The sequence below is a fragment of the Geodermatophilus sabuli genome (assembly GCF_010686765.1).
Lineage (GTDB): Bacteria > Actinomycetota > Actinomycetes > Mycobacteriales > Geodermatophilaceae > Geodermatophilus > Geodermatophilus sabuli_A.
The window spans coordinates 57,672-171,354 of record NZ_JAAGWF010000002.1 but is presented as its reverse complement, the minus strand read 5'-3'; the positions used below and the strand labels follow the sequence as shown (position 1 = coordinate 171,354).

The following is a 113,683-nucleotide window of genomic DNA, read 5'->3' as shown; positions in this document are numbered from 1 at the left end:
TGTCGAACGCCTTCTTCCGGTCCGGGTTGGTCTCGGCCGAGAAGATGTCGCCGACGGTGGTGAAGTCGCTCGCCGGGTGGACGTGCGGGAAGTCCCTCACGTCGCGCTCCCGCGGGTCGTCGGTGGGCGCCGGCCGGGCCCACCGCTCCCCCGGCGCCCGGTAGGCGTGGTCGTAGTACTGGAACAGCAGGTCGTAGGCGGCGGTGAGGTTGGGTGCCCAGTACTGCGCCTGGCCGTTGGGACCCATGACGCGGTCGTAGCCGCCGATCCCGAAGTTGTCCTCCGCCGACACGCCACCGGAGTAGTCCAGGGAGTGCTTGCCGGTCAGCACCATCGCGCTGTCCGGCGTCATCACCAGGATGCCCTTGGTGTGCATGAGCATCGTCGCCTCGGCGTTCCAGTACGGCTGGGCGCCCACGTTGATCCCGGCGACGACGACGTTGATCTCGCCACCGGCCTGGGTGAACTCGATGATCCGGCGCAGCGCCCGGGACACCCAGTCCATGTTCTCCGTGCCGCTGTCCATCGAGATCCGCGCGCCGGAGGACAGGGCGAACCACTCGAGCGGGACGCCGAGCTGCTCGGCGAGGTCGAGGGCGGCGACGACGCGGGCGCACTCGGGCTCGGAGACGGTGCCCAGCTGCTTGGTCGGGTCGCCCATGAGCACCACGCGGGTGACGCCCTCCGGATAGCGCTCGGTCGGCGTGCTCACCACACCCGCGACCAGACCCGCCTCGTTGTTCCCCGGTGCGCGGTCCACCGGCACGAGACGGGACTGGTCGTCGAGGTCGTGCTCGACGAAGGTGCCGCGCGGCCCGGCCAGGAGGGCGGCGAGCTCGTACGGGTACACGGTCCCCCGGGCGCGGGAGCGCAGCACCTTGTCGGTGTAGGCGTCCAGCGGCCGCATGGGCTCGGTGGGACGGTCGGTGACCCGCATCTGCACGCCGGTGCCCGGCTGGTGACCGAAACGCAGCGCCACCTCCCGCGGCGGCCGGCCCTCCTGCTCCTGCAGCCGCGCCAGCAGCACGACCTCCTCGAGCCCCGCACCGACGGTCAGCGGCGCCGCGGCCGCGGCGAAGCCCGCCAGCTGGGACAGCGGCACCTCGATGGACGGCCAGGCGTAGAGGAAGATCCGGTTGTGCTCCAGCCGCCGGCGTGAGGGCCGCTGCGCCTGGGCCTGCCGCAGGCCCTCGAGGCAGGCGGTCAGCTGCCGCTCGAACGTCGGGAAGCCGACGACCTCGCCGGACGGGTCGCGCACCGGCGTCACGTCCCGCACCTCGGCCATCGCGATCAGCCGCTCGTCGTTCGGGTTCTCCTTGGCCCGGACGTGCAGCAGGAAGGTGTCCTCGGGCGAGGGCAGCCGCACGCCGTCGAAGTTCTTCAGCCGCCACAGGTTCAGTCGCTGGGCGGTCAGCGGGTGCAGGCCGCGGATGATGCGCTCCTCGGCCAGCGCGGTCTCGGCGCCCTCGGGGGCCGGGCGGAAGGTGAGCGTCTCGACCTCCCCGTCGGGCGTGCAGACGCTCACCGTGATGCGCCGACCGGCGCACAGCGGCGGCGCCGAGCCCAGCAGGTCGCGCAGCTCGTCGGAGACGGCGTCGGTGTCGGCGGGGCGGTCGGGCCAGGACAGGTAGAGGTCGACCACGAGGTTCGACGGGTCGGCGACGTCGGCCACCGTGGCCGCCAGCGCCTCCAGCGCCCCGGGCAGGTCCCGGCGCTCGAGCATGACCGCGAGCAGGTGCAGCCGGGAACCGGCGAGGTCGTAGTCGGCGGCCACGCACGACAGCCCGTCCACGAGGAAGGACCGCAGACCCTCCAGGTCACGGCTGCGGTAGTACCGGCGGGTCAGCACCTCCAGCACCGGGTCCGGGACGGTCGTCTCCCGCCCGAACCGCTGGGCGAGCAGCCTGATGAGCGGCTCGGGGCTGGCGACCAGTGCCTCGATGCGGTCGAGGTCGCCGCCGGTGCCGCCCTCCTGCAGGCCGCCGAGCAGCCGGTCGGCCTCCTCGATCACCTCCTGCCGCGCCTGCCGCACCACGGGTTCCTCGAAGTGCCGGAACCGGACGGCCCGGGCCAGGTCGCCGACGGAGGGGTAGCGCAGTTGGGTGGCGACGACCAGCCGGTCGAGCACCTCGCCCATCTCCGACCGCAGCGGGTCCGGCGGCAGCGCCTGGGCGGTCAGCCAGCGGTCGAGCAGCGCCAGGACGGCGGGCAGCTGGTCACCGATCCGCTGCTGGGCGAGGAACACCCGGTGCACCGCCGCCTGGAGCGCCGGCGAGGGCTCGAGGTCCTCCACGCCGGCGCCGTCGACGCCGTAGTGCCGCAGCGCCCGGCTCAGCCGGCCGCGGAAGCTCTCCGGCAGCCCCTCCCGCTCGACGTCCAGGGAGTGCAGGTAGGCGTGGAAGTACTCGCGCGGGCTGTGGACCTGCTGGTCGGCCTCCTCCTCCTCGCTGGCCGGGCGGTTGCGGGACAGCTCGGCGAGGTCGGCGAACGTGGTGAGCACCTCGAGCTCGTGGTGCAGCTGCTCCGGGTCCTCGACCGGGAGCTCGCCGCGGACGCGGCCGTACTCCTCGACCAGGGCGCGGGCGTGCGCCGCGCTGACGTCGTAGCCGGTGATCAGGGCCCGCAGTCCGTCGAGCAGGGCCAGCGCCCGCTCCCGCGGCTCGGCCGCCCCGGCCGTGCCGTCCTCGTCGGGGAAGGTCACCCGCTCACCGGGGGTCTCCGCGGCGTCGTCCGTGGCGCGGTCCAGGCTGAGCAGCGCCGCACCCGCGTCCACCTGCGCGTTCACCGCGGCGATCACCTCGCGCACCCGCCCGGCGAAGGGCGCGCGCACCGCGGTCTCCATCTTCATGCTCTCCACGACGGCGACCGTCTGGCCGGCCTCGACGTCCTCCCCCGCCTTCACGCGGACGGCGACGACGACCGCGGGCGCCGGCGCGCGCACCGTGCCGCCGGCGTCGCGGCCGACCCGGTGGGTGACGCCGTCGACCTCGACCAGGTGCGAGCCCGGTGCGGTCACCGCCACGATCGAGAACCGCCGGCCACCGACGGTCAGCCGGCTCTCCAGCGGGCCCAGGCGGTCCACCTCGACGTCCACGTGCCGGCCGTCGAGGCCCACCCGGTAGCGGTCGCCGCCCAGCCGGGCGACGGTGAGCCGGTAGACCTGACCGCGGTACCCGAGGTCCACGGCGCGGCCGACCTCGTGCGGCGCGCGCGGCCGCCCGCCCCGAGCCGAGGCGAGGAAGGCCGCCCGCTCCCACGCCTCCTCGGCGTCGGAGACGTCGATGGCCACCTGCGCCAGCGCCGCCCACGCCGAGCCCACCGGCACGGCCGCGGCGGCGGTCCCGGTGCGGTCCAGCCAGCCGGTGTCCGCGGTGCCGGAGACGACCTCGGGGCGGTCCAGGAGGTCGAGCAGGAAGGACTTCGTCGTGGTGCCGCCGCGCAGGACGACGGTCGTCTCGCGCAGGGCCACCCGGAGCCGGGCCAGCGCCTCGGGACGGTCCCGGCCCCAGGCGATGACCTTGGCGACCATGGAGTCGTAGGCGGGCGGGATGACGTCGCCGACGCCCATGCCCGTGTCCACCCGCACGCCCGGTCCGGTCGGCAGCCGGAGCAGCTCGACCTGCCCCGGCGCGGGCGCGAAGCCGGCCTCGGCGTCCTCGGCGGTGAGCCGGGCCTCCACCGCGTGCCCCTGCTCCGGCGGCGGGTCACCGACCAGGCGCTCGCCCGCGGCCACCTGGAGCTGCAGCTTCACGATGTCCAGGCCGGTCGTCTCCTCGGTCACCGGGTGCTCGACCTGCAGCCGGGTGTTGACCTCGAGGAAGGTGAACGACTCCTCGGCCGGCTGGTACAGGAACTCGACGGTGCCGGCGCCGACGTACCCGGCGGCCCGCACGAGGGCGATCGAGGACTCGCGCAGCGCCGCGGCCTGCTCGGGCCGCAGCGCCGGGGAGCTGGACTCCTCCAGGACCTTCTGGTTGCGCCGCTGCACCGAGCAGTCGCGGACGCCGGGCGCCCACACGCCGCCGTGGGCGTCGGCGACGATCTGCACCTCGACGTGCCGGCCGCCCTCGACCAGCCGCTCCATGAAGACGACGGGGTCGCCGAAGGTCCGCTGCGCCTCGACCTGGGTGCGGGTGAGGGCCTCCTCGAGTTCCTCCTCCGACCGGACGACGCGGATGCCGCGGCCGCCGCCACCGCTGCGGGCCTTGACGATGAGCGGGTAGCCGATCGCGGCGGCGTGCCGGCGGCCGTCGTCCAGGCCCTCCACCGGGCCGCGGCTCCACGGGGCGACGGGCACCCCGTTGGCCTCGGCGAGGACCTTGGCCTCGACCTTGTCGCCCAGCAGCCGCATGGCCTCGGGCGAGGGGCCGATGAAGACCACCCCGAGCTCCGCGCACAGCTCGGCGAAGGCCGGGTCCTCGGCCACGAACCCCCACCCGACCCACGCGGCGTCGGCGCGCGCGGCCCGCAGTGCCCGGCCGAGCTCGGCGTGGTCGAGGTAGGGGTTGCCCGCGCCGGTCTCCCGGAGCACGACGGCCTCGTCGGCGGCGCGCACGAACGTCGCCCGGCGCTCGGACTCGGTGTGCAGGGCGATGACGCGGGTCGTGGTGCCGTGCTCGGCGTCCAGTTCGCGCACCGCCCGGATCAGGCGCATGGCGGGTTCGCCCCGGTTGACGACGACGATTCGGCTGAACACCGGTGCACCTCTCGGTTCGTGGACCGGGCCCGCCGACGGTGGCGGGCCCGGGGCGTGCGGCTGGAGGTCTGGACCTGCGGGCCGGGACCTACATGTCCAGTCCGCCGTTGACGCCCCAGACCTGGCCGGTGATGTAGGAGGACGCGTCGGCGGAGAGGAAGTGCACCACGCGGGCGATCTCCTCGGGGTTCCCCAGCCGGCCCAGCGGGATCTTCGCGCGGAGGGCGTCCAGGACCTTCTGCGGCACCGTGTCGAGCATCTCGGTCGCGGTGTAGCCCGGGGTGACCGCGTTGACGGTGACCCCGATGCCGTCGCTCTTGCCGGCACGCTGCACCTGCATCGCCGCCTCGCGGGCGAGCGTCTTGGTCAGGCCGAACAGGCCCGACTTGGCCGACGCGTAGTTCACCTGGCCGATGCCACCGGTCTCGCCGATGACCGAGGAGATCATCACGATCCGCCCGCTGCCCCGCTCGAGCATGTGCGTCAGCGCCGCCTGGGACAGGTAGAACGCCCCGGACAGGTTGACGTCGATGACCCGGCGCCAGTCGTCGTCGGTCATCTTGAGCACGGTCCGGTCGGCGGTGATCCCGGCGTTGTTGACGAGGATGTCGAGCCGGCCGTGCTCCTCGATCACCTCGGCGACGGACCGGCGGCAGTCGTCGGGCGAGCCGATGTCCCCCCGGTGCACGCTGACCTTGCGGCCCGGGAAGGCCTGCGAGAAGTCGCTGCAGAAGGCCTCGGCCGCCTGCTGGTTCCCGCTGTAGCCGGCGGCCACGTCGGCACCCTGGGAGCCGAGGCTGCGGCAGATCGCCGCCCCGATGCCGCGGGTGCCGCCGGTCACGAAGGCCACCCGGCCGAGGAGCTTCTCACCCGTCGTGCCGGTGTGGGCCTGGGTCGCTGTCATCGACTTCTCCTCGATCTCGGAGCTCGGGTGCCGCTGCCCGTCCCCGCCCGGGGCCGGTCACGCAGGTGGCGACGGCAACGGGTGGGTACGCGGCAGCTTGATCTGAGCACGTCGGCGACGTCAATGCAGCCTGAACTGTGGCGGGGACCACACGACCACCGGCCCGGGCGTGTCGCCGTTTCGCGGCACGCGCCGGGCCGGCGGTCGTCGGACGCCCCCCGGGCCGATCGGTCCGGCTCTCAGCGCGCTCCGCCCGTCCCGGGGAGCGCCGGCGCGGCGTGCCGCACCGGGGACCCCCCGGTCAGGGCCGCGCTGCGGGTCCCGCGCATGACCCGCAGCGCCGTCCCGGGGGCGAACAGCCGCTGCGGTGGGTCGAGCAGGCTGACCACGCGGAGGAACGCCCGGCCGACGGCGGGGTCGTGCTCGGCCGCGACGTGCAGCCGTTCCAGGTACGCGTTGACCGCGCGGACCGAACGCGTCCGCGGTCCCGGGACGCCGGGGAACCGCAGGTCGCCACCCACGGCGATTCGCCACGGCGAGTCGATGACGGTGGCGGCGGCCCGGAAGAACCGGTGGGCCAGATCCTCGGTCCCCCGGTCCAGGCAGCGGCGCAGCGCGAGCGCCTCGACGGCCGCGACGCTCATGCCCTGCCCGTAGACCGGGTCGAAGCTGGCGACGGCGTCCCCCATCACCAGGAACCCCTCCGGGAAACGGCCCAGCCGCTCGTACCGGCGGCGCGAACTGGCCGGGAAGCGGAACCGCACCGCGTCGCCCAGCGGTTCGGCGTCCCGGACGACCTCGTGGATCAGCGGAGAGGGCAGCGTCGCGGTGAAGGCGGTGAAGCCCGCGTGGTCCAGCGGCGCGGCGTCGCCCAGGATGCCCCCGACGGACACGATCCAGCGGTCGTCCTCCTGGGCGATCATCACCCCTCCGCGCGGGTCCGCCGGCGTGCCGGCGATCGCGGCGCCGTCCGGGCCGGAGGCGTCGCGCCGGTAGGCGCGGGAGGCGTAGGCGAGCCCGATCGGCACCTCGTCGACCTCCGGCGCCGGGTAGCCGAGGGACTCCAGCCAGGACGGGGCGCGGGATCCCCGTCCGGTGGCGTCGACGACCAGGTCGGCCCCGAGCACCTCCGCCGCACCGCCCGCGCGCACCACCCGGAGCCCGGTCACCCGGCGGCCGTCGGCGGAGACGGCGAGCCCGGTGGCGGCGCAGCCGTCGGCGATGCCGACCCCGAGCAGGGCCCGGACACGGGCCCGGACGCGGGACTCCAGCAGGGCCCGGCTGACGCCGAGACCGACGAGGCCCGACGGCGCCTGGCACAGCAGCCGGCCGGCGTTCACCCAGCGGAACCCCGACTGCAGGTCGGCGGCGGGCACGCCCAGTGCGGTCAGCTCGGCGGTCAGCCCCGGGAAGAGCTCCTCCAGGGCCTCGCGGCCACGGGCGAGCAGCCCGTGCGCGTGCCGGCTCTGCGGCACCCCTCGCCGGTGGACGGCGCCGTCGGCCAGGACGTCGCGTTCCACGACGGTCACCCGGGCGTGCGTGACGCTGAGCACCCGGGCGGCCAGGAGCCCCCCGATGCTGGCCCCGACGACGATCGCGGAGTCGGTGTGCTCGGACATGGTGTCCTCCCTCGGTCGGTGGGAGGACGGTCCAGCGATCGGCTGTTCAGCCGACAGGCCGGTTCCTGCTCGATCCCTGCCCGGGTCCGCGCAGTTCGCGGTCCCAGAGCCAGGAGGTGACCCGGGCGGTGCCCGCCGCGAGGTGCCGCCGGTAGGTCGAGAACGGCAGGCCGAGGCGCTCGGCCGCGGCCTCCTGCGTCGGCGCGCCTCGGAAGAACGTGGTCGCCAGCGCGCGGTGCAGCCGGGTGTCCCGCGGATCGCCGGCGAGGGAGTCGGTGGCCTCGACCAGGAGGTCGGCGAGCACCTGCTCGGGGCGCCGGCCGCCGCGGACGGTGGCCACGACGCTCGAGCGGCACAGCGGGCTGCGGGCGAGCTCGGCCGGTCGCCGCCAGCAGCGCAGTGCCTCCTTGACGGCGGCCGCGAACTCCGGCTCGGAGAGCACCGCCCGCGGGGGCGCGGTGTCCGGGACGGCGGGTGCCGGGGGCCCGCTGGCGAGCTCCCGCTCGGCCAGGCCACGGAACCAGACGCCCGGGGGCACCTCCCGCCAGTCGTGCACGAAGAGGGTGTACGTCCGCGCCCCGACGGTCACCTCCCCGGCGGGGGTGTGACCGATGTAGGCCATCTGGGGCGCCCAGAACCCCGGATCGGCCAGCACCAGGACCGACACGGCCGGCCCCGGGGGCGTCGTCCAGCCCTGGGCGCACCGCACCTGGATCTGGTCCATCACCGGCGACGGACGGTGGTAGGCGCCGGGGACGACGAACGTCCGGAGCACCTCGAGGTGCTCGCCCGGCCGCAGCGGGGCCCGGCGGCCGGCGCGCGCCCACGCGGCCGCCACGACCGGGTCGACAGACAGGTCACGGGGCTCCGGCGCGCCGAGGCGCAGGGGCAGCGCGAACCCCGCGGGCCCGGACTGCCCGACACGGCGGTACACGCGGCAGCTCTCGGGGCACCGGTCGAGCCAGTGCCCGAGGACCGCCGCGGACTCCGCGCCCTCCGCTGCCGCTGTCATCCCGAGCAGCGACGTCCGGTCGGCCGGACGGTAGCCCTCCTCGTAGACGCTGGTCTCGGCCTCCCAGCGGAGGAACGGCGCGAACACCGGGTTGCGGCGGTGCAGGAACAGCAGGTCCCGCCAGGGCCGCAGCCCCGACCCGGAGTCCGAGCGCAGGCCCGCGGTGACGTGGTCGCGGATCCGCCGGTGCAGGTCGGCGTACCGCTCGGGGTCCCGCCAGCGCAGCTCCGCGTCGAGCACCTCGCGGGCGAGGTCGTGCGGGTACAGGCCCTCGGCGCCCTCCTCCACGAAGGAGCGGCCGCGCAGCCAGGCGAACGACTCGCCCGCCCCGGACCCGTCCACCGCGGCGCGCAGCAGCGACTCGGTGGTGACCCGCGCGTGCGCGCAGACCTCCAGCGCGGCCCGGTGGCCAGGGGTCGGTGCCTCGTCGACGAACCGGGCGAGCAGCGCGCGGACGACATCGGGCGCACCGGGGTCGGGCAGGGCGCCGCCGTGACGGGCCAGCAGCTCGGCGACCAGGCACAACGCCAGCGGGTGACCGCCGGCGAAGGCCAGGACCCGGTCGTGCAGGCCGGCGGGGACCCCGCGGGCGGCCAGCAGCGCGGCGGCGTCGTCCGGGAGCAGGTTGCGCAGCGCCACCACGCGCACGAGGTCGTGCCAGGCGGGGTCCAGCCGCCAGGTCTCCTCGGGTGGGTCCCGGCCGGCGAGGACGGTCACCGCCGCGGCCGGCAGGCGGGGAAGGAACTCCGTCCGCAGCCACCCCTGCAGCCCGGCACACCGCTCGAAGGTGTCCACGAGCAGCAGCGGAGGGCACCCGGCGTGCAGCGCCGGGAGGGGGTCGCTGCCCGGCCGCAGGCCCAGGTGGGCGGCGAGGGCAGCGGTGAACCCGGCCGGCGTCGGGTCGATGGTGCGGCCGTCGACGGGGATCGGCGTCGCACCCGCCGCCTCGGCGTCGCGCGCCAGCCGGCCCAGGAGCGCCGTCTTGCCGATGCCGCCGGGGCCGTGCACGAACAGGACGGCGAACCCGGGCGGGTGCTCGGCGAGGGCAGCGGCGAGAAGGGCGCGCTCGGCGGCGCGGCCGATGAACGACCTCTCGCGGGCCCGGGCCAGCCGGCCGGCCAGAGCACCGGCCGCGGCAGGCCCGGTGAGCCCCTGCACGGGCGTCACCTCCCCGGCGCGGCGCCGGGCGGAGGAGAGCCGGGGTCAGCGGTCATGCGCCTCGTCGTACCCGAGGTCCCCGCCCGGGTCGTCGCGGCTCCCGGCCGGGGGCGCGCCGCCGTGCTCCCCGGCGGGCCGGTGGTCCCGCGCACCGACCTCCTCGTGCACCAGGTCGGAGTTGTAGTCCCCCGTCTGTCGCCCCGGGTCCCTGTCCATCCCGACCACTCCTCGCCGTCGCGCCGGTGCGCCCGCCGGCCGCGGCCCGTCCGGCCGGGCGGTGCGGGCGATGCTCCCCCCGGTCGCGGCGGCTCACAAGCCCGTCCCGCGCCGCCGTCCGGCTGCGGCCGCGGGCCGGCCGAGTCGGTGCGCGGCGGCGGCGGCGAGCGTGCCGAGTCCGTTGGCCGTCAGGTGCACCAGCGCGGGAGCGAGCAGGCTGCCGCTGCCCCTCCGCAGCCGGCCGAACAGCAGGTCGGTGGCCGCCGTCGCTCCGCACGCCCCCAACACGGCGGCAGCGCGGGCGGCGCGCCGCCCCGCCAGGCCGTTGGCGTCGAGCGCCGCGAGGGTGGGCCGGACGTGCCAGAGCCCGAACAGCACCGCGTTCGCCGCCGTCGCCGCGCGGGGGGACGTCGCCGCGCGGAGGGCGGCCGGCAGGACCCCCCGGAAGGCGACCTCCTCCCACAGGACCGTGCCCAGCGGGATCCGGAGCAGGACCTGTGCGGCGACCTCGCGGGTGCCGAGACCGGCGATGCGGGCGTCGGCGACCAGCGGACGGACGCCGGGCAGGGTCACGGCGGCCGACCACCCGGCGGCGAGCAGGACCGAGGGAGGCCCGCCCGCCCGCAGTCCGGCCGACAGGTGCCGCGGCGAGAGACCCAGGTCCGCCCAGGTCGCCCCGAGCGCCCGGCCCGCTGCCAGCAGCACGCCGGTGGCCGCTCCGTTGGCCGCCACGTAGGCGCGGGTGGAGTGCGGCAGCCGGGGCACGACGGCGTTGTTCCAGGCGGTCAGGGCCGACCCGAGCACCACGGCGACCGCCCGTGCCCTCCTGCGCGTCACGGGAGGAGCATGCCCGGAGCGGGCCCGGCGACGGGATGTGTCCGCTACAGGGAGACCGCGACCGTCGCGGCGAGCTCCCGGACCGCGTCCAGGTCGGTCCGGCCGGGCGCGCCGATCAGGCTCACGGGCGCGGCGACCTGCTTCCACCGCAGCGCACCGGTGATCCGGCCGATGGCCGCCAGCGCGCCGGCCGTGTCGTCGTTGCCGTGCACGTAGACGCCGTAGGGCAGTCCCGCCGTGGCGTCGAGGCACGGGTAGTACACCGTGTCGAAGAAGTGCTTCAGCGCCCCGGACATGTAGCCGATGTTCGCCGGGGTGCCCAGCAGGACGCCGTCGGCGGCGAGCAGGTCGGCGGCTCCGGCCGACAGGGCCGGGCGCACGGTGAGCTCGGCCTCCTCGACCAGTGCCGCGCCTTCCCGGACCGCCTCGAGCAGCGCCTGCATGGCCGGTGACGGGGTGTGGTGGACGACGAGCAGGCGGGGCACGCCGGCATCCTCCCCCGGCGCGCCCGCCCCTCGTGCCGCTCCGGTCAGCGGCTCCGGTAGAGCCGGGTGGTCAGCGGCAGGAAGACCGCCGCCAGGAGGGCCGCCACCACGAGCGAGGTCACGATCGCCGTCCCGTCGGGGTCGCCGGCCATGAGCGACCGCGACGCCGTCGCGAGGATGGAGATCGGGTTGACGTCGACGAACGCCTGGAGCGGCCCGGGCAGGGTGGCGGGGTCCACGAAGACGTTGGACAGGAACGTCAGCGGGAAGATGCCCATGAAGCCGGCGTTCATCACCGCGTTCGGGGAGCGCAGCAGGAGACCCAGCACGGAGAAGACCCAGGACAGCCCGAAGGAGAAGACGACGACCAGCCCGAGGGCCGCCACGGCGCCCAGCGGGCCCCCCTCCGGCCGGAACCCCAGCGCCACCCCGACCACGATGATCACCGTGCCGGCGATGACGTAGCGGACGCTGTCACCGAGCAGCGAGCCCAGCAGCGGCGCCGGCCGCCAGATCGGCAGCGAGCGGAACCGGTCGACGACGCCCTTGGTCATGTCGGTGTTGAGCGAGACGCCGGAGTAGACGGTCGTGAACAGCACCGACATGACGAGCAGGCCGGGCAGCGTGTAGTCGAGGTAGGCGCTGGTGGAGCCGGCGATCGCGCCCCCGAACAGGTACGTGAACATCAGCAGGAACATGACCGGCGTGATCGTCACGTCGAGCAGCTGCTCGGGCACGTGCTTGACCTTGAGCATGCCGCGCCAGCCGAACGTGAGCGCGGTCGACAGCGGCCCGGGGCGGGCCGGCCGGGCGGTGGAGGCGATGGCCCGGCGGACGGCGGCGGTGTCGGCGGCGTCGGGAGCGGTGGTGGTGGCGGTCATGACGGCTGCTCCTCGAGGGTGCGCGACGACGCGTCGGCGGCGTGCCCGGTCAGGGACAGGAACACCTCGTCCAGGCTGGGCTGGTCGAGGGAGAAGTCGGCGAGACCCACGCCCGCGCGAGCCAGCTCCGCCACGCCCAGGGCCGCGCGCCCGGGGTCCGCGCAGGCGGCGGACAGCGACGCCGGGTCCGGGTCCAGAACCACCGCCCCGACCGCGCGCTCGAGCACGCGCGCGGCCTCGGCCCGCTGGTCGGGGGCGAGCAGCCGCACGCGCAGGGAGCCGCTGCCGACGGAGGCCTTGAGCTGGCCCGGCGTCCCCTCGGCGATGACCTGGCCGCGGTCGATGACGACGATGCCGTCGGCGAGCTGGTCGGCCTCCTCCAGGTACTGCGTGCAGAGCAGGATCGTCGTCCCCTCGGCCACCAGCGCCCGGGCGATCTCCCAGACCTGGTTGCGCGACCGCGGGTCCAGGCCGGTCGTCGGCTCGTCGAGGAACATCAGCTGCGGGGTGACGACGAGGCTGGCCGCGATGTCCAGCCGCCGGCGCATGCCGCCGGAGTAGTGCTTGACCAGCTTGGCCGCGGCCTCGGCGATGCCGAAGGCGGTCAGCAGTTCGTCGGCGCGGTCGCGGGCGGCGGCGCGGCCGTGCCCGAGCAGCCGGCCGAGCAGGACCAGGTTCTCCCGCCCGGTGAGCTCCTCGTCGACCGAGGCCAGCTGGCCGGTGAGGCTGACCAGCCCGCGGACCGCGTCGGCGTCGGTGGCGATGTCGTGGCCCAGCACGCGGGCCGAGCCGGCGTCGGGCGGGATCAGGGTGGCGAGCATCCGGATGGTCGTGGTCTTGCCCGCCCCGTTGGGCCCGAGGACGCCGTAGATCGTGCCGGCCGGGACGGCGAGGTCGATGCCCGCGACCGCACGGGTGCTGCCGAAGGACTTTGCGAGGCCGGTGGCCTCGACGGCGAGCGGGGCGGATCTGGTCATCGGGTGTCCTCACCTCGGGGTCGGTCGCATCGTCTCTCGACCCTCTGACCGGAACGGGGCCTCGGGGTCATCGCCCCGCCACCGATTTCCCGGCGGCGGGGCGGGTCGAGCCTCCGACCTCCAGTGCACGTGAGGTCAACCCCGCGCGCTCAGCGGCGCACGCGAGGTCGAGCCGGCACGGTCAGGCCGCCCGTCCCAGGAGGGCCAGCACCTGCGTCGCCCGGTCGGCCCCGGCGGGGGCCTCGGTGCCCGGCCGGCAGATGCCGTCCATGTACAGCGCCTCCCCGAAGCTCTGGGCGCCCTGCTCCATGCGGTCGACCTCGGCGTCGGTGAGCCCGGGCTCGATGCCGGCGGCGCGGGCGACGTCCCAGCGGTGCACGACCATGTCCCACACGTAGAACTGCTCGAGCGTGGCGCCGACCGTGGTCGGCCCGAAGAACCCGTCGTACCCGGCCGCCGCGAAGGCGTCGTCGGCGAGGACGTCGGCCACCCGGGTCGCGTGGGCCCGCCAGGCGGCGGCGGGATCGGCGTCGACGTCCGGCAGCGGGCCCAGGTCGGCCCCGCGGCCGGTGAGGAAGTCCCGCTGGGTCTCGATCAGGTGCCGGACGACGTCCCGGGCCGCCCATCCCTCGCACGGGGAGGGGTTCCCCCATGCCGCCGGCGGGACGGCGTCCAGGACGGCGGTCAGGGGGGCCGAGGTGGTCTGGTAGCTGGTCGCGGTGCTGGTCATGGGCGCAACGCTAGGGAGACGGGCACCCTGGGTCTTGATGAAACCCGACGACGACCGGACCACCGCCGTCCGCCTCGACCGCATGGACCACATGGACCGCATGGACAAGGTGGAGCGGGCCCACCTCAAGGACCCCGCGGACGCCTCCCACGTGATGTACCGCTACGAGGCCGGGCCGGAGTTCGCCGGCCTGCTGGAGCGGTTCTGGATCCCCGTGTGGTCGGTGCCCCCGGGCCGGGAGGCACCGCAGCGGGTGCTGCAGTACCCGGTGTCCCTGCTCGTGGTCGCCCCCGACTACGCCCGCTTCTACGGTGTCGTCTCGGGGCTGTCCACCACCACCCTCACCGGGGAGGGCTGGGCCGTCGGGCTCATGTGCGCACCGGCCGGCGGCTCCCTCATCGCCCGCGCACCGCTGGCCGCCTACACCGACCGGTTCGTCGACGTGGCCGACGTCCTGGGGGACGCCGGCGCACGGCTGACCGACCGGGTGCGGGCCGCGATGAGCGGGGACCCCCGCTCCGCCGGCGCGCACCGGGCGGCCATGGCGGCCTACGAGGACGCGCTGCGCCCGCTGCTGCCCGTCGATCCCGAGGGCCGGCTGGTCAACCGGCTGGTGGCCTTCGTGGAGGGCGACTCCGGCGTGACCCGCGTGGCGCAGGTGTGCGCCGAGTTCGACCTCTCCGAGCGGGCGCTGCAGCGCCTCGTGCAGCGCCGGCTGGGTCTGACGCCGAAGTGGCTGATCCAGCGGCGCCGGCTCCAGGAGGCGGCCGAGCGGCTGCGGGACCGCTCGACGACGCTGGCGGAGGTGGCCGCCGTCCTCGGCTACGCCGACCAGCCGCACTTCACGCGGGACTTCGCCCAGGTCACCGGGATGACGCCGGGTGAGTTCGCGGCCCGGCACGTGCGGTGAGGCCGCCGGCACCTTCCCGGTGGGGGCCGCGAGGAGGACGCTGGCTGGGCCCGGCCGGCGTCCCCGGCGGACCGGCCGTCACCGCCCGGGCAGGACGGGAGGAGCCCGCCGTGCAGCCCTTCGCGAACAGCCCCGACGACCTCGACGGCGAGAACGACTCCGGCCTGCTGGAGCCCGGGGACACCCTGGACGACCGGGGCGTGGACCCGCTGGACGAGGGCTGGTCGCCGGCCGATCGTCCCTGGGCGTCGAGCGACTGGGGCACCACCGGCGCGGAGGAGTCGGCCGGCGAGAGCCTGGCCGGCCGGCTGTCCCGCGAGCTGCCCGACGCCCGCGACGCCGAGGGCGACGGACTCGGCGACGCCTCCGACACCGACGGCGAGCTCCTCGACGAGGAGGTGGGCGACGTCCGCGCCGGCCGGCTGGTCGACGAGGACGACCGCGGCCCGACCGACACCGAGGCCGAGCTGCTGGCCCGGGACGGCGGCATCGACGGCGGGGCCGCGTCCGCGGAGGAGGCCGCCGTCCACCTCGTCGTCGGCGACGACCGCTGAGAGCCGCGCGCCGGGGACCTCAGCCGGGCAGGGCGATGTTGACCATCCAGGCGATCCCGAAGCGGTCGACGCACATCCCGAACTCGTCGCCCCACATCTGCTTCTCCAGCGGCACGGTCACGGTCCCCCCGTCCGACAGGGCGGCGAAGTAGCCGCGCAGCTCGTCGCCGTCGTCCCCGCTGAGGCTGACCGAGATGCTGCTGCCGTCGGTGCGGTCCATGCCCGTGGGGGTGTCCGCGGCCATCAGCGTGTACCCGGCGGGCGTCTCGAGCTGCCCGTGCATGACCTTGTCGGCGTCCGGTCCGCCGGCCGCGCCGGCCTCGCCGAAGGTGCTCACGGCGAGCTCCCCGCCGAAGACGCTCCGGTAGAAGTCCAGGGCCTGCCGGGCGGTGTCCTGGAAGCTGATGTAGGGGTTGAGGCGAGAGGTCACGGATCCTCCTCCGTTCGGCGGGCGGGGCCGTCAACCTAGCGACGCCGACGGCCGAGGAGGTGCCTCGTCCGCGCGCCGGGCGGACCCCGCGTCAGGGACGCAACCGGGAGTAGACCGCCTCCGCGTGGTCGAAGACCAGGAAGTGCCCCTCGCCGGGGAACCAGTGCGGCGCGCAGTCGGGGAGCATCGCGGCGAGCACCTGCCCGAGCGCCACGGGCACCAGCCAGTCCTGCGTGCCGTGCCACAGGTGCACCCGCTGGCGCACCGAGGACAGCGGGAAGCCCCACGGCCGGAAGAGCAGCGCACGGTCCTGGGCGAGCGCGGCCGACCCGTTCCGCAGGCCCTCGGTGAACGTGCCGGCGAGGACCCGCCGGACGGCGGGCCGGCCGATCACCCGCCGGTCGGTGGCGTTGAGCCGCACCTGGAGGTAGCGCGGGATGAGCGCCGGGCGCAGCGCGGTGGGCGCGAACACCGGCCGGAGGAGCGCGGCGGCCGGCGACGGTCGGGACGCCGCGGCCCGCATCCGCCGGGGCACCCACCCCGGCCACGGCCAGGGGACGTCGGGCGGCGGCGCACCCCCGAGCACGCCGACGGCCGGCACCCGGTCGCCGAAGGCGGACGCGCAGGCCAGCGCGTACGCGGCGCCACCGGAGAGGCTGACCACCGAGAAGCGGTCGACGGCGAGGGCGCCGAGCAGCTCGCGGACGTCGTCGGGCCAGTCGGTCACCCGCCGGCCCGGCTGCGGATCGGAGCGGCCGAAGCCGGGGCGGTCCGGCACGACGACGCGCAGGCCCCACCGCCGGTAGGCCGCGGGGTCCTCCACGTGCCGCTCCAGCCGGGAGCTCGGCGAGCCGTGGCAGCCGAGCACCGGCCAGCCGTCGGGGTCCCCCCACTCGGCGTAGGCCATCGTCCGGCCGTCCGGGAGCCGGACGGTGCCCTCCCGGGGCTGCTGCGCACCGCGACCGTCCATCCCCCGTCCCTACCCCGCCCGGACCGGTCCCGCGCGATACTCGGCACCCGGCGTCCCCGGCGGGGCCGCGCCCGACACGAGGAGGTCCCGCAGTGGGTCAGCTGGACGGCAGGGTCGCCCTGGTCACCGGCGGCGAGAGCGGCATCGGGCTGGCCACCGCCCGCCTGTTCGTGCGCGAGGGCGCGCGGGTGGCGCTGGTGGGCCTCCAGGAGGACGCCCTGGCCGCGGCGGTCGAGGAACTCGGCGCCGGCGCGGCCACCGCCGCGACGGCCGACGTGACCGACGAGGCGGCCGTCCGCGACGCCGTCGAGGCGGCGTACGCCGACCTCGGCCGGCTCGACGTACTGGTGAGCAACGCGGGCATCAGCGGCGCCAGCAGCCCGATCGTCGACTACCCGTCCGACGTGTTCGCCCGCACCCTCGCCGTCCACGTCGGCGGCGCCTTCCACGTCCTCAAGCACGGCCTGCCCCGGCTGACCGACGGCGGCAGCGTGATCATCGTCTCCAGCGTGACCGGGCTGCGCGGCTTCCCGGGCAGCAGCGCCTACGTCGCCGCCAAGCACGGCCAGGTCGGGCTGATGCGCTCCGCGGCCAAGGAGGTCGCCGGCCGCCGGATCCGGGTCAACACCCTGCACCCGGGGCCGACGTCGACGCCGTTCCAGGACGCGATCGAGATGGCGGCGACCGGGCTGCCCCGGGACCAGGCGGCCGCGGCCTTCGACGCGATGATCCCGCTGGGCCGGCACACCACGACCGACGAGATCGCGCAGGCGGCGCTCTACCTCGCCTCCGACGCGAGCGCCATGGTCACCGGGACCACCGTCGCGATCGACGGCGGTCTCAGCGGCTGACCGTCCGCCGGTCCAGGGCGACGGCCAGGGCGGGGAACAGCAGCACGGTGAGCACCCCCGCACCCACCAGGGCGGCCGCGTTCTCCCGCAGCATCGTGCCGTTGCGCAGCCCGATCTCGGTGAGGGCCACCAGCACCGGCAGTGCCGTCGCGGTCACCAGCGTGGTCTGGACGCGTTCCCGGAGGGTCAGCACGCCGCGGTAGACCAGCAGGGCCGGCAGCCCGCGGACGGCGAGCAGGAGCCCGAGGAACAGCAGCAGCCGCAGCGGCGCCCCGGCGATCGAGGCGAGGTCCAGGCTCATGCCCGAGTACACGAAGAACACCGGGACGAAGAAGCCGTACCCGACGGCGTCCAGCTTCGACTCGAGGACCGGCGAGGACCCACCCGCCCAGTGCCGGAGGACGACGCCGGCGAGGAAGGCGCCGAGCACCGCGTCGAGGTGGAACTCGTCGGTCACGGCGATCAGGGCGATGAGCAGCAACAGGGTGCCGCGCAGGGTGATCTGCGCCGTCTCGTGCTGTCCGAGCGCGACGACCGTGGCGAGCCGGCCGCCCTCGCGGACCGCACGCCGGGCCACGACCAGCAGCACCGCGAGCACCGCGACGGCACCCAGGGAGGCCAGCGCGGTGAACCGGTTCTGGGTACCGAGGAACAGCGCGATCGCCAGCACCGGGAACAGCTCCCCCACCCCACCGGCGGCCAGCAGGTACCGGCCCAGCCGGCCGGCGAGCAGGCCGCGCTCGCGGAGGACGGGCAGCAGGGTGCCCAGCGCGGTGGTCGTCAGGCCGAGCGCGACCGGCAGGAACGCACGGACCAGCCCGGCGGCCGACAGCAGGCCGACGACGCCGACGGCCAGCCCGACCGACACCGCCCAGGCCACCAGGGCCCGGCGTCCGGCGTCCTGGGCGAACAGCCGCAGGTCCACCTCGTAGCCGGCGAGCAGGAACACGAAGCCCAGGCCGACGTCGGCGAGCACCTGGACGTCCCCCGGCGAGCTCCAGCCCGCGACCTGGGGACCGACGAGGATGCCGCCGGCCAGCAACAGCACGACCTGCGGCACGGGCAGCCGCGGCAGCAGCCCGACGACGACGGGGGCCAGCAGCGACACCGCGAGCACGGCGACGAGGGCGTCGACGACGACGACACCGTCCACCGGCACTCCCGTCGCCCGCCGGCGCGGGGCGCCCCGGAGGAGCCGGATCGTGCCCGATCGAGGGGGACGCGGTCCAGGACGGCGGGTACCGCGCCGGCCCGTCGGACCCGGCGCGGCCTACCGGGCATCGGTGCCCGGCGGCCGGGCGGCGTCCACCTCCCGGAGGTGGGAGACCGCCAGCACCTGGCTGGTCGGGTACAGGACGATCTCCGCGCCGTCCCGGGAGCCGTCCGCGACGGTCAGCCAGCCCGGTGGGCCGAAGCGGACGACCCGGTGCGGCAGGTCGGCCCGACCGGCCGGGTCCTCCGGGTCCCGGACGAGGACCCTCGCCTGGTACAGGTGCCGGTCGTTGACGGTGGTGATGTCCATCGGACCAGCGTCCTCCGCGCGCCCACGCCGGACCCCCGCCGGGTCGGGCCCGCGCGGCGGCGGGCATCCTGCCCGGCATGACCGAGCCAGCACAGAACACCGTGGAACCGGGCACCGTCGTCGTCGTCACGGGGGGTGCGCGGGGCATCGGCGCCGCGCTCACCGCTCACCTGACCGCGCAGGGGGCCGCCGTGGTGGTGGCCGACGTCGGGGACGCCGGTCCGCTGGTCGACCGGCTCACCGCCGAGGGGCGCCAGGTGAGCGCCGTGCAGACCGACGTCGCCGACGAGCAGTCCTGGGCCCGGCTGGTGTCGGCCGTCCTGGAGCGGCACGGCCGGGTCGACGCCCTGGTCAACAACGCCGCCATCTACATGGACCTGGGCGCCAAGTCACCGTTCACCGAGATCAGCGTGGCCGACTGGGACCGCGTCATGGCGGTGAACACCCGCGGGGTGTGGCTGGGCATGCGCGCCGTGCACCCGGCCATGCAGGAGCAGGGGCACGGCCGGATCGTCAACATCGCCTCCTCGACCGTGCACATGGGCGTGCCGTACTTCGCCCACTACACCGCCTCGAAGGGTGCGGTGATCGCCCTGACCCGCACGGTGGCCCGGGAGGTGGGCCGGGACGGCATCACGGTCAACGCGATCGCCCCGGGGCTGGTCGAGACCGAGGCGACGTTCTCGCTCAACGACCGGGACTACGTCGCCACGGCGGCCCGCGGGCGGGCCGTGCCGCGGCCGATGGTCCCCGAGGACCTCGGCCCGGCGATCTCCTTCCTGTGCTCACGCGGGAGCGGCTTCATCACCGGCCAGACGGTCGTGGTCGACGGCGGGGTCACCTTCGTCTGAGGGGGCACCGCCCTCGAACTCGACGTCGACGCGCTGGTGGCGGACCGCCTGCTGGGCCCGCGCGGCCTCGGCGTACACCCGCTCGTCGCCGTCGGTGAGGTCCTGGTGGTCGACGAACGGCGTCATCAGCGAGCGCGGGTAGAGGCCGTCGACCCGGACGACGTTGACCTCCACGCAGAGCACGAGCGCGACCGCGGCCAGGTAGATGAACGCGATCATGCCCAGGACGAGGGCGAACACCGCGTTCACGGCGCTGGCGTTGGCCACCACGCGGGCGACGTAGAAGCCGCCGAAGGACTGCAGCAGCTGCCAGAGCACCGCGGCCGACAGTGCGCCGGTCAGCACCTGGCCGACGGTGAGCCGGCGGGCGGTGGTGATCCGGAAGCCGAGGACGAAGACCCCGGCGTTGACGCCCACCGAGGCGACCGTCACGAGCACGTGCACCCAGCCGCTGAACCCCCCGCCGTAGGCCGCGGCGCCGCTGCCGAGCGCGGACAGGACGGTGCTGGCCAGCACGAGCACGCCGAGGGTGCACAGCAGCAGCAGGCTGCGGCCGCGGGCGGTGATCGGGTCCGGCCGGCTGTGCCGGGGCACGGCCCAGGCGGTGTTCATCGTGTGCTGGATGGCCTGGCCCAGCCCGAGGGCGCCGTAGAGCGCGACGAGGGCACCCACCAGGACGCCGACGAAGCCGCCGCCGAGCCGCTCGGGGCTGCCCAGCTGCGGCCCGATGACCGGGAACTCCGCCAGCGCCGAGTCGATCAGCCGCTGTTGCAGGTCGGGGTTGCCGGCCAGGACCCAGGCCAGGACCGTCGACATGAGCAGCAGCACGGGGAACAGCGCGAGGAAGCCGTAGTAGGTGATCAGCGCGGCGAGGAAGTGGGCGTCGTCGTCGGCGAACTTGTAGACCACCGCGATCGGGAACCCCAGCCCCGGGTGCCGCCGCTGGAAGCGGTCCAGCCGCTGCGCGATCGTCATGCCCTCCCCCTGTCCTCCGGCGCCCGGGGCACTACCCCGGTAGGAAGGTGACCATGGCCGACACCGCCCCGTCCCTCGCCGAGCTCGCGGCCGAGGAGGAGGAGCTGCAGTTCGCCGGCTTCTCCAACGACGACGCCTGGGAGCTCGGCTGCGCGCTGGTGGCCGCCGCCCGGCGGGACGACGCGCCGGTGGCCGTCGGCATCACCCGGCACGGCCAGCGCCTCTTCCACGCGGCGCTGCCCGGCACCGCCCCCGACAACGACTCCTGGATGGCGCGCAAGACGCGGGTGGTCGACCGGTTCGGCCACAGCAGCCTCTACGTCCGCCAGGCCTCGATCGAACGGGGCACCACGTTCGAGGCGGAGTTCGGGCTGGACCCGGCCCGCTACGCCGCGCACGGGGGCGCCTTCCCGGTGCGCGTGACCTCGGTGGGCCCGGTCGGCACCGTCGTCGTCTCCGGGCTGCCGCAGCTGGCCGACCACGCCATGGTGGTCGCGGCGATCCGCGCGCACCTGGCCCGCTGAGGCGCGCGGGCCGCCACCGGCCCCGCCGGCACCCGCCCGCGGACCGCTCACGGGGCCTCGTGCAGGGCGGCCCACAGCGCCGCGCGGACGCCGTCGGCCCCCCACGCGTTCGGTTCGATCACGTTGCAGAACCACGATCCCCGCCGCGCCGGCCGGGGTTCCGGGGAGGCGGGGTCGCCGGCCAGGACGCCGTGCCCGTGGAAGCGCCGGGCGATCTCCGCCACCGCCGCGCCGTGCCGGACCGCGACCGCGCGGAGGGCGTCGTTGAGCTCCGCGATCACGGCCGGGGCGTCCGGCCACGGGGGCAGCCCGAGCCGGGCGGCGTCGGCCGTGCCGTCGCTGGGGTCGTAGACCGTGCCGACGACCACCCGGCCGGACGGTGCGAGCAGGGTCGCGACGGTGCCGAGCGCCCGGTCCAGGGCCCGCTGCACCGAGGCGACGACCGCGCGCGCCCCGACGGTGTCCCCGTAGGCCGAGAGCAGGTCGTTGCCCCCGATCGTCACCGAGACCAGCGTCGGCCGCGCCGGAAGGGCGCGGAGCCGCGGCAGCTGGGCGTCCAGCAGCGTGCGGGTGGTCGCGCCGTCGGTCGCCAGCAGGGAGAACGCCGTCCGCGGGTCGGCGGTGAGGAGGTCGCGGCCCGACCACTCCGGGAAGTCGTCGTCCCGGTTGCGGACCAGCAGGCTGCACCCGCCGCGGCCCGGGCCGCCCGCGTAGTCGTCGATGGAGATGGAGTCGCCGAGCGCGACGTAGACCGGTTGCGCAGCCGCCATCCCCCCATCGTCCTGCAGCCGGCCGGTGACGTCCCGGAACGGGAGCGGCCGAGCGGCCGGCCGCGCCGCGGGTGGCTACCGTGGTCGAGGGACGGTCGCAGGGGGTGACGCGTGGACAGAGCCCAGCGGGACGGCGACGGCTCGGCAGCGTCTCGCCAGTACGTCCACGACGCGCTCGTGTTCAACTCGGCCGACCAGCTGGCGGCCGGGCTGGTGCCCTTCGTCCTGGACGGGTTCGCCGCCGGTGAGCCGGTCGTCGTGGCCGCCGGGGACGGGGCCGTCGACGTCCTGCGGCAGGCCGTGGGCGACGATCCGCGGCTGCGCGTGCTCGACCGCTCGGTGGCGTACCCGCGACGCACGGCGACGGCGATCGCCCGGTTCCGGCAGCTCGCGGCCGGCCATCCGGTCCCCGACGGCGCCCGGGTCCGGGTGGTCGGTGAGGCCGACGTCGGGCCGACCGAGCGGACCTGGCTCGAGTGGCAGCGCTACGACGCGGTGATCAACCAGGCCCTGGCCGACCGGCCCCTGTGGGGCCTGTGCCTGTTCGACGCCGGGCGACTGCCCGGCCCGGTCCTCGAGTCGGTCGAGCTCACCCACCCCACGCTGGTGACCGACGGCGGCCGGGTGCCGAGCCCCCGGTTCGTCGATCCCGCGCGGTACCTGCGGGAGCTCCCCATCCCCCCGGAGCCGCTGGAGGGAACGCCCCCTCGGCTGGCCGTGGCGGGCGTCGGGGACTTCGTCGCCCTGCGGCACGCGGTCACGGCCGAGCTCGCGACGGTGGCCGCCCCCCGGGACACGGTGGAGGACTTCCTGCTGGCCGTCGACGAGACCGCCTCGAACGCCGTCCGCCACGGCCGCCCGCCGGTGGACCTCACGCTGTGGGTCGGCGGCGACCGCCTGGTGTGCCGCATCCGGGACCGGGGGGACGGCCTGACCGACCCCTTCGCCGGGTACGGCCCGGCCCACGGCGAGGACCTCTCGCGCGGCGGGATGGGCGTGTGGCTGGCCCGCCAGCTCTGCGACCACGTCGACGTCTGCTCCGGCGCCGACGGCACCACGGTCCGGCTCACCACACGGGTCACCTGACCCCTCCGCGCCGTGTGACAGTGGCGGCATGCACCTGGTCCTGGAGTACACGCTCGCCGCGGACTACCTGGAGCGCCGGGCGGCGCTGCGGGACGAGCACCTGGCGCTGGCCCGGGCGGCGCACGAGCGCGGGGAGCTGCTGCTCGCCGGGGCGCTGCCCGACCCCTACGACCGGGCGCTGCTGGTGTGGACCGCGCCACGTGAGACGGTCGAGCGGTTCGTGGCGGCCGACCCCTACGTCGTCCGGGGGCTGGTGACGGGGTGGACGATCCGCCCCTGGAACGTGGTCGTGGGCTGAGCGCGCGGGCGGGACGGGCCCCGGCGGCCGGGGTGTGATGTGCTGCACACCCCGGAGCGCGCGTCGACGTCGTTCGTGGCGGCGACGGCGCCCGACCCCGGCCCACCGACGCACCGCGAGGAGCCTCCCGATGCCAAAGATGCGCTTCGGCCTGTTCATGCCCCCGTTCAACAGCCCGCCGACCCAGAACGCGACGACCTCGCTGCAGCGCGACGTCGAGACCATCCAGCTGCTCGACCAGCTGGGCTACGACGAGGTCTGGGTCGGGGAGCACCACTCCGCGGCCACCGAGATCATCGCCGACCCCCTGACCTTCCTCGCTCACGTCGGCCCGCTCACCCGCACCATCAAGCTCGGCACCGGGGTCGTCTCCATCCCGTACCACAACCCGCTGTGGATCGCCGACCGCGCGATCCTCGTGGACCACCTCACCCGCGGCCGCCTCATGCTCGGCGTCGGCCCGGGGTCGCTGCCCACGGACGCCGCCATGATCGGTCTCGAGCCCGCACAGCTGCGACCGGCACTGGCCGAGGACCTCGACGTGCTGATCCGGCTGCTGACCACCGACGAGCCGGTGTCGGTGGAGACCGACCGGTACCGGCTGGTGGAGGCCCGGTGTCAGCTGGCCCCGTACCAGGACCCCTGCTTCGAGATGGCGGTGGCCGCCACGGCCTCCCCCACCGGCCCGCGACTGGCCGGGAAGTACGGGCTGGGCATGCTGTCGGTCGGCGCGACCACGGAGATGGGCTTCGACGCCCTGGCCCTCCACTGGAACGTGCTGGAGGCCGAGGCCGCCGCGGCAGGGCAGGCCACCGACCGGTCCCGGTGGCGGCTGATGGGCCCGATGCACATCGCCGAGACCCGCGAGCAGGCCGTCGAGGACATCCGGTACGGCTTCGACGCGTTCGTCGAGTACACCCAGAAGACCCTCGCCCTGCCGCCGGTCCGCATCCCGGGCGACACCTTCGAGGAGCGGCTGGCCTGGATCGACGAGAGCGGCTGGGGCGTGGTCGGGACGCCCGACGACGCGATCGCGCAGATCCAGCGGCTGGTCGACCAGTCCGACGGCGGGTTCGGCTGCTACATCCTGCTGCAGCACGACTGGGCGAACTGGCAGGCCACCCAGCGGAGCTTCGAGCTGTTCGCCCGCCACGTGATGCCGGCGTTCCAGCCCTCGCAGAAGCGGCTGCTCGCCGCCGAGGCCTGGGCGCGCAGCAAGCACACCGAACTCGACGCCAAGAACGGCGCGGCCATCCAGGCGGCGACCGACAGGTACGCCCAGGAGAAGGCCGCCCAGCAGCCGGCCGGCGCCGGGCAGAGCTGACCGCTGGGGGCCGGCCGGGCGGGTGCCCGGCCGGCCTCGGCGCCGGGGCGACGACGGGCCGCGCCCCCGTCGGCAGGGGCACGCCCGGGGGTCACAGCTCCCGGACGTCGGCCTCCACGGCCTCGAACGCCTTGCGTGCGGCGATGAGCACCGGGTCCCAGACCGGGGAGAACGGCGGGGCGTAGGAGAGGTCCAGCGACAGGATCTCGTCGACCCCCATCTCGTTCCAGATGCAGATCGCGAGCGCGTCGATCCGCTTGGCCGACGCCTCCCGGCCGACGATCTGGGCGCCGAGCAGCCGCCCGTTGCGCCGCTCGGCGATCATCTTGACCCGGATCGGCTGCGCGCCGGGGAAGTAGCCGGCCTTGGTGGTCGAGTCGACCACCGCGGTCACGAAGGAGAAGCCGGCCGCCTCCGCCTCCGCCTCCGACAGCCCGGTGCGCGCCGCCTCGACGTCGCAGATCTTGGTGATCGCGGTGCCGATCACCCCGGGGAAGGTCGCGTAGCCGCCGCCGATGTTGATCCCGGCGACCCGGCCCTGCTTGTTGGCGTGGGTGCCCAGGGCGACCACCACCCGCTGGCCGGAGAGCCGGTGCCGGGACTCCACGCAGTCCCCCGCGGCCCACACGCCCTCGGCGTGGGTGCGCATCCGCGCGTCGACGGCGACGCCCCCGGAGATGCCCAGCGGGATGCCGGCCTCCTCGGCGAGCCGGACGGCGGGGCGCACCCCCAGGCCGAGCACCACCAGGTCGGCGGGGAGCTCCCGGCCGCTGGCGGTCACCACCGCCCGGGCCCGCCCGTCCGCGCCGACGTCGATGGCAGCGACCGGGTCCGAGAGCACCAGCTCGATGCCCTCGCGGCGCACCGCCTCGGTGACGAACTCCCCGATGTCGGGGTCGAAGGTGCCGATGGGGGTGGCCGACCGGTCGACGACGGTGACCGTCAGCCCGCGGACCCGGCAGGCCTCGGCGATCTCCAGGCCGATGTACCCGCCGCCCACCACGACCACCCGGCGCACGTGCCCGGCGTCGAGCTCGGCGCGCAGCGCCACCCCGTCGTCGAGGACCTGCACCCCGTAGACGCCCGCGGCGTCGATGCCCGGCACCGGCGGCCGCATGGGCACGCTGCCGGTGGCGTAGACCAGCTCGTCGAAGGGCTCCACCCCCGACCCGCCGTCCTCCAGGTCGCGCCAGTGCACGACCCGGCGGTCGAGGTCGATGCCGACCACCTCGGTGCGCATCCGGACGTCGAGGCCGGCCGCCCGGTGCTGCTCGGGGGTGCGGGCGACCAGTGCCGCCTCGCTCTCCACCGCACCACTGATCCAGTACGGGATCCCGCACGCGGAGTACGACGTCGCCCGCCCGCGCTCGAAGACGACGACGTCCAGGTCGCGCTGCCGCTTCCTCGCCTGCGACGCCGCGCTGGCCCCCGCGGCATCCCCTCCGACCACGACCACCCGTTTGCCCACGTCCGGACGGTAGGCGAGCCGGGCTCCGGCCGCGCCCCGATCAGGCGGGCAGCGGCTCCTCCACGCGCGGGGACTCCTCCCGCACCATCAGGTAGAGGAAGAACGAGACGATCATGATCCCGGCGGCGAGGAAGACGCCGGGCGCCCAGCTCCCCGTCGCGTCCCGCAGGATGCCGCTGACCACGGGGCTCAGGACGGCGCCGATCTCCGACACCAGGTTGAGCATCCCGAACGCCGCGCCGCGCTCGCCGATCGGCACCAGGTCCCCGGTGATGCCCTGGACGATCGGCTGGAGCGCGTTGAAGAAGACACCCGAGCTGAACAGCAGCAGGCCCAGCAGCGCCAGGGACGGCAGCTGGTCGTCGTCGCCCGAGATGCTCCACCCGAACACCACGACCAGCGCCGAGTAGACCGCGGTGCAGATCAGCGCGAGCGGCTTGCGGGCCCGGCCGCTGCGGACGGCGCGGTCGGCCAGCCACCCGCCGACCGGGAAGCCGAGGATGCCGGCGCCGGCGTTGAAGGCGGCGGTCAGTGCGGCGGCCAGCAGGCTGCTGTCGGCCGCCTCCCGCACGATCTGCACCGACCAGAAGCTGAAGAACCACAGGTTCCACAGGATGGCGATGTAGGCGACGTAGATCAGCCAGATGTTGCGGTTGAGCAGCGCCCCACCGCGGCCGGACCGCTGCACCCCGCGGACGATGACCGCCACGTAGACGACGGCGATGACCGAGGCCACGACGGCGGTGACCCACTCCGGCCAGGCGAAGGTGTCCGCGAGCAGGAACAGCCCCACGATGACGGCGAAGGTCGGCGCGGAGAACAGCAGCAGCCGCAGGAACGGCGGGCCCAGCCGGAGCGCGCCGCCCATGCGGGCCCGGAAGAAGCCGTACACGATCACGATGACGACGAAGGTGAAGGCGGCGAAGGCGAAGAACGGCATCCGCCAGGCCTCGTCGCCCATGCCCAGGGCGACGCCCCAGTCGATGAGGACCGGCGTCATGATGATGCCGAGGGTCAGGCCGATCGACAGGCCGGTGATCACCACGCCGAGGCCGAGCGTCCGCTTCTCCGCCGGCGTGTGGTTCATGATCAGGGTGCGGTCGTTGGAGTAGAAGACCCCCTCCCCCAGGCCGGTGAGCACGCGGGCGGCGACGAACGCGACCAGCCCGGTGACCAGACCGGAGACGACGGTGAGGACCGCCGCCGCGAGCAGCGACACCAGGATCATCTCGCGGTGGCCGAACCGGTCGCCCAGCCGTCCGCCCGGGTACTGGGTCAGCATGTAGCCGAGGAAGAACATCGAGCCGACCAGCCCGCCGAGGGTGGCGGGGTTCGCCGCGTCGCCGATGAAGCCCGCCTCGTTCTCGATCATCCAGGCGATGACCGGGCCGGTGAGCGTCCGGTCGGCGTAGCTGACGACCCAGCCGAGCAGCAGCACCGCCCAGAGGGCGCGGTAGGGCACGGGCACCCCGGTGCGCCCGGGGGTGCCGGCCGTGGCCTGCTCGGGTCCGCTCCGCGCCATCACCGCTCCCTGGGGCCGCCTCGGGGATGCGGATAGCCGACGGTGCGGCCGCCGAAACCGGCACCTGTCGAGCACGGGTGCGCGGCCGCCGGGCGGCACCTGGCAGGGTCCACCCACCGACGGCACCCGCGGGTGCGGCGGGCGGGCGGGACGGCGGGAGGCTGCGGTGGGCGACGGCGGGCGGGGCTGGCGGGAGGGCGTGCGGGACGGCGCACCCTACGGCGGGGCGGCGTTCGTGCTGGCGGTCTCCTTCGGCGTGGTCGCCACCGACGTGGGCATGCCCGCAGCGGCCGCGATCGTGATGTCCGCGCTGGTCTACTCGGGCTCCGGCCAGTTCGCCGCGCTGGGCATCGCCGGCGCCGGCGGCAGCGTCGCGGCGGCGGTCGGCGCGGCCGCGCTGGTCAGCTCCCGCTTCCTGCCGATGGGGTTCGCGCTCGGGCCGTCCCTGCGGGGCAGCCGGCTGCGCCGGGCGCTGGAGGGTCAGGCCACCGTCGACGCGTCCTGGGCGATGGCCGCCCGCGGCGACGGCCGGTACGACCGGGAGTACCTGTTCGGGCACTCGGCCGTGCAGTACGTGCCGTGGGTGCTCGGCACCGCCGCGGGCGTCCTCGTGCCGGCGCTGGACAGCCGGGCGCTGGGGCTGGACGCGGTGTTCCCCGCGTTCTTCCTCGGTCTGCTGGTCGCCGAGGTGCGCGACCGGCTGCGGCTGGGGGTCGCCCTCGCCGGGGCCGGCATCGCGCTGGCCCTGGTGCCGGTCGCCCCGCCGGGCCTGCCGGTGCTGGCCGCGAGCGCCGCCGCCCTCGTCGGCCTCCGGAGGCCCCGGTGAGCACCGGGACGGTCTGGGCGCTCATCGGCCTGTGCGTGCTGACCACCGCGCTGACCCGCGGCCTCGGTCCGGCGGTCACCGGCGACCGCGAGCTCCCGGCGCCCGTCGTGCGGGTCGTGGTGCTGCTGTCCTCCGGCCTGCTGGCCGCGCTGGTCGTCACCGCGGCGCTGGCCGACGGCACCCGGCTGCACGTCGGCGCGGACACCGCGGGCGTGGCGACCGCCGGGCTGCTGCTGTGGCGGCGGGCGCCCGTGCTGGTCGCCGTGCTGGCCGCGGCGGCGGTCACCGCCGGGTTGCGTGCCCTCGGGGTCGACTGACGGTCAGCGGTCCGGCAGGACCAGCCGGGTGCCCTCGGCACGGGTGAAGCGGGCCGCGTCGTCCGGGTCGCCCTCCCCGGTCCAGCGGGCGACGCCGGGATAGGGGAACAGCGGCCGGGTCTGCCGGACCTCGCCGTCCTCCGCCGTCCGGACGGCGGTGAGCACCTCCGGGGCGCGACCCTGCTCGACCCAGGCCACCAGTGCCTCGAACTGGCCGGTCGGCTGCGGTCCGGCGCCCCCGCCGCAGTGGCCCACGCCCGGGGCGAGGAACAGCCGGAGGAACCCGTCGGTGCGCTCGGCGCCCATCCGGGCGCGCACCCGCTCGTAGTAGTCGACCGTGCCCTGGAAGGGGATGCCGAAGTCGGCCGCACCGTGCCAGAGCAGGGCCTTGCCGCCGCGGCCGGCGAAGGCGCTGAGGTCCGGGTCGTCGGCGGCCAGGACGGCGGAGTACATCTCCACGGACCGGTCGAAGTAGGCCTCGAAGGCCTCCCGGGTCAGCGTGCGCCAGTCCCAGGACGGGTCCTGCTCGAGGAACAGGCTGATCCACCACACGTCGAACACGAACGGCTGCCCGACGAGCTCGCCGTCGACGACGGCGGTGTCGTTGAGGCCGGCGAAGGGCGCGCCGGGAGCCAGGCCGTACCAGAGGAAGCTGCCGTCGCGCCGGCGCGGACCCTCCCCGATCAGCCGGACGACCTCGACGTCGGCCTCGGTCAGCTCGCCGTCCGGCGTGGGCAGGCCGACCAGCGCGGCGAGGTCCACCTCCGCGCCGAGCGGGTCACCGACCACACCGTCGCGGACGCCGTCACCGACGAGGTCGCACTGGTCGACGATCGCGGCCAGCGCCGCCTCGAACTTCGCGGAGGACACCGGGTTGCCCGCCTCCAGCATCACCAGCTGGCCCCAGATCTGGCCCACCTGCATCCGCGGCCAGTTGATCGCCGGCGCCCCGGAGAGGACGCCGTCGTAGTCGGCCGGGTACCGCTGGGCGGTCATCAGGCCCTGCCGGCCGCCCGTGGAGCAGCCGTGGAAGTACGAGTACGCCGGCGGCTGCCCGTAGAAGGCTGTCACCACGGCCCTGGCGGCGACGGTCATGTCGTGGATGCCGAGGTGGCCGAAGTCCCGGATCGCCTGCCAGTCCAGCCGGCCACGGGCGTCGAGGGCGAAGGAGGCGGAGCCGTCGGGGTGCCCGGCGTCGGTGGCGGCGCAGGCGTAGCCCTCCCGCAGCGGCTCGAGCAGGGACTCCGCCGAGCCGCCGAGGAAGCCACCGCCACCGCGGCCCTGGAACCGGCCGTTCCACGAGTCCACCGGCAGGTGCACCCAGATCGTGACGCGGTCACCGGCGGGCGGGTGGGTGACGGTCAGCTGCACCCGGCAGGACGCGGGGGTCTCCGCGTCCCCCGGGTCGTCGACGACCGAGTCGACCGTCGTGTTCGGGAGGTCGAGCGAGGCGAGGCGGCGGGAGTCCCCGGGAACCGGCATGCGGCGACCCTGTCAGCGCGGACGTCCGCGAGGCGCACCGCCTTCCGCCTGCGGGAACGGTCAGTCGGCGCGGACGCGGGCCTGCGGCCGGACCTCACGGGCTCCCGACAGCTCGTGCCCGGCGTCGCACACCAGGGCCAGGTGCACCGGTTCGCCGCAGTCGCGGTGCCGGAGCTCCAGCGGCGCGTCCTCGCCGTCGGCCAGGTACCGGTCGCCCCACTGCATCAACGCGACCAGCGTCGGGTAGAGGTCGATGCCCTTCGGCGTCAGCCGGTACTCGTGGCGCTGCCGCTCGCCCTGGGCCTGGTAGGGCACCCGGCGCAGGATGCCCTGCTCGACGAGCGTGCCGAGCCGGTCGGTGAGCACCGCCCGGGGAGCGCCGAGCACCCGCTGGAAGTCCGCGAAGCGGCGCACGCCGAGGAACGCCTCGCGGAGGACCAGCAGGCTCCACTTCTCGCCGACGACGGCCAGCGTGCCGGCCACCGAGCACCGCGACCGGTCCCACAGCGCTTCGCTCACCACGTCAGCATATCCGCCTGAGTTCACTTGACGAACTCACTCGATCGGAGCACAGTTCATCCTACGAACTCAGGAGGCCGGGATGGACATCGCCGTTCCCACGAGACCGGTCCGGCCCGACGACGGACCGCGGTTCTGCCGGCTGTGGAGCCGACTGTCCCGCGAGACGGTCTACCGCCGGTTCCACGCGCCACTCGTGGCGCCTCCGCCGGGCGCACTCCCCCACCTGGTGGCCGTCGACCACGACCGGCGCGAGGCGCTGGTGGCCGTCGTCGGCGACGAGGTGGTCGGCGTGGCCCGCTACGACCGGTCCCCCGCCGACCCCGCCACGGCCGAGGTCGCCGTGGTCGTCGAGGACGGCTGGCAGGGCGTGGGCGTCGGCCGCCAGCTGCTCGGCGAGCTCCTCGACCTCGCCCGGCGCCGCGGCGTCTGCGCCGTGACCGCGTCCGTGCAGGCCGACAACGACCGTGTGGTCGCCCTCGTCCGCCGGCTGCTGCCCGCGGCGACCCTCCGCGTCGAGGCAGGCAGCTACGCCGTCTCCAGCCCGCTCCCAGGCGCGCCGGCCCTCGCCGGCGCCTGAACCCGGAGGAACCGCCATGTCCCGCCTGCGCACCGCCCTGGCCGAACGACGCCGGATCCGCGCCCGGCTGCGCGAGGAACGCGCGTTCGAGCAGATCGTCGCCGCCGCTCCCACGATGGAGTCCGCGCACGAGCTGCGCTCCCTCGCCACGCGTCGCTGAGCGCCGCTCAGCCGGTCAGCGCGCCGTAGATCCGGGCCAGGTCGGCCAGCTGGTGGTGGGCGTTGAGCCCGCTCGGGTTGGGCACCGCCCACGTCTCCACCCCGCCGATCCGCTCCGGCTGCCGCCCCAGCACGGCACCCGGCCGGCTGAAGCCCGCCCGGTAGGCGGTGATGCCGAGGACGGCGAGCACCCGCGGCCGGTACCGGGCCACCAGCTCGGCGAGCGCGGCCGCGCCGTCGCGGAGCTCCGCCGGGGACAGCTCGGCCGCCGTCCGGGTGGGCCGGTCGACCAGGTTGGTCACGCCCAGGCCGTAGCGCAGCAGCTCACGGTCCTCCTCCGGCGCCAGCCGCCGCGGGGTCAGCCCGGCCAGGTGCAGCGCCGGCCAGAACCTGTTGCCCGGCCGCGCGAAGTGGTGCCCGCCGGCCGCCGACGCCAGCGACGGGTTGATCCCGCAGAACAGCAGCTCCAGGTCGGGCGCGAGCACGTCGGGGACCGGCTTGGCCGCGCCGCCCCGCGGGCCGTCGGCGACTCCGGCGGACACGCGGCGAGCGTAGCGACGCAGTTGCCGTCCCGCCCCGGACGGCCGAGGCTCGCAGCCGGCCCACCCCCACCCCCAGGAGTGCCATGCGTCCCGATCCGCCCGACCCCGCCGCGCCGTCCGCCGACCCGCAGGCGGCGGTGACGATCACCCGGGACCTGCCCTACGCCGAGCGCGACGGCGTCCCGCTGCAGCTGGACCTCTACGTCCCGCGAACCGTCGGGCCCCCGCCGGTGTGCGTCTACCTGCACGGCGGCGGCTGGCTGCGCGGCTCGCGGAGCGACCGGGCGACCGAGCGACTGCTGCCCGTGGCGGCGACGGGCGTGGCCGTCGCCGCCGTCTCGTACCGGCTGAGCGGGCAGGCGGTCTTCCCCGCGCAGCTCGAGGACGTCCGGTCCGCGGTGCGCTGGCTGCGGGCGTCCGGCGCCGGGCACGGGGTCGACGCCCGGCGCGTCGGCGTCTGGGGCGCCTCGGCGGGCGGACACCTCGCCGCCCTGGCCGGGCTGTGCCCCGACCCGCGGGACGGCGAGGCCGGCGACAGCTCGGTGCAGGGCGTGGTGACCTTCTTCCCCACCACGGACCTGCTCGCCCGCGGCACCGACACCCCCGAGGGGCCGCCCCCGCCGTTCATCAGCGGCCCGCCGCTGGTGCCCTCCTTCGAGGCCCGGCTGCTGGGGCTGGAGCGTGCGGCCGACGACCCGGAGCGGGCCCGCGCGGCCAGCCCCCTCACCCACGTCCGGGCCGGCGCCCCGCCGTTCCTCCTCCTGCACGGCGACGCCGACGGGCTGGTGCCCTCCAGCCACAGCCGGCGGCTGGCCCAGGCACTGCGCGCGGCGGGGGTCCCGACGACGTTCCTGCTGCTGGGCGGGGCCAACCACGAGGACCCCGCGTTCGACACCCCCGCCACCCTCGGAGCCGTCAGCGGCTTCCTCCGCGCCGCGCTCACCTGAGCGGGGACCACGGACGCCGACCCGATGCTCCCGCCGACGGCTCGCCCTTGCCCCGCCGGGCGTCGCGGGCCAGGGTCGCCCCCATGGGCGCTGACGACCGACTGCGCGAGCTGGGCCTCGAGCTGCCCGAGCCGCTGGCCCCGCGGGGGAACTACGCACCCGCGGTGCGGGCCGGCGACCAGCTGTACCTGTCCGGCCTCGGTCCGGTGCGGCCGGACGGCAGCCTGCTGACCGGGAAGGTGGGCGACGGCGGCCTGGACCTGGCCACCGGACGGGAGGCAGCCCGGCTGGTCGGGTTGCAGATCCTCGCCCGGCTGCGGGCCGAGCTCGGCGACCTCGACCGCGTCGCCCAGGTGCTGAAGCTCTTCGGGATGGTCAACTGCGCGCCCGGGTTCACCCGGATGCCGGCCGTGGTCGACGGCTGCTCCGACCTGCTGGTCGACGTGCTCGGGGAGGCCGGCCGGGGTGCCCGCTCGGCGGTCGGGATGGCCGCGCTGCCCTTCGACATCGCGGTGGAGATCGACGCCGTCGTCCTCGTCGCCGCCTGACCGTCGCGCCGCCCCGGCGCGTCCGGTGGTTGGCTGCGGGCATGGACGAGCAGGCCGTGCGGCAACTGGTGGACGCCCTCCCCGCGGGCGTCGTCCTGACCGATCCGGCCTCCACCGAGGCCTACCGGCGGGACTGGACCCGCGCCGAGGACGCCGGGACCCCGCTCGCCGTCGTCCGGGCCCGCACCGCCGACCACGTGCGGGCCGCGCTGCGCTGGGCGTCGGAGCACCGGGTGCCGGTCGTCCCCCGCGGGACCGGTACCGGCCTGTCCGGCGGGGCGACGGCGGTCGAGGGGTGCCTCGTGGTCAGCACGGAAGCGATGACCGCCGTCGAGGTGGACCCGGTCACCCGCACCGCGACCGCGGAGCCCGGCGCGCTCAACGCGGCGGTCAAGGCGGCCGCCGCCGAGCACGGACTCTGGTACCCCCCGGACCCGGGTTCCTTCCGCATCTCCTCGATCGGCGGCAACGTCGCCACCGACGCCGGCGGCATCTGCTGCGTCAAGTACGGGGTGACCCGCGACTACGTCCTCGGGCTCGACGTCGTCCTGCCCGACGGGCGGCTGGTCGGCCTGGGTGGCCGCACGATCAAGGACGTCGCCGGCCTGCCGCTGCTGCGGCTGTTCGTCGGCAGCGAGGGCACGCTCGGCGTCATCACCCGCGTGGTGCTCCGGCTGGTCCCCCGGCAGGAGCCGGCCGCCACCCTCGTCGCCTGGTTCGACAGCCCGCGGGACGCCGGCACCGCCGTCGTCGCCATGGGCGCACGCACCCGCCCGTCGATGCTGGAACTGCTCGACCGGGCAGCGGTGAACGCGGTCGAGGACTTCCGGCCGATGGGCCTGGACCGCACCGCCGGCGCGCTGCTCATCGCGCAGTCCGACGCGCCGGGACCGGCTCGCGCGGCGGACCTCGAGTTCATGGCCGGGTGCGCCACCGCCGCCGGCGCCCGCGAGGTGCACGCCACCGACGACCCGGTCGAGGGCGAGGCGTTCCTGGAGGCCCGCCGCGCGACCGGACCGGCCCTGGACGCGCGCGGGCCGCAGCTGGCCGAGGACGTCTGCGTGCCCGTGGACCGGCTGCCCGACGTCCTCGAGCGGATCCAGGTGATCGCCGGGGAGTTCGCCGTGGAGATCCCGGTCTTCGCGCACGCCGGCGACGGGAACCTGCACCCGGTGGTGCTCTACCGGAGCGAGGACCCGGGCAGCGTCCAGCGGGCGCGGGACGCCTTCACCGACGTCATGCGGGCGGCGATCGCCGCCGGCGGCACGATCACCGGCGAGCACGGCGTCGGCCGGGCCAAGCGGGCGGTCCTGCCCGAACAGCTCGGGCCCGACGTCCTCGAGCTGACCCGCCGCATCCGCTCGGCCGTGGACCCGCTGGGGATCATGAACCCCGGCGCGATCTGCTGAACCCTCGCCGGACGGCGGGTCAGGCCGCCGTCCGCCGCCCCGGCACCGCGGCCGTCCGCGCCGGGAGCGTCCGCACGTCGGCGTCGCGCTCCGCCCCGAGCCCGGCGAGCCGCTCCGGCCGGTCGGCCAGGGAGCGGGCGGCCCGGGCGAAGCGCCGGGCCAGCACCACGCCCGGTTCGCCGGCGACCGGCCCGAGCTCGGTGCCGGCCAGCCGCTCGAGCGTGGCGACCACCTCCGCGGCCCGGTCGAGCCCGGTCCCGCCCTCCACCGCGTCGGCCACCAGCCAGGCCAGCTCGTCCAGCGCGGCCGGCTGCGTCGTCCCAGCGGTCATGACACCCACCTCCGTCGATCCGTCCCGATGCGGACGACGCTCGTCCCATCCGCCGCCCGCTACCAGTGGCAGGACCGGCAGACATCGCAACGGAACTGCCACCGGCTTCCGCCCGGCGGGTGCTGTCTCGAAATGAGACCGGACGGCCGGTGAGGATCCGTACCGTGGCGGGCGGAGACGCGGATCACACCAGGACAGCGGAGGCGACAGGCGTGGCAGCAGGAACCGACGACGAGCTCAGCATCGGCATCAACCTGGGCTTCGGGAAGCTCGACCCCGACCTCACCGACGAGCAGCTGTACGAGGGCGAGCTGGACCTCGCCGTCCGGGCCGACGCCCTCGGCTACGACAGCGTCTGGGTGGTCGAGCACCACTTCGAGGACTACTCGCTGTGCCCCGACAACCTGCTGCTGCTGGCGCACCTCGCCGGTCGCACCCAGCAGGTGAAGCTGGGCACCGGCGCGGTGATCGTCCCCTGGAACGACCCGCTGCGGGTGGCCGAGAAGGCGCTCATGCTCGACACCATCTCCGGCGGCCGGCTGGTGCTGGGGCTGGGCCGCGGCCTGTCCCGCAAGGAGTACGTGCCCTTCCGCATCCCCCTCGACGAGACCCGCGAGCGCTTCGACGAGGCCGCGCCGATGATCTTCGAGGCGCTGGAGACCGGCGTCATCGAGGGCGGGGGCCCCTTCTACCCGCAACCGCGCGCCGAGCTGCGCCCGCGACCGCGGGCCAGCTTCCGTGGCCGTCGCTACGTGGTGGCCGGCTCCCCCGACTCGCTGGTCATGGCCGCGAAGCTCGAGGCGCAGATGATGTCGTTCATCGTCCGCCCGGTGCCCGCGCTCATGCCGAACTTCACCCGCTACCGCGAGCTGTTCGAGGCCGAGCACGGCCGGGTCGCCCCGCCGATCTCGCTGAACGTGAACATGTACTGCCACGAGGACGACGAGCTGGCCCGCGAGCGGCACTTCCGCTACGTCAACCGGTTCTTCATGTCCAACGTCGACCACTACGAGATGGCCGGCGAGCACTTCGCGACCACCAAGGGGCACGAGCGGTACGCCGAGAGCGCCGCCTACTTCCGCGAGATCGGGCTGGAGAAGGCCGCCAACGACTACGCCGCGACCGCGTTGTGGGGCAGCCCCGAGCGGATCCTCGGCCAGATCGAGGCCATCCGCGACGTGCTCGGCGACTACGAGCTGGTCGTCGCGCCGTGCTTCGGTGGCATGCCCTACGACGAGGCGCAGGCGAGCCTGGAGCTCTTCGCCCGCGAGGTCATGCCGACGGCGCGCGGCCTGCGCCGCGCCCCGGTCGGCGCCTCCGCGTAACGGTGCCGGCGTCCTCCTCCGCCGGCGGTCCGCGGGCGCCGCGGACCGCCGCGGAGTGGGACGCCGTCCGCGCGGCGAAGGCCGAGCTCCTGACCCGCGACCCGTTCTCGCTCAGCCCGGCCGACGCCCCGGGGGTCCGCCCCGAGGTGGTTCGGTCGTGGCGCCGGTCCCTGCTCGCCGGCGTCGACCCGGCGGCCACCCGCTTCCCCGTGGACGACGAGTTCGTGGCCGGCACGAGGCTCGCGGCGGTCGCGCAGCCGATCCTCGACCGGCTCGCCGACCAGATCTCCGACCTCGGGTCCTGGGGCTTCCTCACCGACCGGGCCTGCCGCCTGCTCACGGCCGTCGTGGGCGAGCTGCCGCCGCCGGGCCGCTTCCTGGAGATGGACCTGCGGCCGGGCACGGTCTTCGCCGAGGACGTCATCGGCACCAACGGGCTGGGCTGCGCGCACGAGGAGCAGCGCGCCTTCCTGATCTCCGGCACCGAGCACCTCCGCAGTGACAGCGAGGTGCTGACCACGACCGGCGTGCCCCTCCGCGATCCGTTCACCCGGCGGTACGCGGGCACGCTGGGCGTGCACTGCCGGCGCGAGTACGCGTCGGCGGCCGTGCTGCCGCTGGTGGTGGAGATCGGCCGGTCGATCGAGGCGCAGCTGCTGGCCAGCCGCAGCGACGGCGAGCGCGACTTCTTCGACGCCTTCCTCCGCGTGCAGCGGCGGTCCCGGGGCGCGGTCGTCGGCGTCACCGCGCAGCTCCTGGTGCTGGGCTCACGGGCCCGCGAGCTGGTCCGCGAGCCGGACGAGGCGCTGCTGCGCCGGATCGCCGAGGAGACCGGCCCGGCCGGCCGCACGGTGCGCCGCCGGCTGGCCTCGGGGACGACGGTCACGGTCACCGTGGTCCCGGTCGAGGCGCCGCGCGGCTCGTGGGCCGCCGTCCTCGTCCTGGACCCGGTCGGCGGCGGAGGCGGGAGCACGCCCGCGGCGCACCTCCCCGCGCCCGCGTCCGCCGACCTGCCCGCCCAGCTGGCCCGGGCGCTGGGCGCCGGCTCCCCCGTGCTGCTCACCGGCGAGCGGGGCAGCGGCAAGCGGCACTCGGCACGGGCCGCCCTGCGGGCCCGCGCCGGGGACGCCCCGGTGGCCGAGCTGGAGGCCGCGCTCGCCCGCACCGACCCCGGGGGCTGGCTGCGCGACCTGACGGTGGCCCTGCGGGACGACGGCAGCGCCGTCCTGCTCGCCGGCCTCTCCGAGCTGCCCGATGCCCTGGCCGCACCCGTCGCCGCCCTGGTCGCCGGTGCCCGCGGCCCGGTGGTCGCCACCGCGTCCGAGGACGGCGACACCACCGGCGGCGCGGTCCGGGTCCGCGAGGCCTTCCCGGTCGTGCTCGGCCAGCCGCCGCTGCGCGAGCGCCGGGCCGAGTTCCCGCAGCTGTGCCGCGCGGTCCTCGCCGACCTGGCCGAGCGGGACGGCCGCCCGGCGACCCTGGCGCCGCGCGCGGCGGCGGCCCTGCAGGGCGGCGACTGGCCGGGCAACGTGCGCCAGCTGCTCCAGGTGCTGGCCACGGCCCGGCTCCGCGCGACGGGCCCCGAGATCGGCGTCGAGGACCTGCCCGCGCACCACCGCGCGGCGCCGCCCGGCCGGCCACTGGGCGAGCTGGAACGGCTGGAGCGGCAGGCACTGGTGACCGCCCTCCGCGAGGCCGGCGGCGACCGCACCGCCGTCGCCGCCCGGCTCGGGATCTCCCGGGCCACCGTCTACCGCAAGCTCAAGCGCTGGTCGCTGCACTGACCGCCGCCGGGGACCACCCCCGGCGGCACCGAGGAGAGGAGACACGTGACCCGCACCGTGGAGTTCACCGGCACGACGGCGGTGGTGACCGGAGGAGCCTCCGGCATCGGCAGGGGGCTGGCCCGGGCCTTCCAGGCCGCGGGCTGCTCGGTGGTGATCGCCGACGTCGACGAGAGCGCCCTGGCCGCCACCGCACGCGAGCTGGGCGTGCTCGGCGTCCGCACCGACGTCACCGACCCCGACAGCGTCGCCGCGCTGGCCGACCGCGCCGTGGCCGAGTACGGCGAGGTGCACGTCGTCTGCAACAACGCCGGCGTCGGGCCGTTCGGGCCGGTCGCCCGGCTGGGCCTCGAGGACTGGCGGTGGGTGCTCGACGTCAACCTCTACGGCGTCATCCACGGCATCCAGGCGTTCCTCCCGGTGCTCGAGCGCAACGCGGACTGGGGGCACGTCGTCAACACGTCGTCGATGTCGGTGCTGGTCGCGCCCGCCAACGTGGCTCCGTACGTGGCCAGCAAGGCCGCCGTGCTGGGGATGAGCGAGGTCCTGGCGGCGGAGCTGGCCGAGGCCGGGTCGCGCGTCGGGGTCACCGCCCTGCTGCCCGGCGCGGTGCACAGCAACATCAAGACCAGCCTGCGGGCGCGCCCCGGGACCGGCGCCACCGGGCTCTACGACGTGGACCTGGAGGAGACCGGCCGGCTGCGGTTCATCGAGCCCGACGAGGTGGGGGCGATGGTGGTCGACGCCGTGCGGGCCAACGAGCTCTACGCGGTCACGCACGGGGAGTTCCGGGACCGCGCCGCCGAGCGGGCCGCCCGCATCGAGGCGGCGTTCCCCCCGGTCCCGGTGGTCGCGAGAGACTGAGGGCCGCAGCACGGCGAGCGCCCCGCGGAGGACCGGCATGACCGAGGACGTCGACGCGGCGTTCGGCCGGTTCGCCGTCGCCGAGCGCCCGGGCCTGCTGGCGGCGGCGCTGGCGCTCACCGGCGACGCGGCACGTGCGGAGGAGGCCGTGCAGGTGGCGCTCGCGCGCACCCGCGCGCGCTGGGGCCGGCCCGATCCGCGGGGCACCGCGCACGACGCCCTGGAGGACGCCGTCACCGGCTGGCGCGGCCGGCTGGCCGGCCGGCAGCAGGTGCTCGAGTCCCTCGACGCCCCCGCGGTAGCGCCCGCAGCACCGCCCGCCTGGCGGCTGGGCCCCGCGGACGCGGTCACCGACGCGCTGGGCCGCGCCCGGCGGTCCCGGCGCCGCCGCGGCGCGGGGCTGGGGGCCGCGCTCGCCGCCGTGGCCGTCGCCGTCCCGCTCGCCTGGCCGGCCCCCACCCCGCCGGCCACGCCGCAGGTCCCGGCCCCCGTGGTGGCCGCGCCGCCGGCCGTCCCGGTGCTCACCGCGCCGACCCGCGGCTCGCTGGCCGGGGACGCCGCCTTCCTCGACGCCGTCCGCCGGGTCGACTGGGGTCCGGTGGTGCCGCCGCCCGCGGGGCAGCGGGACGTCGTCCTGGCCACCGACACGCTCGGCGGGCGGGTGGTGCTGCTGGCCGGCACGGTGGACGAGGACGTCCGCGGGGTGTGGCTGACCGGTCCGGTCGGCGCCCCGGCCGATCAGCTCACCCCGTTCGTGCCCCGCCGGCTGGGCCCCTTCCGGCCGGCCAGCCTGCTGCTGGACGGGCCCGGGCAGGCCACCCTGGTCGTCGTCGCCGGCCCCGACGACGCCGTCGAGGTGTCGCCGCGGCTGCAGGTCGGCCCCCGCGGCACGGTCGCCCGCACGTACGAGCGGGTGCACGCCGACCGCGGGGTGGCGGTCGTGCCGGTGCCGACGACGGCGGCCGGCGCGGGCACCAGCGTCCGGGTCCTGCGGGACGGGCAGGTCGTGTACCGGTCGGCCCCGGAGGCCCGCTCGGCGCGGGGCCCGATCGCTGCCCCGGACCTCGAGCCGCTGCGGCCGGTCGCGGTCCGGCCGGCGCCCCGGGCGGTGGCGGCGGCGCTCGCCGAGGTGGCGGTGCCACTCGGCGTGGAGCCCGACGCGCTGGAGCCCCGGCTGCTGTGGTCGGGCGAGGTGCCGCTCGAGGGCGTGCCCGGCACGGTCGCCGTCGTGGTGGCCCGCAGCCCCGGGGGCGGGCTGGTCGTCACCACCTGGGCCGCGCAGGTCGGGCCGGGTGGAGCCGGTCGCGCGGTGCCCTGCGGCGTGCACACCCCACCGGGCACCGCTGACGTGGCCGGACTGGTCGTCGCCCGGGTCTGTGACTTCTCCGCTCCCGAGACCGAGCCCTCCGACGCGGGCCGCTGGCTGGTCGTGACCGCGCCCGCGTCCGCCGCGCAGGCCGCCGTCCTGGACCGGCGCGGCGGCGTCCTGGCGACCGTGCCCCTCGCCGCCGGCGGCGTCGTGGCCCCGCTCGCCGAGGACGCCCGGACCGTGCGGACGCTCGACGCGGACGGCCGGGCGATCGCCGAGGTGCCCGTCGCCGCACCGGCGGTCAGCCGGTTCGGCGACTACGGCGACGGCCCGGTGCGCTGAGCACCGGGCCGTCGTCGATCACGCGCTTCCGGTCAGGCGGTGCCCTCCCGCGACCCGACGGTCGCCTCGGCGCTCCGCACGATGTCGATCGCCTCGGCGGCGATCGCCGCACCGTCGGTGTAGGTGTCCCGCCAGATGGCCAGCACCTCGGTCGCGACGGCGGACAGCACCGACCGGGAGAACGCCTCCAGGCCGATCCGGCCCCGGTAGCCGGCCGTGATCGCCTCCCGGACGACCGCGGCGGCGTCCACCGACCCGGACCCGAGGGCGCCGCGGCCGGACTGGCCGAGCTCGAGGTAGCCCAGGACGGGTACCGCGGACCGCACCGCCTCCAGCATGTCGGCCTCCTCCACCGCCATGTGGAAGGTGTCCAGGTGCACCCGCAGGTGGTCCGACCCGCTGACGGCCACGAAGTCCAGCGCCTGCTCCGCCGTGTTGATCATGGCGGTCTCGTAACGGTTGAGGACCTCGAAGGTCATCGTGACGCCCTGTTCGTGGGCGGCGTCGGCGACCCGGCCCAGCTGCGCCGCCGACCGTTCGAACGCCTCGCGGGGCGGCGCCGTCGCTGCCCGGCCGAACAGCCCGTAGGAGACGCCGTTCAGCTGGTCGCCCCCGAGGGCGACCGTGGCGTCGACCATCCGGCGGAGTGCGGCCGCGCCCCGCTCCTGCTCCGCCGGGTCGGCGGAGGAGACGTCGGCGCCCGGCGCCTGACCGACCATCGTGATGGGCCCGAGCCCGTGGTCGCGGAAGAGCGCGGCCCACTCCGCGAGCGGAGCGCCGTCCGGGTCGAAGGGCGGCAGGACGACGTGCGAGTACCCGAGCTCGGCCAGCGCGCCGAGCGCCCGGGTCAGGCCCGGCTCCGCGGCGTCGGGGACCAGGACGTTGAGGTGGCAGGCGACCTCGATCGGCACCGTCGGCTCCTCAGAACGTCGGCAGGTCGAGGCGCTTCTTGAACACCGAGTACCCGTCGTCCACGTGCACGACGGTGCCGTTGATGACGTTGGCCTCGTCCGAGGCCAGGAACGCCACCACGTCGGCGATCTCGCTCGGCTCGGTGAGCTTGTTCCGCAACTGCTCGGACGCGAAGGTCGACCGCAGTTCCTCGCTGAACTGGTTGATGATCGGGGTCCCCACCCGGCCGGGCGTGATGGCGACGGCACGGATGCCGTACTCGGCCAGCTCGTAGGCCGCCGAGCGGGTGAAGGAGATGACGGCGGCCTTCGCGGCGCTGTAGGTGAACGCCAGCTCGGCCGCCTGCTCGCCGTAGATGGAGGAGGTGCTGATGATGACCCCGCCGGTGCCCTGCTTCCGGAACTGCCGGCCGGCGGCGAGGATCCCGTAGTACACGCCGTCCTGGTCCACGCGGATCATGGGCTCGTAGTCGACGGCCGGGTCGTGCTCGAGCAGGGGCTTGCCACCGGCGATGCCCGCGTTGTTGAAGATCACGTCGAGCTTGCCGAAGACGTCGACGGCGCGCTGGACGACGGCCTCGACCTGGCTGTACACCGAGACGTCGACCTGGGCGGCCGCGGCGGAGCCCGCGTGGCCGTCGGCCTCGACCTCGGCGACGACCTTCTCGGCCCGCTCGAGGTCGATGTCGGCCACGAGCACCTTCGCGCCCTCGCGGATGAACTTCTGGACCGTCGCGTGGCCGATGCCGCTGGCACCGCCGGTGATGATGGCGACCTTGCCTTCGAGACGCATGGGTGCTGCCTTCCTCATGTCGTTGGGGGGTGCAGGGCGTTGGGGGTGGGGCGGTGCGGGGGCGGGACGGTGCCCGCCCCCGCACCGGCTCAGGCGTCGGTCGGCTCGACGTCGGCGACGTTGTTCCGGTCGACGAGGGTCACCTCGGTCTCGACGAAGTTCTCCTCCGGCAGCTCACCGCTGTCGGCGAAGGTCTCCATGTAGCCCATGACCTCGTCGAGCACGGCCGGCCAGTCCTGCACGACCGTCGCGACGAAGGGACCGTTCTTCTCGATCTCCGCGAGGGCGATGCCGACCGCGTCGACGCCGGTGACGAAGATGTCGTCGCGGCCGGCCTCCTCGATCGCCTGCGCGGCACCGACCGCGGCGTGGTCCCAGCCGACCCAGACGCCGTCGAGGCCCTCGGGGTTGGCCTGCAGGTAGTCGGTGACGAACTTCAGCGCCTCCTCCTGGGAGGTGCCGGGGGCCAGGACCTGACGGATCTCACCGCCGGCGATGGTCGCGCCACCCTCCTCGAGCATCTCCACGGCCAGGCGGCTGCGGGTGCTGATGCCGACGTGCGGGTCGTGGCCGATGACCATCACGTCCTTGCCCTCGAGGCCGCCCATGGCCTCCCCGAGCGCTCCGACGCTGAGCTCGGCGATCTGGTCCTGGTCGGTCGTCACGTCGACGACGAAGTCCTCGTTGGGCTCCACGCCGCCGTCGATCGAGAAGATCGGGATGTCCGCCTCCTGCGCGGCGGCGACCATCGGCTGGATCTGCCGGGGGTCGGGGTAGCCGGCCAGGATCGCGTCCACGCCCTGCGTGATGGCGGACTGCATGTCCGTGTTGATCTTGTCGTAGTCGAAGTCGCTCGTGTACAGCGTGACGTCCCAGCCGAGTTCCTCGCCGCGCTCGACGAAGGCGTCCAGCGTGGACTTGCCGACCGGCGTGCCGTACCCGGCGGTGAACGCCGCCACCCGGAAGGTGTCGTCGCCGCCACCGCCTCCGCCGTCGCCGCCCGAGTCCGAGCACGCGGAGAGGACGAGGGCCGAGGCGACCCCGAGGCCGACCACCGTGGCGAAGCGTCTGCGCATCTTCTACTCCTGTTTCGTGAGGGTTGACCTTCTGTTCGTGACGAGGCAGGGGACCTCGGCACGGGCGACCGGAGCAGGCGCTGGTGGTCGCGGGTAGGTGGAGCCGGCTCCTCCCGGGGAGGGAGCGGCGCGGCCCCGTCCCGGGTCCCGCCCCGAGCTCGCGAGGGGTGGGGAGGACGGGGTCCTCTTTCAGTGGCTGCGCGACTTGAGCGCCGACAGCGTGACCGCGGCGATGATGATCAGGCCGGTGAACACCTGCTGGAAGTAGGCGCTGACGCCGACGATGTTGAGCCCGTTGCTCATCACGCCGATGATCCCGACGCCGACGAGCGTGCCGCCGACGTTGGCCGCACCGGACCGCAGGACGGTCATGCCGAGGAAGACCGCGGCCACGGCGAGCAGCATGTAGTTGTTCGCGCTGGTCGCACTGGCGCTGGCGAGGCGGCTCACCAGGATGATGCCGCCGATCGCCGACACGAACCCGGCGACGGTGAAGGCGAGGAACCGCGCCAGCCGCACGTTGACGCCCGACAGCCGGGCCACCTCCGCGCTGCCGCCCACGGCGTACCAGCGCCGGCCGATGGTGGTGAACTTCAGCACCAGCCAGACGACCACGCAGACGATCACCGCGAAGAAGATGGGCAGCGGCAGGCCGAGGGGCCGGCCCTGCCCGATCACCTCGAAGCTCTCCGGCATGCCGAACAGCGTCGTCCCGTCGGTGACGATGAACGCGAGGCCGCCGACGGAGGTGAGCGTCGCCAGGGTGGCGACGAAGGCGGACAGGTTCATGTAGGCCACGAGGATGCCGTTCACCACGCCCACGAGCGTGCCGACGACGAGCGCCGCCACGATCGCCAGCGGGATCGACCAGCCGTCGATCATCAGCGCGGCAGCGGTCGCGCCGGCGAGGGTGGCGGTGACGCCCACCGACAGGTCGAAGTCGCCCACGACCATGACCACCGTCTGCGCCGACGCGATGATCGCGAGGATCGCGATCTGCGCCAGGATGTTCCGCACGTTGCCGAAGCTCAGGAAGGCGTCGGGCTGCAGCGCGCCGAACAGGATGACGAGCACGACGAGGGCGAGCAGGGTCCCGCCCTGCCAGAGCAGCGCCGTGAACGAGGTGCGGTCGCTCGGCGTCGCGGGCGCCACCACGGGGGGCGCTTCGGTCTGGGCCATGTCAGGCGGTCCTTCCATAGGCGTAGGACAGGAGGATCTCTTCGTCGGCGTCCGCGGCCTGGACCTCACCGGAGATGCGGCCCTGGTGCATGATCAGGATCCGGTCGGACATGCCGATCAGCTCGGGGAGCTCGGAGCTCACCGCGATGACCGTGGTGCCGCTCGCCGCGAGCCGGCGGATGAGGCGGTAGATCTCCGCCTTGGTGCCGACGTCGATGCCGCGGGTCGGCTCGTCCATGAGCAGGACCTTGGGCTTGCGGCTGAGCATCTTGGCGAGGACGACCTTCTGCTGGTTGCCCCCCGACAGCTGGCCGACCGCCTGCCGCGGTCCGCGGGCCTTGATCTGCAGGTCGCTCAGCGCCGAGCGCGCGATCCTGGCGATGGCGCGGTTGTTCACCCACCCCGCCCGGCTGACCGTCGGGATGTTGGCGACCGCGATGTTGTCCTGGATGGAGTCGCCGAGGATGACGCCCTGGCTCCGCCGCTCCTCGGGGACGAGGGCGATGCCGGCCTCCAGCGCGCGGCCGACCCCGCCGGCGTGGCGGAGGGTGTTGCCGGCCACGGTGATGTCGCCCGACGTCTGCTTCTGCGCCCCCGCCAGCAGCCGGAGCAGCTCGCTGCGACCGGATCCAGCGAGCCCGCCGACGCCCAGCACCTCGCCCGCGTGGGCCCGGAACGACACGTCCTGCACGCGCGAGCCGGTGAGCCCGTCGACCTCGATCACGACCTCGGACGTCGCGGTGTCCCGGGCCGGGTACATCAGCCCGTGCGGGCGCCCGACCATGGTGGAGATGACCTCGTCGATGTTGGTCTCGGCGATCGTCCTGGTCACGATCGTCTCGCCGTTGCGCATGACGGTGAGCCGGTCGCAGAGCTCGAACACCTCCTCGAGCCGGTGCGAGACGTAGACGATCGCCACCCCCTCGTCCCGCAGCCTCCGGAGCACGGTGAACAGGTCGGTGATCTCGGTGTCGGTCAGCGCGGCCGTCGGCTCGTCGAGGATGAGCACCCGGGCGTCGGTGGCCAGGGCCCGGGCGACGGCGACCATCGTCTGCTGCACGGGCGACAGCTCGCCGGCGAGCTTCTTGAGCGGGATCCGCTGGTTGAGCCGGGCCAGCTGCTCCCCCGCCCGCTTGTTCAGCCGTCCCCAGCTGACGACGCCGCCCCTGCTGGGCGTCTCGGCTCCCAGCAGGATGTTCTCGGCGACGCTGACCGTCGGCACGATCGACAGCTCCTGGTAGAGCGCGACGACCCCCGCGCCGTGCGCCGCGCGCACGTTGGCGAAGGCGACCGTCTCGCCGTTGCGCCGGATCTGCCCCTCGTCCGGGGCGTAGAGCCCGGTCACGACCTTGATGAGCGTCGACTTGCCGGCCCCGTTCTCCCCGAGCAGGGCGTGGATCTCCCCCGGCTGGACCGACAGCTGCGCCCCGTTGAGGGCGAAGACGCCGTCGAAGTGCTTGGAGACGCCGACGGCCTCGAGCGCCGGCGCGACCTCCACCGCGCTGGAGTCCAGGGCCGTGCTCACCGCCCCGTCCCTCCGCCGACGTCCCCGCCGTCGAGGTCGTTGCACCGGATGAGGACCTTGGGGTGCTGGCCGCTCACGTGCGCCTCGAACGCCTCGACGGCCTGGTCGAACGGGAACGCCGTGCTGGTCAGGGCGTCGAGGTCCAGCAGCGGCAGCAGCTGCACCGCCCGCGGGAACGCGTAGGGCGACACGAACACGCCGGTGAGGGTGAGCTCCTTGAGGTAGAGGAAGTCCGACAGGTTCAGCGGCATCTCGAAGTCGTGCGGGTACATGGCCCCGTAGACGACCGTGCCCCCCTTCGCCGCCAGGTCGAGCAGCCCGCGCACCGCGCGTGGGGAACCCGACGCGTCGATGACGACGTCGTACCCGCGTCCCCCGGTGATCTCCGCCGTCCGGGCCTCCTGGTCCTCGTTGACCGGGTCGATCACGTGCTCCGCGCCGGTGGCCAGCGCCATCTCCCGGCGCTCGGCGATCGGCTCGATGAGGGTCAGCGAGGTGGCCCCGTGCAGCCGCATGACCTGCAGCGTCAGCTGACCGATCGGTCCGCCGCCGCAGATCGCCACCCGGTCGCCGACGCGCAGCCGGGCCTTGTCCGCGATCCGCACCGCGACGGAGGTCGGCTCGAGCAGCGCGCCCGCCGGGAGGCTCACCGAGTCCGGCAGCTTGTACGCCTGCGACTCGTGCCAGGTCACCGTCTCGGCCATGCCGGGGCGGTTGTAGTCCTGGATGTTCTCGCAGAACTGCTGGCGTCCGTCCCGGCAGGGCCCGCAGCTCCCGCAGAACCTCAGGAAGTTGCCGGCGACCCGGTCGCCCACCCGGAGCCCGGTGCGGACGCCGTCCCCCACCGCCTCCACGACGCCGGAGAGCTCGTGACCCAGGCCGATCGGGACGTCGGTACCGAAGAACCCCTCCGCCAGGTGCGGGTCCGACCCGCAGATCGCCGAGTAGGCGACGCGGATCCGGACGTCCTCCGGGCCCAGCGGCTGGTCGGGCAGGTCGACGATGCCGATCCGGCCCCGGGTGGCCTCGTCCGGGTCCCGCAGGCTGCCGATCTTGGTGACCGCGACTGTTCTCATCTGTCTCTCCCTCGGGCGCTGGTCAGTGGGAGGTGGGCCAGGACGGGTGGGCGATCACCCGTCGGGTGGCCGCGACCGTCGCCGCGAGGCCGTAGCCGTGCTTGTCGCGCAGCTCCTCGTCGTCGCCGAAGCCCGCGTACACCTGGGGGATGCCGAGCCGCTCGAAGGCGTTGAGCCGGATGCCGCGGTCGGCGACGACGTCGGCGATCCGGGTGGCCAGACCCCCGTAGGCGAGGTGGTCCTCGAGCACCACGAACCGGCCGTGGGTCTCGTCCGCGCACTGCGCGATGAGGGCCTCGTCGATCGGCTTCAGGGTGAACATGTCGACCACCCGCACCGAGCGGCCGTCCGCGGCGAGGTCCTCGGCCGCCTGCAACGCCTGCGCCACCGTCGTGCCGTGCGTGAAGATCGTGGCGTCGGTGCCGTCGCGGGCGATGATCCCCTTGCCGATCCGCACGTCGTGCTCACCGGGTTGGTACAGGACCTTGTCGCTCTTGCCGACGGCGAGCCGGATGTAGATCGGCCCCGGCATGGTCATCGACTGGCGCAGGATCTCGCCCACCATGAGCGGGTCGCCGATCGAGGTGACGGTCATGTTGGTGAGCGCGCTCATGAGCGCGAGGTCCTCGACCGCGTAGTGCGTCGACCCTCCGTTGCCGACCAGGCCGCCGTGCGTGCCGATGATCTTCACCGGCAGGTTCGGGTAGCAGACGTCCGTGCGGATCTGCTCGAGCGCCCGCATGCTGAGGAAGGGCAGCATGCCCGACACGACCGGGATGTTGCCGTCGTAGGCGAGGCCCGCGGCGATGCCGACGCACACCTGCTCGGCCAGGCCCACGTCGAGGAAGCGGTCCGGGTACTTGTCCCGGAACTCCACCAGCGTGGCGCCGATGTCGGGGGTGAGGACCCAGAGGTTGTCGTGGGTCTCCCCGAGCTCGGCCAGGGTCGTCCCGATCACCGACCGGGCCGACAGCATCTCTCCGAACGTGAACGTGACCGGCATCAGACCGTCTCCTTCTGTCGCGACGCCTCGAGGGCGGCCAGGGCTCGCTCGAGGTCGGCGGCGCCGAGGGAGCCGGCGTGCCAGGCGAGGTTGCGTTCCATGAAGTCGACGCCCTTGCCCTTGACCGTCTCGCAGATGACCACGGTCGGGCGGTCGCTGTCGGAGGCCGGCAGGTCGTCGATGGCCTTGACGAGGGCGGCCATGTCGTGGCCGTCGGTCTCGACGACCTCCCAGCCGAAGGCGCGCCACTTGTCGGGATAGGGCTCGAAGGCGACCCGCTCCTCCGCGTGGCTGGTCATCAGCTGGCGGTTGCGGTCGACGAAGGCGACCAGGTTGCCCAGCTCGTTGCTGCGGGCCGCCATCGCGGCCTCCCAGACCGAGCCCTCGCCGGTCTCGCCGTCGCCGAGCAGGCAGACCACGCGGTGGGCCTCGCCGCGGTGCCGGGCGGAGAGCGCCATGCCGACGGCGAGGGGGAGGCCGTGGCCGAGCGAGCCGGTGGACGCCTCCACACCGGGCAGCTGGACCTTGCAGGGGTGCATGCCGTAGGCGCTGTCGAGCTTCCCGTAGGTCTCGACGATCCCGTCGTAGGAGAAGAACCCGCGCATCGACATGGCGATGTACATGCACACCGCCGCGTGCCCCTTGCTGAGCAGGAACCGGTCCCGGCGCGGGTTGCTGATGTCGTGCGGGTCCACCCGGAGTCCGTAGTGGAACAGCGCGGTGAAGATGTCGGCGGCGGAGAGGTCCCCGCCGATGTGCACCGCGCCCTCGTACGTGCCGCACAGGTGGAGCAGCTTGGACCGCAGCTCGAAAGCCCTGTCCTCCAGCTCCGCCACGGAGGGGCGTTCGCCCTCCAGCCAGACCGCGTCGTCTCGCACTCCAGGCCTCCTCGTTGATGACTGTGGTGTCGATGACCGTGGGATCCGGTCGTCGCGCTCCCCGGGTCGTCCGGCCGAGGTGATGGTCCGCCCGGCCGGTGACGCACGCCACATTAGCGGCACCGGGTTTACATGTAAACACCCTTGGGCCGGGATCTTTACAGGTAAACAGCGGCCCGCTCATACTCGCCGGGAAGGCGTCGCCGGCGCGGTCGTCCCCAGCGGTCCGCGCGACGACGAGGCTCCCCCGGCTGTGCGGTCCCGTGCTGCGCCGGGAGACGCCGCCCCCGACGCTAGGACGGGATGCCGCCCGGCGCCCGCGCAGGAACGGACCACACAGAGAGGTGGGGATCTGCATGACGGACACCATGACCACGACGGCTCCGGTGACGACGGAGCTCTACATCGGCGGACAGACGCGCTCGACGGCGGAGACGCTCGAGGTCGTCGACCCGGCCAAGCCCGGCACCGTGGTCGGCCACGCCGCCGCGGCCACGGCGGAGGACGTCGCCGACGCGGTGGCGGCCGCGAAGTCGGCCTACCCGGCGTGGTCGGCCCTGCCGGCCACGGAGCGGGCGACGGTCATGGCCGCCGCCATCGAGGGCCTCGCGGACGAGCGCGACGAGGACGCCCGGATCCTGTCCCTCGAGAACGGCAAGATCGTCCACGAGGCGTGGGTCGATGCCCTGGTCTTCGAGATCCGCTGGCAGCTCGCCCTCTCCCTCGCCGACGAGGTGGACCGGACCAAGGTCCTGCCGCCCGCGCCGGGGATCCCCGTCCAGACCACCGTCGCCTACCAGCCGCTCGGTGTGGTCACCATCATCGTGCCGTTCAACTGGCCGATCGCGATCCTCGCCGCGTCCCTCCCGCACGCCCTCCTCGCCGGCAACACCGTGATCGTGAAGCCGCCGCCCTCGACGCCGCTGGCCACCACGCGTCTGGTGCAGCGGGTCGCGGAGAAGCTGCCCCCGGGCGTGCTGAACGTCGTGACCGGCCGGGACAGCGAGATGGCCGGCCTGATCTCGAACGACGACGTCGCGAAGGTCTGCTTCACCGGCAGCGTGAACGGTGGCAAGCGGATCATGGAGATGGCCTCGCGCAGCCTCACCCGGGTCACCCTCGAGCTGGGCGGCAACGACGCCGCGATCATCCGCGAGGACGCGATCCTCGACGACGACCACCTCGACCGCCTGTTCGGCGCGATCTACGACAGCACCGGTCAGATCTGCATGAACGCCAAGCGGCTCTACGTGCACCGGTCGCGCAAGGACGAGCTCGTGGCCGGGCTGACCGCGCGGCTGGAGAAGGTCGTCCTGGGCCACGGGCTCGCCGAGGGCACCACGATGGGCCCGCTGCACCAGTCCGCGCAGAAGGCGTTCGTCTCGGAGATCATCGAGGAGGCGAAGGACGCCGGAGCGACGGTGCTGGAGTTCGGCGAGCTGCCCGAGGGCGACCTCGCCGGCGGCAACTTCCTGCGTCCCGCCATCGTGGTCGACCCCGACCCGCAGCTGCGCGTGGTCACCCAGGAGCAGTTCGGCCCGGTCATCCCGGTGATCGCGTTCGACGACGACGCCGAGGCGGTGCGCCTGGCCAACGACAGCTGGGGTGGCCTGTGCGCGTCGGTCTGGACCGCCGACTCCGACACCGCCACCCGCCTCGGCGGGCAGCTGGAGTGCGGCTACGTCTGGGTGAACGACCACGGTGCCGCGCGGCTGGACCTGCGCGCCCCCTTCGGCGGCATGAAGCACTCGGGCATGGGCCGCGAGCAGGGCATCGAGGGCGTCCGCGCCTTCCAGGACACCCGCTCGATCGCCCACGCCGCGGACGAGACCGCCCAGGCCGACGCCACGGCCTGACCGACGCCGGCCGGACCGGCGGGCGCTGCCCGCCGGTCCGGAACCGGCTCGTTATGCTCGCCGACGACCCGAGTCTCGTTCCGCAGGAACCGGGGCCACGCCCCCAGCCCCGGTGGAGGACTCGTCGATGGAGATCCCGCCGGATGCCATCCACACACCCCGGCCGACCGTGATCGACAGCGAGGAGTTCACCCCCCGCCTGCTGTCCCTCCTGTCCAACAGCCTCGTGTGGCGCGAGTCCCGGGCCCTGCACAAGCACTTCGGGCTGGGCACCAACGACTGGCGGGTCATCTCCGCCATCGGCATCCGGCCGGGCGTGACCGCCAGCGAGATCTCCGAGTTCGTCGCGATGAACAAGGCGATCGTCTCCAAGAGCGTCGGGGTGCTCACCGAGCGCCGGCTCATCGTGCAGGTGGAGGACACCGGCCGGTCCCGGCACCTGTTCCTGACCGCCGCCGGCGCCGAGATGCACGACGCGATGCTGCCGATCTCGATGCGCGGCCAGGACATCATCCTCGCCGACCTCTCGGCGGAGGAGGTGAGCCAGCTCAACCTCCTGCTGCGCCGGCTCCTCGCCCACGTGCGCGAGCTGCAGGCCGAGGACGACCCCGAGGAGCCGGACGCCGGGAGCGCGTGACGCTCAGGCCCGCCGGCGCAGCTGGCGGGACAGGACGACGGCGATGACGAGGGCCGCCCCGTAGAACAGCTGCTGCACGTAGTTCTGCGCGCCGAGCAGCTGCAGGCCGTTGACGCCGGTGGCGAGGAAGAACACCGCGATCGCCGTCCCGATGGCGTTGAACCGGCCGGGCTTGATGCTCGTCGCCCCGAGGAAGACCGCGGCGTAGGCCGGCAGCAGGAAGCCGCCACTCGCGGTCGGGTCGGCCGAGCCGGTGGTCCCCAGCAGCAGCACCCCGGCGATGCCGGCGATGAAGCCGCCGAGGATGAAGCCGCCCCAGCGCAGCCGGGTGACCCGGATGCCGCTGAGCTTGGCCACGTCCCGCGACTGCCCGACGAACAGCGCCCGCAGGCCCAGCGGGGTGAACGAGGAGACGTACCAGACGATCAGCAGGATCACCAGCGCGTAGTAGAACTGCAGCGGCAGGCCGAGGAACTTGGTGGAGAACGTGGCCTCCGACAGCGCCCGGTCGATGCCCACGATCGTGTTCGAGCCGGACAGGTAGAAGATCGCGCCGGTGAACACCGTCCCCATGCCGAGGGTGATGATCAGCGGGTCGGTGTCGAAGTAGACGACGAACAGGCCGTTGAGCGCGCCGGCCACCACGGCGGCCCCGACACCGATCGCGCAGGCCAGCCAGATGTTCATCTCCTGCTGGATGTTGAGCACGCCGGCGACCATCGCGGTCAGGCCGAGGATGCCGCCCAGCGACAGGTCGAAGTCGCCGACGAACGAGGGCATCAGCGCGGCGAAGGCCAGGACCAGCAGCACGACCTGCGAGGCGATGATGTTGCTGACGTTCTGCCAGGTGAGGAACGTGTCCGGCCGCAGGGCGCCGTAGATCACGACGAGCACGAGCCAGGCGACCGGCAGCGCCAGCCGCTCGGCCCACACGGCGAAGCCGCCGCCGCCGTGGGGGGTGGGCGGCTTTTCCGGGCCGGCGCCCTGGTCGGCCGCCCCGGTCTGGAGCTCGGTCGTCGACATGGTGGTTCCCCTGGTTCGCGAGCGGGCGGGTAGGGAGGGCAGACCGGGACGCCGGTCAGGAGGCGGTCGGGACCTCGTCGGCGAGCACAGCGGCCGCGTCGGTCGTGTGGTGGTAGACCGCCGAGCTGATCGCCTCGTCGGTCACCTCGTCACCGGTCAGCTCGGCGCGGACCTCGCCGTCCGCGACGACGAGCACGCGGTCGCAGACGGTGGCGAGCTCCTCGAAGTCGCTGGACACCCAGACGGTCGCCATCCCACCGGTCGAGGCCTCCCGGATCAGCCGGTAGATCTCGGCGCGGGCGGCGACGTCGACGCCCTGGGTCGGCTCGTGCAGCAGCAGCAGTCGCGGGTTGATCTCCAGCCACTTGGCCATGACGACCTTCTGCGCGTTGCCCCCCGACAGCGTGCCCATGAGCGCGTTGCCGTTGCGCGGCCGGACGTCGAACCGCTCGAGCTGGCGGCGGACCAGCTCGCGCAGGCGGCCGCCCTGCAGCCGGCCCGCCTGCGTGTACTCGTCGTTGACCAGGATCGTCGCGTTCTCCCCCACCGACAGGGACGGCGCGATCCCGTCGCGGCGGCGGTCGGCGGGCACCATGGCCACCTGCTGGCGGACGGCCGTCGTGGGGTCCAGCACCGGGAGCACGATCTCCCGGTCGTCCAGGGTCATGCGCCCGGCCGTCGCCTTCCGCGCCCCGAACAGCAGGTAGGGCACGTCCTCGGCGCCGGAGCCGAGCAGGCCGGCCAGGCCGACGATCTCGGTGGGGCGGACGGCGAAGGAGATGCCGGTGGCCCGGCCGCCGCGCAGTCCCTGGACCGTGCACCGTGGCGGGGCGTCGCCGAGGTCGTCGCCGGGGGCACGGCGCTGGGCCTGGCCGACCAGCTTGCCGCCCACCGGGCCGACGATCATCTCGACCAGCTGCCGGTCGTCGACCTCACCGATGCGCGCCTCGCCGGCCACCTGGCCGTCCCGCAGGACGACCACGCGGTCACAGATGGCCCGCACGGCCGCCAGGTCGTGGGAGATGAAGACGACGCTGGCCCCGCCGGCCACCACCGTGCGGATCAGCTCGAAGAGGAACTCGACCTGGTCCTCGGGCAGGAACACCGTCGGCTCGTCGAGGAACAGGATCGAGTGCCCCACGTCCCCCCGCGCGCGGTAGGCCTTGAGCTCCTCGGCCGCGCGGACGATCGCCACCAGGGCCTGCCCGACCGGCGGCAGCTGGTTGATCGGCAGGTCGGGGTCGACGTCGACGTTGTAGGACTGCAGCAGCGCGCGGGTGCGCCGCCGCTGCGACCGCCAGTTGATCGGCTTGCGGGAGGCCGCGGCCCCGGCCTCGCCCACCATCAGGTTCTCCGTGACGGTGAGCGTGCGGGCCAGCCCGAGGTCCTGGTGCACGAAGCTCAGGCCCAGGTCGCGGAACTGGCCGGCGGACAGCGGCAGGGGCACCGGCCGGCCGTCGATGGTGAGCTCGCCGCCCGCGTCGGGGGTGTTCACGCCGGCGAGCACCTTGACGAGGGTGGACTTCCCGCAGCCGTTCTCCCCGAGCAGGCCCACGACCTCGCCGGCCTCGACCCGGAAGTCGACGTCGCGGAGCGCGCGGAAGCTGCCGAAGTGCTGGGTGATGGAGCGCAGCTCGAGCGCGGGGGGCGCGGTCCGGGGCGGAGGCTCCCCCGGGGGGACGGCGGCCCCCCCGGGGGAGCTGGTGTCCGACATGGTCAGCTCAGGCCCCACAGCGCCCGGTAGCCCTCGACGAACTCGGTGCCGAAGCCGTCGTTCTCACCCTGGACGTCGTCCTTGTTGTCCAGCGTCCACAGCCGGTGGGGGTCGAAGGCGTCGTTGGGGTCCAGCGCCTCGCCGCCGGTGAGCACCCGGAACATCTGGTCCGACGTCGCGTAGGCCCGCCAGAGGTGGGTCGGCCCGGTGTTGGAGTGCATCGGGATCGACTCGCCCATCTCGGAGATGTAGGCGGGGGTGCCGCCGTAGCAGCCGTAGAGGAAGACGTCGTCCCGGCCGGAGGCGGTCACCGCCGCGCCGGCCGGGGGCACCATGCCGTCGAAGATGGGGATGACGGCCTTGATGTCCGGGTTGGCCAGCAGCGCCGAGCTGACCTCGCCCTGGATCTTGGTCCCCCAGTCGGGGATGGCGACGTTGACCTTCTGGATGTTGCAGCCCGGGCAGTAGGTGGCGAACTCGTCCCGGACCGCCTCCTCCATCTTCACGCCGGCCGGGACCTCGTCGGAGGTCACCATGACCACGTCGAAGGGCTCCTCGCCGTTGTCGAGGAAGGCCACGTCGACCGACCGGCGGATCGACTCGGCGTTGGGGATGTTGGTCTGCGCGGTGACCAGCGGGTCGGTGCCGCCGTCCTCGGTGTCGAACAGCCCGGAGTCGATGACCGCGATCCCGGCGTCCGTGGCGGCCTGGACCTGCGGCGTGATCAGGTTCGGGTCGATGCCGCAGACCAGCACGATGGCGTCGTAGTCCTGGCTGACCGCCTGCTGCATGCCCGGGATCCAGCCCTGCGGGCCGCCGCTGTTCTCGAAGTAGGTGCCGGTCATGCCGACCTCCTCGGCCAGCTCGGCGATGTCCTTGCCGATCTGGTCGCACACCGGCAGCTGGCTGGCCGTCGGGATGACCATCACCTTCTTGCCGGCCAGGGACGACAGGTCGACCGGCGGCCCCGGGTCCTCGTAGGTCGGCACCTCCTGCGCCGCGTCGACCAGCTGCTGGATCTCCTCCAGCTGCTCGGCGGTCGGCCCTCCGCCTCCCCCGCCGCCCCCGCCGCCACCGCCGCCTCCGCCGGAGTCCGAGCCGCAGGCGGCCGTGGCCAGAGCCAGTCCGACGGCGGCCGCCGCCACCAGTGGCCGTGCCCGCAGCACGGTCCGGCGGATCCCTCTGGGCCTGGTCATCATGGGGCGCTTCCCTCACTGGGCGCTGGCTGGGGACACGCCGCGCACGGACGGCGGCGGCCTGGAGCTGGGAGTGCGTGAGCGGCTCTGCGCGGATCAGGCGCCGCGGCGTCGGGACGGGATCGCCGTCCGGCCGGGGTGGACTGTGACGCAGGTCACGGTGGCGGCAGCATCGCTGGCGCGCCTCCGGATTGTCAACAACGTGGTCGACAGTTGCCGATCCGTGACCTGCGCCGGGCTCAGCCCCCGTGCCGGATGATGCCGCGGATGAGCTTGCCGTCGTCGAGGTCCTGGTAGCCCTGGTTGACCTCGTCGAGGGTGTACTCCCGGGTGATGAGCTCGTCGAGCTTGACCCGCCCGGCCCGGTAGAGCCCGAGCAGCCGCGGGATGTCGTAGAGCGGGTTGCTCATCCCGAAGATGTGGCCCTGGATGTTGCGCTGGTACCCGACGACCTGGCCGTTGGCCTTGAGCCGGATCTGCACGTCGTCCTTGTTGCCGACCGAGGTGAGGGTGATCTGGCAGCCCTTGCCGACGATGGCGGCGGCCTGCTCGACCACCTCGGCGCTGAGCACCCCGACGGTCACCACGGCGTGGTCGGCCAGCTGGCCGCGGGTCAGCTCGACGACCGCCTCCTGCGCCTCCCCGGCGTCGGCGAAGACGTGGGTCGCCCCGAACTCCTGGGCCTTCTCCCGCTTGAACGCGACCGGGTCGACGACGACGAGGTTCTTGGCGCCGGCGTAGGCCGCCCCCTGGATGGCGTTCATGCCCACGCCCCCGGCACCGAAGACGACCACCGTGTCGCCGGCACCCACCTTGGCCACGTTCACCGACGCGCCCCAGCCGGTCGGGACGCCGCAGCCGACCAGCGCCGCCACCTCGAACGGGATGTCCTCGTCGATGCGCACGCAGGAGGCCTGGTCGACGACCGCGTGGCGGGCGAACGTGCCGAGCATGGCGAAGCCGCCCATCCCGGTGCCGTCGTCGTCGTGGAAGCGGAAGCCCCCGTCGGCCAGCCGGCCGGTCGCCATCTCCGCGCCCCGGTCGCACAGGTTCTGCCGCCCGGTCGAGCAGTAGCGGCACACGCCACAGACAGGGATGAACGAGCAGACGACGTGGTCCCCGACCGCCACCCGGCTGACCCGCGAGCCGACCGCCTCGACCACGCCCGCGCCCTCGTGGCCGCCCACCATGGGCAGCAGCGCGTAGGAGTCACCGGTGCGGAGGTGCTCGTCGGAGTGGCACATGCCCGAGACCTCGAAGCGGATCCGGACCTCGGTCTCCTGCGGCTCGTCGAGCTCGAGCTCCGTCACCTCCCACGGCTGGCCCGTCTCCCGGATGATCGCAGCCCTCGTCCTCATGTCAGCTCCCAGCTGTGTGCGCGTGGGGTCCCGGCGCCGGACGGCGCGGACCCTGGGTCAGGTGGTGCGCCGGCCCGGCGGGACGGCAGCCGGGCGGGGGTGGGCACGCCCGGGGGCGTCGCCTGGCCCGTGACGGGCATCACGACGCTCGGGCCGTCCCACCCTCCGCGCGGCCGGTTGCATTGTCAACTGCCGCCTCGGTCCCCCGCCGCGGGGACGGTGCCCGGCGCCGGGCTCGGCCGGCGCCGGACGGCCGGCTCAGTCGAACATGATCATCCCGCGGATGGCGCGGTGCTGGCGCATGGCGTCGTAGCCCTCGTTGACCTGGTCGAGCGCGTACGTCTGGGTGACCAGCTCGTCGAGGACGAGGTCGCCCTGGCGGTAGAGGCTGAGCAGCTTCGGGATGTCCGCCCGCGGGTTGGCGTTGCCGAACAGGCAGCCGACGACCTGCTTCTGCCACGCGGTCAGCTCGAACACCGGCAGCTGGATGTCGCGGAGCGCGACCGAGCCCAGCGACGTCAGTGCCACCCGGCCGAGCTTGCCCACGACCGACATCGCGTCGGCGATGATCGTCGGCGTCACGACGTCGATGGTGATGATCGCCGACTCCGCCATCCGGCCCCAGGTGAGGTCGGCGACCGCCTCGGCCGCCTCGGCCGTCGTGGCGAAGGTGTGGGTGGCGCCGTAGGTGGTGGCCTTCTCGCGGTTGTAGGGCGCCGGGTCGACGGCGACGATCCGCGTCGCCCCGGCCGCCTTGGCGCCCTGCAGCGCGTTGGCCCCGACGCCGCCGATGCCGAAGACGACGACGGTGTCCCCGGCCTTGACCTGGGCGCCGTAGACGGCCGTCCCCCAGCCGGTGGTCACGCCGCAGCCGACGAGCGCGGCCTTGTCCAGCGGGATGTCGTCCTCGATCCGGACGACCGAGTCCTGGTTGACGACGGTGTACGGGGAGAACGTGCCGAGCATGCACATCAGCCGGGCGTCCTGACCACGGACGTGGTGGCGGGCGGTGCCGTCCTGCTGGAGGCCGACGTTGATCCCGGCGCCCTTGTCGCAGAGGTTCTGGTGCCCGGTGGCGCACCACGAGCAGTCGCCGCAGGCGGGGATGAAGCTCAGGACGACGTGGTCGCCCTCCTTCACCTTGGTCACGCCGGGGCCCGCCTTCTCCACGATCCCGGCCCCCTCGTGGCCGCCGATCACCGGCAGCCCCGCCATGGGCAGGTCGCCGACCCGGATGTGCTCGTCGGAGTGGCACAGACCCGACGCGGTCAGCTTGACCAGCACCTCCCCGTGCTGCGGGTCGTCGAGCTCGAGTTCCTCCACCTGCCAGTCCTGGCCGTACTCCCACAGCACCGCTGCCTGCGTCTTCACGCCGTACCTCCTCGATCGGGGATGTGGTCCCACCGGCACCGGAGTATGCGTCGTCGGGCGGAGCGCGGTGGGACGAGGGTCACACCCACGGGCCCGGCGGCGGCACGGGCATCTGCCTGCCGGAAGGTGTCGACAGGATCGTTGACACCCCGATCCGGCCGTCGTTACGTTGCCCCGCGGTGCCCGGCGACGTCGCCGGCCGGTCCCCAGGGAGCTGTCCCATGCCGCAGCGCGAAGCGACCCCCTGCCGGTGAGGGCGGTCGTCTGCGTCCCCGGCGGCACCGAGGTGGCCGAGGTGCCCGATCCGGTCTCGGCGGCCGACGGGGTCGTCGTCGAGGTGGCCGCCTGCGGTCTGTGCGGTTCCGACGTGCACGCGATCGAGCGCGGCCACACGGTCGAGGGACAGGTGCTCGGCCACGAGTTCGGCGGCCGGGTGGTCGAGATCGGGGCCGGGGTCACCGGGTGGCGGGTCGGCCAGGCGGTCGCGGTCGACCCGCTGGGCTCCTGCGGCGCGTGCCGCGAGTGCCGCCGCGGCCTGCCCTTCCGCTGCGCCGGCCTCCCCAACATCGGCATCACCGCACCGGGCGGGTTCGCCGAGTACGCCGCCGTCCCCGCCGCCCAGCTGGTGGCGCTGCCCGACGACGTACCGGTGGAGCTCGGCGCGCACGCCGAGCCGCTGGCGGTCGCCCTGCACGCCGTGGAGCTGGCCGGCGTGGGTCCGGGCGACGCCGCCCTCGTCTACGGCGTCGGCACGATCGGGCTCAACTGCGTCATGGCGCTGAAGGCGGCCGGGGTGGACCTCGTCGTCGGGGCCGGGCGCTCGGCCGGCCGGCGCGCCGCCGCGCGCGCGGCGGGAGCCGACGTCGTCATCGACACCCGGGAGACCAGCGTGGCCGACCACGTCGCCGCCACCGGCCGCCCGTTCGACGCGGTGCTGGAGTGCTCCGCCGCCCCCGGCGCCGTCGAGGAGGCCCTGTCGGTGCTCGGCTCGGGGGGCACCTGCGTGGAGGTGGCGCTCGCGGAGGGGTCCGCGTCCGTCCCGCTGGTCGGGCTGGTCGGCGCCGGACTGCGCCTGGTCGGCAGCTGCGCCTTCGCCCGGCCCCAGTTCGACGCCGCCGTCCGGGCTGTGGTGACCGGCCGCATCGCGGCCGGCGACCTGATCACCGAGCGGGTCGGACTCGACGACACGCCGGACGCCCTCGTGCGCCTGCGCACGCCTGGCGAGCTGGTCCGGGTCCTCACGCTGCCGGGCGCCTGACCCGCCCACCGCAGCGCCGGCACCCGCTGGAGCTGCCCCGCTGACGAAGGGAACGACCGACGTGGACCAGTTCGCCGGCCGGGTGGCCGTGGTCACCGGCGCGGGCAGCGGGATGGGCCGGGCCTTCGCCCTCCGCTTCGCCGCCGAGGGCATGCACGTGGTGGCCGCCGACATCCAGCAGGACGCGCTGGACCGCACCGTGGCCGAGCTGTCCGACGCCGGCACGCAGGCGCTCGGCGTCCGCACCGACGTCTCCGACCCCGCCGCGGTGACCGCGCTGGCCCGGGCCGCGACCGACCGCTTCGGCGCCGTCCACCTCCTGTGCAACAACGCTGGGGTCGAGGGCTACCTGGACGGCGCCATCTGGGAGGCCACCGACAAGGACTGGTCGTGGACCTTCGACGTGAACTACTGGAGCGTCGTCCACGGCATCCGGGCGTTCCTGCCGGGCATGCTGGCGCACGGGGAGCCGGCGCACGTGGTCAACACCTGCTCGATGACGTCGGTGGTGAGCGCGTCGAACATGTACGGGATCACCAAGCAGGCGGTGCTCGCCCTGACCGAGGTGCTGGCCTCGGACCTCGCCGCGCGGGGCGCCTCCGTCGGCGTCACCGCGCTCTGCCCGGGGATCATCGCGACCAACCTGTTCCACGGCAGCCGCAACCGGCCCGAGGACCTCCGCAACGAGGTCGAGACCGAGGGCGCCCGCGAGGGTGCGCAGCTGCGCGAGCAGATGCACGCGGCGCTGTCGGAGGGCATGCCGCCGTCGGAGGTGGCCGACCTGCTCGTCGACGCGGTGCGACGCGACGCCCGCTACCTGCTCACCGACCACGACTGGGACCACCTCGTGTCGGCGCGCACCGAGGCCATCCTGGCCGGCGCCGTCGGTGGGCCGGCCCGCCCCCTCCCGGGAGCCCGCCGGTAGTCCCCGGGGCTCAGCCGACGGCGACCGGGACCACGGGGACGGCGGGCGGAGCACCGGCGGCGAGCGTGCGGAGGACGCCGATGACGCTCTGCAGGTGCGCGCGCATGGCCTGCTCGGCCGCGTCGGCGTTCCCGGCGGCCACCGCCTCGATGACCGCGAGGTGCTCGCGCAGCCCCTGGCCCGGCCGGCCCGGCAGGAGGGCGACCTGGAACTGGTAGCGGACGCTCTGGAACCGCAGCCGGTCGAGGATCGCCGCCACCGTGTGCTGGGCGGCCAGCTCACGGATCCGCGCGTGCACCCGCTGGTTGGTGGCGCTGTAGCCCAGCACGTCGCCGGCCTCGACCGCCGCGGCCATGTCCCGGCCGATGGCCCGCAGGCCGGCGCGCTCGGCGCGGGTGGCGGCTCCGGCGGCCCGCGCCGCGCACAGGCCCTCGAGGGCCGCGCGCACCTCGGTGATCTCGATGGCCTCCTCGAGCGACACCGGGCGCACCGAGGCGCCGCGGTTGCGCTCCCGCGAGACCAGCCCCTCGTTGTCCAGCAGGACCAGGGCCTCGCGGACCGCGCCACGGGAGGTGCCGTACCGGCGCGCCAGGTCGTTCTCGACCAGCCGTTCGCCGGGGTGGAGCTCGCCGCGCACGATCGCGCCGCGCAGGGTGTCGAGGACGCTCACGGTCCCGGACAGGCGCTGGCCGCTCTGCTCGGTCACGGGCGGCCCTCTCGTCGTCGGACGTCGGTGCATTCTGGCACCGCGACCGCCGGCGGCGTGCTGACCGGCCTCTCGACGATCCGCGGCCCCCGCACCGGGCAGGGCGCGCGGCCGGGTCACCTCGCCGGGGAGAGACTCCCGGCGTGCCGCTCGCCGGCCGGATCGGGATCGCCGTCCCGGCCCTCCGCCGGCCGGCGTGGGTCGTAGGCGACCAGCGCGGGCAGGTTGGCGTGCAGCCGCCGGAGCAGCCCCAGCAGCTGCTCCACCTCGTCGGTGTCCAGCCCCGCCAGCAGCAGCCGCTCCCGCTGCAGGGCGACCGGCACCATGTCCTTGTGCAGCTGGGCGCCCCGCCCGGTGAGGTAGAGACGGCGGAACCCCGGCGTGGTCTCCACGGCCACCAGTCCCCGGTCCACCAGCGTCTTGACGCTGCGGCTGACCACCGACTTGTCCACGCGGAGCACGTTGCTGAGCACCTGCGCCGTGCAGCCGGGGTCCATGCCCAGGTGGGAGACCACCCGCCAGTCGTTGACCCCGATCCCGAACTCGCGCAGGTACACCTGGGAGGCCGACGAGGAGATCGCGTTGGCGATGACGGTGAGGTAGTAGGGCGCGTACCGGTCGCGGTCGATGCGCGGCGTGATCGGGCGGCGGCGCACGGGCCCGGCCGGCTCCGGCACCCCCGGGACGGCGCTCACGCGGGGTCCAGGGTGACCGGCACGCTGGCCCAGCCGCGCAGCGAGTTGTTCAGCTTCCGCCGGCCCGCACCGCGGAGCCGCAGCTCGCCGACCCGTTCGGCCAGCGACCGCAGCACCGCCTCGCCCTCCATGCGGGCCAGGTGCATGCCGATGCACTGGTGGATGCCCAGGCCCAGGTCCAGCTGGCCGTGCCCGCGCCGCTGGACGCGGAAGGCCAGGGGGTCGTCGTACTGCCGGGGGTCGGCGTTGGCCGCGGCCAGCAGCAGCATCACCTTCTGCCCCGCGGGGATGCCGGTGCCGGACACCACGACGTCCTGGGTCGTCGTCCGGAAGATGTTCTGCACCGGCGACTCGTAGCGCAGGACCTCCTCGAACGCGTGCCGGGCCAGCCCCGGGTCGGCGCGCAGCAGCTCCCACTCGGCGGGGTTGGCGGCCAGGCACTGGACGGCGGCGGCGATGCCGGTGACCGTCGAGTCCAGGCCGGCGCCGAGCAGCGAGCGGACCAGGACGGGTGCCTCCTGCTCGGTGACCGTGCCGTCGTCGGTGAGGGCCCAGACCGCCGCGCCCAGGCCGTCGTCGGACAGCTCCTCCCGGCGGCACTTCGCCAGCACCCACTCGGTCGCGGGGGCGGCCGCGGCCTGCGTCCGGCGGAACAGGTCGTTGAGCGGGCCGAAGCTGTTGAAGATGCCGTGGCCGTAGGGCAGCAGGTGTTCGCGCCCCTCCGCCGGGAGCCCGACGGCGTCCCCGAAGACCTCGACGACGTAGGGCTCGGCGAGGTCGGCCACGGCGTCGACGTCGCGCAGGGGCAGCAGCCGGTCCAGCAGCCCGTGCGCGGCGGCGTCGAGCCGGGGTCGCAGGCCGGCCAGCGCCTTGGGCAGGAGCAGCGGGTTGACCGCGCCCCGGTAGTGGGTGTGCTCCGGCGGATCGGTCTCGAGCAGCAGGCTCCGGGGGCGCCACGGCGGCTCGGTGCGGTAGTTCTGCAGCCCCGTGCCGGCGCCGGACTCGAACTCCGCCCAGTTGCGGAGGGCGGCCTTGACGTCGGCGTGCCGGGTGAGCACGTAGGCGCCGTAGCGGGTCAGCCGGACCACCGGGGCCTGCTCGCGCAGCGCCGTCTGCCACGGCACCGGGTCGGCGAGGCTCTCCTCGGAGAACGGGTCGAGGTCGCTGTCGGGCGCGGTGGCGACCACGTCGAGGTCGGGGATGCTCACGCGTGCACCGCCGGCCGGTGGAGCACGAAGCCCTCGTACCCGGCCTCGACCACCTCCGCGCACTTCTGTCGGTAGGCCGGCACCCCGCCCAGGTAGGGCATGAACACCCGCGGCTTGCCGGGCACGTTGGCCCCGACGAACCACGACGGCGCCTGCGGGTACAGCGTCGCCGCGGCCACGTCGTGCACGTGCTGCGCCCAGGCCGCCTCGGCGTCGGCGTCGGGCTCGATCGCCGCGACGCCGTGCTCGCGCAGGTACCGCAGGCACTCGGCGATCCAGTCGACGTGCTGCTCGATGGAGACGACGACGTTGCTGACCACCGAGGGGCTGCCCGGCCCGGTGATGGTGAACAGGTTCGGGAAGCCGGCGACCTGGAGGCCGAGGTAGCTGTGCGGCCCGCCGGCCCAGGCGTCGCGCAGGTGCACACCGTCCCGGCCGCGGATGTCCATCCGCAGCAGCGGGCCGGTGACGGCGTCGAAGCCGGTGGCCAGGACGAGGACGTCGAGCCCGAACTCCTCCTCGGTGGTCTGCACCCCCTCGGGGGTGACCGCCACCAGCGGCGTCCGCCGCAGGTCGACCAGCGTCACGTGCTCCTGGTTGAACGTGTCGTAGTACCCGGTGTCCAGGCAGATCCGCTTCGTGCCGAACGGGTACCCGCGCGGGGTCAGCGCCTCGGCGACGTCGGGGTCGCGGACGATCTCCCGGATCCGGCCGCGGACGAACTCCGCGGCGGTCTCGTTGGCGTCGAGGTCGGTGATGATGTCGGTGTAGGACGCCGGGATGCAGGCGAACAGCCCGGAGTCCCAGCACTGGGCGTACCGCGCGCTGCGCTCGTCGGGGTCGACCTCGAGGGCCGACCGGGTGCCGCGCTCGACGAGGATGCCGGTGCGGGCCTGCAGCACCGCCGCGCGGTGCTCGCGGTACCGGGCCTTCCAGTCCCGCTGGACGGCGGGGTCGAGCGGCGCGTTGTGGGCCGGGAGGCTGTAGTTGGGCGTGCGCTGGAAGACCGTCAGCGACGCCGCCTGCTCGGCGATCAGCGGGATCGACTGGATGCCCGACGAGCCGGTGCCGATGACGCCGACGCGCTTGCCGGCCAGGTCCACGCCGTCGGCCGGCCAGGCGCTGGTCGAGACCAGGGTGCCGGCGAAGGAGTCCAGGCCGCCGATCTCCGGCGGCTTCGGGGCCGACAGGCAGCCGGCCGCGGTGATGACGAAGGTGGCCCAGACCTCCTCCCCCGCGTCGGTGGTCACCGCCCAGCGGTTGGCCTCGTCGTCCCGGATGACGGACTCGACGCGGGTGCCGAGGGTGATGTCCCGGCGGAGGTCGTACCGGTCGGCGACGTGCTCGATGTAGCGCAGGATCTCCGGCTGCGTCGCGTAGCGCTCCGACCACTCCCACTCCTGCTCGAGCTGGGGGTCGAAGGAGTAGGAGTACTCCAGGCTCGGCACGTCGCACCGGGCACCGGGGTAGCGGTTCCAGTACCAGGTGCCGCCGACGCCGTCGCCGGCCTCGTAGACCCGGACGCTCAGGCCCAGGCCGCGGACGCGGTGCAGCATGTAGAGCCCGGCGAGGCCGGCGCCGACGATCACGACGTCGTACTCGGGGCGGTCGTCGGTGGGCACGGGGTCTCCTCGGTCCGGGAATCGGTGGGACGACGCGCGAGGGGCGGCCCGGGAGTCCGGGCCGCCCCTGCCGGCGTCTAGTCGTCCGGCGTCCAGACGACCTCGTCCAGGACCGGCTCCTCGGTCAGGATCCCGTACTTCACCGAGGCGTCGGCCAGACCCTGCAGCTCTTCTGGCTGGAGCGTCCCGTTGAACTGCGGCAGGCGCAGCGTCTCGATCAGCGCGGGGTCCAGCGTGGTGAAGTTGGGCAGCTGGGCGCGGATCTCGTCGGGGTTCTCCTGGGCGAACTCCTGGGACTCCGCGATGGCCTCCTGCAGCCGCGCGAAGAGGTCGGGGTCCTCGTTGATCGCCTGCTCCGTCGAGAAGTACGCCGACGACGCGATCTGCTCGCCGGGCGCCAGGTCGTCGTAGGGGTTGGCGATGACCCGGGCACCGGCGTCCTCGGCGATGCTGCAGAACGGCTCGGCGCAGACGAACGCGTCGATGTCGCCCGAGGACAGGGCGGTCACCTGGTCGGGGAAGGACAGCTCGACGAGCTGCACGCCCTCGGGGTCCCCGCCCGCGGCCTCGACCGACACCTTCAGCACGACCTCGGAGAGGTTGTTCAGCGTGTTGACGCCGACGCGGCGGCCGACGAGGTCCCCGGCGTCCTGGATGGCCGGGTCGATCACCATGATCGAGTTGATGCCGAAGTCCGGGTTACCCGTGCTCGACGCGGCGGGCGCGATGACCTGCAGCGGGAGGCCCTGCTCGCGGGCCTGCATCACCGAGATGACGTTGCTGAACGCGAACTGGTAGTCGCCGCTCACCACGGAGGGGACGAGGGCGGCCCCGCCCTGGCCCGTGTTGAAGTTCAGGGTGATCCCGCGGTCCTCGAAGAAGCCCTGCTCCTGGCCGAGGTAGAGCACGGCCACGTCGATGACCGGGATGACGCCGACCTCGACCGTGACCGGCTCGGCCGCGGCCGAACTCGACGAGCCGCTTGCGGCCGGTGTCTCGGGCTCGTCGCTGCCACCGCAGGCGGCCAGCACCAGGGAGACGCTCGCGGTGAGCACTACGGCCGCCGCCGGCTTGGACCTGCCGTGCCTGGGGTCGCGCATCATGCCTCGCTCTCGTGGGGTCCGCGCAGCTTCGCGGTGCGCACAACGTGGCGTGGGTCACTGCCCTTGTCAAGGGCAGAGTTGCGACCGCAACCGTGCTGAGTTCCGGACCGGATCCGGCCGCCACCGCGGCCTGGTGCGTGGACGCCGTCCGGAGGAGCCGCTTGACCGCGCCGTGACCAGCCGACAGGGTTGGGGACGCAACCGATCCGCTGGGCGCTCGCACCGCGGGGGACGGGCAGCGCCGGCAGGCGCGGACGGGAGGCACCGGGATGGGCGCGCAGGACGTCGTGGCGCAGGGGCGCGTGGCCGTGGTGACCGGCGCGGCCAGCGGGATCGGGCTGGGGCTGGCGCGCCGGTTCGCGGCCGAGGGCATGAAGGTGGTCATGGCCGACGTCGAGGCACCGGTCCTCCAGGCGGCCGCCGACGACCTCGCCCGGGACGGCGCCCAGGTGCTCCCGGTGGTCACCGACGTGGCCGACCGGGCGTCGGTCGAGGCCCTCCGCGACGCCGCGGTCGGGGAGTTCGGCGCGGTGCACCTGCTGTGCAACAACGCCGGGGTCGGCGGCTCGCAGGACCCGCTGTGGGAGGTGCCCCTGGGCGACCTGGAGTGGGTCTTCGGGGTCAACATGTGGGGCGTGCTGCACGGCGTCCGCGCCTTCCTGCCGGTGCTGCAGGAGCAGGACGCCGCGCACGTCGTCAACGTCAGCTCGGTGTTCGGCCTGTTCGCCGGGTCGCTGGGGGCCTACGGCGCCTCCAAGCACGCCGTCGTCGCGCTCTCGGAGTCCCTGCACTTCCAGCTCCGCGAGGCCGGCTCCCACGTCGGCGTCACCGTGCTGTGCCCCAGCGCCGTCCGCACCAACTTCGACGACTCGGCGCGGAACCGGCCGCCGGACGCCGGCCCGCCCGCCGACACGAGCGCCACCACCCGTGCGGCCCGGGACGATCTGCACGCCCGCTCGGCACCCCCGAAGGAGCCCGACGAGGTCGCCGGGCTCGTGGTGGACGCCATCCGGACGTCGCGGTTCTACGTGCTGACCAACGACGCCCGGGACACCGCGATCCGCCAGCGGGCGGAGGAGATCATCGCCGGGTCCCCGCCCACTCCCCCGCTGACCTGGTGAGCCGCGCGCTCACCCGCCGGTGGGCTCCCGGGACGACAGCCGCGCGAGCAGCGCGGGGACCAGCTCTGCCCCCGCGGTGCCGGCGGCGGCCCAGCCGGCCACGACGAGCCAGGCCAGCGGGTCCAGCGGGGTGCAGCCGAAGAACCGGCTGACGCCGGGGGTCTGGACGACGGCGACCAGCACCGCCAGCGACCCGGCGGCGGTGAGCAGCACCAGCGGGCTGCGGCGCCCGGCCCAGGCGGTCTGCCCGAGCTGGGTGGTGATCAGCGCGGCCAGGCCCATCGTCCCGGCCCGTCCGGCCGGGCCGGTCAGCCGGCCCGCGGCCCACGCGCCGGTGGCGCCGGCGGCGGTCGCCGCACCCCGGACCAGCACCATGCGGCGGACGGCGGCGGAGAAGCCCCGTTGCGGTCCGGCCCGCAGCACCGCCTCGAGCGGGTGACCGGCCAGCGGCCCGTCCGAGTCCTCCGCGACAGCCGCCCGGGGCGCCGCGACGGCGACCGCGAGTGCCGGGAACATGTCGGTGAGCAGGTTGACCAGCAGCAGCTGACGGGTCCCGAGCGGCGCCCGGCCACCGAACGCGGTGCCGAGGACGGTGAACGCCACCTCGCCGGCGTTGCCGCCGACCAGGATCGACACGGCGTCCTGGACCCGCAGCCACATCGCCCGGCCCTCGCCGACGGCGTCGACCAGCCGGGTGAGGTCCAGGTCGGTGAGCACCAGGTCCGCGGCGGCCCGTGCGGCCGGGGACTCGGCACCCGACACCCCGATCCCGACGTCGGCGAGCCGGATCGCGGCGGCGTCGTTGACCCCGTCCCCGGTCATCGCCAGGGTGGCGCCGGCCCGGCGGAGCGCGGCGACCAGCGCCACCTTCTGCTCCGGGGACAGCCGCGCGAACACCGTCCCCTCGCGCACCATCCGGGCCCGCTCGGCGTCGGTCGCCCGGGCGAACTGGGCGCCGGTGACCACGCGGTCGGCGTCGGGGAGGCCCGCCTGCCCGGCGATCGCACCGGCCGTCTCCGGGTGGTCACCGGTGGCGAGCACGACCCGGATCCCGGCGGCCCGCAGCTGCTCGACCGCCGCCACCGACGACTCGCGCAGGGTGTCGGCCAGACCCACCAGCCCGCGCAGCCGCAGGTCGCGGGCCGCCTCGTCCAGGTCGCCCGGCACCTCCGGGCCGAGGTCCCGGTCGGCCACGGCGAGCACCCGCAGGCCCGCACCGGCGAGCCGCTGCACCTCCGGGCGGAGGTCGGGGGCGCCGCTGCACCGGTCGAGGACCACCTCGGGGGCGCCCTTGACCACCAGCCGGCCGTCGCGCACCGCGGCGGAGAAGCCCCGCTCGGCGGCGAAGGGCACGCCCGCGTCCGGCTCGCCGTCCGGTGTCACCCCGCGCTCGTCGGCCGCCTCCACGACGGCGCGGTCGGTCTCGTGCGCCTGCGCGTCCCCGGTGGCGACGGCCGCGGCGGCCAGCCGCAGCACCGCCTCCTCGCCGCCGTCGCCGTCCTCGCCGTCCAGCGGGACCAGCCGGGCGACCCGCAGCCGGTTCTCCGTCAGGGTGCCGGTCTTGTCGAAGCAGACCGTGTCCACCCGGCCGAGCGCCTCGAGCACCCGGGCGCTGCGGACGACGGCTCCCCGGCGGGACAGCCGCCGGGCCGCGGCCTGCTGCGCCACCGTGGCGACCAGCGGCAGCCCCTCCGGCACCGCGGCGACCGCGACCGCGACGCCCGCGGCGACCGCCTCGCGCAGGGGCCGGCGCCACAGCACGCCGAGGGCCGTGACGGCGGCGCCGCCGGCGAGGGTGAGCGGGAGGACCGCCCGGGTGAGCTCACCGAGTCGGGCCTGCACGCCGGGCGGTGCGGTGGCCCGTCCCGCCGCCCGCGCGGCGCGGCCGGCCTGGGTCGCCGACCCGGTGGCGACGACGACGGCGCGCCCGCTGCCGGCGACCACGGTGGTGCCGTCGAAGAGCATGCCGGTCCGGTCGGCGACCTCCGCTCCCGGCGTGGCCGCGAGGGCCTTGGTCACGGGGACCGACTCGCCGGTCAGCTCCGACTCGTCGACCTCGAGGTCGGTGACCTCCAGCAGGCGGGCGTCCGCGGCCACGACGTCCCCCGCGCCCACGCGGACGACGTCTCCGAGGCGCAGCGCACTGCCGGGCACGTCCTCGGTGCCGCCGTCGGTCTCCCGGTGCGCGGTGACGTCCTGCTCCAGCAGCAGCGATTCCAGCGCCGTCTCCGCGCGCAGCCGCTGCAGCCCGCTGACGAGGGAGTTCATGACGGTGACGCCGGCCACCAGCAGCGCGTCGGTGTTCTCGCCCAGGGCGGCGGTGGCCGCGGCGCCGGTGGCCAGCACCGGGGTGAGGGGGTCGGCGAGCTCCGCGGCGACGGTGCGGGCGAAGCGCACCGGCAGCCGGACCGGCGTGGTGGCCGCCACGGCCGCGACGACCCGCGGGATGCGGCCGCGCGGGGCAGCCGACGTGTCGGGGAGGCCGGCCAGCCGGGAGAGCACGTCGTCGGGGTCGAGGGCGTGCCACGGCGTCTGCACCGAGGGGAACGGCTCGGGCCGCCGGGCCACCCGGACCGCCGTCCAGGCGCCGTCGGCCAGGGCCCAGGAGCTGGCCGTCTTGCCCGGGGCGGTGGCCTTGCGCTGTCCGTACCGCGCGCTGCCGACCGCGGCCAGCAGGCCACCCAGCACGTTGCCGGTGAGCGCGCTGGTCACCGACCGGCGGCTGACGGCCTGCGCCGGCAGGCTCGCCTCGACGACCCGGCAGGCGTCGGCCAGCCCCGGCCCGGTCACCAGATCGGCACCCCACGCCGGGGCGTGCCCGGCCAGGACGGGGGCCACCGCGACGTCGGCGGCCAGCAGCGCGGGCCCGTCGGTCGCGGTGACCACGAGGACGCTGCGCCCGTCGCCCTGCAGGCGGCGCACCGTGGCGGCCAGGGGCTCGTCCGGCGGCGTCACCTCGTCGGCGCTGCCGGCCACCTCGCGGGTGCCCACGTGCGGCGTGAGGACCAGCCGGTGCCCCGCGCCGGCGGCCGCGTCCAGCAGCGCCTCCGCGTACGGGTCCAGCTCGGGGGCGACCGTCACCACGCCCACCCGGCGGCGCCCCCGGAGCAGGCTGTGGACCGCGCCGCCGGGGGCGTCCGCCGCGGCGCGCGCGGGCCCCAGCCGCAGCCGTCCGGCCGCCCCGGCGCCGTCCCCCTCGGGCGCGGCGAGGAGCCGGGCGGCCGCGCTCCACACCGCGCCGTCGTCCCAGTCCTCGGCGGTGGCCCGCGCCTCGATCACCACCGGGGGTCCGGTGCACAGGGCGGCACCGTCGAGCACGACGGTGTCCACCCGGTCGAGCCGGCGGTAGGCCGAGCCGTCCATGGGCAGGACGCCCCGCCGGCACATCAGCAGGTCCAGCGTGGCGGCGAAGGACTCCCGCCCCAGCCCGGCGGCCTTGGGGCTCTGCGCCTTGAGCATGTCCGCCGAGCGCCCGGGACGGCCGGTCAGCGGCAGGAGGGCCAGCGACGCCGCCAGGGCGATCGGCTGCAGACGGGCCCGGTAGGACTCGACCGGGCCGGCCGGCAGCGGGACCGGCCGGGGTCCGGGCGGTTCCACCGGGCTGTCCGGGTCCTCGGGCTCGGGCAGGCACAGCTCCTGCTCGCGGCGCCGCCACACCTGCCGCCGGGCCCGCATCTCGACCGCCTGCTGCAGCGCGGCCGCGGCGTTGAGCGCCGGGATGGTGGGGCTCTGGGTGAGCGCGTGCAGGAGGGCGCTGGTCCCGCTGAACAGCAGGTCGGTGCCGATGACGCCGAGGCGCGACTCCAGCCCGTCGCGGACCCAGCGCTGGCTGTCCAGCAGCGCCATCGCCAGCGTGACGTGCCGGGAGACCGCGGGGACGGGGAGCACCCGGCCCAGGAGGGCGACGCCGACCGCCGCGGTGTCCACGGCGGCGGCGGCCACCGCGGCCAGCAGCGGCTCGAGGTCGGCGGGGTGGTCGGTGGCCTGCGGGAACACCTGCCGCCCGCCGCGCGCCTGCTCGATCGCGGTCACCGCGCCGACGACGTCCTCCACGCGGACGCGCCGGTCGTCGACGGCGACGAGCACCCGTCCGACGACGTCGTTGACGGTCGCCCACTGCACGCCCTCGAGCCGTTCCAGGTGCCGGCGCAGGGCCCGCCGCACCTCCGGCTGGTCCGCCGCCGACGGCGCGGCGACCTCGACCTGCACGTGCCCGGAGCCGGCCCAGACCCGGCGGGTGCGGCGGGCGGTGGGCGACTCGACCATGCCGCGGGCGGTGTCGGCCAGCGACCGCAGGTGGCCGTCGGGGATCGGGTCGGCGCCGGTCACCAGCGTGCCGACCGCGCGGGTGCCGGAGACCGCGGCGGTCCGGGCGAGGGACACCGAGCCGCCGGCGACCGCGGCGGTCGCTCCGGCCGCGGCGCGCGCGAGCCGGGCCCCGGCGCGGGCGGGCTCGGCCAGCAGACCCGCGGTGGCCACGGCGGGCACGGCCGCCATCGCCGCGCCGGCGGTGAGGAGACGGGTGGCCGTCCCCATCGCACTGCGCGCGGCGTCGATGCGGCGGAGCACGGCCATCGGCGTCCCTCGGGCAGGTTGCCCAGCGGAGGCTACGCCCGCGGAACCCGATCGGCCTCCTGGACGACGCTCGCCGCGTCGACGGGTGCGACGCCCGCCGCGTGTCGCCGGGCCAGCGCCTGGTAGATCGACGGATTGCCGTCGACCCAGCGCGCGGCGCCCTCGGTCAGCGGGCCGCGCACCCGGGCCGGCGAGCCGAGCGCCAGCACGCCCTCGGGGATCTCCGCCCCGGGCGGCACCAGGCTGTGGGCCCCGATCAAGGTCCGGCGTCCGATGCGGGCGCCGTCCTGGATCGTGCTGCCGTTGCCGATCAGGGCCTCGGCGCCGATCACCGCGCCGTGCACGACGCACTGGTGCCCGACCGTGGCACCCGGGCCGATCTCGGTGGGCGGGTCGTCGCCGCCGTGCAGCACCGAGTTGTCCTGCACGTTGGCCCCGGCGCGGACGACGATCGGGCCGAAGTCGGCCCGCAGGACAACGCCGTACCAGATCGACGCGCCCTCCTCCACGACGACGTCCCCGACCAGCGTGGCGGTCGGTGCGATCCAGGCCCCGGGGTGCACCTGCGGGGCGCGGCCTTCGAAGGAGAACAGCGGCACGGGCCGGAGCGTAGGCGGCCCGCGTCGCCGGGCAGGTCGCCGGCCTGCCACCGGCGGGACGGCGGTCAGCGCAGCGGGAACGAGTGGTGCTCGTGCGCGACCACCCACCGGCCACCCTCCCGGCGCAGCCCGAGGGTCAGCCGGAGCCGCCCGCCGGGGCGCTCGGCCAGCTCCTCAGGGGTGCCGCAGCGCAGCAGCGCGTGCGCCCAGGCCACGTCGGCGCCGGCGGTGACCGACAGCTCCACGATGTCGAACACCGCCCCCGACCGCTGCCACTCGAAGAACGGCGGCCACACCTCGCGGTAGGCGTCGATGCCGCGGACGCCGTCCTCCGGCGGCGGGACGTCGAACATCACGATGTCCTCGGCGTGGTCGGCCAGGACCTCCGGCAGGTCGCCGGCGTGCACGGCGGCCGCCCAGCGGCTGACCAGGTCGCGGATCTGCCGATCGTCGTCGCTCATGACGGGTCCGACCGGCGTCCGGCCGCGGACTCATCGGCGGGCCGGTGCGGTCGCTCCCCGGGGACGTCGGGGACGTCGGGGTCCTCGCCCACGAGCTCGTAGCGGTGCCCGTAGGTGTCGATGACCGCCTCGATCGCGGCGACCACCGGGATGGACACCAGCGCCCCCATGGGCCCGAACAGACCCGCACCGACGATCACCGCGCCGAAGGCGACCGCGGGGTGGATCGCCACGGTCCGTGCGGTGACCCGGGGAGCGAGCAGGTAGTTCTCGACCTGCTGGTACACCACGCCGAACACCACGACCCAGAGGGCGTCGATCGGCTGGCCCGACAGCGCGATGAGCGCCGGGACCGCGATCGCCAGGTACGTGCCGATGGTCGGGATGAACTGGGAGATGACGCCGGTCCACAGCGCCAGGGGCAGCCAGTACGGGACGTCCAGCAGCAGGAGGAACAGCCCGGTCGCCACCGAGCTGATCGCGGCCAGGACGAGCCGGGAGACGACGTAGCCACCGGTCTTGGCGACCGTGATCGCCCAGACCGTGGTGATGAACCGCTGCTGCCGGGGCGGGAAGCGCCGGGCGACCGTGGCGCGCAGCGCCGGTCCCTCCGCGGACATGTAGAAGGCGAACAGCAGGAAGGTGAGCACCTGGAAGACCAGCCCGACCAGGGTGGTGACGATGCCGACCACTCCCGGGGTGAGGTCGGAGACGATCTGCTGGATCCGCGCCGGGGTGAGCTGCAGCGACGCGACGACGTCACCCGGGTCGAGCGCGGTGCCGAACGTCGAGTTGGCCCAGGTCACCACGTCCTGGACGACGTCGGGCAACGCCGTGAACAACGACGTCAGCTGCTCCACCAGCAGTGAGCCGAACGCCGCGACGAAGCCGGCCAGCACGGCGACGAGGGCGGACAGCACGATTCCGGTGGCCGCACCGCGCCGCAGCCCGAGGCGCTCGAGCCGGCCCACCAGCGGCTCGACGCTGATCGAGAACAGCCACGCCAGGAACAACAGACCGAGGAAGCCGCGCAGGTTGGTGAACGCCCACACCGCCACCTGGTAGCCGGCGACGGCGACCAGGGCGAACACCACGCCACGGCGCAGCCACGACGGCGGCTGGGTGAGCCAGCCCGACTCGTCGGTGCTCCGCTCGCGCAGGCGCCCGGCCACCGGGGCCGCGGCGGGCCGGTTCCCGTCCACGCGCGGACGCTAGCCCCTGGCCCCGGCCGGCGGCAGCTAGCGGGGGCCGGTGTCCCCCGGCCGGTCGACGGGGGACACGATGGGGCCATGGCCGACGAACCGGACGACGACGTGCAGGCGGTGCTGGACGCCGAGGACCGCCGCTACGCCGCGATGGTGGCCGGCGACCTGACCGCCCTCGAGCAGCTGTTCGTGCCCGCGCTCTGCTACACGCACTCCAGCGGCGTGCGCGACACCCGCGAGGAGTACCTGGCCAAGCTGCGGTCGGGCTACTACGTGTACCGGCGGATCGAGCACCCGGTGGAGCGCGCGGCGGTCGCCGGGGACGGCGCGATCGTGGTCGGCCGGATGACCGCCGACGTCGACGTCGACGGCGTCCCGAAGACGATCGACAACCTCGCCCTGGCGGTCTGGACCCGCGCCGGCGGGACGTGGCAGTTGCTGGCCTACGCGCCGACCCGCCTGCCCGGCTGACCGGGCCGGGCCGGCGCCGGCTCAGCCGACCTGGAAGAAGTCGAAGACGACACCGGCCGGGTGCCGGACGCCGGAGCCGACGAAGACGTGCGAGGTCAGCGCCGCCAGCCGCGGCGCGGTCGTCTCGAAGCGCGGGGTGGAGCGGAAGTAGATCCGCGCCGGGTCGACGGGGAGGTCCTGCCGGAGCCGGGCGATGTCCTCGGCGGAGCCGGTGCGCAGGCCGAGGTTTTCCACGTAGACCGTCTCGCCCTCGTCGCTCTCCAGCACGTACCGGGCCTCGGCGACGGTCTCGGTCTCGGTGCGGACGACCTGGAAGTCCGCGCCACCGGGCAGCACCCGCCCGGTGAGCAGCCCGGACACCGTCCCGCCGGTGATCGGGATGACCCGGCGCTGCCCGGCGGGCGTCGGCCCGATCTCGATCGGCGGGTCGACGGTCACCTCCAGGTGCAGGACGTGGGTCAGGGGTGGCGGGGCGACGGTCACTGGTCCTCCTGGAGCTCCGGCTGGCCCCAGCGATCCTGCCCGACCGCCTGACAGCTCCCGGCCAGGGAGCTCGCAGCCGGCTCCCGGCCGGGCGGGGCACCGTCGGCCCATGGACGCCGACCGCCGCAGGGGACTCGTCGCCGCCCTGGTCCTGGCCGCCCTCGCGGTCGCCGCGCTGACCCTGACCCCGGCCGGCGGCTCGGGCTGGGCGTGGGGCGCGCCGCTGACCGAGTTGCGCTGGTACGCCACCGGCCTGGACTCGGGTGCGACTCTCCGGCAGCTGCTGGGCAACGCCGTCCTGCTGGTGCCGCTCGGCGTCCTCGCCGTCCTCCGGTGGCCTGCCCTCGGCACGCCGCTGCGGCTGGCCGGCCTCGCCGTCGGGACGGCGTCGGGCATCGAGCTGCTGCAGTGGGCGCTGCCGCTGGGCCGGGTCGTCTCACCGGTCGACGCCGCCCTCAACGCCGCGGGCGCGGTGCTCGCCGGGCTCGCCGTCGCCGGGCTGCGGGAGCTGCGCCGCCCGCGGGGGATGCCCTACACGAACAGGGCCGAGGCCTCCTGACGGGTGGCCAGCGCGGCCATCTCGTCGTCGGACGGGCGCCGCTGGAACCGTTCGGCGGCGTCGAGCACGCGGGGCAGCAGCTCGACGTCGCCGGTGCTGATGAGGAAGGCGTCGGGGCGGCCGAGCACCCAGTGCACCGCCAGGTCGATGTCCGCCTGGTCGCGCAGCGGCTCGTACCAGGTCGCCGCGGTGGCGGTGCGGCCGTCCCAGCGACGCCGGGCGAGGCTCTTGATGGTCTGCAGGGCCACGGTGCGCTCGGCGCAGACGGCCGCGAGCTCCTCGAAGGTCTCCGCGTAGCGGGCGTCCTGCATCTGGACGGCGTTGTACGGCACCAGCACGGAGTCGAACGGGTGCCGCTCCAGGCTCCGGAGGTGCATCGCCGGCACGGACAGTCCGTGGCCGGTGACGCCGATGGCGCCCACCAGCCCCTCCTCGCGGGCCTCGACGGCGGCCTCCAGCGCTCCCTCGGCGCCGAGCGCGACCTCCCACTCGATGACGTCGACGAGGTTGTGCAGCTGGATCAGGTCCACCCGGTCGACGCCGAGCCGGTCCAGCGACCTCCGGATCTGCTCCCGGGCGGCGCGGTAGCCCCGCTCCGCGGTCTTCGTGGCGACGAAGAAGCCGCCGGGGTCACGCCGCAGCCACGTGGCGATCCGCAGCTCGGCGTCGCCGTAGTCGGCGGCCACGTCGATGTGGTTCACGCCGTGCTCGAGCAGCACCTCCAGCGCCCGGTCGGCCTCGCCCTTGGAGACGCTCGCCAGCGCTGCCGCGCCGAAGACGACCCGGCTCGACTCGTGTCCGGTCGCGCCGAACGGCGCCCGCGGGATCATCTCCGGAGCCTAGGGCGGTCGGCCGCGCGTCGCCGTCCGTGCCATCGTGGGCCCGGCGACCGAGGAGGGACCGTGATGAGAGTGGCGCTGTTCGCCACGTGCCTGGTGGACACGGTGGTGCCGCAGGTGGCGCGGGCGACGGCGCTGCTGCTGGAGCGGCTGGGCCACGAGGTCGTCGTCCCCCGCGGCCAGAGCTGCTGCGGCCAGATGCACGTCAACACCGGGTACCGGCGCGAGGCCGTGCCGATCGTCGCCAACCACGTGCGGGCGTTCGCCGGCGCGGAGGCGATCGTGGCGCCGTCGGGCTCCTGCGTCGCCTCGATCCACCACCAGCAGGCGGCCGTCGCGCGGCGGGCCGGGGAGCACGCGCTGGCCGATGAGGCCGCGGCGCTGGCCGGGCGCACGTTCGAGCTGTCGCAGTTCCTGGTCGACGTCCTCGGGGTCACCGACGTCGGCGCCTACTACCCGCACCGGGTCACCTACCACCCGACCTGCCACTCGCTGCGGCTGCTGCGGGTCGGCGACCGGCCGCTGTCGCTGCTGCGCGCCGTCCGTGGGCTGGAGCTGGTGGAGCTGCCGCGCGCCGAGTCCTGCTGCGGGTTCGGTGGCACGTTCGCGGTGAAGAACGCCGACACCTCGACCGCGATGCTCACCGACAAGATGGCCGACGTGCTCGCCACCCGCGCCGAGGTGTGCACCGCCGGGGACGCGTCCTGCCTCATGCACATCGGGGGCGGGCTCTCCCGGCTGCGCTCGGGCACCCGGACCGTCCACCTGGCCGAGATCCTCGCCTCCACCGAGGACGCCGTGACCCCGCAGCAGGCGACCGCCCCGGCGGTCTCGGCATGACCGCCGTCTTCCTCGGCATCCCGACGGCACCGCCCGGCGTCGGGCACCTGCGCGGCGACCGGTCCTTCCCCGACGCCGCGCGGGACGCGCTGCGCGACGGCCAGCTGCGGGCCAACCTCGGGCACGCGACGTCGACGATCCGGGCCAAGCGGGCGGCCGTCGTCGGCGAGGTGCCCGACTGGGCGGAGCTGCGGCAGGCCGGCAAGGCGATCAAGGCGGCCACGATGGCCCGGCTGGACGAGCACCTGCTGGAGCTGGAGACGCGGGTCACCGAGCGCGGCGGCACGGTGCACTGGGCCCGGGACGCCGCCGAGGCCAACCGCATCGTCACCGAGCTGGTGCGGGCCACCGGGGCCGACGAGGTGGTCAAGGTCAAGTCGATGGCCACCCAGGAGATCGGCCTGAACGAGGCCCTCGAGGCCGCGGGCATCGCCGCGCTGGAGACCGACCTCGCCGAGCTCATCGTGCAGCTGGGCGAGGACCGGCCCTCGCACATCCTCGTGCCGGCCATCCACAAGAACCGGGCCGAGATCCGCGAGATCTTCGCCCGCACCATCCCCGGCGTCGACCCGTCGCTGACCGACGAGCCCCGTCGCCTGGCGATGGCCGCCCGGGCGCACCTGCGCGAGCGGTTCCTGCGCGCCCGGGTGGCGATCAGCGGGGCCAACTTCGCCGTCGCCGACACCGGGACGCTGGCCGTCGTCGAGTCCGAGGGCAACGGGCGGATGTGCCTGACCCTCCCCGACACGCTGATCACCGTCATGGGCATCGAGAAGGTGGTGCCCACGTGGCGTGACCTCGAGGTGTTCCTCCAACTGCTCCCCCGCTCCTCCACCGGCGAGCGGATGAACCCCTACACCTCCCTGTGGGCGGGGGTGACGCCCGGCGACGGCCCGCAGGAGTTCCACCTGGTGCTCCTGGACAACGGCCGGACGGCGGTGCTGGCCGACGAGATCGGCCGCGAGGCGCTGCACTGCATCCGCTGCTCGGCCTGCCTCAACGTCTGCCCGGTCTACGAGCGCACCGGCGGGCACGCCTACGGGTCGGTCTACCCCGGCCCGATCGGCGCCGTCCTCTCCCCGCAGCTGACGGGGGTCGAGGACAACGCCTCGCTGCCCTACGCCTCGTCGCTGTGCGGCGCCTGCTACGACGTCTGCCCCGTCGCGATCGACATCCCCTCGATCCTGGTGCACCTGCGCGCCGAGCACGTCGAGGCCCAGCAGCGGCGGACGCCCGAGGCCGCCGCCTTCCGGGCGCTCGCGAGAGCCATGTCGCACCCCCGGCTGTGGCGGCTGGCCCAGCGCGCGGCAGGGCTGGGCCGGTTCCTGGCCCGCGGCCGGCCGACGATGCCGGCGTCCCTGCCCCCGCCCGCGTCGGCCTGGACCCGCAGCCGCGACCTGCCCACCCCTCCGCGCGAGACCTTCACCGCCGCCTGGGCGCGGGAGCACGGGTCGTGAGCGCCCGCGACGAGGTGCTGTCCCGCATCCGCACCGCTCTGGGCGACCGCCGGCCGGTGCCCGACGTCCCCCGCGACCACCGCACCACCGACGACCGGCCACCTGACGAGCTGCTCGACCTGCTCACCGAGCGGGTCGAGGACTACCGGGCCACCGTGCTGCGCTGCCCGCCCGACGCCGTCACCCCGGCGGTGGTCGCCGCCCTGGACACCGGGCTGGGCGCCGGGGTGGGCGCCGGCTGGGATCCGGCGTCCGTCGTCGTCGCCCCCGGGGTGCCCGACGCGTGGCGTCCGGACGGGGTCGCGACGGACGACGGCCGGCCCGCGGTCGGGCTGGCAGCCTTCGCCGCGTCCGTCACCGGGGTCGCCGTGGCGATCGCCGAGACCGGCACGCTGGTGCTGGACGGGTCACCGCTGTGCGGCCGGCGGGCACTGTCCCTGCTGCCGGACTGCCTGGTCTGCGTCGTCGAGGCCGGGCAGGTCGTCGGCGAGGTGCCGGAGGGGCTCGGTCGGCTGGACCCGGTCGCCCCGCTCACCATGGTCAGCGGCCCGTCAGCGACCAGCGACATCGAACTGCAGCGGGTCGAGGGCGTGCACGGCCCGCGCACCCTCGTCGTCGTCCTGGTGGCCTGACCGCCGGTCTCACCGTCCGCGGTCAGCGGGGGGCGCGCACCAGACGGATCCGCCGTCGGCCAGCTCGCGAACCCGCTGTGGCAGGTCGGCCAGGTCGTCGCCCTTGAGCAGGTATCCGACGGCGCCCAACCGCTGGGCACGGTGGGAGGTGACCAGGCAGAAGGCGCCGGCGTGCACGGCGATCCGCGCGCTCGGCAGGACGTCCAGCAGCTCCCGCACCGCCTCGAGGGGATCGGTTCCGGGCAGCGTCGGATCGACGAGGACGACGTGCGGCCGCGTCCGGATGGCGGTCGGGAGCAGCTCCTCGCCGCTGCCGCACTCCCCCACCACCGTGATGTCGTCGGTCTCCTCGAACAGGTCCACCAGGACGCGGCGGACCACCGGGTGCGAGTCGGCGAGCAGGACCCGGATGCCTCCGGCGGGCCGGATCGGACGGTCCGTGTCCGGGACAGCCGACGCGGACCGGATCGGGGTTGTCGTCACACTCCAGATGACGCCTGGACCGCCCCGGCATGACGCGCCGTCCTCCCTCCGGTCGCACGCATCTGCCGGTCCGGGCCTGACCCGATGACCGGCTCCTCGCCCGGCCTCCTCTCCCGCGGGTGGCCGTCATCGCCGTACCGGTGCTGTCCCGGTGGGGTCAGAAGGGTGGTGGGTCGTCGGCCTCGACCGGGTCGGGTGCCGGTGGTGGCGGCCCCGGTGGTGCGGTCAGGACCCGGGCGCCGGTGACTGGCAGCCGGGATGCGCGCCGGTCGGGTGGGGTGTGGCCGGGTGGTCGGGTGGTGCGGGTGACGCCGCTGGGTGTGGTCACGGTCAGCACCCCGTCGGCGGTCATCGCATAGCGCCAGCCGGGGGCGTGGGTCTTGAGCCGGTGGTGCCGGCGGCACAGGCAGCACAGGTTCTGGCAGGCGGTCGGCCCACCGCAGGCGTAGGACTGCACGTGGTCCAGGTCGGCCCAGCCGGCCCGGTTGGAGCAGCCGGGATGCCGGCAGGTGCGGTCGCGGGTCTGCACCCACCGCCGCTGCGCAGGCGTCGGCTCGTAGCGGTCGATCGGTGGTGGCCGGTCCAGCACCGGGCAGCCGCAGGCGGCACCGGCCGTGTCTTGCCCCTCGTGGGGTCGCCGTCGGCGGCGGCGTTTCCGGCCGGGGGGCTGGTCGTGGGTGGGGCAGCCGCGGCGGGCGATGCTCTCCAGTTCCCGCCGGGACGCGGTCGCCCGCAGGGTTCCGTCTGGGTCGGTGATCGCCACCGTCAGACTGCCCCCGGTCGGGGCCTGCAGCCCGCCGGGACAGACCGCGTCCAGCTGGATCAGCAGCTCCCGCACGTGCGCGGCGGTGATCGGCTCCCCACCCACCACCGCCGTCGGCGCCGGCACCGACCCCGGCCGCACCAGCAGCGCACCCGCCCCAGCGGCGTCGGGCCCGGGTGGGCGGAGCGCGTCCAGGGGTGTGGTGATGGTCAGCTGCGCGGTCACCGGCTCGCGGGTGTCGTCCCACGGCCGCAGGGTCAGGTCGGCCAACACACCCACCCGCAGCACCCCCAGGGGGCGGTCGTCACCGGCGGCCTTCGCCGCCCGCGCATGCCCGGTGAGGGTGTCCCGCACCGCCAGAGCGAGCGGCTGCGGCATCCGCGCCACCAGCTCGGCCATCCCGTCCCCGGCCGGGCGGACGGTCACGTCCGCGGCCGCCTCCGCATCCCGCCGGCGCACCTCGGCCGCCGCGGCATCCCGCGCGGTCAGCTCCCGGCGCACCGCCGCGGTCAGCTGCCGGACCGACAGCTCCATCGCCGTCGGCAGCACCGCGGCCTCCACCGCGGCGAGCACCAGCGGATCGGTGGACCGCGCCTTCCAGCCCAGCTCGTGCGCGACCGCCCGCGCCCGCGGCCAGTCCAGCCGGCCGTCGGCCAGCGCCGCCCACGTGCCGGGCAGCTTCCCGACCAGCGTCACCGCCTGATCGGTCAGCACCGAGGCCGCAGACCGGGAGCAGTTCAGCACCTGCGCCAACTCATCGGCGAAGAACTCACTGACACCCTCCGGCGCCCCCGGCCCAGCCACCACGTCGGCCGCGGCCCCACCGGGAGCACCGGCCGGAACGTCGAACACCGCCGGCCGGTCCCCGGCCAACGACGCCACCAGATCCACCCGGTACGCCGCGATCATCGCCTCCAACCGGGCCAGCCGCCCCAACTCCAGCGCCTTCTCCTCCGGCGTCCGCAACGCCGGCGGCAGGATCTCCGACAACCGCGCCGGACCCGGCACCGCCGGCACGTCGACCTCGGCCACCGTCAGGCCCAGCCCGAACCCGCCACCGATGAACACACCCCGAACCTACGGAGCAGGTACGACAGTTCCCGGCGCTCCGACCAGCGCGGACGGCCCTCCGGCGCTGGCTCGCACCGGCCGACGGATCCGACCGGTGCCGGCGCGCCGTGATCCGGACGGCGGCGCACAGCTCCGCGGTCGCGGCGGCGGAGGTCCGACGGCGCCCCCCGCCAGCGGTACTCCACCTGCGAACGGCCCGCGCCGCCGTAGCGGGGGCGCCGGACGGGTGGGTGTCGGCGAGGTACCAGCGGGCCGTGATCCGGGCGGCGCCGATCAGCTCCTCGGTCTCGGCGGCAGAGGCCCGACGCCGGCTCTCACCGCCAGCGGTACTCCATCTCGGGACGGCCGGCGCCGCCGTAGCGGGGGGTGCGCTCGACGAGCCCCGTGTCGGCGAGGTACTCGAGGTACCGGCGCGCCGTGATCCGTGAGGCGCCGATCAGCTCGGCGGTCTCGGCGGCGGACAGGCCCGGAGCGGCCCGGACGGCGGCGACCACGGCGTCCAGGGTCTCCCGCGCCATCCCCTTGGGCAGCGGCGCCGGCCGGCTCGGGCGCACCGCGCCGAGCACCCGGTCGACCTCGTCCTGGCCGGCCGCATCCCCGTCCGCGTGCAGCTGCGCGCGGTAGGCGGCGTAGGCGGTCAGCCGGTCGCGCAGCGCCGGGTAGGTGAACGGCTTGAGGAGGTAGCCGACGACGCCGTTCGCGGCCGCCGCGCGCACCGTGGCCAGCTCCCGCGCGGAGGTGACCGCGAGGACGTCGACCGGCGCGCCCGCCGCGCGCATGCGGCGGCAGAGGTCGATGCCGTGCGTGTCGGGCAGGTTCATGTCGAGCAGCACCAGGTCGACCGGCAGGCGGGCCAGGGCGTCGAGGGCCAGCGCCCCGGTGCCCGCGACGGCCGCGGTCGCGAACCCGGGCGTGCGGTCCACGTAGGCCCGGTGCGCCTCGGCGGCCACCGGCTCGTCCTCGACGACCAGCACGCGGATCACCCGGTCGCCCCCGCCGGCACCGGCACCGGGAGCGGCAACGAGACGACGAACTCCGCGCCCGGACCCGGTCGCACGGTGATCGTGCCGCCGTGCCGGCGCACCGCCTGGGCGACCAGCGCCAGACCCAGGCCGCGGCCCAGGCCCGCGGGCGCACCGGACGCGTCCTTGGTGGACCACCCGCGCTCGAAGACCCGGGCCACCTGCTCGTCCGGCACCCCGGGGCCGGTGTCCTCCACCCGGATCTCCAGCCGGCCGGCGTCGATCACCGCCGTCAGCTGCACCTCCCGCGGCGGGTCGCCGGCCAGCGCGGCGTCGATCGCGTTGTCCAGCAGGTTGCCCACGATGGTGACCAGGTCACCGCCGGGCAGGCCGGTCTCCCCCACCGACGTCCCCGGATCGATCTCCAGCAGGACGCCGCGCTCGTGCGCGGTCGCCGCCTTGCCCAGCACCAGCGCGGCCAGCACCGGGTCGCCGACCGCTCCGACCACCCGGTCGGTGAGCCGCTGCGCCGAGGCGAGCTGGGCCGTGGCGAAGTCGATCGCCTCCTGCGTGCGGCCGAGCTCCACGAGCGAGACGGTGGTGTGCAGCCGGTTGGCCGCCTCGTGCGCCTGGGACCGGAGCGCCTCCGCGAAGGACCGGACACTGTCCAGCTCGCCGGTGAGCGCCTGCAGGTCGGTGTGGTCCCGCAGGGTCACGACCGTCCCGGCCGACGCGTCCCCGGCCCGCGGCGGGGCCTGGTTGACGACCAGCACACGGGTCCCGGTCACGTGCACCTCGTCGACCGCGGTGCGCTGCTCGACCAGGACGGCGGTCAGCTCCGGCGGCAGGCCGAGCTCGGCGAGGTGCCGTCCGGTCGGGTCGCCGTCCACCCCGAGCAACCGCCGCCCCTCGTCGTTGACCAGCTGCACCCGCCGCTCGCCGTCCACCAGGAGCAGGCCCTCGCGGACGGCGTGCAGCACCGCGTGGTGGTACTCCAGCAGCCGCGCCAGCTGCCCCGCGGACAGCCCCCGCGTCTGCCGCTGCAGCCGGCGGCTCAGCGCCCAGCTGCCCAGGCCGCCGACGGCGAGGGTGACCAGGGCCGTCCCGGCGATCCCGGGGACGGCGCCGGCGAGGTCCCGCCCGATCGCCTCCACCGTGATCCCGGCCGACACCAGCGCGACGACCTCGCCGTCGGCGTCCTCGACCGGAGCGGTGGCGCGCACCGACGGGCCGAGGGTGCCGGTGTAGGTCTCGGTGAAGGTCTCCCCGGCCAGCGCCGGGGCGATCGTGCCGCGGAAGGGCCGGCCGATCTCGGCGGGGTCGGGATGGGTGTAGCGGGTGCGGTCGGGGGCCAGCACCGTGATGAACGACGTGCCGGTGTCGGCCCGGACCTGCTCGGCATAGGGCTGGAGGACCGCCGTGGGGTCGGGCCCGGTGACGGCCTCGATGACCAGCGGGGAGTCCCCGAGGCTCTCCACGATGGCGGTGGTCTGCTGCTCCGCGGCCTCCTGCACGGCCTGCCGGGCGTCGAGGTAGGCCACCACCGTCGCGGTCAGGACGACGACACCCACCACCAGCGCCTGGAGCAGCAGCAGGCGCCGGGCCAGGCTCGGGTCACCGCGCCGGCGGTGCCGCGGGAGGGCGGGCACGTCCACGTCCGCGAGTGTGCCGCCTGCCGGCGCAGCCGCGTGCGACGTGAACGCAATGAACGTATGCGTGACCGCGGTCACGCGACGCCGGAGTGTGAGCGCCGTCGCCCTCCCCGGGCGACCGCCCGCCGGGGGCACACCTCCGGCCGAGCCTCCCAGGAGCAGTGATGGCCTCAGACACCGCCCAGCCGCCCACCCAGCGGCGCGACCGCACCCATTGGCTCTACCTCTCCGTCATCGGTGCGGTCCTCGCCGGGATCGCGGTGGGCTTCGCCTTCCCCGGCTTCGCCACCGACCTGAAGTGGCTCGGCACGGCCTTCGTCGGCCTGATCAAGATGCTGATCGCGCCGGTCATCTTCTGCACGATCGTGCTCGGCATCGGTGCGATCCGGCAGGCGGCCAAGGTCGGCCGGATCGGCGGCCTGGCCCTGGGCTACTTCATCCTCATGTCGACGATCGCGCTGGCGATCGGCCTGGTGGTCGGCAACGTGATCAGCCCCGGGGACGGGCTCGAGCTCTCCGACGAGCTGCGCGGCCAGGGGTCGGAGCTGGCGACGACCGCCGAGGAGAGCGGCGGCACCGTCGACTTCCTGCTGGGGCTGATCCCCACCACGCTGCTGTCGGCCCTGACCGAGGGGTCGGTGCTGCAGGCGCTGCTGGTCGCGCTCCTCGTCGGTTTCGCCATCCAGGCCATGGGCCGCTCCGGTGAGCCGCTGCTGCGCGGCGTCGGGCACCTGCAGAAGCTGGTCTTCCGGATCCTCGCCATGGTCATGTGGCTCGCGCCGGTCGGCGCCTTCGGGGCGATCGCGGCCGTCGTCGGCGAGACCGGCATCGACGCGCTGAAGAGCCTGGCCGTGATCATGCTGGCCTTCTACGCGACGTGTGCCATCTTCGTCTTCGTCATCCTCGGGCTCATCCTCCGCTTCGTGGCGCGGGTGAACATCTTCGCGCTGCTGCGGTATCTCGGCCGCGAGTTCCTGCTGATCGTCTCCACGTCGTCGTCGGAGACGGCCCTGCCGCGGCTGATCGCCAAGATGGAGCACGCCGGCGTGAGCCAGCCGGTCGCCGGGATCGTCGTCCCGACCGGCTACTCGTTCAACCTCGACGGCACCGCGATCTACCTGACGATGGCCTCGCTGTTCATCGCCGAGGCGCTGGGCGACCCGCTGTCGATCGGCGAACAGCTGGGCCTGCTCGCCTTCATGATCATCGCGTCGAAGGGTGCGGCCGGGGTCACCGGCGCCGGACTGGCCACCCTGGCCGGCGGGCTCTCCGCGCACCGCCCCGACCTGCTGGACGGCGTCGGGCTCATCGTCGGCATCGACCGGTTCATGTCCGAGGCGCGCGCGGTGACCAACTTCGCCGGCAACGCGGTCGCCACCGTCCTGGTGGCCACCTGGACCAGGGAACTCGACCGCGACCAGCTGTCCGCGGCACTGTCGGGCGAGAGCCCGTTCGACGAGGCCACCATGCTCGACGAGCACGGCGGCACCGACGAGCCGGCGTCCGGGACCGACGCCGGGCCGGGGCAGCGGGACGCCGAGGCCGCGCAGCGTGACCTGGCGGCGGCGCCCCTGCGCTGACCGACGGTCCTCACGGCGACCTCCCCCGGTGCCCCGGGGGAGGTCGCCGTCTGCGTGCCCGGCTCCCGCGAGATCAGGACCAGGCGTGGCTGCCGTGGAGGTGGTCGGACCCGGCGGTCCCGTCGCGGTCGGCCGCGCGGCGCTCGCGGCGGTCGCGACGCTCCCGCCGCAGGTCGACCACCGCGAGCACCAGCGCCGCGCCGGCCCCGGTCACCGCCACGGCCAGCCCGGCGGCGGCCGCGGTCGGGAAGTCCTGGTCGGTGCCGGCGAGGACGACGTAGAACAGCCCCGGCAGCGCCGCCGTCCCGACCGCGCCGCCGAAGCGCTGCGCCGTCTGCAACCCGCCACCGGCGGCGCCGGCCATCCGCACCGGGACGTCGCGCAGGGTCAGCGTCACGTTCGGGGAGAGGACGAAGCCGGCGCCGATCCCCCCGACGAGCAGCGCCGGCGCGATGGCGATGCCGGCCAGGCCGGTGGGCACGACGAGCAGGACGACGGCCGCCGCGCCCAGCCCGGTCATCACCGCGGCCAGCCCGGACACCGTCAGCGCCCGCCCGAACCGCTGCACCATCCGGCCGGCCACCACGGCCGCGCAGGCCGACCCGAGCGCGAACGGGGTGACCGCCACGCCGGACTGCAGCGGCGTGTAGCCCAGGCCGGTCTGGAAGAACAGCGCGAGGACCAGCCAGATGCCGCTGAACCCGATGAAGTAGAGGGTGGCCAGGGCGGCGCCGATCGCGTACCCGCGGGTCTCGGTCACCAGGCGGGGGTCGAACACCGGCACGCCGCCACGGCGCACGACCCGCCGCTCCCACCCGACGAACCCGGCCAGCACCAGCGCGCCGAGCGGGAACAGCCACCACAGCCGCACCAGCCCGCCGGACTCCGCCTGGACCAGCGGCAGCAGCACCGCCAGCGCCCCCGCACCGAGCAGGGCCACGCCGCCGAGGTCGATGCCGCCGCGGGCCCCCGTCCCACCGCGGGGCAGCAGCCGCCAGGCGAGCACGAAGGCGACCACGCCGATGGGGACGTTGACGTAGAAGATCCACCGCCAGCCGTCGGGCCCGTCGGCGAGGCTCAGGATCACCCCGCCCACGATCGGGCCGACCGCGGTGCCGATCCCGATCGTGGCCCCGAACAGGCCGAAGGCCCGTCCCCGCTCGCCACCGCGGAACAACTGCTGGATCAACCCGGAGTTCTGCGGGGACAGGCACCCGGCGCCCAGCCCCTGCGCCACGCGCGCCGCGATCAGCAGCTCGACGGAGGGGGCCGCGCCGGCCGCCGCACTGCAGGCCACGAACAGCGAGAGCCCGACGAGGAACATCCGGCGCCGGCCGAGGGCGTCACCGAGCCGGCCGGCGGGGACCAGCATGAGCGCGAAGGTGAGCGCGTACCCCGAGACCACCCACTGCACCGTGGCCGGCGAGGCACCCAGGTCCCGCTGCAGCGAGGGCAGGGCGACCGCGACGATGCTCACGTCGAGCAGGGCCATGAACCCCACGACCAGCGTCACCCACAGGGCCCGCCACCGGCGCGGATCGGGCCGGTACCCCTTCGCCGCCGCGGGGTCCTCCTGGTCGAGGGCAGCTGGCTGGGTGGGCACGCGGGCGCCTCCGGAGGGCGAGGGGAGGCGGCCGGGTGCGCGCCCGCGGCCGATTGTCCGCCGCGCCGGCGCCGCGGGAGCACGGCCCCCGGTCAGGCGGGCACGGCGGCCGCCTCGGCCAGCGGGAGGAGCACCTGGAAGCGGGTGTCGCCGGGCTCGGACCGCAGCCGCAGGTCGCCGCCGTGCCGGTTGACCACGATCCGCCACGAGACGTCCAGGCCCAGGCCGGTGCCCTGGCCGACCGGCTTGGTGGTGAAGAACGGCTCGAACACCCGGCGGCGCAGCTCGTCGGGGATGCCCGGCCCGGTGTCGGCGATCTCGACGAGGGCGCAGTCGCCGTCCCGCGAGGTCCGCAGGGTGAGCGTCCCCTCCCCCGCCATGGCGTCCAGTGCGTTGTGGATGAGGTTGGTCCACACCTGGTTGAGCTCCCCGGCGTAGGCCGGGACGGCCGGCAGCCCGCGGTCGTAGTCCTTCACCACCGTCACGCCGGGCGCGATCTTGGCGCCGAGCATGACGAGGGTGGCGTCCAGCCCGACGTGCAGGTCGGTCGGCTGGTGCGGAGCCCGGTCCAGCTGCGAGTACTGCTTGGCGGCGTCGACCAGCGCCGAGATGCGCCCGGTGCTGTCGAAGATCTCGACGAGCAGCATCTCCGTCTCCACGGCGTAGGCCAGCCAGCGCAGCGCCGGTTCCAGGAAGGACGGCGCCACGACGTCGGCGACCCGGTCGAGGTCGGCGACCCCCAGCCCGGCCGGGACGAACACCGTCGCCAGCTGCCACGGCGAGTCCACGTCGTGCTCCTCGAGCCAGTCCCCGAGCTCGTCCTCCGCGTCGGACCGGTCGAGCGCGCTGAGCTCCGGACTGCTGCCGATGCGGGCCACCAGGTCCTCCTGCAGCACCGTCAGCGCGCGCAGCTGCTCGCCGTCGATCGCGCCCTCCGACAGCAGGGCCAGCTTGTGCCGCATGCCCGCGAACCGCTCCCGGAGCGCGGCGGCGGCCCGCGCGGCCGCCGCCGCCGGGTTGTTCAGCTCGTGGGTGAGCCCGGCAGTCAGCTTGCCCAGCGCCAGGAGCCGCTCGCGCTGGGCGACGAGCTCCGCGGAGGTGCGCTGGCCGACGAACATGCCCTCCAGCAGGTGGACCGCCATCGGGTACCACTGCCGGAACACCCGCGCGAACTCCTCCGCCTCCAGGGCGAGGAACCGGGCGTCGGTCACCGCCCGCACCGTGGCGGGGTAGCTCTGCGGGATGCGGTCGCCGAAGTAGAACTGCACGGCGCCGGAGTAGACGCCGCGGTCCGACGTCCGGACGGTCTCGACCTCGCTGCCACCGACCAGCCGGACCATGCTCATCGTGCCGGAGAGCAGCACGAAGAAGCACCGGGCCGGCTCACCCTGCACCGACACCTCGGCGCCGGCCGGGCAGTCGACGACGTCGCCGTGGTCGGCCACCCACTGCAGCTGGGTCTCGTCGAGGTCGGTGAAGAGGAAGAGCTCGCGCAGCTCGGCGGGGGTCAGCCGGGCCGCCGCCGCGCTCACGGCTGCTCCAGGTAGCGGTGCACGAGGGTGACGGCCATGGCCCCCTCGCCGACGGCGGAGGCGACCCGTTTGACCGACTCGGCCCGCACGTCACCGGCGACGAAGACGCCCGGCAGGCTGGACTCCAAGAAGTAGGGGTCGCGGTCCAGGCCCCAGCCCCGCGGCCGGCGGCCGTCCGCCATCAGGCCGGGTCCGGTGGGGATGAAGCCGCGCTCGTCCCGGACGACGGCGCCGTCCAGCCAGCCGGTGCGCGGAGCGCCGCCGATGAAGACGAACAGGTGGCTCGCCGGCACCGTCTGCCGCTCCCCGGACTGGGCGTCGAGGAGGGTGACGGACTCGAGGTGGCCGTCACCGTGGGCCCCCTGCAGGGTGGTGCAGGTGCGGACGCTGATCGCGGGGATGGCCGCGATCTGCTCGATCAGGTACGCCGACATGGACGACTCCAGCGACGGCCCGCGGACCAGCAGGCACACCGACCGCGCGTAGCGGGAGAAGAAGACCGCCGCCTGCCCGGCGGAGTTGGCGCCCCCGACGATGAAGACGTCGCGGTCGGCGCACTCGGCCGCCTCGGTCATCGCCGACCCGTAGAAGACCCCGCGCCCGGTCAGGTCGTCCACACCGGCCACCCCGAGGCTGCGGTAGGACACCCCGGTGGCCAGGACGACGGCGTGCGCGCCGATGCCGCGGCCGTCGTCGAGCCGCACCACCCGCTTGGGCCCGTGCGTCTCGAGCGCGACGACGTCGCGGGCCAGCAGGATCTCCGCTCCGAACTTGACCGCCTGCCGGCGGGCGCGGTCGGCGAGCTGGCCCCCGGAGACGCCGTCGGGGAAGCCCAGGTAGTTCTCGATCCGGCTGCTCTGCCCGGCCTGGCCGCCGGGCGCCTCCCGCTCGACCAGCACGGTGCGCAGGCCCTCCGACGCCCCGTACACCGCCGCGCCGAGCCCGGCGGGCCCGCCGCCCACGACCACGAGGTCGTAGAACTCCTCCCGCGGGTCGATCGACAGCCCGGCCACCGCGGCGAGCTCCGCCTCGGACGGGTTCCTGAGCACCTGCGCGTCGGCGGTCACGACCACCGGGACGTCGTCGGGGCCGGCGCCCGCGGCGCTGAGGATCCGCTGCCCCTCGGGCTCGTCGACGTTGAACCAGCGGTAGGGGACGGCGTTGCGGGCCAGCAGGTCGCGAGCGCGGAAGGACGGCGCCGACCAGCGGTGCCCGACCAGTTTCACGCCCTCCACGACGGCGTCCGCGGTCTCGCGCCAGGCGTCGATCATCGCGTCGACGACCGGGTAGAGCTTCTCCTCCGGGGGGTCCCAGGGCTTGAGCAGGTAGGAGTCGACGTCGACCAGGTTGATCGCCGAGATCGCGGCGTCGGTGTCGGCGTAGGCGGTGAGCAGGGCCCGGCGGGCGCGCGGGAAGAGGTCCATCGCCCGCTCGAGGAACTCGATCCCGTTCATCGCGGGCATCCGGTAGTCGGCCAGCAGCACCGCCACCGGGTCGCCGCGGAGCTTGAGCTCGCGGAGGGCCGCCAGCGCCTCGTCCGCCGAGGACGCGCGCAGCACGCGGAACTCCTCGCCGTAGCGCCGGCGCAGGTCACGGGCGACCGCGCGGGAGACCCCCGGATCGTCGTCCACGCTGAGCAGGACCGGCTTGCCCATGGCGGCCTCCTGTCCGGTAGGGCACCCCGGAGTCGGCCCCCTCGGTCGCCACGCTAGTCCCGCGCAGGGGCGCCGCGACACCCTCGCGCGGCCCGCCCGGCGTCCCTACGGTGTGGGACGGACAGCCGCCGGACGGAGGGACACCGCCATGACCGCGACCCCGGGGATCGACCCGTCGGCACCCCCCAGCGGCCCCGGGTGCCAGGAGTGCGAGGCGACCGCCGGGTGGTGGTTCCACCTGCGCCGGTGCGCCCAGTGCGGGCACGTCGGCTGCTGCGACTCCTCTCCGTCGCAGCACGCCCGGGCGCACGCCACCGACACCGGGCACCCCGTCATCCGCAGTTACGAGCCGGGCGAGGGGTGGTTCTGGGACTTCGCCCGCGAGCAGGCGGTGACCGGGCCCGACCTCGCCCCGCCCCTGGCGCACCCGGCCGACCAGCCGGCACCGGGTCCGCGCGACCGGGTACCGGCCGACTGGCGGTCCCGGCTGCACTGAGGCGGGCGGTCCGCCCTCAGCCGGCGGCCGGGCCGGCCCACGCCCGGCGGCGGACGCCGTCCGGGTCGGCCTCCACCCGGGGAGTCACGTCGAACACGGCGGTGCACCGGTCCTCCGGCCGGTGGGGCAGCCACCCGCCGAGCCCGCCACCGGCCGGCGTCCCCGTGGTCACCGTGCGGAGGACGGCCGCCTGCAGCGCCGCGGTGACCGCGAGGTCCGCGGGCGTCATGTCCCCGCCCGGGCGGGCCAGCAGCGGCCGCGCCACGAACCGCGGCGGATGCGCCCACAGGCAGGCGTTGTCCGCGCCGTGGCTGGGTCCGAGCGCCGCGAACGAGGGCAGGGACGGCGTGTGGTCGAAGCGGCTGAGCCAGGCCCGGCCGCCGGCGGCGGTCTGCGCCTCCGCGAGCGCCCACGCCGGCCGCACCCACATCTCGTCGGTGAGCAGCGCCTGCAGCGGGTCCTCGCCGGGTCGTGCAGTGGCCGCGTAGACGCCGAGCAGGCGGTCGAACTCGGCACCGCCGGCCCGCCGCCGCGCCACCGCCACCGGTCCGTCGGCGCCGCCCTGGAGGAAGGCCGCCATCTCGTCGCGGCAGGAGGCCAGCCACAGGGCCGTGTCCCGCAGACCGCCCCGGGCGACCACGTCGACCGTGCGCTCGACGAGCACGGCGCCGTCGCGGACCGGGGCGAACAGCACCCCGCCGAGGTACTCCGCCCGGCTGGCGGCCCCGGCCTCCCGGGCCGCACCCAGCACCGCCTCGACCGGCAGCTCGCGCAGTCGCGCCCGGTCGGTGCGGGCCACGCCGAGCCGGTCGAGCACCCGGCCGGCGACGTCCACGCTCTCGGCCGGCTCCTGGGGCAGCCCGCCGATCGAGAGGGCGACCGCCGCGCGGGCCCGGCGTCCCGACGGGGTGGCCAGCAGCGCGCAGACCAGGCTGGCCCCGGCCGACTGGCCCACCAGCGTCAGCCGGTCCGGGTCCCCGCCGAACGCGGCGACCTCGCGGTGCACCCAGTCCAGGGCGGCGAGCAGGTCGGTCACCGCCGGGCTGGGCTCCGGGTCCTCGACCGTGCCCAGCTGCAGGAAGCCGAGCGGGCCGAGCCGGTAGGAGACCGCGACGACGACGGCCGGACCGGCCGCGGCCAGCACCGATCCGTCGTAGTCGGCAGCCGCGCCGGTCTGGAAGGCGCCGCCGTGCACCCAGAACAGCACCGGCAGCGGGCCCGCGGACGCGGCCGGTGCGTAGACGTCGAGGGTCAGGCACTCCTCGACGCCGACCAGCCCACCACCGGGCAGGTACTGGACGCCGACCGGCCCGGGCGCGGTGGCGTCGCGCGGCGCCGTCCACCGGCCGACGGGTCCGGCCGGCCCGAAGCGCTCGGCGCGGGCGTACGGGATCCCCCGCCAGGCGCGGACGCCGTCGTGCACCCGGCCGACGACGGGCCCGGGCGAGGTCTCGATGTGGTGGTCGGACACGACAGCACCTCCGGTGCGGACGCCCGCGGGCCCCGGCCGGTGGCCGGGGCCCGCGGGTGGGACGGGGTCCCGGCTAGGCGCCGACGAACTGCCGGTCGCGCGGGGTGGTGTCCTTGCGGCCGAGCTGCTCCAGCGGCACGTGCGCGGTCTCCCGGGCGGTCAGCGCGCACACGCCGGCGACGGTGGCCGCACCGGCGGTCAGGAAGGCCACCGGGAGCCAGCCGGAGGGACCCTCGCCGACGATGGCTGCGGCGATGGTCGGCGAGAAGCCGCCGAGGGCGAAGCCGATCTGGGTCCCGATCGCCATGCCGGAGTAGCGGACCCGGGTGTCGAACATCTCCCCGTAGAGGGCGGGCCAGATGCCGTTGGCGGCGGAGTAGACCAGACCGGAGAGGAGGATGCCGAACAGGAAGACCAGCGGCACGTTGCCCTGCTGCAGCGCCCACAGGAACGGGAAGGCGGTCACCGCGGACCCGAGGGCGCCGATGGCGAACACCGGACGACGGCCGATCCGGTCGGACAGCATCGCCCAGAGCGGCAGTGCGGCCAGCGCCAGGACGTTGGACAGGATGACCATCCAGAGCAGGGTGGTCCGCTCCAGGCCGACCACGTTGGTGCCGTGCGCGAGCGACCAGGTGCCGACGATCGTGCTGACCACCGAGACCAGGGCGCACAGGACGACCCGCAGCACCGAGGCCCAGTGGTCCCGGAAGAGGACGGCGACGGGCAGCTTGGCGACGACGTCCTCCTTCTCGGCCTTCTCGAACTCCGGGGTCTCCGGCAGCGCGCGCCGCACCCAGTAGCCGACCGCGACGACCAGGGCGGACAGGAAGAACGGGACCCGCCAGCCCCAGCTGAGCAGCTGGTCCTCCGGCAGCAGCGCCACGCCGAGGAAGACCAGGTTGGCCAGGATCAGGCCGGCCTGGGTGCCCTCGAGGGTGAAGCTCGTGAAGAAGCCGCGCCGCCCCTCGGGCGCGTGCTCCAGCGTCATCGCGTTGGCGCCGCTCTGCTCGCCGGCCGCCGACAGCCCCTGCACCACGCGCAGGAAGACCAGCAGGACCGGGGCGGCCACCCCGATCGACGCGTACGACGGGATCAGCCCGATGGCGAAGGTCGAGACGCCCATCATCAGCAGGGTCAGCACGAGCATCTTCTTGCGGCCCAGCTTGTCGCCGAAGTGGCCGATGATGACCGCGCCGATCGGCCGGGCGACGTAGGCGACGCCGAAGGTGGCCAGCGACAGCAGGGTGGCCGTCGCGGGGTCGCTGTCGGGGAAGAACACCTGCGGGAAGACCAGCCCGGCGGCGGCTCCGTAGATGAAGAAGTCGTAGTACTCGAGCATGCTGCCGACGAAGCTGGCCAGCGCGGCCTTGCGGGGGACGCGCTCCACGACGGCGTCGCCGCCGGGTGCGGGGGTTGAGGTGCTCATGACGCGGTCTCCTGGGAGTGCCGGTGGCATCGAACTCGTCGAGCCGGATGGGCGGCCGGGCGGTGCCCGGCGCGGTCAGGCGTGCGGCGCTTGCGGTGCGGTGCGCGGCGGCCGGGGTCTCCGGTCGGTCGGTCCCTCCGGGGGCCGGTGCCGCGGGCTCCCAGTTGCTTATGTACCAACTGGTTACGTACCGAATGGTGAGGTGATGGCCGTCACCGTGTCAAGCGCCGGATGGACCGGCGCATCGGCGCGCGGCCGGCGAGGAGGGGTCAGGCCCTGGTCAGCGGGCCGTGAGATAGGCGACGACGAGATCGCCGAGCACCCGGCGCTGGTGGTCGCGACGGGCGGGGTCGAGCATGTCGCGCCCGAAGATGACGCCGAAGGTGTGCCGGTTGGCGGTGCGGAAGACGCAGAACGCGCTGATCACCTGGTGCACGTCCAGCGCGTCGACGTCGTCCCGGAACAGCCCCGCGGCCCAGCCCCGGTCGAGGATCGTGCCGAGGACGTCGAGTGCCGGGTTCGCCAGACCGGACAGCGCCTCGGAGCGGGCGATGTGCTCGGCCCGGTGGATGTTCTCGATGCTGACCAGCCGGATGAAGTCCGGATGCGCCTCGTGGTGGTCGAAGGTCAGGCCGGCGAGCTCCCGGATCGCCTCCACCGGGTCCAGGTGCTCGACGTCCAGCTGCTGCTCGAGGCCGCGGATGCGGCTGTAGGCCGCCTCGAGGACCGCGACGTAGAGCTGCTCCTTGCCGCCGAAGTAGTAGTAGATCATCCGCTTCGTCGTGCTCAGCTTGCCGGCGATCTCGTTGATCCGCGCCCCGGCGTAGCCGCGGTCGGCGAACTCCGCCGTGGCGACCGCGAGGATCTCCGCCCGCGTCCGGTCCGCGTCGCGGGTGCGCTCGGGACCGCCCGGCACCGGGCCGTCTCCGGCAGCGACGGGGGTTCCCCCGTCGGACGGGCGGGCGGCCACGGCTTCCTCCTGCCTCGGCGGACGTCGCCCCAGCCTAGGTGGCGCCGCGCGCGACCCCGGACCGTCCTCGGCGCCGGTGCGGGGGCCAGCGTGCCCCAGATCACGCGGGGGGCTGGCGCACGTCTGGCCGATGTGGTCCTCTTGTGTCAACTCACCAGTTGGTACATACCTCTCGGGAGACGCCTCGATGACGCCCAGCGCGCAGAGCTTCCTGGTCGGCCTGGTCGGCACGGGCATCGGCCCGTCGCTCACCCCGCCCTTGCACGAGCGGGAGGCCGACGAGCTGGGACTGCGGTACCTGTACCGCCGGCTGGACCTCGACCGGCTGGGCCGGCCGGCCACCGCCATCGGGGAGGTCCTGGCCGCGGCCCGGCTCGCCGGGTACGACGGGCTCAACGTCACCCACCCGTGCAAGCAGCTGGTGCTCGACCACCTCGACGAGCTCTCCCCCGACGCGCAGGCGCTCGGCGCGGTCAACACGGTCGTCCTGCGGGACGGCCGCGCGGTCGGGCACAACACCGACTGGTCCGGCTTCGCCCGAGCGGTCGACCGCGGCCTGACCGACGCCCCCCTCGGCCGGGTCGTCCTGCTCGGCGCCGGGGGCGCCGGTGCCGCGGTGGCGCACGCGCTGCTCACCCTGGGCACCCGCCGGCTGACGGTGGTGGACGTCGACGCCCAGCGCGCGGGCGAGCTGGCCGGGGCGCTGCGCGACCGGTTCGGCGACACCCGTGCCACGCCCGGCGACCCCGCCACGCTCCCCGCCGCGCTGGGCGAGGCCGACGGGCTGGTGCACGCCACACCCACCGGCATGGCCGCGCATCCCGGCCTGCCGGTGCCCGCGGAGCTGCTGCGGCCCGACCTCTGGGTCGCCGACATCGTGTACCGCCCGCTGGAGACCGAGCTGGTCCGCGTGGCGCGGCGGCTCGGCTGCCGCGTGCTCGACGGCGGCGCGATGGCCGTCTTCCAGGCCGTCGACGCCTTCCGGCTGTTCACCGGCGTCGAGCCCGACGCCGAGCGCATGCTGGCCCACTTCACGACGCTCGTCGCCGGACCGGGCCCCGATGTCCGGATCGGCTGAGCCGGGACGGGGCCTGCGCCGGGCGATCGCGACGGTCTGCCTGTCGGGCACGCTGGAGGACAAGCTCGCCGCCGCCGCCTCGGCCGGTTTCGACGGCGTCGAGGTCTTCGAGCCCGACCTCGTCGCCTCGCCGTGGGCACCGAGCGAGCTCGCCGCCCGCTGCGCCGACCTCGGCTTGTCCATCGACCTCTACCAGCCCTTCCGCGACCTGGACTCCACCGACCCGGACCGGTTCGCCCGCAACCTGCGCCGCGCAGAGCGGAAGTTCGACGTCATGGCGGGCCTGGGCGTCGACACGGTCCTGGTGTGCTCCTCCGTCGCCGAGGACGCCGTCGACGACCCCGACCACCTCGCCGGTCAGCTGGCCGCCACCGCGGCGCGGGCCGGCGAGCGGGGCCTGCGGATCGCCTACGAGGCGCTGGCCTGGGGCACCCACGTGTCGACCTGGGAGCGCTCGTGGGACGCCGTCCGCCGCGCGGACTCCCCCGCCCTCGGGCTGTGCCTGGACAGCTTCCACGTGCTCTCCCGCGGCGGGGACCCGGCCGGCTTCGCGCAGGTGCCGGCCGAGAAGCTGTTCTTCCTGCAACTGGCCGACGCGCCGCGGCTGCGGATGGACGTCCTGCAGTGGAGCCGCCACCACCGGCTCTTCCCCGGGCAGGGCGCCTTCGACCTGCCCGCCTTCCTCGGCGCCGTCCTGGCCGCCGGGTACACCGGGCCGCTGTCGCTCGAGGTCTTCAACGACGTCTACCGCCAGTCCGACCCGGTCCGGACGGCGATCGACGCCATGCGCTCCCTGCGGTGGCTGGAGGAGGCCCTCGCGCTCCGCTCCCCGGGGGCCGGCCTGCCGACCCCGCCGTCCGCCCCCGAGCTGACCGGCTGGTCGTTCACCGAGCTCGCGGTCGACGGCGTCTCCGGCCCGCGGGCGGCGGACGTGCTCACCACGCTCGGCTTCACCCACACCGGCCAGCACCGCTCCAAGCCGGTCCAGCTGTGGGAACAGGGCGCCGCGCGGGTGCTGCTGAACGGCTCGGTCGTCCGGCCGGCGGCCGCCGGCGTCGCGGCCGTGGCCGCGCTGGGCCTGGAGAGCGCCGAGCCCGGGCGGTCGGCGGAGCGCGCCGAGGCGATGTGCGCGCCGGTCCTCCCGCGTACCCGCGGGGCCGCGGAGGCGGAGCTGTCCGCGGTCGCCGCGCCCGACGGCACCGAGGTCTTCTTCACCCGCACCGGCCCCGACGGCTGGCCCGCGGACTTCCTCGCCACCGGTGAGCAGGCCGGCCCGGGCGCCGGGATCACCGGCCTCGACCACGTCGGGCTGAGCCAGCCGTTCGACGCCTTCGACGAGGCGGGCCTGTTCTACCGCGCGGTGCTGGGCCTCGAGCCGCAGGAGGTGACCGAGCTGGCCGCGCCGTTCGGGCTGGTGCGCACCCGCGCGGTCACCGGCCCGCATCGGGCGGTGCGGCTGGCGCTGAGCGCGGCCACGCTGCGGCGCGGCGGGTGGGCGCCGGGGGTCCCAGAGCCGCAGTACGTCGCCTTCGCGACCGACGACGTCGTCGCGGCCGCGCGGGCGCTGCGCGCGGCCGGCGCCGCCCTGCTGCCCGTGCCGGCCAACTACGCCGACGACCTCGAGGCCCGCCTCGACCTGCCCGCCGACCTGCTCGCGGCGGTCCGCGAGCACGGCCTGCTCTACGAGGAGGACGCCGCGGGCGGGTACCTGCACCTGGTCACCGAGGTCCTGGGTGGCCGGGTGTTCTTCGAGGTGGTGCAGCGGATCGGCGGCTACGACGGCTACGGCACCGCCGACGCGCCGGTCCGCATGGCCGCCCACCGCCGGCTCCGGCAGGCCGCGCCGCGCTGAGGACCGGACGACCACCGTCGGCGCGGCCGGCTCGGGCGGGGAGGGGTCAGCCGGTGAACGCGCCGGTCTCGGCCAGCCGGGACGGCGTCACGGTCTTCAGCCGGGCGACGGCGTCGGCCAGGGGGACGAGGTCGATCTCGGTGCCCCGCAGCGCGACCATCTGCCCGTGCCGGCCCTCGTGCGCGGCGATGGTCGCGTGCAGCCCGAAGCGGGTGGCGAGGACCCGGTCGAAGGAGGTCGGCGTGCCGCCGCGCTGGACGTGCCCGAGAACGGTGGCGCGGACCTCCTTCCCGGTGCGCCGTTCCAGCTCGGCGCCCAACTGCTGGGCCACCCCGGTGAACCGCCGGTGCCCGAACTCGTCGGTGCCGCCGTCGCGCAGGGGCATGTGACCGGGCAGCGGCACGGCGCCCTCGGCCACCACGCCGATGACGTGGGAGTCGCCCCGGTCGAAGCGCTCGCACACGATGCGCACCACCTCGTCCACGTCGAAGGGCTCCTCCGGCACCAGGGTGAGGTGGGCGCCCGAGGCCAGACCGGCGTGCAGGGCGATCCACCCGGCGTGCCGGCCCATGACCTCGACCAGCAGCACCCGCTGGTGGGACTCGGCGGTGGTGTGCAGGCGGTCGATGAGGTCGGTGGCGATGCTCACCGCGGTGTCGAAGCCGAAGGTCAGGTCGGTGCCGTCGATGTCGTTGTCGATCGTCTTGGGGATGCCGACGACCGGGACGCCGGCCTGCGAGAGCAGGTGCGCGGCGGTCAGCGTGCCCTCCCCGCCGATCGGGACGAGCACGTCGATCCCGTGCGCGGCCAGCACGCCCTTCATCGACGGGACACCGGACCGCAGCCGCTCCGGCGCCACCCGTGCCGAGCCCAGCGTCGTCCCGCCGCGGGTGAGCAGGCCGTCGACGGCGGTGACGTCCAGCGGCGTCGTCCGGTCCTCGAGCAAGCCGCGCCAGCCGTCGCGGAAGCCGATCACCGCACTGCCGTAGTGGGCGCTCGCGCTGCGGACGACGGAGCGGATGACGGCGTTGAGGCCGGGGCAGTCGCCCCCGCCGGTGAGGATCCCGATGCGCACCGGTGTCTCCCTGGGTCGTGGACCGGGTCGCTGCGGACCATACGTCATGACGACATGACGTCCGCTGTGACGCGACGACCCCGGCGCGTCGCGATCAGGAGCGGCGGGTCTCCTCGACCTGGAACAGCATCGCGATGCCGGCGAGCTCGAGCACCCGGCAGAAGCGGGGCGTAGCCCGGCGGATGACCGCCGGACGCCCGCAGCGCGCGGCGGACTGCGCCCACCGGACCAACATCGACAGGCCGGTCGAGTCGATGTAGCCCACGCCCTCGACCGAGACCGCCACCAGGCTCGCCTCGTCCACCCCGCCGGCGTGGATGTCGTGCACCAGAGGAGAGTCGACGTCCCCCCGCAGGTGCAGCACAGGCCCCTCTGCCTCCTGCACCACCTCGAACCAGCCCGTGGGCGGGTCGAGTCCCTGCACGCCGAGGACGTCCACGCGCCCACTGTGGCGGGGACCACTCACCGGGACAACCAGCCTGCGCGCGCCGCCACCCTCGCGGGGGATCGCCGGCCCCTCCGGTGAGCCGTGGCCGCGCGTCGCGGCGCTGCGTGGCCGTGCGAACATCGGTCCCCGTGCGGCTGCGGGGTGCCGGGGACCTCCCCCGCGAGGTCAGGGTGCTGTCGGTCGTGGCCTTCGTGGTCGCGCTGGGGTTCGGCATCGTCGCCCCGGCCATCCCGCTGTTCGCCCGCTCGTTCGGCGTGGGCACCACCGCGGTCGGGCTGGCGGTCAGCGCCTTCGCGTTCTTCCGCTTCGTCTCGGCGTTCAGCGGCGGCTCGCTGGTGGAGCGCCTGGGTGAGCGGACGGTGCTCGCCGCCGGGCTGGTCACCGTCGCGGTCACCACCGGAGCCGCCGGCCTGGCCGACTTTTTCCCGGTGTTCCTGGGTCTGCGCGCGGCCGGCGGCGTCGGCAGCGCGATGTTCACGGTGGCCGCGCTGTCGCTGCTGCTGCGGGTGTCCCCGCCGACGCACCGCGGACGGGCCGCGGCGACCTACCAGGGCGGGTTCATCCTCGGCGGCATCGCCGGCCCCGCGCTGGGCGGCCTGCTCACCGAGCTCTCCGCGCGCCTGCCGTTCCTGCTCTACGCGGGGTTCCTGCTGGTCGCCGGCGTCGTCGGCCTGCTGTACCTGCGTCCCGGCGCCGCGGCCCCGCCGACCGGGACGCCGGCTGCGACCGAGGCCGCTCCGGGCCCGGAGACCCTGCCGCTGCGCCGGGCGTTCCGGTCGCGGGTCTACCTCGCCGCGCTGGTCGCCAACCTCGGCGTCGGCTGGGTGCTGTTCGGCGTCCGCAACTCGCTGGTCCCCCTGTACGTCACGGAGGAGCTCGGCCGCTCCGTCGCCTGGGCCGGCGCCGGCCTGCTGGCCGGGTCGCTGGCCCAGGCGCTCGGGCTGCTGCGGTCGGGCCGGCTCGCCGACGCCTGGGGACGGCGGCCCTCGCTGGTCCTGGGGACGGCGCTGGCCACCACGTCGATGGCGGTGCTGGTGCTGCCCCCGGCGATCGGTGCGTTCCTGCTGTCGATGGCCGCGTTCGGGCTGGCGGCCTCGCTGCTGTCCAGCGTGCCCGCGGCCCTGGTCGGCGACGTCAGCCCGGCCCGCGGCGGCCGGGTCGTGGCCGTGTTCCAGATGTCGGCCGACCTGGGCGCCATCGCCGGACCGCTGGTGGCCGGCTGGCTCACCGACGTGGCGTCCTACCAGGTGGCCTTCGCGGTCAGCACCGCCGTACTGGGACTCGGGCTGGCCGCGGCACTGGCGATGCCACGGTCGACCCCGCGGGCGCCGGGCCGCGCGGCGCCGACGGCCAGGAACGCGTCCGGGCGCGCCCGTCACGCACCGTGAGGGCGATCCGCGTGTCGACGGGCGTGCCGACCGGGGTCGGCCCGCGCCGGTCCCTCGGTTTGTCACGGTTCGATGACGGCCCCTAGCGTGGCCCGGGTCCGGACGGGTCGTTCCGCCACCTCCGGTGAGGGCCGCCCGGACGCCGCCGAACCCTGCGTCGGCCCACCTCGTCCGCGAGGCGGGTCGGCAACCAGGGACCGGGGACCCACCGCAGTCCTGGGGTGAAGCGCCACCGGCCCACCGGGCCGAGGGCGCCGGGCGCCTTCCCGCCCGAACCCGTCAGCTAACTCGGTAGGCGGCCGTGGAAGAGAGGACAGCTCCGCCAGCATGGCGAGTTCGCACGCCCCCGCCCGCCGCCTGTCCGCCCCCCGCCTGCTCATCGGCCTCGTCGCCGTCGGCGGTCTCACGCTCACCGCGGCGCCCGCGGCCGCCGCACCCGAGGACCCGACCACCTCCCAGGAGGCCGCGGCGCTGGTCGCCGACCGCGCCCGCCAGCTCGAGGTGGTCACCGAGGAGTTCAACGAGGCCCGCGAGCGGCTGCGCGCCAGCCAGGACGACGCCGCCCGGGCCGCCGGGGAGGTCGCCGCCGCCGAGGCCGCCCTCGCCACCGCCCGCGAACGGGTGCGCGCCGTCGCCCGCGGCGCCTGGACCGGGGACCGGCTGAGCACCCTGTCGGCCATGCTCACCAGTACGTCGCCCGAGGAGGTGCTCGACCGGGTCGGCACCCTGCAGACGATCGCCGACCACAACAACGGCGTCCTCGGTGGTGCCGAGCAGGCCACCGACGCCGCCGACCGGGCGCGGTCCGCCGCCGAGCGGGCCGCCGGCGACGCCCAGGAGCTGGTCGACCGGGTCTCCGCCCAGCAGGCGGCGCTGGACCAGCAGGTCGCCCGGTTCCAGGCCGAGTACGACCGCCTGGCCGCCGAGGAGCAGCGCGCCGCACGGGAGGCCGCCGAGCGGGAGGCGGCCGAGCGGGCCGCCGCCGAGCAGGCCGCCGCGGCGGCGGCGCAGGCAGCGGCCGGGGGTGGGGCGGCGCCGGCGGAGGCCGCACCGCGCTCCACGGGCAGCGGGAACCGGTCCGCCCCCGCCCCGCGCGCGGCCGCGGCACCGGCGCCGGCCGCCGCCCCGGTGGTCGCGGGCAGTGCCGCCGCCCAGCGGGCCGTCGACACCGCGATGGCCCAGCTGGGCGACCCCTACGTGTGGGCCGCCGCCGGACCGAACTCCTTCGACTGCTCGGGTCTGGTGCAGTACGCCTACGCCGCGGCGGGGGTGACCCTGCCGCACTCCAGCCGGATGCAGTCGACGATGGGCGCGCCGGTGTCGCGCGCCGACCTGAAGCCCGGGGACCTGGTGTTCTTCTACAGCCCGGTCAGCCACGTCGGCATCTACATCGGCAACGGCCAGATGGTGCACGCCTCCACCTACGGCCAGCCGGTCAAGGTGGCGCCGGTGGACGGGATGGGCGGCTACAACAGCGCCCGCCGCATCGCCGGCTGACCCCGCCCCGGAGGGGCAGGGACGGCCATCTCTTGCCCCTCGGGACGGGTCAGTGGCCCGCCCGCCCCCGGCCCCTTCGCCCCCGCTCCGCTCCTCGGTCGCCGGCGCTGCCCGCGATGCTCACGGGGGCGTCAGTGGCCCCGGAACGCGTCCTCGAGCCACCACGACGGCTGGTCGCCGGCCACCTTCGCGTCGACCAGCAGCGGCGCCGTCCTCGGTCCGGCCACCCAGTCGGCGACCGGCGCGAGGTCCTCGGGACGCCGCACGGTGAGCGCCTCGAAGCCGATCCCGCGGGCGAGGGCGGCGAGGTCGGTGTCGGGGAAGCGGACGGTGTCCAGCGGCGCACCCTCGGGACCGAAGTGGTGCACCTCCGCCCCGTACGCGGCGTCGTTGTAGACCACGACCACCATCGGCAGGCCCAGCCGCACCACCGTCTCGAGCTCCGCCGCCCCCATGAGCGCCCCGCCGTCCCCGAGCGCGGCGACCGGCAGCCGCCCGGGCCGGGCCAGCGCCGCGCCGATCGCGCTGGCCAGCCCCAGCCCGACGGACTGGAAGGCCTGGGTGAAGCAGAACCCGAACTCGTCGGGGACGCCGAGGAACATGCTCGGGTAGCCCATGAAGTTGCCCGAGTCGACGGCCACGACCCGCTCGGCCGGCAGCAGGTCGTCCAGGGCGATCGTCAGCGTGCGGGGGTCGATCCGGTCCGGGCCGCCGGCGGCGGCGAACGGGACGTCGCGCCAGCGCACCCGCCGGGCGATGTCGGCCCGGACCTCCGGCGTCCGGTAGCCGGGAGCCGGGACCTCCCCCAGGGCGCCGGCGACCGCCGCCGCCGTCGTCCGGACGTCGCCGGCCACCCCCAGGGTCAGGTCGCGGTGCACGCCCAGGGCGGCGGGGTCGTCGTCGACCTGGACGACGACGGCGTCGGCGGCGAGCAGCCGGCCGTGCCTGGTGGTCCACGTGTTGAGGGCGCACCCCCAGCCGACGACGAGGTCTGCGCCGCTGATCAGCTCGGCGGCCAGCGGGGAGGCGAAACCACCCGAGACGTCCAGGGACCACGGATCGCCGGCGAACAGCCCGCGAGCCACCGCCGAGGTGGCCAGCAGCGCGCCGCACCGCTCGGCGAGCGCGGTGAGGGCCTCCCGGCAGCCGGGCCCGCGAGCGCCGCGGCCGGCGACGAACACCGGTCTGCGGGCCTGCCGCAGGGCGGCGGCCAGCCGCTCGACCTGCTCGGGGTGCAGGGCCGGCGGTTCCGGCACCGGCACCGGTAGCGCGCCGGCCGGGGCCGGCAGGTCGTCCACCTGGACGGCCAGCGGCAGGTTGAGCACCACGGTGCGCCGGCCGTGCACCGCCGTCCCGACCGCGGCGGCCACCTGGTCGAGCGCGTCCCCCGCGGAGGTGACCCGCATGGGCACCGCACCCACGGCCGCGGCCAGCGCCGACTGGTCGACGGCGAAGTTCGACGTCGGCGAGCTCGCCTCGGCGGCCAGCACCACCAGCGGCGTCCGGCTCTTGGCCGCCTCGGTGATGCCGGTCATGGCGTTGGTCAGGCCGCAGCCCTGGTGCACGGTCAGCGCCGCCGGCCCCCCGCTCATCCGGGCGTACGCGTCGGCCATCGTCGCCGCGCCGCCCTCGTGGCGGGCGGCGACGAACCGGGCGCCCGCGGCGACCATGGCGTTGGTGACGGCGAAGTTGCCGGAGCCGACGACGCCGAACACCGTGTCGACGCCGCAGCCGACCAGCGCGGCGCCGACCGCCTCGGCGACGGTGGTCCTCATCCCCGCTCGACGAGGGCCAGCACCCGGGACGGCGAGCCGGACCCGGACACGATCGGCAGCGGTGCCGCGACCAGGACCACCCCCGTGGGCGGCAGGAGCGCGAGGTTCTGCAGCTGGGTGAGCCCGTACTTGCCGCTGCCCATCAGGGCGGCGTGGCAGGGGAAGGGCGGGTCGAAGGAGTGCGCGGCGCCGGCGTCGGTACCGACCGTCTCGACGCCGAGGCCGATGACCGGGGCCTCCTCGGCCAGCCAGCGGGCGCACTCCGGCGAGACGCCGGGCGTGTGCGCGCCCGTCGCGTCGGCGTTGAGGAAGTCCTCCTGCGAGGCGCTGCGGGCGTCCCAGCCGGTGCGGTAGAGCAGCCAGCCGCCCGCGGGCAGCGGCCCGTGCTGGGCCTCCCAGGCGCGCACGTGCTCCACCTCGAGCAGGAAGTCCGGGTCCGCGGCGGCCTCGGCGGAGAGGTCGAGGACGACGGCGGGCGCGATCAGCCGGGACGCCGGCACCGAGGCCACGTCGTCGCCGTCCCGCCCGGTCACCCAGTGGTTGGGCGCGTCGAAGTGCGTGCCGGTGTGCTCCCCGGTGCGGATGTTGTTCCAGTACCAGGCGGGCCCACGGTCGTCGTAGCGGCTGAGCTCCTCGAGCTCGAAGCGAGCGGTCTGGGCGAAGTCCGGCGGCAGCGCGATCACCGGCGTCTCGGCCGACAGCGGCGCGGTGAGGTCGACGACCTCGATGCCGCCGGACGCCAGCGCGGCGGCGAACCCGGACAGGATGGACATGACGGTCCCTTCTGCGGACGACTCGGGGCGGGACGCAGCATGCCGCATGCCCTCGGCGGCCCGTGGCCTCAGCCGCCCGCCGGGTCACCCTGGGCGTGGCAGCGGACCGCCACGATCGCGACGTCGTCGTCGGCGCGGGCCCCGACGATCCGCTCGAGCAGCGTGTCGCACAACCGGTCCACCGGGACGGCGCCCAGCTCGGCGACCAGGGCCACCAGCCGCTCGATGCCCTCGTCGATGCCCGAGCGGCCCTGCTCGACCAGCCCGTCGGTGTAGAAGAGCAGCGTGTCCCCCGGACCGACGTCGGTCGTCGTGTCCGTCCGCGGCCGGACCGACTCCGCACCGAGCAGCGTCTCGGGGCTCGAGACCAGCACCTCCACCCGGCCGTCGGCGCCGAGCAGCAGCGGCGGCAGGTGACCGGCCGAGGACCACCGCAGGGTGCGGCGGCCGGTGGCCAGCTGGTCCGGGGTCTGCTCGAGCCGGGCGATCAGCGCGGTTGCCAGCGTGCCGATGCGCAGGCCGGTGAGCGCCTCGTCGACCCGGGTGAGGACCCGGGCGGGCTCCTCCTGCCGGTCGTAGGCGATGCCCCGCAGGATGCTGCGGACCTGCCCCATCGCCGCGGCGGCGTCCACGTTGTGGCCGACGACGTCGCCGATCACCAGCAGCGTGCCGCCGTCGGGCTGCTGGAAGGCGTCGTACCAGTCGCCACCGACGCGCATGGAGCTGGTGGCCGGCCGGTAGCGGACGGCGATCTCCAGCTGGTCGGGCTGCGGTGGCGGGGTCAGCAGGCTGCGCTGCAGGGTCTCGGCGACCTTGAGCTGCCGGCCGTAGAGACGGGCGTTGTCGATGGCCAGGGACGCCCGTCGCGCGACCTCCACCGCGGTGGCGATCTCCATCTCGCTGTGCGGCGGGCGGATGGCGGTGTTGACCAGGCCCAGTGCCCCGAAGGTCTCCGCGCGCGCCCGCAACGGCACGATGGTCAGCGAGCCGGCGTCCAGGCGCGTCCAGGCCGCCCGCACCTCGTCGGTGGGCAGGGACGCGTCGATCAGCTCCGGGTCGATGGTGGTCAGCTGGATCGGCTCGCCGGTGAGCAGGGCGGCCGCCATCGGGTTGTTCTCGTCCCCCGCAGCCCGGGTCCGCCCCCGGACGTAGACGTCGAGGTCGGTCCGCCGTGCCGGGTCGCGGTGCGCCCAGGCCTCGGAGGGCTGGCCGTCGTCGCCGAGCACGGTGACGACGGCCCAGTCGCACAACCGGGGCACGACGAGCTCGACGAGCTTGCCGACCGACTCCCCGGCGTCCAGCGTGCTGATCATCGCCTCGCTGACCTCGGCGAGGAACCGCATGCGTTCGTCCTCGGCGGCGAGGACGGCGGGGTCCGCCGGGCGCACCCCCTCCGGCGGCGGCCCGGAACTCTCCCGCAGGTGCACGTGCAGGCGGTCGTCGGCGCGGTACGCCGTGGCGTCGAGCCACCGGTCGGCCGGCGCGTAGAACCCGCGCCAGGTCACCCGCTCCCCGACGCTGCGGGCGTGCAGCAGGAAGCTGTGGAAGATCGTGCCGGCCAGCTCGGGCAGCGCGATCCAGATGTTGCGGTCGACCAGCTCGTCCCGGTGCCGGCCCAGCAGGTCCGCCGTGGCCTGGTCGACCGAGACCAGCGTCCAGTCGGCGTCGAACACCGCGACGGCCGACCGGCCGCCCGTCCCCGGGAGTCCCGAGGATGCGCCCGCACCGCTCACGACGTCCCCACCACCTCCACCGGTGGCCTCCCCGGCCACGCGTCGGAGGCACAGTACGCCCGCCGGCCACGTTCTCCCGGGGCCGCGGAGCGGGCGCGCGGCTCCGCCGGGCGGTCCTCGATGCGGCTGGTCACCGCCGCGCCGTCGGCGCGGCCCGGTCGGCCCCGGCCGGGACAGCCCGGGAGACTGTGCCGGTGCACGTGGAGACTCTCTTGTTGCTGGTCCTGGGCGCGGTCGCCGTCATCGTCGCCGCACAGTGGGCGGCCGCCCGCACCGGGCTGCCGGCAGCGGCGCTGCTGACGCTGGCCGGCATCGCCTACGCCTACCTGCCCGGACCCAACATCCCGCTGGACCCCGAACTCGTGCTCACGCTGGTGCTGCCACCGCTGCTCTACAGCGCCGCGCTGGACAGCTCCCTCATGGCCATCCGCCGCAACCTGCGCACGGTGGTCAGCCTGTCGGTGCTGCTGGTCCTGGCCACGGCGGTGACCATCGGCGTCGGCTTCGCGCTCTTCGTGACCGGGGCGACGCTGGCCGCCGGCATCGCCCTGGGTGCCGCCGTCGCCCCGCCGGACCCGGTCGCGGCGCTGGCGGTGGGCCGCCGGGCCGGCCTGCCGCCCCGGCTGATCACCCTCATCCAGGGCGAGGGACTGCTCAACGACGCGACCGCGCTGACCATCCTCGCGGTGGCCGTGGCGGCCGCGCAGGGCGACGGGTTCTCCACCCCGGCGGCGGCCGGGCAGTTCGTGATGGTCGCGGCCGGCGGTGTCGCGGCGGGCGTGGCCGTGGCCTACGGGGTCCGGCCGCTGCGCCGGCTGCGCCGGGACCCGCTGTCGTCGAACGCCGTCTCGCTGGCCACGCCGTTCGTGGCGTACCTGCTGGCCGAGTCGGTGCACGTCTCCGGGGTGCTCGCCGTCGTCGTCGCCGGCCTGATCATCGGCCACCACAACCCGAGCTGGGCGTCGGGGGCCAGCCGGCTGCAGACCGACGCCGTCTGGCGGCTGGTCGACTTCCTGCTCGAGGGGATCGTCTTCCTGCTCATCGGCCAGCAGCTGCCCGGCGTCATCGCGGGGCTGGACCAGTACACGACCGGCACCATCGTCACGGCGTCGGCGGTCACCGTCGGCGTCGTCCTCGTGCTGCGGCCGCTGTGGCTGTGGCTGACCGAGCACCTGCCGCAGTCCCTGCACACCCGGCTGGGCGGCCCCGAGGTGGCCGGGGACGACGACGAGGACCCGACCAGTGCACCGAGCCGGCTGTCGGGCCGGGAGATCGTCGTCCTGAGCTGGGCCGGCACGCGGGGGGTGATCAGCCTGGCGGCGATCTTCACCCTGCCCCTGACCACCGACAGCGGCGAGCCGTTCCCCGACCGCAACCTGCTGCTGTTCTGCGCCTTCCTGGCCGTGCTGGTCACCCTGGTCGGGCAGGGCCTCACCTTCGCCCCGCTGGTGCGCGCGCTGGGGCTGCGGGCCGACGAGGCCGACCAGGCGCGGCTGCGCAACGAGGCGCGGATCGCCTCGGTCGAGGCCGGCCTGTCCCGGCTCGACGAGCTCCAGCGGGAGCAGCACGACGACGTGGACGACGAGGCGATCGGGGCCATCCGCGACCAGTTGCAGGCGCGGCTGGACCGCTACCGGCAGCGGCTGGACATGCTCCAGGGCGCGGAGGGTGGCGAGGTGCCGTTGTCCCCGCAGTACGAGGCGGCGCTGCGCGTGCGGCGGGCGGTCCTCGGCGCGCAGCGCGAGGAGCTGCTGCACTGGCGCGACGTCGGCCGGCTGCCCGACGAGGGCCTCCGGAGGCTCGAGCGCGAGCTCGACCACGAGGAGGGACGGCTGCCGGCCCGCCGGTGACGGCCCGCCCGGGCCGGGGCGCTCCGCCCCGGCCCGGCGCTCAGACCAGCTGGGTCGACCGGTTGTCGAACAGCGCGAGGGCGGCGGCGGTGTTGGACGCCGGCACGAAGTAGGTCGAGTGCACCTTGCGCACCTGGGGGTTCATCGCCCCGCGCATGATCAGCCACATGATGAGCTCGATGCCCTCGGAGCCGGCGTCGCGGATGTAGTCCTCGCGGGACAGCGCCGCCAGCTTGGCCGGGTCCTTCTCGATGGCGTCGAGGAACATGTGGTCGAACTCCGGGTTGATGAACCCGGCCCGGGCGCCGGCGAGCTGGTGGGACATCCCACCGGTGCCCAGGACGGCGACCTTCAGGTCCTGCGGGAACGAGGCGATCGCCCGCCCGAGGGCCTGGCCGAGGGCGTAGCAGCGCGCCGCGGTGGGCTGCGGGTACTGGATCACGTTGACCAGGAGCGGCACGACCGGGCAGGGCCAGGACTCCCCGGGGTCCGGCGTCCAGACCGACAACGGCACGGTGAGCCCGTGGTCGACCTCGAGCTCCTGGAAGACGGTCAGGTCGAAGCCGTCGTCCACCAGCTTCTCGAGCAGGTGCAGCGACAGCTCGGGGTGGCCCTGCACGACCGGCACCGGACGCGGTCCGAAGCCCTCGTCGGCGACCGGGTACTCGTCAGCGGTGCCGATGCCGAACGTCGGGACGACGTCGAGGTCGATGCCGTTGGCGTGGTCGTTGTAGACGACGATCGCCACGTCCGGCGCCTGCTCCGGGTCGGCCAGCCACTCGCGGGCGGGCCGGTACCCCTCGAACAGCGGCGCCCAGGCGTCGGTCTCGGTCTTGCCGCGGTCCATGGCGGCGCCGATCGACGGGACGTGCGAGGTCGCCAGTCCCCAGACCACCTCAGCCACGGTTCTCCCCCCGGCGCCGCATCGCGGCGACGAACTCCTCTTCGGTCACGCCGCTGAACACGCCGCCCAGGTACTGCATGGACCGGCCCTCCATCATGGCCAGCTTGTACATGTAGAAGATGCTGGCGCCCAGGTCGATCATGCCCTGCCAGTCGCGGCCGAGGACCGCCGCCTTCTGCTCCGGCGAGAGCCCGGACGCGTCGCAGTAGGCCGCCTCGTCGGCGAGGAACCGCTCGCGGGAGGCAGCGTCGCGGAAGGTCATGAACATCTTGTTCATCCGGTACCCGCGGCGGCTCGACTCTCCGTCGAACACCGGGGTCCCCGGTACGTCGAACCTGCTCTCGACCGTCATCGCTCGTTGCTTCCCTCTCCCCGGTCGCCAGAAACCGAGCCGATCCACCGGATGCGGGCGGCGCCCGCGGTGGACTGTTCCGCCGCCAACGGTCGGCGATCGGGTCGACCACCCGGGAGTGACCTTCCACATCGTGGAACGTCGGTTCTCGCGGCGCAGCGTGACGGCAGACACTCTCCGTGGGTCCCGAGGGAACGCCGTGCGCCCGCACGGCCCCGCGGGCCGACCGCACGCTCGGATCCGGTGCGGTGACCGACGTGCACGAGCCGCTGGTGGAGCCCATCAGCGGGGTGAGCCCGGCGGAGGGGTCGCAAATCCGGACCCCTGACACTGCAGGACACAGCCCGGATCCGGGTAGGACGCGCGAGACCGTCCGCCCATGCGCACGTCCAGCGAGGAAGGAAGCACATGGCCAAGACACTCACGGTGCGGGACCCGGGGTCCCGCGCCTCCCTCAAGCGGGTCTTCCAGACGCTCGGCTACGAGGTCATCCCGTTCAAGAAGACCGAGGAGAACGTGCTCAAGTACGTCCCCAAGGACGTGCGGCTCACGGTCACCGCCTCGCCGGCCAAGGGGCAGGACGCGACGGTCGACCTCACCGTCAAGCTGAGGGAGCACGGTTACACCGTCGCCCCGCACCTGTCGGCGCAGCAGACCCTCTCCCGCCAGCACCTGGCCGAGATCGTGGCCCGCTGCCGTGAGGCCGGCATCCACGAGGTCTTCATCGTCGGCGGCGACCCGACCGACACCCCGACCGAGTTCAAGGACGCGCACGCCCTGCTGGTCGCCCTGCACGAGCTCGACCACGGCTTCACCGACATCGGCATCGGCGGCCACCCCGAGGGCCACCCGTCGGTCTCCGACGACGTCCTCTTCGACGCGCTGGCGGCCAAGGCCCCCCTGGCCCACCACATCAAGACCCAGATCGTCTTCGACCCCAAGGTCATCCTGAACTGGGCCCGCGAGCTCAAGCGCCGCAACATCGACCTGCCCGTCCACATCGGCGTGCCGGGCGCGGTGACCCGCGCCAAGCTGATGCGGGTCTCCGGCGGTCTGGGCATCGGGGAGTCGGCGAAGTTCCTCAAGAAGCAGCAGAGCCTGTTCTGGCGCTTCTTCATCCCCGGCGGCTACAACCCGGACAAGATCATCAAGGGCCTCCTCCCGCACATGGGCAAGGCCGACAACAACATCGAGAACTTCCACATCTTCACCTTCAACGACCTCGAGCCGACCGAGGCCTGGCGCACGAGCACGCTGGAGAACCTCTCCTCATGAGACGTGGTCCGGCCGGCCGTCGGCCGGCCGGACCAGGGGTCGCCGAGCGGGAGCGCGGAGCACACCGGCCGCGCCACCATCCCCCCGCCGGAGCCCGTCGAGCAGCACCACCAGTTCCATCCGACACCCAATGGAGGGCACGAACCCGATGAGCGCGAAGAACCTGCAGGAACTGCTGGACCAGTCGGGCAACACCGCCGAGCTGCTGCGCAACTCGCAGCTGGGCACCTACATCTACCCGGTGGTGCCGTCGGAGTTCACCAACTGGCGCAAGGAGCAGCAGGCCTGGCAGAAGACGGCCGTCCTGTTCGACCAGAGCCACCACATGTTCAACCTGTTCATGCGCGGCAAGGACGCGCTCAAGCTGATCTCCGACACCGGCATCAACAGCGTGGCGAACTTCCCGGTCGACATGGCCAAGCAGTTCGTCCCGGTCACCCCGGCCGGCAACGTGATCGGTGACGGCATCCTCTTCCGCCTCGCCGAGGAGGAGTACGTCTACGTCGGCCGCGCCCCGGGCGCCAACTGGCTGCAGTTCAAGGGCGAGACCGGCGGCTACGACGTCGAGATCCGCAACGACCCCCGCTCCCCCTCGCGGCCCTACGGCAAGGCCGTGACCCGCGACCTCTGGCGCTTCCAGATCCAGGGCCCCAACGCCTGGCCGATCATCGAGAAGCTCAACGGCGGCTCGGTCGAGCAGCTGAAGTTCTTCCGGATGAGCACCATGACCATCGCCGGCGAGACCGTGCGCACCCTCCGCCACGGCATGGCGGGCGCGCCCGGCCTGGAGATCTGGGGCCCGTACGAGACCTACGACAAGGTCCGCGACGCCATCATCGAGGCCGGCAAGGAGTTCGGCATGGAGCCGGTCGGCTCCCGCGCCTACTCCACGAACACCCTCGAGTCCGGCTGGATCCCCTCGCCGCTGCCGGCCATCTACACCGGTGAGGAGCTGCGGCCCTACCGCGAGTGGCTCGGTGTCGACAGCTACGAGGCCACCAACGCCATCGCCGGCAGCTTCGCGTCGGACGACATCGAGGACTACTACAACAACCCGTGGGAGCTCGGCTACGGGTCGTTCGTGAAGTTCGACCACGACTTCATCGGTCGCGACGCCCTCGAGGCCCTCGACAAGGACAGCCAGCGCCGCAAGGTCACCCTCGAGTGGAACTCCGAGGACCTGGCCAAGCTGCTCGCCTCCCCGGTCGAGGGCGCCAAGTACCAGTTCTTCGACCTGCCCAACGCCAACTACGGGTCGTCGAACTTCGACAAGGTCATCGACGCCGACGGCACCCTGCTGGGCCTGTCGATGTTCACCGGGATCTCGGCCAACGAGCAGAAGGGCCTGTCCCTGGCCACCGTGAGCCCCGACGTCCCCCACGGCGCCGAGGTCCGCGTGGTCTGGGGCGAGCCGGACGGCGGCACCAAGAAGACCACCGTCATGCCGCACGAGCAGTTCGAGGTGCGCGCCATCGTCAGCCCGGTCCCCTACGCCAAGATGGCGCGGGAGTCCTACCAGGGTGGCTGGCGCACCGTCGGCAAGGCCTGAGCCCTGCCACGGGCCGTCCGGAACGGCCCCGCACCACCGCCCCACCCCGGGGACGGGAGCCGGTCCACCCGGCTCCCGCCCCCGGCACCGCACGCCCCGCGCCGGCCGGTCCGCCGCGGGGCGTGCGGCCCCGGCAGCCGAGACACCCACCTCGAGAAAGCCAGGATGACGCCCTCCTCCCCGCAGCCGCAGGCACCCGCGACGACATGTCGCTGACTGCCCCCTGGGCGCGGTTCGACGACCTGACGGCGGGCACCGCGCTGCGCTTCCCGCCGCCGCACCGGGTCGTCACCGCGGAGCGACCGGAGGACGTCGTCCCCGCCCTGGCCGACGTCGAGCGGGCCACCGCCGCGGGCAGCTGGGCGTTCGGCTACGTCGGCTACGAGGCCGCCCCGGGCCTGGACCCGGCACTCTCCGTGGCCGGGCGCCGCCCCGGCGACCCGCCGCTGGTCTGGTTCGGCATCGGGGACCCCCCGGCGGAGGTCGACCCGGTCGCCCCCGTCACCGGTCCGCGGCCGGCCGCCTCCGCGTGGACCCCGGACCGGACGCCGGAGGAGCACGCCCGGGCCGTGGCCGGCGTCCGCGCGCACATCGCGGCCGGCGAGACCTACCAGTGCAACCTCACCGCCCGGCTGCACGGCCGGGTCGACGGGGACCCGCTGGCCTTCTACGGCGACCTCGCGCTGGCCCAGCGCGGCGCCTACAACGCCTACCTCGACCTGGGGCCGACGATCGTGGCCAGCGCCAGCCCCGAGCTGTTCTTCGAGTGGTCGGGCGAGGTGCTGCGCACCCGGCCGATGAAGGGCACCGCCGCCCGCGGGCGCAGCACCGCCGAGGACCGGGACCGGGCCCGCGTGCTGCGCTCGAGCGCCAAGGAGCGGGCGGAGAACCTGATGATCGTCGACCTGCTCCGCAACGACGTCTCCCGGGTCGCGGTGACCGGCTCGGTCACCGTCCCGGAGCTGTTCGCCCTGGAGCGCTACCCCACCGTGTGGCAGCTGACCTCGGAGGTCACGGCGCGGACCCCCGAGGGGACCTCGCTGGTCGACGTGTTCCGGGCGCTGTTCCCGTGCGGCTCGGTCACCGGCGCCCCCAAGGCCCGCACGATGGAGCTGATCCGCGACCTGGAGATCGTCCCCCGCGGCGTCTACTGCGGCGCCATCGGCGTGATCGCGCCGCCCGGCGGGCCGCACCCGCGGGCCCGGTTCAGCGTGGCCATCCGCACGGCCGTCGTGGACCGGGCCACCGGTGCCGGGAC

At 75.0% G+C, this 113,683-nt stretch carries 102 protein-coding genes and 1 riboswitch (2 of these 103 only partly in view); of the genes, 39 read left to right on the top strand and 63 right to left on the bottom strand.

The features are described from left to right. The 10 genes from GCU56_RS24950 to GCU56_RS00940 all read right to left on the bottom strand — a co-directional run. Window positions 1-4,696 carry the 5' portion of an ATP-binding protein gene (locus tag GCU56_RS24950; RefSeq protein ID WP_163479636.1) on the bottom strand. 818 nt of this gene lie to the left of the window's left edge, so the window shows 4,696 of its 5,514 coding nt (coding positions 1-4,696); the start codon lies at window positions 4,694-4,696; the stop codon falls past the left edge of the window. An 88-nt stretch (window positions 4,697-4,784) separates the two neighbouring features. Then, window positions 4,785-5,600 carry a 3-oxoacyl-ACP reductase FabG gene (fabG, locus tag GCU56_RS00980; RefSeq protein WP_163479635.1) on the bottom strand — a complete coding sequence of 272 codons (816 nt, stop codon included), beginning with the start codon at window positions 5,598-5,600 and terminating at the stop codon, window positions 4,785-4,787. A gap of 239 nt (window positions 5,601-5,839) precedes the next feature. Next, window positions 5,840-7,219 (bottom strand): FAD-dependent oxidoreductase, encoded by a 1,380-nt coding sequence (locus GCU56_RS00975; protein WP_163479634.1) that lies wholly within the window; start codon window positions 7,217-7,219, stop codon window positions 5,840-5,842. 46 nt (window positions 7,220-7,265) lie between these two features. Further along, a complete protein-coding gene (locus GCU56_RS00970) occupies window positions 7,266-9,389 on the bottom strand; it encodes an AAA family ATPase (RefSeq protein ID WP_163479633.1) in 2,124 nt (707 codons plus the stop codon). A 45-nt stretch (window positions 9,390-9,434) separates the two neighbouring features. Then, window positions 9,435-9,605, bottom strand: coding sequence for a hypothetical protein (locus GCU56_RS00965; protein ID WP_163479632.1), 171 nt, complete (start codon window positions 9,603-9,605; stop codon window positions 9,435-9,437). Window positions 9,606-9,698: 93 nt separating this feature from the next. Beyond that, window positions 9,699-10,442 (bottom strand): CPBP family intramembrane glutamic endopeptidase, encoded by a 744-nt coding sequence (locus GCU56_RS00960; RefSeq protein WP_345771564.1) that lies wholly within the window; start codon window positions 10,440-10,442, stop codon window positions 9,699-9,701. 44 nt (window positions 10,443-10,486) lie between these two features. Beyond that, complete coding sequence (locus GCU56_RS00955; RefSeq protein ID WP_163479631.1) at window positions 10,487-10,927, bottom strand: flavodoxin; 441 nt, start codon at window positions 10,925-10,927, stop codon at window positions 10,487-10,489. A gap of 44 nt (window positions 10,928-10,971) precedes the next feature. Continuing rightward, on the bottom strand, window positions 10,972-11,808 hold the full coding sequence (locus GCU56_RS00950) for an ABC transporter permease (RefSeq protein ID WP_163479630.1): 837 nt from the start codon (window positions 11,806-11,808) through the stop codon (window positions 10,972-10,974). Continuing rightward, on the bottom strand, window positions 11,805-12,785 hold the full coding sequence (locus GCU56_RS00945; RefSeq protein ID WP_163479629.1) for an ATP-binding cassette domain-containing protein: 981 nt from the start codon (window positions 12,783-12,785) through the stop codon (window positions 11,805-11,807). Before GCU56_RS00945 ends, GCU56_RS00950 begins: the two co-directional genes overlap by 4 nt. A gap of 181 nt (window positions 12,786-12,966) precedes the next feature. Then, window positions 12,967-13,515 (bottom strand): TIGR03086 family metal-binding protein, encoded by a 549-nt coding sequence (locus tag GCU56_RS00940; RefSeq protein WP_163479628.1) that lies wholly within the window; start codon window positions 13,513-13,515, stop codon window positions 12,967-12,969. Window positions 13,516-13,552: 37 nt separating this feature from the next. On the opposite strand from GCU56_RS00940, the gene GCU56_RS00935 reads away from it, so the two are divergent. Next, entirely contained in the window at window positions 13,553-14,425 is an 873-nt protein-coding gene (locus GCU56_RS00935) for a helix-turn-helix domain-containing protein (RefSeq protein ID WP_239521572.1), read from the top strand. 110 nt (window positions 14,426-14,535) lie between these two features. Beyond that, the gene (locus tag GCU56_RS00930) at window positions 14,536-14,979 is read left to right on the top strand and encodes a DUF5709 domain-containing protein (RefSeq protein WP_163479627.1); all 444 of its coding nucleotides are present in this window, start codon (window positions 14,536-14,538) and stop codon (window positions 14,977-14,979) included. 19 nt (window positions 14,980-14,998) lie between these two features. Here the strand turns inward: GCU56_RS00930 and GCU56_RS00925 are convergent, their stop codons facing one another. After that, a complete protein-coding gene (locus GCU56_RS00925) occupies window positions 14,999-15,409 on the bottom strand; it encodes a VOC family protein (RefSeq protein ID WP_163479626.1) in 411 nt (136 codons plus the stop codon). Window positions 15,410-15,500: 91 nt separating this feature from the next. Continuing rightward, a complete protein-coding gene (locus tag GCU56_RS00920) occupies window positions 15,501-16,379 on the bottom strand; it encodes an alpha/beta fold hydrolase (protein ID WP_163479625.1) in 879 nt (292 codons plus the stop codon). Window positions 16,380-16,471: 92 nt separating this feature from the next. Here GCU56_RS00920 and GCU56_RS00915 point away from each other — a divergent pair, with 92 nt between their 5' ends. Beyond that, window positions 16,472-17,230, top strand: coding sequence for an SDR family oxidoreductase (locus GCU56_RS00915; protein ID WP_163479624.1), 759 nt, complete (start codon window positions 16,472-16,474; stop codon window positions 17,228-17,230). Here GCU56_RS00915 and GCU56_RS00910 read toward each other — a convergent pair. After that, on the bottom strand, window positions 17,220-18,383 hold the full coding sequence (locus tag GCU56_RS00910) for a cation:proton antiporter domain-containing protein (RefSeq protein ID WP_163479623.1): 1,164 nt from the start codon (window positions 18,381-18,383) through the stop codon (window positions 17,220-17,222). The two genes, GCU56_RS00915 and GCU56_RS00910, sit on opposite strands and share 11 nt — an antisense overlap. A 117-nt stretch (window positions 18,384-18,500) precedes the next feature. Continuing rightward, a complete protein-coding gene (locus tag GCU56_RS00905; RefSeq protein ID WP_163479622.1) occupies window positions 18,501-18,752 on the bottom strand; it encodes a hypothetical protein in 252 nt (83 codons plus the stop codon). Between the two features lie 77 nt (window positions 18,753-18,829). Between GCU56_RS00905 and GCU56_RS00900 the strand changes: the two genes are divergently transcribed. Beyond that, window positions 18,830-19,603, top strand: a complete 774-nt coding sequence (locus GCU56_RS00900; RefSeq protein WP_163479621.1) for an SDR family NAD(P)-dependent oxidoreductase — start codon at window positions 18,830-18,832, stop codon at window positions 19,601-19,603. Here GCU56_RS00900 and GCU56_RS00895 read toward each other — a convergent pair. After that, the gene (locus tag GCU56_RS00895; RefSeq protein WP_163479620.1) at window positions 19,538-20,578 is read right to left on the bottom strand and encodes a YihY/virulence factor BrkB family protein; all 1,041 of its coding nucleotides are present in this window, start codon (window positions 20,576-20,578) and stop codon (window positions 19,538-19,540) included. The two genes, GCU56_RS00900 and GCU56_RS00895, sit on opposite strands and share 66 nt — an antisense overlap. A 53-nt stretch (window positions 20,579-20,631) precedes the next feature. On the opposite strand from GCU56_RS00895, the gene GCU56_RS00890 reads away from it, so the two are divergent. Next, window positions 20,632-21,102, top strand: a complete 471-nt coding sequence (locus tag GCU56_RS00890) for a heme-degrading domain-containing protein (protein ID WP_163479619.1) — start codon at window positions 20,632-20,634, stop codon at window positions 21,100-21,102. A 47-nt stretch (window positions 21,103-21,149) separates the two neighbouring features. On the opposite strand, the gene GCU56_RS00885 is transcribed toward GCU56_RS00890, so the two are convergent. Further along, the gene (locus GCU56_RS00885; protein ID WP_163479618.1) at window positions 21,150-21,872 is read right to left on the bottom strand and encodes an SGNH/GDSL hydrolase family protein; all 723 of its coding nucleotides are present in this window, start codon (window positions 21,870-21,872) and stop codon (window positions 21,150-21,152) included. A 111-nt stretch (window positions 21,873-21,983) separates the two neighbouring features. Between GCU56_RS00885 and GCU56_RS00880 the strand changes: the two genes are divergently transcribed. From GCU56_RS00880 to GCU56_RS00870, 3 genes are all read left to right on the top strand, one after another. After that, complete coding sequence (locus GCU56_RS00880) at window positions 21,984-22,958, top strand: anti-sigma factor RsbA family regulatory protein (protein ID WP_163479617.1); 975 nt, start codon at window positions 21,984-21,986, stop codon at window positions 22,956-22,958. A gap of 28 nt (window positions 22,959-22,986) precedes the next feature. Next, window positions 22,987-23,256, top strand: a complete 270-nt coding sequence (locus tag GCU56_RS00875) for a YciI-like protein (RefSeq protein WP_163479616.1) — start codon at window positions 22,987-22,989, stop codon at window positions 23,254-23,256. 130 nt (window positions 23,257-23,386) lie between these two features. Further along, window positions 23,387-24,580 carry an LLM class flavin-dependent oxidoreductase gene (locus GCU56_RS00870; protein ID WP_163479615.1) on the top strand — a complete coding sequence of 398 codons (1,194 nt, stop codon included), beginning with the start codon at window positions 23,387-23,389 and terminating at the stop codon, window positions 24,578-24,580. 91 nt (window positions 24,581-24,671) lie between these two features. Here the strand turns inward: GCU56_RS00870 and GCU56_RS24945 are convergent, their stop codons facing one another. Together GCU56_RS24945 and GCU56_RS00860 are read right to left on the bottom strand one after the other, a co-directional pair. Next, the gene (locus tag GCU56_RS24945; RefSeq protein WP_163479614.1) at window positions 24,672-26,048 is read right to left on the bottom strand and encodes an FAD-dependent oxidoreductase; all 1,377 of its coding nucleotides are present in this window, start codon (window positions 26,046-26,048) and stop codon (window positions 24,672-24,674) included. 40 nt (window positions 26,049-26,088) lie between these two features. Further along, window positions 26,089-27,570, bottom strand: coding sequence for an MFS transporter (locus GCU56_RS00860; protein WP_163479613.1), 1,482 nt, complete (start codon window positions 27,568-27,570; stop codon window positions 26,089-26,091). 166 nt (window positions 27,571-27,736) lie between these two features. Between GCU56_RS00860 and GCU56_RS24940 the strand changes: the two genes are divergently transcribed. Both GCU56_RS24940 and GCU56_RS24935 read left to right on the top strand, forming a co-directional pair. Further along, the gene (locus tag GCU56_RS24940) at window positions 27,737-28,396 is read left to right on the top strand and encodes an AzlC family ABC transporter permease (protein WP_163479612.1); all 660 of its coding nucleotides are present in this window, start codon (window positions 27,737-27,739) and stop codon (window positions 28,394-28,396) included. Beyond that, a complete protein-coding gene (locus GCU56_RS24935) occupies window positions 28,393-28,713 on the top strand; it encodes an AzlD domain-containing protein (protein ID WP_163479611.1) in 321 nt (106 codons plus the stop codon). Before GCU56_RS24940 ends, GCU56_RS24935 begins: the two co-directional genes overlap by 4 nt. Window positions 28,714-28,716: 3 nt before the next feature. Here the strand turns inward: GCU56_RS24935 and GCU56_RS00845 are convergent, their stop codons facing one another. Both GCU56_RS00845 and GCU56_RS00840 read right to left on the bottom strand, forming a co-directional pair. Beyond that, entirely contained in the window at window positions 28,717-30,195 is a 1,479-nt protein-coding gene (locus GCU56_RS00845; RefSeq protein ID WP_163479610.1) for a tannase/feruloyl esterase family alpha/beta hydrolase, read from the bottom strand. Window positions 30,196-30,255: 60 nt separating this feature from the next. Beyond that, the gene (locus GCU56_RS00840; protein WP_345771563.1) at window positions 30,256-30,714 is read right to left on the bottom strand and encodes a winged helix-turn-helix transcriptional regulator; all 459 of its coding nucleotides are present in this window, start codon (window positions 30,712-30,714) and stop codon (window positions 30,256-30,258) included. Between the two features lie 82 nt (window positions 30,715-30,796). Here GCU56_RS00840 and GCU56_RS00835 point away from each other — a divergent pair, with 82 nt between their 5' ends. Both GCU56_RS00835 and GCU56_RS00830 read left to right on the top strand, forming a co-directional pair. Beyond that, on the top strand, window positions 30,797-31,294 hold the full coding sequence (locus GCU56_RS00835) for a GNAT family N-acetyltransferase (protein ID WP_163479608.1): 498 nt from the start codon (window positions 30,797-30,799) through the stop codon (window positions 31,292-31,294). Window positions 31,295-31,310: 16 nt separating this feature from the next. Then, window positions 31,311-31,454 (top strand): hypothetical protein, encoded by a 144-nt coding sequence (locus tag GCU56_RS00830; protein WP_163479607.1) that lies wholly within the window; start codon window positions 31,311-31,313, stop codon window positions 31,452-31,454. Window positions 31,455-31,461: 7 nt separating this feature from the next. Here the strand turns inward: GCU56_RS00830 and mug are convergent, their stop codons facing one another. After that, complete coding sequence (gene mug / locus GCU56_RS00825; protein ID WP_163479606.1) at window positions 31,462-31,995, bottom strand: G/U mismatch-specific DNA glycosylase; 534 nt, start codon at window positions 31,993-31,995, stop codon at window positions 31,462-31,464. A gap of 83 nt (window positions 31,996-32,078) precedes the next feature. On the opposite strand from mug, the gene GCU56_RS00820 reads away from it, so the two are divergent. From GCU56_RS00820 to GCU56_RS00810, 3 genes are all read left to right on the top strand, one after another. Further along, window positions 32,079-32,942: an alpha/beta hydrolase gene (locus tag GCU56_RS00820; protein WP_163479605.1), complete on the top strand. Its 864-nt coding sequence runs from the start codon at window positions 32,079-32,081 to the stop codon at window positions 32,940-32,942. An 83-nt stretch (window positions 32,943-33,025) separates the two neighbouring features. Then, a complete protein-coding gene (locus GCU56_RS00815; protein WP_163479604.1) occupies window positions 33,026-33,490 on the top strand; it encodes a RidA family protein in 465 nt (154 codons plus the stop codon). 41 nt (window positions 33,491-33,531) lie between these two features. After that, window positions 33,532-34,899 (top strand): FAD-binding oxidoreductase, encoded by a 1,368-nt coding sequence (locus tag GCU56_RS00810; protein ID WP_163479603.1) that lies wholly within the window; start codon window positions 33,532-33,534, stop codon window positions 34,897-34,899. Between the two features lie 19 nt (window positions 34,900-34,918). Here the strand turns inward: GCU56_RS00810 and GCU56_RS00805 are convergent, their stop codons facing one another. After that, window positions 34,919-35,230 carry a hypothetical protein gene (locus GCU56_RS00805; RefSeq protein ID WP_163479602.1) on the bottom strand — a complete coding sequence of 104 codons (312 nt, stop codon included), beginning with the start codon at window positions 35,228-35,230 and terminating at the stop codon, window positions 34,919-34,921. A 212-nt stretch (window positions 35,231-35,442) separates the two neighbouring features. Here GCU56_RS00805 and GCU56_RS00800 point away from each other — a divergent pair, with 212 nt between their 5' ends. Genes GCU56_RS00800 through GCU56_RS00785 form a run of 4 tightly spaced genes read left to right on the top strand, consistent with a single transcriptional unit; the run spans window position 35,443 to window position 40,854 of the window. Then, window positions 35,443-36,555 (top strand): LLM class flavin-dependent oxidoreductase, encoded by a 1,113-nt coding sequence (locus tag GCU56_RS00800; RefSeq protein WP_163479601.1) that lies wholly within the window; start codon window positions 35,443-35,445, stop codon window positions 36,553-36,555. A 2-nt stretch (window positions 36,556-36,557) separates the two neighbouring features. Then, window positions 36,558-38,339: a helix-turn-helix domain-containing protein gene (locus GCU56_RS00795; protein WP_163479600.1), complete on the top strand. Its 1,782-nt coding sequence runs from the start codon at window positions 36,558-36,560 to the stop codon at window positions 38,337-38,339. 45 nt (window positions 38,340-38,384) lie between these two features. Beyond that, entirely contained in the window at window positions 38,385-39,203 is an 819-nt protein-coding gene (locus GCU56_RS00790; RefSeq protein WP_163479599.1) for an SDR family NAD(P)-dependent oxidoreductase, read from the top strand. 37 nt (window positions 39,204-39,240) lie between these two features. Further along, window positions 39,241-40,854: a hypothetical protein gene (locus GCU56_RS00785; RefSeq protein WP_163479598.1), complete on the top strand. Its 1,614-nt coding sequence runs from the start codon at window positions 39,241-39,243 to the stop codon at window positions 40,852-40,854. 32 nt (window positions 40,855-40,886) lie between these two features. Here the strand turns inward: GCU56_RS00785 and GCU56_RS00780 are convergent, their stop codons facing one another. The 8 genes from GCU56_RS00780 to GCU56_RS00745 all read right to left on the bottom strand — a co-directional run bounded on the left by GCU56_RS00780 (window position 40,887) and on the right by GCU56_RS00745 (window position 49,295). Next, the gene (locus GCU56_RS00780) at window positions 40,887-41,765 is read right to left on the bottom strand and encodes a TIM barrel protein (protein WP_163479597.1); all 879 of its coding nucleotides are present in this window, start codon (window positions 41,763-41,765) and stop codon (window positions 40,887-40,889) included. Window positions 41,766-41,775: 10 nt separating this feature from the next. Beyond that, on the bottom strand, window positions 41,776-42,558 hold the full coding sequence (locus tag GCU56_RS00775) for an SDR family NAD(P)-dependent oxidoreductase (protein ID WP_163479596.1): 783 nt from the start codon (window positions 42,556-42,558) through the stop codon (window positions 41,776-41,778). Window positions 42,559-42,647: 89 nt separating this feature from the next. Continuing rightward, on the bottom strand, window positions 42,648-43,634 hold the full coding sequence (locus GCU56_RS00770) for a sugar ABC transporter substrate-binding protein (protein ID WP_163479595.1): 987 nt from the start codon (window positions 43,632-43,634) through the stop codon (window positions 42,648-42,650). A gap of 189 nt (window positions 43,635-43,823) precedes the next feature. Next, complete coding sequence (locus GCU56_RS00765; protein ID WP_163479594.1) at window positions 43,824-44,813, bottom strand: ABC transporter permease; 990 nt, start codon at window positions 44,811-44,813, stop codon at window positions 43,824-43,826. Window position 44,814: 1 nt separating this feature from the next. Further along, window positions 44,815-46,338, bottom strand: a complete 1,524-nt coding sequence (locus GCU56_RS00760; protein ID WP_163479593.1) for an ATP-binding cassette domain-containing protein — start codon at window positions 46,336-46,338, stop codon at window positions 44,815-44,817. Beyond that, the gene (locus GCU56_RS00755; RefSeq protein ID WP_163479592.1) at window positions 46,335-47,414 is read right to left on the bottom strand and encodes a zinc-dependent alcohol dehydrogenase; all 1,080 of its coding nucleotides are present in this window, start codon (window positions 47,412-47,414) and stop codon (window positions 46,335-46,337) included. Before GCU56_RS00755 ends, GCU56_RS00760 begins: the two co-directional genes overlap by 4 nt. Before the next feature lie 22 nt (window positions 47,415-47,436). After that, window positions 47,437-48,417: a transketolase family protein gene (locus tag GCU56_RS00750; RefSeq protein WP_163479591.1), complete on the bottom strand. Its 981-nt coding sequence runs from the start codon at window positions 48,415-48,417 to the stop codon at window positions 47,437-47,439. After that, window positions 48,417-49,295 (bottom strand): thiamine pyrophosphate-dependent enzyme, encoded by an 879-nt coding sequence (locus GCU56_RS00745; protein ID WP_204331239.1) that lies wholly within the window; start codon window positions 49,293-49,295, stop codon window positions 48,417-48,419. Before GCU56_RS00745 ends, GCU56_RS00750 begins: the two co-directional genes overlap by 1 nt. A gap of 356 nt (window positions 49,296-49,651) precedes the next feature. Between GCU56_RS00745 and GCU56_RS00740 the strand changes: the two genes are divergently transcribed. Together GCU56_RS00740 and GCU56_RS00735 are read left to right on the top strand one after the other, a co-directional pair. Next, window positions 49,652-51,151 carry an aldehyde dehydrogenase family protein gene (locus GCU56_RS00740; RefSeq protein ID WP_163479589.1) on the top strand — a complete coding sequence of 500 codons (1,500 nt, stop codon included), beginning with the start codon at window positions 49,652-49,654 and terminating at the stop codon, window positions 51,149-51,151. 127 nt (window positions 51,152-51,278) lie between these two features. Then, on the top strand, window positions 51,279-51,788 hold the full coding sequence (locus GCU56_RS00735; protein WP_163479588.1) for a MarR family winged helix-turn-helix transcriptional regulator: 510 nt from the start codon (window positions 51,279-51,281) through the stop codon (window positions 51,786-51,788). A 3-nt stretch (window positions 51,789-51,791) separates the two neighbouring features. Here GCU56_RS00735 and GCU56_RS00730 read toward each other — a convergent pair whose 3' ends face one another. The 5 genes from GCU56_RS00730 to GCU56_RS00710 form a co-directional block, all read right to left on the bottom strand. Beyond that, entirely contained in the window at window positions 51,792-52,811 is a 1,020-nt protein-coding gene (locus tag GCU56_RS00730; RefSeq protein ID WP_163479587.1) for an ABC transporter permease, read from the bottom strand. Between the two features lie 55 nt (window positions 52,812-52,866). Then, window positions 52,867-54,525, bottom strand: a complete 1,659-nt coding sequence (locus tag GCU56_RS00725; protein ID WP_163479586.1) for a sugar ABC transporter ATP-binding protein — start codon at window positions 54,523-54,525, stop codon at window positions 52,867-52,869. 2 nt (window positions 54,526-54,527) lie between these two features. Next, window positions 54,528-55,721, bottom strand: coding sequence for a sugar ABC transporter substrate-binding protein (locus GCU56_RS00720; RefSeq protein ID WP_163479585.1), 1,194 nt, complete (start codon window positions 55,719-55,721; stop codon window positions 54,528-54,530). 239 nt (window positions 55,722-55,960) lie between these two features. Next, window positions 55,961-57,079, bottom strand: a complete 1,119-nt coding sequence (locus tag GCU56_RS00715; protein WP_163479584.1) for an NDMA-dependent alcohol dehydrogenase — start codon at window positions 57,077-57,079, stop codon at window positions 55,961-55,963. Between the two features lie 258 nt (window positions 57,080-57,337). Further along, on the bottom strand, window positions 57,338-58,450 hold the full coding sequence (locus tag GCU56_RS00710) for an NDMA-dependent alcohol dehydrogenase (protein ID WP_163479583.1): 1,113 nt from the start codon (window positions 58,448-58,450) through the stop codon (window positions 57,338-57,340). A 250-nt stretch (window positions 58,451-58,700) separates the two neighbouring features. Between GCU56_RS00710 and GCU56_RS00705 the strand changes: the two genes are divergently transcribed. Further along, the gene (locus GCU56_RS00705) at window positions 58,701-59,708 is read left to right on the top strand and encodes an alcohol dehydrogenase catalytic domain-containing protein (protein WP_163479582.1); all 1,008 of its coding nucleotides are present in this window, start codon (window positions 58,701-58,703) and stop codon (window positions 59,706-59,708) included. Between the two features lie 61 nt (window positions 59,709-59,769). Beyond that, window positions 59,770-60,633: an SDR family NAD(P)-dependent oxidoreductase gene (locus GCU56_RS00700; RefSeq protein WP_163479581.1), complete on the top strand. Its 864-nt coding sequence runs from the start codon at window positions 59,770-59,772 to the stop codon at window positions 60,631-60,633. Between the two features lie 10 nt (window positions 60,634-60,643). Here GCU56_RS00700 and GCU56_RS00695 read toward each other — a convergent pair whose 3' ends face one another. The 5 genes from GCU56_RS00695 to GCU56_RS00675 all read right to left on the bottom strand — a co-directional run bounded on the left by GCU56_RS00695 (window position 60,644) and on the right by GCU56_RS00675 (window position 65,919). Further along, window positions 60,644-61,339: a GntR family transcriptional regulator gene (locus GCU56_RS00695; RefSeq protein WP_345771562.1), complete on the bottom strand. Its 696-nt coding sequence runs from the start codon at window positions 61,337-61,339 to the stop codon at window positions 60,644-60,646. A 116-nt stretch (window positions 61,340-61,455) separates the two neighbouring features. Next, the gene (locus tag GCU56_RS00690) at window positions 61,456-62,034 is read right to left on the bottom strand and encodes a MarR family transcriptional regulator (RefSeq protein WP_163479579.1); all 579 of its coding nucleotides are present in this window, start codon (window positions 62,032-62,034) and stop codon (window positions 61,456-61,458) included. Next, window positions 62,031-63,242, bottom strand: a complete 1,212-nt coding sequence (locus GCU56_RS24930; protein WP_345771561.1) for a cytochrome P450 — start codon at window positions 63,240-63,242, stop codon at window positions 62,031-62,033. The genes GCU56_RS00690 and GCU56_RS24930 overlap by 4 nt, the downstream gene beginning before the upstream one ends. Then, window positions 63,239-64,864, bottom strand: a complete 1,626-nt coding sequence (locus GCU56_RS00680; RefSeq protein ID WP_345771560.1) for a flavin-containing monooxygenase — start codon at window positions 64,862-64,864, stop codon at window positions 63,239-63,241. Before GCU56_RS00680 ends, GCU56_RS24930 begins: the two co-directional genes overlap by 4 nt. A 77-nt stretch (window positions 64,865-64,941) precedes the next feature. Beyond that, complete coding sequence (locus GCU56_RS00675) at window positions 64,942-65,919, bottom strand: ABC transporter substrate-binding protein (protein WP_163479578.1); 978 nt, start codon at window positions 65,917-65,919, stop codon at window positions 64,942-64,944. A 317-nt stretch (window positions 65,920-66,236) separates the two neighbouring features. Here GCU56_RS00675 and GCU56_RS00670 point away from each other — a divergent pair, with 317 nt between their 5' ends. Next, window positions 66,237-67,088: an SDR family NAD(P)-dependent oxidoreductase gene (locus GCU56_RS00670; RefSeq protein WP_163479577.1), complete on the top strand. Its 852-nt coding sequence runs from the start codon at window positions 66,237-66,239 to the stop codon at window positions 67,086-67,088. A gap of 9 nt (window positions 67,089-67,097) precedes the next feature. Here the strand turns inward: GCU56_RS00670 and GCU56_RS00665 are convergent, their stop codons facing one another. The 4 genes from GCU56_RS00665 to GCU56_RS00650 form a co-directional block, all read right to left on the bottom strand. Then, window positions 67,098-71,663: a cation-translocating P-type ATPase gene (locus GCU56_RS00665; RefSeq protein ID WP_163479576.1), complete on the bottom strand. Its 4,566-nt coding sequence runs from the start codon at window positions 71,661-71,663 to the stop codon at window positions 67,098-67,100. A 32-nt stretch (window positions 71,664-71,695) separates the two neighbouring features. After that, on the bottom strand, window positions 71,696-72,262 hold the full coding sequence (locus tag GCU56_RS00660) for a gamma carbonic anhydrase family protein (RefSeq protein WP_163479575.1): 567 nt from the start codon (window positions 72,260-72,262) through the stop codon (window positions 71,696-71,698). Between the two features lie 65 nt (window positions 72,263-72,327). Next, window positions 72,328-72,723: a YybH family protein gene (locus GCU56_RS00655; protein WP_163479574.1), complete on the bottom strand. Its 396-nt coding sequence runs from the start codon at window positions 72,721-72,723 to the stop codon at window positions 72,328-72,330. Next, window positions 72,720-73,925: an AI-2E family transporter gene (locus GCU56_RS00650; RefSeq protein WP_345771559.1), complete on the bottom strand. Its 1,206-nt coding sequence runs from the start codon at window positions 73,923-73,925 to the stop codon at window positions 72,720-72,722. The genes GCU56_RS00655 and GCU56_RS00650 overlap by 4 nt, the downstream gene beginning before the upstream one ends. Before the next feature lie 87 nt (window positions 73,926-74,012). Here GCU56_RS00650 and GCU56_RS00645 point away from each other — a divergent pair, with 87 nt between their 5' ends. Next, window positions 74,013-74,399 (top strand): nuclear transport factor 2 family protein, encoded by a 387-nt coding sequence (locus tag GCU56_RS00645; RefSeq protein WP_163479573.1) that lies wholly within the window; start codon window positions 74,013-74,015, stop codon window positions 74,397-74,399. Window positions 74,400-74,420: 21 nt separating this feature from the next. Here GCU56_RS00645 and GCU56_RS00640 read toward each other — a convergent pair whose 3' ends face one another. Next, window positions 74,421-74,882: a DUF3237 domain-containing protein gene (locus GCU56_RS00640; RefSeq protein WP_345771558.1), complete on the bottom strand. Its 462-nt coding sequence runs from the start codon at window positions 74,880-74,882 to the stop codon at window positions 74,421-74,423. A 109-nt stretch (window positions 74,883-74,991) separates the two neighbouring features. Between GCU56_RS00640 and GCU56_RS00635 the strand changes: the two genes are divergently transcribed. Beyond that, on the top strand, window positions 74,992-75,441 hold the full coding sequence (locus GCU56_RS00635) for a VanZ family protein (RefSeq protein ID WP_163479571.1): 450 nt from the start codon (window positions 74,992-74,994) through the stop codon (window positions 75,439-75,441). On the opposite strand, the gene GCU56_RS00630 is transcribed toward GCU56_RS00635, so the two are convergent. Beyond that, window positions 75,414-76,271 carry an aldo/keto reductase gene (locus GCU56_RS00630; protein ID WP_163479570.1) on the bottom strand — a complete coding sequence of 286 codons (858 nt, stop codon included), beginning with the start codon at window positions 76,269-76,271 and terminating at the stop codon, window positions 75,414-75,416. The two genes, GCU56_RS00635 and GCU56_RS00630, sit on opposite strands and share 28 nt — an antisense overlap. Before the next feature lie 75 nt (window positions 76,272-76,346). Here GCU56_RS00630 and GCU56_RS00625 point away from each other — a divergent pair, with 75 nt between their 5' ends. Genes GCU56_RS00625 through GCU56_RS00615 form a run of 3 tightly spaced genes read left to right on the top strand, consistent with a single transcriptional unit; the run spans window position 76,347 to window position 79,209 of the window. Continuing rightward, on the top strand, window positions 76,347-77,120 hold the full coding sequence (locus GCU56_RS00625) for a (Fe-S)-binding protein (protein ID WP_163479569.1): 774 nt from the start codon (window positions 76,347-76,349) through the stop codon (window positions 77,118-77,120). Further along, window positions 77,117-78,577, top strand: coding sequence for a LutB/LldF family L-lactate oxidation iron-sulfur protein (locus tag GCU56_RS00620; protein ID WP_163479568.1), 1,461 nt, complete (start codon window positions 77,117-77,119; stop codon window positions 78,575-78,577). The genes GCU56_RS00625 and GCU56_RS00620 overlap by 4 nt, the downstream gene beginning before the upstream one ends. After that, window positions 78,574-79,209 (top strand): LUD domain-containing protein, encoded by a 636-nt coding sequence (locus GCU56_RS00615; RefSeq protein WP_163479567.1) that lies wholly within the window; start codon window positions 78,574-78,576, stop codon window positions 79,207-79,209. Before GCU56_RS00620 ends, GCU56_RS00615 begins: the two co-directional genes overlap by 4 nt. A gap of 9 nt (window positions 79,210-79,218) precedes the next feature. Here GCU56_RS00615 and GCU56_RS00610 read toward each other — a convergent pair whose 3' ends face one another. The 4 genes from GCU56_RS00610 to GCU56_RS00595 all read right to left on the bottom strand — a co-directional run bounded on the left by GCU56_RS00610 (window position 79,219) and on the right by GCU56_RS00595 (window position 84,143). Further along, window positions 79,219-79,692: a response regulator gene (locus tag GCU56_RS00610; RefSeq protein WP_345771557.1), complete on the bottom strand. Its 474-nt coding sequence runs from the start codon at window positions 79,690-79,692 to the stop codon at window positions 79,219-79,221. Between the two features lie 157 nt (window positions 79,693-79,849). After that, the gene (locus GCU56_RS00605) at window positions 79,850-81,523 is read right to left on the bottom strand and encodes a DUF222 domain-containing protein (RefSeq protein WP_163479565.1); all 1,674 of its coding nucleotides are present in this window, start codon (window positions 81,521-81,523) and stop codon (window positions 79,850-79,852) included. 317 nt (window positions 81,524-81,840) lie between these two features. Continuing rightward, window positions 81,841-82,509, bottom strand: coding sequence for a response regulator (locus GCU56_RS00600; protein WP_163479564.1), 669 nt, complete (start codon window positions 82,507-82,509; stop codon window positions 81,841-81,843). Beyond that, window positions 82,506-84,143 (bottom strand): ATP-binding protein, encoded by a 1,638-nt coding sequence (locus tag GCU56_RS00595; protein ID WP_163479563.1) that lies wholly within the window; start codon window positions 84,141-84,143, stop codon window positions 82,506-82,508. Before GCU56_RS00595 ends, GCU56_RS00600 begins: the two co-directional genes overlap by 4 nt. 161 nt (window positions 84,144-84,304) lie before the next feature. Here GCU56_RS00595 and GCU56_RS00590 point away from each other — a divergent pair, with 161 nt between their 5' ends. Then, window positions 84,305-85,720 carry a cation:dicarboxylate symporter family transporter gene (locus tag GCU56_RS00590; protein WP_163479562.1) on the top strand — a complete coding sequence of 472 codons (1,416 nt, stop codon included), beginning with the start codon at window positions 84,305-84,307 and terminating at the stop codon, window positions 85,718-85,720. A 73-nt stretch (window positions 85,721-85,793) separates the two neighbouring features. Here GCU56_RS00590 and GCU56_RS00585 read toward each other — a convergent pair whose 3' ends face one another. The 3 genes from GCU56_RS00585 to GCU56_RS00575 form a co-directional block, all read right to left on the bottom strand. Continuing rightward, window positions 85,794-87,323 carry an MFS transporter gene (locus GCU56_RS00585; RefSeq protein ID WP_345771556.1) on the bottom strand — a complete coding sequence of 510 codons (1,530 nt, stop codon included), beginning with the start codon at window positions 87,321-87,323 and terminating at the stop codon, window positions 85,794-85,796. Between the two features lie 92 nt (window positions 87,324-87,415). After that, complete coding sequence (locus GCU56_RS00580) at window positions 87,416-88,855, bottom strand: ATP-binding protein (RefSeq protein WP_163479561.1); 1,440 nt, start codon at window positions 88,853-88,855, stop codon at window positions 87,416-87,418. Next, complete coding sequence (locus GCU56_RS00575) at window positions 88,852-90,510, bottom strand: FAD-dependent oxidoreductase (protein WP_163479560.1); 1,659 nt, start codon at window positions 90,508-90,510, stop codon at window positions 88,852-88,854. Before GCU56_RS00575 ends, GCU56_RS00580 begins: the two co-directional genes overlap by 4 nt. A 148-nt stretch (window positions 90,511-90,658) precedes the next feature. On the opposite strand from GCU56_RS00575, the gene GCU56_RS00570 reads away from it, so the two are divergent. Then, the gene (locus GCU56_RS00570) at window positions 90,659-91,006 is read left to right on the top strand and encodes a UBP-type zinc finger domain-containing protein (RefSeq protein ID WP_163479559.1); all 348 of its coding nucleotides are present in this window, start codon (window positions 90,659-90,661) and stop codon (window positions 91,004-91,006) included. 16 nt (window positions 91,007-91,022) lie between these two features. Here GCU56_RS00570 and GCU56_RS00565 read toward each other — a convergent pair whose 3' ends face one another. From GCU56_RS00565 to GCU56_RS00555, 3 genes are all read right to left on the bottom strand, one after another. After that, a complete protein-coding gene (locus tag GCU56_RS00565) occupies window positions 91,023-92,477 on the bottom strand; it encodes a carboxylesterase family protein (RefSeq protein ID WP_163479558.1) in 1,455 nt (484 codons plus the stop codon). A 73-nt stretch (window positions 92,478-92,550) separates the two neighbouring features. Next, complete coding sequence (locus tag GCU56_RS00560) at window positions 92,551-93,906, bottom strand: MFS transporter (protein WP_163479557.1); 1,356 nt, start codon at window positions 93,904-93,906, stop codon at window positions 92,551-92,553. Between the two features lie 280 nt (window positions 93,907-94,186). Further along, a complete protein-coding gene (locus tag GCU56_RS00555; RefSeq protein ID WP_345771555.1) occupies window positions 94,187-94,876 on the bottom strand; it encodes a TetR/AcrR family transcriptional regulator in 690 nt (229 codons plus the stop codon). Window positions 94,877-95,063: 187 nt separating this feature from the next. On the opposite strand from GCU56_RS00555, the gene GCU56_RS00550 reads away from it, so the two are divergent. Together GCU56_RS00550 and GCU56_RS00545 are read left to right on the top strand one after the other, a co-directional pair. After that, the gene (locus GCU56_RS00550) at window positions 95,064-95,954 is read left to right on the top strand and encodes a shikimate dehydrogenase (protein WP_163479556.1); all 891 of its coding nucleotides are present in this window, start codon (window positions 95,064-95,066) and stop codon (window positions 95,952-95,954) included. Beyond that, on the top strand, window positions 95,938-97,806 hold the full coding sequence (locus tag GCU56_RS00545) for a sugar phosphate isomerase/epimerase and 4-hydroxyphenylpyruvate domain-containing protein (RefSeq protein WP_163479555.1): 1,869 nt from the start codon (window positions 95,938-95,940) through the stop codon (window positions 97,804-97,806). Before GCU56_RS00550 ends, GCU56_RS00545 begins: the two co-directional genes overlap by 17 nt. A 46-nt stretch (window positions 97,807-97,852) precedes the next feature. Here the strand turns inward: GCU56_RS00545 and GCU56_RS00540 are convergent, their stop codons facing one another. Together GCU56_RS00540 and GCU56_RS00535 are read right to left on the bottom strand one after the other, a co-directional pair. After that, window positions 97,853-98,881: an ATP-dependent 6-phosphofructokinase gene (locus tag GCU56_RS00540; RefSeq protein ID WP_163479554.1), complete on the bottom strand. Its 1,029-nt coding sequence runs from the start codon at window positions 98,879-98,881 to the stop codon at window positions 97,853-97,855. A gap of 94 nt (window positions 98,882-98,975) precedes the next feature. Further along, window positions 98,976-99,320 (bottom strand): STAS domain-containing protein, encoded by a 345-nt coding sequence (locus tag GCU56_RS00535; protein WP_163479553.1) that lies wholly within the window; start codon window positions 99,318-99,320, stop codon window positions 98,976-98,978. A gap of 137 nt (window positions 99,321-99,457) precedes the next feature. Here GCU56_RS00535 and GCU56_RS00530 point away from each other — a divergent pair, with 137 nt between their 5' ends. Then, window positions 99,458-100,717, top strand: coding sequence for an MFS transporter (locus GCU56_RS00530; protein WP_163479552.1), 1,260 nt, complete (start codon window positions 99,458-99,460; stop codon window positions 100,715-100,717). Window positions 100,718-100,905: 188 nt separating this feature from the next. Beyond that, window positions 100,906-101,011, top strand: a riboswitch (cyclic di-AMP (ydaO/yuaA leader). Window positions 101,012-101,044: 33 nt separating this feature from the next. Further along, complete coding sequence (locus GCU56_RS00525; protein WP_163479551.1) at window positions 101,045-102,214, top strand: C40 family peptidase; 1,170 nt, start codon at window positions 101,045-101,047, stop codon at window positions 102,212-102,214. Between the two features lie 131 nt (window positions 102,215-102,345). Here GCU56_RS00525 and GCU56_RS00520 read toward each other — a convergent pair whose 3' ends face one another. The 3 genes from GCU56_RS00520 to GCU56_RS24925 form a co-directional block, all read right to left on the bottom strand. Beyond that, window positions 102,346-103,989, bottom strand: coding sequence for a thiamine pyrophosphate-binding protein (locus GCU56_RS00520; protein WP_163479550.1), 1,644 nt, complete (start codon window positions 103,987-103,989; stop codon window positions 102,346-102,348). After that, window positions 103,986-104,762 (bottom strand): cyclase family protein, encoded by a 777-nt coding sequence (locus GCU56_RS00515; protein WP_163479549.1) that lies wholly within the window; start codon window positions 104,760-104,762, stop codon window positions 103,986-103,988. Before GCU56_RS00515 ends, GCU56_RS00520 begins: the two co-directional genes overlap by 4 nt. 68 nt (window positions 104,763-104,830) lie before the next feature. Continuing rightward, entirely contained in the window at window positions 104,831-106,495 is a 1,665-nt protein-coding gene (locus GCU56_RS24925; protein WP_163479548.1) for a SpoIIE family protein phosphatase, read from the bottom strand. Window positions 106,496-106,689: 194 nt separating this feature from the next. Here GCU56_RS24925 and GCU56_RS00505 point away from each other — a divergent pair, with 194 nt between their 5' ends. After that, entirely contained in the window at window positions 106,690-108,345 is a 1,656-nt protein-coding gene (locus GCU56_RS00505; protein WP_163479547.1) for a Na+/H+ antiporter, read from the top strand. Window positions 108,346-108,385: 40 nt separating this feature from the next. Here the strand turns inward: GCU56_RS00505 and GCU56_RS00500 are convergent, their stop codons facing one another. Both GCU56_RS00500 and GCU56_RS00495 read right to left on the bottom strand, forming a co-directional pair. Then, window positions 108,386-109,249: a class III extradiol dioxygenase subunit beta gene (locus GCU56_RS00500; protein ID WP_163479546.1), complete on the bottom strand. Its 864-nt coding sequence runs from the start codon at window positions 109,247-109,249 to the stop codon at window positions 108,386-108,388. Continuing rightward, window positions 109,242-109,601: a protocatechuate 3,4-dioxygenase gene (locus tag GCU56_RS00495; RefSeq protein ID WP_163479545.1), complete on the bottom strand. Its 360-nt coding sequence runs from the start codon at window positions 109,599-109,601 to the stop codon at window positions 109,242-109,244. The genes GCU56_RS00500 and GCU56_RS00495 overlap by 8 nt, the downstream gene beginning before the upstream one ends. 408 nt (window positions 109,602-110,009) lie before the next feature. On the opposite strand from GCU56_RS00495, the gene GCU56_RS00490 reads away from it, so the two are divergent. From GCU56_RS00490 to pabB, 3 genes are all read left to right on the top strand, one after another. Further along, window positions 110,010-110,876 (top strand): methylenetetrahydrofolate reductase, encoded by an 867-nt coding sequence (locus GCU56_RS00490; protein ID WP_163479544.1) that lies wholly within the window; start codon window positions 110,010-110,012, stop codon window positions 110,874-110,876. Between the two features lie 148 nt (window positions 110,877-111,024). Continuing rightward, window positions 111,025-112,425, top strand: coding sequence for a vanillate/3-O-methylgallate O-demethylase (ligM, locus tag GCU56_RS00485; protein WP_163479543.1), 1,401 nt, complete (start codon window positions 111,025-111,027; stop codon window positions 112,423-112,425). 206 nt (window positions 112,426-112,631) lie between these two features. Beyond that, window positions 112,632-113,683, top strand: partial view of an aminodeoxychorismate synthase component I gene (gene pabB, locus GCU56_RS00480; protein WP_163479542.1) — the 5' portion only. 787 nt of this gene lie beyond the right edge of the window; only the first 1,052 of its 1,839 coding nucleotides appear in the window; it begins with the start codon at window positions 112,632-112,634; its stop codon lies off the right edge, out of view.

What these genes read in the sequence shown, in the direction of transcription:
- fabG (WP_163479635.1), bottom strand. Translation starts at nt 5,600, where the DNA reads ATGACAGCGACCCAGGCCCACACCGGCACGACGGGTGAGAAGCTCCTC.
- GCU56_RS00975 (WP_163479634.1), bottom strand. Translation starts at nt 7,219, where the DNA reads ATGTCCGAGCACACCGACTCCGCGATCGTCGTCGGGGCCAGCATCGGG.
- GCU56_RS00965 (WP_163479632.1), bottom strand. Translation starts at nt 9,605, where the DNA reads ATGGACAGGGACCCGGGGCGACAGACGGGGGACTACAACTCCGACCTG.
- GCU56_RS00950 (WP_163479630.1), bottom strand. Translation starts at nt 11,808, where the DNA reads ATGACCGCCACCACCACCGCTCCCGACGCCGCCGACACCGCCGCCGTC.
- GCU56_RS00945 (WP_163479629.1), bottom strand. Translation starts at nt 12,785, where the DNA reads ATGACCAGATCCGCCCCGCTCGCCGTCGAGGCCACCGGCCTCGCAAAG.
- GCU56_RS00940 (WP_163479628.1), bottom strand. Translation starts at nt 13,515, where the DNA reads ATGACCAGCACCGCGACCAGCTACCAGACCACCTCGGCCCCCCTGACC.
- GCU56_RS00935 (WP_239521572.1), top strand. Translation starts at nt 13,553, where the DNA reads ATGAAACCCGACGACGACCGGACCACCGCCGTCCGCCTCGACCGCATG.
- GCU56_RS00920 (WP_163479625.1), bottom strand. Translation starts at nt 16,379, where the DNA reads ATGGACGGTCGCGGTGCGCAGCAGCCCCGGGAGGGCACCGTCCGGCTC.
- GCU56_RS00905 (WP_163479622.1), bottom strand. Translation starts at nt 18,752, where the DNA reads ATGGACATCACCACCGTCAACGACCGGCACCTGTACCAGGCGAGGGTC.
- GCU56_RS00900 (WP_163479621.1), top strand. Translation starts at nt 18,830, where the DNA reads ATGACCGAGCCAGCACAGAACACCGTGGAACCGGGCACCGTCGTCGTC.
- GCU56_RS00895 (WP_163479620.1), bottom strand. Translation starts at nt 20,578, where the DNA reads ATGACGATCGCGCAGCGGCTGGACCGCTTCCAGCGGCGGCACCCGGGG.
- GCU56_RS00890 (WP_163479619.1), top strand. Translation starts at nt 20,632, where the DNA reads ATGGCCGACACCGCCCCGTCCCTCGCCGAGCTCGCGGCCGAGGAGGAG.
- GCU56_RS00885 (WP_163479618.1), bottom strand. Translation starts at nt 21,872, where the DNA reads ATGGCGGCTGCGCAACCGGTCTACGTCGCGCTCGGCGACTCCATCTCC.
- GCU56_RS00875 (WP_163479616.1), top strand. Translation starts at nt 22,987, where the DNA reads ATGCACCTGGTCCTGGAGTACACGCTCGCCGCGGACTACCTGGAGCGC.
- GCU56_RS00870 (WP_163479615.1), top strand. Translation starts at nt 23,387, where the DNA reads ATGCCAAAGATGCGCTTCGGCCTGTTCATGCCCCCGTTCAACAGCCCG.
- GCU56_RS00860 (WP_163479613.1), bottom strand. Translation starts at nt 27,570, where the DNA reads ATGGCGCGGAGCGGACCCGAGCAGGCCACGGCCGGCACCCCCGGGCGC.
- GCU56_RS00845 (WP_163479610.1), bottom strand. Translation starts at nt 30,195, where the DNA reads ATGCCGGTTCCCGGGGACTCCCGCCGCCTCGCCTCGCTCGACCTCCCG.
- GCU56_RS00835 (WP_163479608.1), top strand. Translation starts at nt 30,797, where the DNA reads ATGGACATCGCCGTTCCCACGAGACCGGTCCGGCCCGACGACGGACCG.
- GCU56_RS00830 (WP_163479607.1), top strand. Translation starts at nt 31,311, where the DNA reads ATGTCCCGCCTGCGCACCGCCCTGGCCGAACGACGCCGGATCCGCGCC.
- GCU56_RS00820 (WP_163479605.1), top strand. Translation starts at nt 32,079, where the DNA reads ATGCGTCCCGATCCGCCCGACCCCGCCGCGCCGTCCGCCGACCCGCAG.
- GCU56_RS00815 (WP_163479604.1), top strand. Translation starts at nt 33,026, where the DNA reads ATGGGCGCTGACGACCGACTGCGCGAGCTGGGCCTCGAGCTGCCCGAG.
- GCU56_RS00810 (WP_163479603.1), top strand. Translation starts at nt 33,532, where the DNA reads ATGGACGAGCAGGCCGTGCGGCAACTGGTGGACGCCCTCCCCGCGGGC.
- GCU56_RS00805 (WP_163479602.1), bottom strand. Translation starts at nt 35,230, where the DNA reads ATGACCGCTGGGACGACGCAGCCGGCCGCGCTGGACGAGCTGGCCTGG.
- GCU56_RS00785 (WP_163479598.1), top strand. Translation starts at nt 39,241, where the DNA reads ATGACCGAGGACGTCGACGCGGCGTTCGGCCGGTTCGCCGTCGCCGAG.
- GCU56_RS00775 (WP_163479596.1), bottom strand. Translation starts at nt 42,558, where the DNA reads ATGCGTCTCGAAGGCAAGGTCGCCATCATCACCGGCGGTGCCAGCGGC.
- GCU56_RS00770 (WP_163479595.1), bottom strand. Translation starts at nt 43,634, where the DNA reads ATGCGCAGACGCTTCGCCACGGTGGTCGGCCTCGGGGTCGCCTCGGCC.
- GCU56_RS00765 (WP_163479594.1), bottom strand. Translation starts at nt 44,813, where the DNA reads ATGGCCCAGACCGAAGCGCCCCCCGTGGTGGCGCCCGCGACGCCGAGC.
- GCU56_RS00755 (WP_163479592.1), bottom strand. Translation starts at nt 47,414, where the DNA reads ATGAGAACAGTCGCGGTCACCAAGATCGGCAGCCTGCGGGACCCGGAC.
- GCU56_RS00750 (WP_163479591.1), bottom strand. Translation starts at nt 48,417, where the DNA reads ATGCCGGTCACGTTCACGTTCGGAGAGATGCTGTCGGCCCGGTCGGTG.
- GCU56_RS00740 (WP_163479589.1), top strand. Translation starts at nt 49,652, where the DNA reads ATGACGGACACCATGACCACGACGGCTCCGGTGACGACGGAGCTCTAC.
- GCU56_RS00735 (WP_163479588.1), top strand. Translation starts at nt 51,279, where the DNA reads ATGGAGATCCCGCCGGATGCCATCCACACACCCCGGCCGACCGTGATC.
- GCU56_RS00730 (WP_163479587.1), bottom strand. Translation starts at nt 52,811, where the DNA reads ATGTCGACGACCGAGCTCCAGACCGGGGCGGCCGACCAGGGCGCCGGC.
- GCU56_RS00725 (WP_163479586.1), bottom strand. Translation starts at nt 54,525, where the DNA reads ATGTCGGACACCAGCTCCCCCGGGGGGGCCGCCGTCCCCCCGGGGGAG.
- GCU56_RS00720 (WP_163479585.1), bottom strand. Translation starts at nt 55,721, where the DNA reads ATGACCAGGCCCAGAGGGATCCGCCGGACCGTGCTGCGGGCACGGCCA.
- GCU56_RS00715 (WP_163479584.1), bottom strand. Translation starts at nt 57,079, where the DNA reads ATGAGGACGAGGGCTGCGATCATCCGGGAGACGGGCCAGCCGTGGGAG.
- GCU56_RS00670 (WP_163479577.1), top strand. Translation starts at nt 66,237, where the DNA reads ATGGGCGCGCAGGACGTCGTGGCGCAGGGGCGCGTGGCCGTGGTGACC.
- GCU56_RS00665 (WP_163479576.1), bottom strand. Translation starts at nt 71,663, where the DNA reads ATGGCCGTGCTCCGCCGCATCGACGCCGCGCGCAGTGCGATGGGGACG.
- GCU56_RS00655 (WP_163479574.1), bottom strand. Translation starts at nt 72,723, where the DNA reads ATGAGCGACGACGATCGGCAGATCCGCGACCTGGTCAGCCGCTGGGCG.
- GCU56_RS00645 (WP_163479573.1), top strand. Translation starts at nt 74,013, where the DNA reads ATGGCCGACGAACCGGACGACGACGTGCAGGCGGTGCTGGACGCCGAG.
- GCU56_RS00635 (WP_163479571.1), top strand. Translation starts at nt 74,992, where the DNA reads ATGGACGCCGACCGCCGCAGGGGACTCGTCGCCGCCCTGGTCCTGGCC.
- GCU56_RS00630 (WP_163479570.1), bottom strand. Translation starts at nt 76,271, where the DNA reads ATGATCCCGCGGGCGCCGTTCGGCGCGACCGGACACGAGTCGAGCCGG.
- GCU56_RS00625 (WP_163479569.1), top strand. Translation starts at nt 76,347, where the DNA reads ATGAGAGTGGCGCTGTTCGCCACGTGCCTGGTGGACACGGTGGTGCCG.
- GCU56_RS00620 (WP_163479568.1), top strand. Translation starts at nt 77,117, where the DNA reads ATGACCGCCGTCTTCCTCGGCATCCCGACGGCACCGCCCGGCGTCGGG.
- GCU56_RS00590 (WP_163479562.1), top strand. Translation starts at nt 84,305, where the DNA reads ATGGCCTCAGACACCGCCCAGCCGCCCACCCAGCGGCGCGACCGCACC.
- GCU56_RS00575 (WP_163479560.1), bottom strand. Translation starts at nt 90,510, where the DNA reads ATGGGCAAGCCGGTCCTGCTCAGCGTGGACGACGATCCGGGGGTCTCC.
- GCU56_RS00570 (WP_163479559.1), top strand. Translation starts at nt 90,659, where the DNA reads ATGACCGCGACCCCGGGGATCGACCCGTCGGCACCCCCCAGCGGCCCC.
- GCU56_RS00560 (WP_163479557.1), bottom strand. Translation starts at nt 93,906, where the DNA reads ATGAGCACCTCAACCCCCGCACCCGGCGGCGACGCCGTCGTGGAGCGC.
- GCU56_RS00550 (WP_163479556.1), top strand. Translation starts at nt 95,064, where the DNA reads ATGACGCCCAGCGCGCAGAGCTTCCTGGTCGGCCTGGTCGGCACGGGC.
- GCU56_RS00545 (WP_163479555.1), top strand. Translation starts at nt 95,938, where the DNA reads ATGTCCGGATCGGCTGAGCCGGGACGGGGCCTGCGCCGGGCGATCGCG.
- GCU56_RS00525 (WP_163479551.1), top strand. Translation starts at nt 101,045, where the DNA reads ATGGCGAGTTCGCACGCCCCCGCCCGCCGCCTGTCCGCCCCCCGCCTG.
- GCU56_RS00520 (WP_163479550.1), bottom strand. Translation starts at nt 103,989, where the DNA reads ATGAGGACCACCGTCGCCGAGGCGGTCGGCGCCGCGCTGGTCGGCTGC.
- GCU56_RS00515 (WP_163479549.1), bottom strand. Translation starts at nt 104,762, where the DNA reads ATGTCCATCCTGTCCGGGTTCGCCGCCGCGCTGGCGTCCGGCGGCATC.
- GCU56_RS00495 (WP_163479545.1), bottom strand. Translation starts at nt 109,601, where the DNA reads ATGACGGTCGAGAGCAGGTTCGACGTACCGGGGACCCCGGTGTTCGAC.
- GCU56_RS00490 (WP_163479544.1), top strand. Translation starts at nt 110,010, where the DNA reads ATGGCCAAGACACTCACGGTGCGGGACCCGGGGTCCCGCGCCTCCCTC.
- ligM (WP_163479543.1), top strand. Translation starts at nt 111,025, where the DNA reads ATGAGCGCGAAGAACCTGCAGGAACTGCTGGACCAGTCGGGCAACACC.